General features: G+C 64.2%; 104 protein-coding genes, 2 tRNA genes and 1 riboswitch (1 of these 107 running past the window's edge). Of the genes, 49 read left to right on the top strand and 57 right to left on the bottom strand.

Going from position 1 to position 115,343, the window contains the following annotated elements:
• From MTX35_RS18155 to MTX35_RS18135, 5 genes are all read left to right on the top strand, one after another.
• Positions 1-1,363 carry the 3' portion of an amidase gene (locus tag MTX35_RS18155; protein WP_243596308.1) on the top strand. 662 nt of this gene lie to the left of the window's left edge, so 1,363 of the gene's 2,025 nt are visible here — the last part of the coding sequence; the start codon falls outside the window, past its left edge; it ends in the stop codon at positions 1,361-1,363.
• 564 nt (positions 1,364-1,927) lie between these two features.
• Positions 1,928-2,968: an extracellular solute-binding protein gene (locus MTX35_RS18150; protein WP_374230328.1), complete on the top strand. Its 1,041-nt coding sequence runs from the start codon at positions 1,928-1,930 to the stop codon at positions 2,966-2,968.
• Positions 2,969-3,059: 91 nt separating this feature from the next.
• Positions 3,060-4,220, top strand: coding sequence for an ABC transporter ATP-binding protein (locus MTX35_RS18145; RefSeq protein WP_243596307.1), 1,161 nt, complete (start codon positions 3,060-3,062; stop codon positions 4,218-4,220).
• Positions 4,220-5,944, top strand: a complete 1,725-nt coding sequence (locus MTX35_RS18140) for an iron ABC transporter permease (protein WP_243596306.1) — start codon at positions 4,220-4,222, stop codon at positions 5,942-5,944. The genes MTX35_RS18145 and MTX35_RS18140 overlap by 1 nt, the downstream gene beginning before the upstream one ends.
• Positions 5,941-6,705 (top strand): SDR family NAD(P)-dependent oxidoreductase, encoded by a 765-nt coding sequence (locus MTX35_RS18135; RefSeq protein ID WP_243596305.1) that lies wholly within the window; start codon positions 5,941-5,943, stop codon positions 6,703-6,705. The genes MTX35_RS18140 and MTX35_RS18135 overlap by 4 nt, the downstream gene beginning before the upstream one ends.
• A gap of 31 nt (positions 6,706-6,736) precedes the next feature.
• On the opposite strand, the gene MTX35_RS18130 is transcribed toward MTX35_RS18135, so the two are convergent.
• The 14 genes from MTX35_RS18130 to MTX35_RS18065 form a co-directional block, all read right to left on the bottom strand.
• The gene (locus MTX35_RS18130; protein ID WP_243596304.1) at positions 6,737-7,753 is read right to left on the bottom strand and encodes an MBL fold metallo-hydrolase; all 1,017 of its coding nucleotides are present in this window, start codon (positions 7,751-7,753) and stop codon (positions 6,737-6,739) included.
• A complete protein-coding gene (locus MTX35_RS18125; RefSeq protein WP_243596303.1) occupies positions 7,750-8,085 on the bottom strand; it encodes an EthD family reductase in 336 nt (111 codons plus the stop codon). The genes MTX35_RS18130 and MTX35_RS18125 overlap by 4 nt, the downstream gene beginning before the upstream one ends.
• A gap of 70 nt (positions 8,086-8,155) precedes the next feature.
• A complete protein-coding gene (locus MTX35_RS18120) occupies positions 8,156-8,779 on the bottom strand; it encodes a TetR family transcriptional regulator (protein WP_243596302.1) in 624 nt (207 codons plus the stop codon).
• A gap of 42 nt (positions 8,780-8,821) precedes the next feature.
• Complete coding sequence (locus tag MTX35_RS18115) at positions 8,822-10,339, bottom strand: class I adenylate-forming enzyme family protein (RefSeq protein WP_243596301.1); 1,518 nt, start codon at positions 10,337-10,339, stop codon at positions 8,822-8,824.
• Positions 10,336-11,427, bottom strand: a complete 1,092-nt coding sequence (locus MTX35_RS18110) for an NAD(P)-dependent alcohol dehydrogenase (RefSeq protein WP_243596300.1) — start codon at positions 11,425-11,427, stop codon at positions 10,336-10,338. Before MTX35_RS18110 ends, MTX35_RS18115 begins: the two co-directional genes overlap by 4 nt.
• Positions 11,412-12,170: an SDR family NAD(P)-dependent oxidoreductase gene (locus MTX35_RS18105; protein WP_243596299.1), complete on the bottom strand. Its 759-nt coding sequence runs from the start codon at positions 12,168-12,170 to the stop codon at positions 11,412-11,414. The genes MTX35_RS18110 and MTX35_RS18105 overlap by 16 nt, the downstream gene beginning before the upstream one ends.
• Positions 12,171-12,213: 43 nt before the next feature.
• The gene (locus tag MTX35_RS18100; RefSeq protein WP_243596298.1) at positions 12,214-12,972 is read right to left on the bottom strand and encodes an SDR family NAD(P)-dependent oxidoreductase; all 759 of its coding nucleotides are present in this window, start codon (positions 12,970-12,972) and stop codon (positions 12,214-12,216) included.
• Positions 12,969-14,171, bottom strand: a complete 1,203-nt coding sequence (locus MTX35_RS18095) for an acyl-CoA dehydrogenase family protein (protein WP_308198141.1) — start codon at positions 14,169-14,171, stop codon at positions 12,969-12,971. The genes MTX35_RS18100 and MTX35_RS18095 overlap by 4 nt, the downstream gene beginning before the upstream one ends.
• Before the next feature lie 30 nt (positions 14,172-14,201).
• The gene (locus tag MTX35_RS18090; RefSeq protein WP_243596297.1) at positions 14,202-15,161 is read right to left on the bottom strand and encodes a phosphotransferase family protein; all 960 of its coding nucleotides are present in this window, start codon (positions 15,159-15,161) and stop codon (positions 14,202-14,204) included.
• Entirely contained in the window at positions 15,158-16,366 is a 1,209-nt protein-coding gene (locus MTX35_RS18085) for an acyl-CoA dehydrogenase family protein (protein WP_243596296.1), read from the bottom strand. Before MTX35_RS18085 ends, MTX35_RS18090 begins: the two co-directional genes overlap by 4 nt.
• A gap of 25 nt (positions 16,367-16,391) precedes the next feature.
• Positions 16,392-17,543 (bottom strand): thiolase family protein, encoded by a 1,152-nt coding sequence (locus MTX35_RS18080; RefSeq protein WP_243596295.1) that lies wholly within the window; start codon positions 17,541-17,543, stop codon positions 16,392-16,394.
• Positions 17,540-17,929, bottom strand: a complete 390-nt coding sequence (locus tag MTX35_RS18075; protein WP_243596294.1) for a Zn-ribbon domain-containing OB-fold protein — start codon at positions 17,927-17,929, stop codon at positions 17,540-17,542. Before MTX35_RS18075 ends, MTX35_RS18080 begins: the two co-directional genes overlap by 4 nt.
• Before the next feature lie 47 nt (positions 17,930-17,976).
• Positions 17,977-18,765 carry an enoyl-CoA hydratase/isomerase family protein gene (locus tag MTX35_RS18070; RefSeq protein WP_032366859.1) on the bottom strand — a complete coding sequence of 263 codons (789 nt, stop codon included), beginning with the start codon at positions 18,763-18,765 and terminating at the stop codon, positions 17,977-17,979.
• 102 nt (positions 18,766-18,867) lie between these two features.
• Positions 18,868-20,001: an acyl-CoA dehydrogenase family protein gene (locus MTX35_RS18065; RefSeq protein WP_243596293.1), complete on the bottom strand. Its 1,134-nt coding sequence runs from the start codon at positions 19,999-20,001 to the stop codon at positions 18,868-18,870.
• A 91-nt stretch (positions 20,002-20,092) separates the two neighbouring features.
• Between MTX35_RS18065 and MTX35_RS18060 the strand changes: the two genes are divergently transcribed.
• Genes MTX35_RS18060 through MTX35_RS18040 form a run of 4 tightly spaced genes read left to right on the top strand, consistent with a single transcriptional unit; the run spans position 20,093 to position 24,905 of the window.
• Positions 20,093-20,464: a nuclear transport factor 2 family protein gene (locus MTX35_RS18060; protein WP_243596292.1), complete on the top strand. Its 372-nt coding sequence runs from the start codon at positions 20,093-20,095 to the stop codon at positions 20,462-20,464.
• Positions 20,461-20,838 (top strand): hypothetical protein, encoded by a 378-nt coding sequence (locus MTX35_RS18055; RefSeq protein WP_243596291.1) that lies wholly within the window; start codon positions 20,461-20,463, stop codon positions 20,836-20,838. Before MTX35_RS18060 ends, MTX35_RS18055 begins: the two co-directional genes overlap by 4 nt.
• A 40-nt stretch (positions 20,839-20,878) precedes the next feature.
• Entirely contained in the window at positions 20,879-23,845 is a 2,967-nt protein-coding gene (locus tag MTX35_RS18045; RefSeq protein WP_374230327.1) for an acetyl-CoA C-acyltransferase, read from the top strand.
• 40 nt (positions 23,846-23,885) lie between these two features.
• The gene (locus MTX35_RS18040; protein ID WP_243596377.1) at positions 23,886-24,905 is read left to right on the top strand and encodes an ABC transporter substrate-binding protein; all 1,020 of its coding nucleotides are present in this window, start codon (positions 23,886-23,888) and stop codon (positions 24,903-24,905) included.
• Between the two features lie 30 nt (positions 24,906-24,935).
• Here MTX35_RS18040 and MTX35_RS18035 read toward each other — a convergent pair whose 3' ends face one another.
• Positions 24,936-26,516, bottom strand: a complete 1,581-nt coding sequence (locus MTX35_RS18035) for an MFS transporter (protein ID WP_243596290.1) — start codon at positions 26,514-26,516, stop codon at positions 24,936-24,938.
• 104 nt (positions 26,517-26,620) lie between these two features.
• Between MTX35_RS18035 and MTX35_RS18030 the strand changes: the two genes are divergently transcribed.
• Entirely contained in the window at positions 26,621-27,640 is a 1,020-nt protein-coding gene (locus tag MTX35_RS18030; RefSeq protein ID WP_243596289.1) for an NADP-dependent oxidoreductase, read from the top strand.
• Positions 27,641-27,657: 17 nt separating this feature from the next.
• Here the strand turns inward: MTX35_RS18030 and MTX35_RS18025 are convergent, their stop codons facing one another.
• Positions 27,658-29,022 (bottom strand): DUF1254 domain-containing protein, encoded by a 1,365-nt coding sequence (locus MTX35_RS18025; RefSeq protein WP_243596288.1) that lies wholly within the window; start codon positions 29,020-29,022, stop codon positions 27,658-27,660.
• A 166-nt stretch (positions 29,023-29,188) separates the two neighbouring features.
• On the opposite strand from MTX35_RS18025, the gene MTX35_RS18020 reads away from it, so the two are divergent.
• On the top strand, positions 29,189-30,235 hold the full coding sequence (locus tag MTX35_RS18020) for an ABC transporter substrate-binding protein (RefSeq protein WP_243596287.1): 1,047 nt from the start codon (positions 29,189-29,191) through the stop codon (positions 30,233-30,235).
• Between the two features lie 62 nt (positions 30,236-30,297).
• Here the strand turns inward: MTX35_RS18020 and MTX35_RS18015 are convergent, their stop codons facing one another.
• Complete coding sequence (locus MTX35_RS18015; RefSeq protein WP_243596376.1) at positions 30,298-30,675, bottom strand: DUF202 domain-containing protein; 378 nt, start codon at positions 30,673-30,675, stop codon at positions 30,298-30,300.
• Positions 30,676-30,677: 2 nt separating this feature from the next.
• Positions 30,678-31,007 carry a DUF202 domain-containing protein gene (locus MTX35_RS18010; RefSeq protein WP_243596286.1) on the bottom strand — a complete coding sequence of 110 codons (330 nt, stop codon included), beginning with the start codon at positions 31,005-31,007 and terminating at the stop codon, positions 30,678-30,680.
• Positions 31,008-31,166: 159 nt separating this feature from the next.
• Between MTX35_RS18010 and MTX35_RS18005 the strand changes: the two genes are divergently transcribed.
• Entirely contained in the window at positions 31,167-32,477 is a 1,311-nt protein-coding gene (locus tag MTX35_RS18005; protein WP_243596285.1) for a DUF1214 domain-containing protein, read from the top strand.
• 394 nt (positions 32,478-32,871) lie between these two features.
• Here the strand turns inward: MTX35_RS18005 and MTX35_RS26060 are convergent, their stop codons facing one another.
• Genes MTX35_RS26060 through MTX35_RS17985 form a run of 4 tightly spaced genes read right to left on the bottom strand, consistent with a single transcriptional unit; the run spans position 32,872 to position 36,367 of the window.
• Positions 32,872-33,996, bottom strand: a complete 1,125-nt coding sequence (locus MTX35_RS26060; RefSeq protein ID WP_243596284.1) for a sensor domain-containing diguanylate cyclase — start codon at positions 33,994-33,996, stop codon at positions 32,872-32,874.
• Complete coding sequence (locus MTX35_RS17995; protein WP_243596283.1) at positions 33,989-34,534, bottom strand: hypothetical protein; 546 nt, start codon at positions 34,532-34,534, stop codon at positions 33,989-33,991. The genes MTX35_RS26060 and MTX35_RS17995 overlap by 8 nt, the downstream gene beginning before the upstream one ends.
• Positions 34,535-34,577: 43 nt before the next feature.
• Positions 34,578-35,528 (bottom strand): alpha/beta hydrolase, encoded by a 951-nt coding sequence (locus MTX35_RS17990; RefSeq protein ID WP_243596282.1) that lies wholly within the window; start codon positions 35,526-35,528, stop codon positions 34,578-34,580.
• A gap of 41 nt (positions 35,529-35,569) precedes the next feature.
• On the bottom strand, positions 35,570-36,367 hold the full coding sequence (locus MTX35_RS17985) for an SDR family oxidoreductase (protein WP_243596281.1): 798 nt from the start codon (positions 36,365-36,367) through the stop codon (positions 35,570-35,572).
• Positions 36,368-36,444: 77 nt separating this feature from the next.
• Here MTX35_RS17985 and MTX35_RS17980 point away from each other — a divergent pair, with 77 nt between their 5' ends.
• A complete protein-coding gene (locus MTX35_RS17980; protein ID WP_243596280.1) occupies positions 36,445-37,008 on the top strand; it encodes a TetR/AcrR family transcriptional regulator in 564 nt (187 codons plus the stop codon).
• A complete protein-coding gene (locus MTX35_RS17975; RefSeq protein ID WP_243596279.1) occupies positions 37,005-38,318 on the top strand; it encodes a lipase family protein in 1,314 nt (437 codons plus the stop codon). Before MTX35_RS17980 ends, MTX35_RS17975 begins: the two co-directional genes overlap by 4 nt.
• A gap of 56 nt (positions 38,319-38,374) precedes the next feature.
• On the opposite strand, the gene MTX35_RS17970 is transcribed toward MTX35_RS17975, so the two are convergent.
• Positions 38,375-39,538 carry an epoxide hydrolase family protein gene (locus tag MTX35_RS17970; RefSeq protein WP_243596278.1) on the bottom strand — a complete coding sequence of 388 codons (1,164 nt, stop codon included), beginning with the start codon at positions 39,536-39,538 and terminating at the stop codon, positions 38,375-38,377.
• Between the two features lie 89 nt (positions 39,539-39,627).
• Positions 39,628-42,048 (bottom strand): excinuclease ABC subunit UvrA, encoded by a 2,421-nt coding sequence (gene uvrA / locus MTX35_RS17965; protein ID WP_243596375.1) that lies wholly within the window; start codon positions 42,046-42,048, stop codon positions 39,628-39,630.
• Positions 42,049-42,221: 173 nt separating this feature from the next.
• Between uvrA and MTX35_RS17960 the strand changes: the two genes are divergently transcribed.
• Both MTX35_RS17960 and MTX35_RS17955 read left to right on the top strand, forming a co-directional pair.
• Positions 42,222-42,500: a hypothetical protein gene (locus tag MTX35_RS17960; protein ID WP_243596277.1), complete on the top strand. Its 279-nt coding sequence runs from the start codon at positions 42,222-42,224 to the stop codon at positions 42,498-42,500.
• Between the two features lie 518 nt (positions 42,501-43,018).
• Positions 43,019-44,200: a lipase family protein gene (locus MTX35_RS17955; protein WP_243596276.1), complete on the top strand. Its 1,182-nt coding sequence runs from the start codon at positions 43,019-43,021 to the stop codon at positions 44,198-44,200.
• 188 nt (positions 44,201-44,388) lie between these two features.
• Here the strand turns inward: MTX35_RS17955 and MTX35_RS17950 are convergent, their stop codons facing one another.
• The 3 genes from MTX35_RS17950 to MTX35_RS17940 all read right to left on the bottom strand — a co-directional run bounded on the left by MTX35_RS17950 (position 44,389) and on the right by MTX35_RS17940 (position 45,840).
• On the bottom strand, positions 44,389-44,607 hold the full coding sequence (locus tag MTX35_RS17950; RefSeq protein ID WP_243596275.1) for a PLDc N-terminal domain-containing protein: 219 nt from the start codon (positions 44,605-44,607) through the stop codon (positions 44,389-44,391).
• A gap of 90 nt (positions 44,608-44,697) precedes the next feature.
• Positions 44,698-44,826: a dsRBD fold-containing protein gene (locus tag MTX35_RS17945; protein WP_243596274.1), complete on the bottom strand. Its 129-nt coding sequence runs from the start codon at positions 44,824-44,826 to the stop codon at positions 44,698-44,700.
• Between the two features lie 63 nt (positions 44,827-44,889).
• Positions 44,890-45,840 carry a universal stress protein gene (locus tag MTX35_RS17940; protein ID WP_243596273.1) on the bottom strand — a complete coding sequence of 317 codons (951 nt, stop codon included), beginning with the start codon at positions 45,838-45,840 and terminating at the stop codon, positions 44,890-44,892.
• Between the two features lie 185 nt (positions 45,841-46,025).
• Between MTX35_RS17940 and MTX35_RS17935 the strand changes: the two genes are divergently transcribed.
• Positions 46,026-46,949: a universal stress protein gene (locus MTX35_RS17935; protein ID WP_243596272.1), complete on the top strand. Its 924-nt coding sequence runs from the start codon at positions 46,026-46,028 to the stop codon at positions 46,947-46,949.
• Between the two features lie 570 nt (positions 46,950-47,519).
• Here the strand turns inward: MTX35_RS17935 and MTX35_RS17930 are convergent.
• Together MTX35_RS17930 and MTX35_RS17925 are read right to left on the bottom strand one after the other, a co-directional pair.
• Positions 47,520-47,687: a hypothetical protein gene (locus tag MTX35_RS17930; RefSeq protein ID WP_243596271.1), complete on the bottom strand. Its 168-nt coding sequence runs from the start codon at positions 47,685-47,687 to the stop codon at positions 47,520-47,522.
• A gap of 226 nt (positions 47,688-47,913) precedes the next feature.
• Positions 47,914-49,170 (bottom strand): MgtC/SapB family protein, encoded by a 1,257-nt coding sequence (locus MTX35_RS17925; protein WP_374230326.1) that lies wholly within the window; start codon positions 49,168-49,170, stop codon positions 47,914-47,916.
• 673 nt (positions 49,171-49,843) lie between these two features.
• Here MTX35_RS17925 and MTX35_RS17920 point away from each other — a divergent pair.
• Entirely contained in the window at positions 49,844-51,433 is a 1,590-nt protein-coding gene (locus tag MTX35_RS17920; RefSeq protein WP_243596270.1) for an FAD-binding oxidoreductase, read from the top strand.
• Between the two features lie 1,028 nt (positions 51,434-52,461).
• Here the strand turns inward: MTX35_RS17920 and MTX35_RS17915 are convergent.
• From MTX35_RS17915 to MTX35_RS17900, 4 genes are all read right to left on the bottom strand, one after another.
• Positions 52,462-53,469 (bottom strand): ABC transporter substrate-binding protein, encoded by a 1,008-nt coding sequence (locus MTX35_RS17915; RefSeq protein ID WP_279396056.1) that lies wholly within the window; start codon positions 53,467-53,469, stop codon positions 52,462-52,464.
• Positions 53,466-54,239: an ABC transporter ATP-binding protein gene (locus MTX35_RS17910; RefSeq protein WP_243596269.1), complete on the bottom strand. Its 774-nt coding sequence runs from the start codon at positions 54,237-54,239 to the stop codon at positions 53,466-53,468. The genes MTX35_RS17915 and MTX35_RS17910 overlap by 4 nt, the downstream gene beginning before the upstream one ends.
• Entirely contained in the window at positions 54,239-55,276 is a 1,038-nt protein-coding gene (locus tag MTX35_RS17905; protein WP_374230325.1) for a FecCD family ABC transporter permease, read from the bottom strand. Before MTX35_RS17905 ends, MTX35_RS17910 begins: the two co-directional genes overlap by 1 nt.
• 141 nt (positions 55,277-55,417) lie before the next feature.
• Positions 55,418-55,646, bottom strand: a riboswitch (cobalamin riboswitch).
• 23 nt (positions 55,647-55,669) lie between these two features.
• Positions 55,670-55,966 (bottom strand): helix-turn-helix transcriptional regulator, encoded by a 297-nt coding sequence (locus MTX35_RS17900; protein ID WP_243596267.1) that lies wholly within the window; start codon positions 55,964-55,966, stop codon positions 55,670-55,672.
• A 107-nt stretch (positions 55,967-56,073) separates the two neighbouring features.
• On the opposite strand from MTX35_RS17900, the gene MTX35_RS17895 reads away from it, so the two are divergent.
• The 9 genes from MTX35_RS17895 to MTX35_RS17855 all read left to right on the top strand — a co-directional run bounded on the left by MTX35_RS17895 (position 56,074) and on the right by MTX35_RS17855 (position 66,687).
• A complete protein-coding gene (locus tag MTX35_RS17895) occupies positions 56,074-57,666 on the top strand; it encodes an ABC transporter substrate-binding protein (protein WP_243596266.1) in 1,593 nt (530 codons plus the stop codon).
• Complete coding sequence (locus MTX35_RS17890; RefSeq protein ID WP_374230324.1) at positions 57,548-58,645, top strand: ABC transporter permease; 1,098 nt, start codon at positions 57,548-57,550, stop codon at positions 58,643-58,645. The genes MTX35_RS17895 and MTX35_RS17890 overlap by 119 nt, the downstream gene beginning before the upstream one ends.
• Positions 58,642-59,481: an ABC transporter permease gene (locus MTX35_RS17885; protein WP_243596264.1), complete on the top strand. Its 840-nt coding sequence runs from the start codon at positions 58,642-58,644 to the stop codon at positions 59,479-59,481. Before MTX35_RS17890 ends, MTX35_RS17885 begins: the two co-directional genes overlap by 4 nt.
• A complete protein-coding gene (locus tag MTX35_RS17880) occupies positions 59,478-60,233 on the top strand; it encodes an ATP-binding cassette domain-containing protein (protein ID WP_374230323.1) in 756 nt (251 codons plus the stop codon). Before MTX35_RS17885 ends, MTX35_RS17880 begins: the two co-directional genes overlap by 4 nt.
• On the top strand, positions 60,230-60,844 hold the full coding sequence (locus MTX35_RS17875; protein WP_243596262.1) for an ATP-binding cassette domain-containing protein: 615 nt from the start codon (positions 60,230-60,232) through the stop codon (positions 60,842-60,844). The genes MTX35_RS17880 and MTX35_RS17875 overlap by 4 nt, the downstream gene beginning before the upstream one ends.
• 829 nt (positions 60,845-61,673) lie before the next feature.
• On the top strand, positions 61,674-62,360 hold the full coding sequence (locus MTX35_RS17870) for a DUF3159 domain-containing protein (protein ID WP_243596261.1): 687 nt from the start codon (positions 61,674-61,676) through the stop codon (positions 62,358-62,360).
• 87 nt (positions 62,361-62,447) lie between these two features.
• Positions 62,448-63,170: a MerR family transcriptional regulator gene (locus MTX35_RS17865; RefSeq protein ID WP_243596260.1), complete on the top strand. Its 723-nt coding sequence runs from the start codon at positions 62,448-62,450 to the stop codon at positions 63,168-63,170.
• Between the two features lie 39 nt (positions 63,171-63,209).
• Entirely contained in the window at positions 63,210-64,778 is a 1,569-nt protein-coding gene (locus MTX35_RS17860) for an alpha/beta hydrolase (protein ID WP_243596259.1), read from the top strand.
• Between the two features lie 22 nt (positions 64,779-64,800).
• Positions 64,801-66,687 carry a S9 family peptidase gene (locus tag MTX35_RS17855; RefSeq protein WP_243596258.1) on the top strand — a complete coding sequence of 629 codons (1,887 nt, stop codon included), beginning with the start codon at positions 64,801-64,803 and terminating at the stop codon, positions 66,685-66,687.
• A 42-nt stretch (positions 66,688-66,729) separates the two neighbouring features.
• On the opposite strand, the gene MTX35_RS17850 is transcribed toward MTX35_RS17855, so the two are convergent.
• Positions 66,730-67,371, bottom strand: a complete 642-nt coding sequence (locus tag MTX35_RS17850) for a TetR/AcrR family transcriptional regulator (protein ID WP_243596257.1) — start codon at positions 67,369-67,371, stop codon at positions 66,730-66,732.
• A gap of 291 nt (positions 67,372-67,662) precedes the next feature.
• On the opposite strand from MTX35_RS17850, the gene MTX35_RS17845 reads away from it, so the two are divergent.
• The 3 genes from MTX35_RS17845 (at position 67,663) to MTX35_RS17835 (ending at position 71,494) form a co-directional block, all read left to right on the top strand.
• Positions 67,663-69,060, top strand: coding sequence for an alpha/beta hydrolase (locus MTX35_RS17845; RefSeq protein WP_243596256.1), 1,398 nt, complete (start codon positions 67,663-67,665; stop codon positions 69,058-69,060).
• A 183-nt stretch (positions 69,061-69,243) separates the two neighbouring features.
• Positions 69,244-69,885: a hypothetical protein gene (locus MTX35_RS17840; protein WP_243596255.1), complete on the top strand. Its 642-nt coding sequence runs from the start codon at positions 69,244-69,246 to the stop codon at positions 69,883-69,885.
• A 22-nt stretch (positions 69,886-69,907) separates the two neighbouring features.
• A complete protein-coding gene (locus tag MTX35_RS17835) occupies positions 69,908-71,494 on the top strand; it encodes an alpha/beta hydrolase (RefSeq protein ID WP_243596254.1) in 1,587 nt (528 codons plus the stop codon).
• A 463-nt stretch (positions 71,495-71,957) separates the two neighbouring features.
• Here MTX35_RS17835 and MTX35_RS17830 read toward each other — a convergent pair.
• The 7 genes from MTX35_RS17830 to MTX35_RS17800 all read right to left on the bottom strand — a co-directional run bounded on the left by MTX35_RS17830 (position 71,958) and on the right by MTX35_RS17800 (position 77,963).
• Positions 71,958-72,031 (bottom strand) — tRNA-Leu (locus tag MTX35_RS17830).
• A 44-nt stretch (positions 72,032-72,075) separates the two neighbouring features.
• Positions 72,076-73,533 carry a short-chain fatty acid transporter gene (locus MTX35_RS17825; RefSeq protein WP_243596253.1) on the bottom strand — a complete coding sequence of 486 codons (1,458 nt, stop codon included), beginning with the start codon at positions 73,531-73,533 and terminating at the stop codon, positions 72,076-72,078.
• A gap of 116 nt (positions 73,534-73,649) precedes the next feature.
• A complete protein-coding gene (locus tag MTX35_RS17820) occupies positions 73,650-74,594 on the bottom strand; it encodes a Ppx/GppA phosphatase family protein (protein WP_243596252.1) in 945 nt (314 codons plus the stop codon).
• Complete coding sequence (locus MTX35_RS17815; protein WP_243596251.1) at positions 74,591-75,121, bottom strand: DUF501 domain-containing protein; 531 nt, start codon at positions 75,119-75,121, stop codon at positions 74,591-74,593. Before MTX35_RS17815 ends, MTX35_RS17820 begins: the two co-directional genes overlap by 4 nt.
• Positions 75,118-75,831 carry a septum formation initiator family protein gene (locus tag MTX35_RS17810; protein ID WP_243596250.1) on the bottom strand — a complete coding sequence of 238 codons (714 nt, stop codon included), beginning with the start codon at positions 75,829-75,831 and terminating at the stop codon, positions 75,118-75,120. Before MTX35_RS17810 ends, MTX35_RS17815 begins: the two co-directional genes overlap by 4 nt.
• 34 nt (positions 75,832-75,865) lie before the next feature.
• Entirely contained in the window at positions 75,866-77,152 is a 1,287-nt protein-coding gene (eno, locus tag MTX35_RS17805) for a phosphopyruvate hydratase (protein ID WP_243596249.1), read from the bottom strand.
• An 88-nt stretch (positions 77,153-77,240) separates the two neighbouring features.
• Positions 77,241-77,963: a lytic murein transglycosylase gene (locus tag MTX35_RS17800; RefSeq protein ID WP_243596248.1), complete on the bottom strand. Its 723-nt coding sequence runs from the start codon at positions 77,961-77,963 to the stop codon at positions 77,241-77,243.
• A gap of 177 nt (positions 77,964-78,140) precedes the next feature.
• On the opposite strand from MTX35_RS17800, the gene efeU reads away from it, so the two are divergent.
• From efeU to efeB, 3 genes are read left to right on the top strand one after another with little or no spacing between them, the layout of a single operon-like run.
• Entirely contained in the window at positions 78,141-79,022 is an 882-nt protein-coding gene (gene efeU, locus MTX35_RS17795; protein WP_243596247.1) for an iron uptake transporter permease EfeU, read from the top strand.
• Between the two features lie 14 nt (positions 79,023-79,036).
• Positions 79,037-80,176: an iron uptake system protein EfeO gene (gene efeO / locus MTX35_RS17790; RefSeq protein ID WP_243596246.1), complete on the top strand. Its 1,140-nt coding sequence runs from the start codon at positions 79,037-79,039 to the stop codon at positions 80,174-80,176.
• A complete protein-coding gene (gene efeB / locus MTX35_RS17785; protein WP_243596245.1) occupies positions 80,157-81,407 on the top strand; it encodes an iron uptake transporter deferrochelatase/peroxidase subunit in 1,251 nt (416 codons plus the stop codon). Before efeO ends, efeB begins: the two co-directional genes overlap by 20 nt.
• Positions 81,408-81,614: 207 nt before the next feature.
• On the opposite strand, the gene MTX35_RS17780 is transcribed toward efeB, so the two are convergent.
• The 5 genes from MTX35_RS17780 to MTX35_RS17760 all read right to left on the bottom strand — a co-directional run bounded on the left by MTX35_RS17780 (position 81,615) and on the right by MTX35_RS17760 (position 87,969).
• The gene (locus tag MTX35_RS17780) at positions 81,615-82,529 is read right to left on the bottom strand and encodes a MazG family protein (protein ID WP_243596244.1); all 915 of its coding nucleotides are present in this window, start codon (positions 82,527-82,529) and stop codon (positions 81,615-81,617) included.
• Positions 82,530-82,531: 2 nt separating this feature from the next.
• Complete coding sequence (gene mfd, locus MTX35_RS17775; protein ID WP_243596372.1) at positions 82,532-86,110, bottom strand: transcription-repair coupling factor; 3,579 nt, start codon at positions 86,108-86,110, stop codon at positions 82,532-82,534.
• Positions 86,111-86,327: 217 nt separating this feature from the next.
• On the bottom strand, positions 86,328-86,468 hold the full coding sequence (locus tag MTX35_RS17770) for a hypothetical protein (protein ID WP_243596243.1): 141 nt from the start codon (positions 86,466-86,468) through the stop codon (positions 86,328-86,330).
• 28 nt (positions 86,469-86,496) lie between these two features.
• Positions 86,497-87,141 (bottom strand): ScbR family autoregulator-binding transcription factor, encoded by a 645-nt coding sequence (locus tag MTX35_RS17765; RefSeq protein ID WP_243596242.1) that lies wholly within the window; start codon positions 87,139-87,141, stop codon positions 86,497-86,499.
• A gap of 189 nt (positions 87,142-87,330) precedes the next feature.
• The gene (locus tag MTX35_RS17760; RefSeq protein ID WP_094613864.1) at positions 87,331-87,969 is read right to left on the bottom strand and encodes a TetR/AcrR family transcriptional regulator; all 639 of its coding nucleotides are present in this window, start codon (positions 87,967-87,969) and stop codon (positions 87,331-87,333) included.
• Between the two features lie 258 nt (positions 87,970-88,227).
• On the opposite strand from MTX35_RS17760, the gene MTX35_RS17755 reads away from it, so the two are divergent.
• From MTX35_RS17755 to MTX35_RS26050, 9 genes are all read left to right on the top strand, one after another.
• Positions 88,228-88,298: transfer RNA gene (locus tag MTX35_RS17755), tRNA-Gln, on the top strand.
• 52 nt (positions 88,299-88,350) lie between these two features.
• Positions 88,351-89,823, top strand: a complete 1,473-nt coding sequence (gene glmU, locus MTX35_RS17750) for a bifunctional UDP-N-acetylglucosamine diphosphorylase/glucosamine-1-phosphate N-acetyltransferase GlmU (protein WP_243596241.1) — start codon at positions 88,351-88,353, stop codon at positions 89,821-89,823.
• Positions 89,820-90,803 (top strand): ribose-phosphate diphosphokinase, encoded by a 984-nt coding sequence (locus MTX35_RS17745; RefSeq protein WP_308198140.1) that lies wholly within the window; start codon positions 89,820-89,822, stop codon positions 90,801-90,803. The genes glmU and MTX35_RS17745 overlap by 4 nt, the downstream gene beginning before the upstream one ends.
• A gap of 183 nt (positions 90,804-90,986) precedes the next feature.
• Positions 90,987-91,613 carry a hypothetical protein gene (locus MTX35_RS17740; protein ID WP_243596240.1) on the top strand — a complete coding sequence of 209 codons (627 nt, stop codon included), beginning with the start codon at positions 90,987-90,989 and terminating at the stop codon, positions 91,611-91,613.
• 18 nt (positions 91,614-91,631) lie between these two features.
• Positions 91,632-92,828 (top strand): sensor histidine kinase, encoded by a 1,197-nt coding sequence (locus MTX35_RS26055; protein ID WP_243596239.1) that lies wholly within the window; start codon positions 91,632-91,634, stop codon positions 92,826-92,828.
• Positions 92,828-93,487: a response regulator transcription factor gene (locus MTX35_RS17730; RefSeq protein ID WP_243596238.1), complete on the top strand. Its 660-nt coding sequence runs from the start codon at positions 92,828-92,830 to the stop codon at positions 93,485-93,487. The genes MTX35_RS26055 and MTX35_RS17730 overlap by 1 nt, the downstream gene beginning before the upstream one ends.
• 81 nt (positions 93,488-93,568) lie before the next feature.
• Positions 93,569-94,321 (top strand): ABC transporter ATP-binding protein, encoded by a 753-nt coding sequence (locus MTX35_RS17725; RefSeq protein WP_243596237.1) that lies wholly within the window; start codon positions 93,569-93,571, stop codon positions 94,319-94,321.
• Positions 94,318-95,697 carry an ABC transporter permease gene (locus MTX35_RS17720; protein ID WP_243596236.1) on the top strand — a complete coding sequence of 460 codons (1,380 nt, stop codon included), beginning with the start codon at positions 94,318-94,320 and terminating at the stop codon, positions 95,695-95,697. The genes MTX35_RS17725 and MTX35_RS17720 overlap by 4 nt, the downstream gene beginning before the upstream one ends.
• A gap of 522 nt (positions 95,698-96,219) precedes the next feature.
• Positions 96,220-96,741, top strand: coding sequence for a DUF559 domain-containing protein (locus tag MTX35_RS26050; RefSeq protein ID WP_308198139.1), 522 nt, complete (start codon positions 96,220-96,222; stop codon positions 96,739-96,741).
• 104 nt (positions 96,742-96,845) lie between these two features.
• On the opposite strand, the gene egtD is transcribed toward MTX35_RS26050, so the two are convergent.
• Genes egtD through egtA form a run of 4 tightly spaced genes read right to left on the bottom strand, consistent with a single transcriptional unit; the run spans position 96,846 to position 101,115 of the window.
• Positions 96,846-97,811: an L-histidine N(alpha)-methyltransferase gene (gene egtD, locus MTX35_RS17710; RefSeq protein ID WP_243596234.1), complete on the bottom strand. Its 966-nt coding sequence runs from the start codon at positions 97,809-97,811 to the stop codon at positions 96,846-96,848.
• Entirely contained in the window at positions 97,808-98,557 is a 750-nt protein-coding gene (gene egtC / locus MTX35_RS17705; protein ID WP_243596233.1) for an ergothioneine biosynthesis protein EgtC, read from the bottom strand. The genes egtD and egtC overlap by 4 nt, the downstream gene beginning before the upstream one ends.
• Positions 98,558-99,862, bottom strand: coding sequence for an ergothioneine biosynthesis protein EgtB (gene egtB / locus MTX35_RS17700; RefSeq protein ID WP_243596232.1), 1,305 nt, complete (start codon positions 99,860-99,862; stop codon positions 98,558-98,560).
• On the bottom strand, positions 99,859-101,115 hold the full coding sequence (gene egtA, locus MTX35_RS17695; RefSeq protein WP_243596231.1) for an ergothioneine biosynthesis glutamate--cysteine ligase EgtA: 1,257 nt from the start codon (positions 101,113-101,115) through the stop codon (positions 99,859-99,861). Before egtA ends, egtB begins: the two co-directional genes overlap by 4 nt.
• 146 nt (positions 101,116-101,261) lie before the next feature.
• On the opposite strand from egtA, the gene MTX35_RS17690 reads away from it, so the two are divergent.
• Positions 101,262-102,431 carry an aminotransferase class V-fold PLP-dependent enzyme gene (locus MTX35_RS17690; RefSeq protein ID WP_243596230.1) on the top strand — a complete coding sequence of 390 codons (1,170 nt, stop codon included), beginning with the start codon at positions 101,262-101,264 and terminating at the stop codon, positions 102,429-102,431.
• On the opposite strand, the gene MTX35_RS17685 is transcribed toward MTX35_RS17690, so the two are convergent.
• Positions 102,374-103,339: a DMT family transporter gene (locus tag MTX35_RS17685; protein ID WP_243596229.1), complete on the bottom strand. Its 966-nt coding sequence runs from the start codon at positions 103,337-103,339 to the stop codon at positions 102,374-102,376. The genes MTX35_RS17690 and MTX35_RS17685 overlap by 58 nt on opposite strands.
• 73 nt (positions 103,340-103,412) lie before the next feature.
• Here MTX35_RS17685 and MTX35_RS17680 point away from each other — a divergent pair, with 73 nt between their 5' ends.
• The 3 genes from MTX35_RS17680 (at position 103,413) to pth (ending at position 105,562) form a co-directional block, all read left to right on the top strand.
• Complete coding sequence (locus MTX35_RS17680) at positions 103,413-103,988, top strand: TetR/AcrR family transcriptional regulator (RefSeq protein WP_243596228.1); 576 nt, start codon at positions 103,413-103,415, stop codon at positions 103,986-103,988.
• Between the two features lie 212 nt (positions 103,989-104,200).
• The gene (locus tag MTX35_RS17675) at positions 104,201-104,884 is read left to right on the top strand and encodes a 50S ribosomal protein L25/general stress protein Ctc (protein ID WP_243596227.1); all 684 of its coding nucleotides are present in this window, start codon (positions 104,201-104,203) and stop codon (positions 104,882-104,884) included.
• A gap of 90 nt (positions 104,885-104,974) precedes the next feature.
• A complete protein-coding gene (pth, locus tag MTX35_RS17670; RefSeq protein WP_243596226.1) occupies positions 104,975-105,562 on the top strand; it encodes an aminoacyl-tRNA hydrolase in 588 nt (195 codons plus the stop codon).
• Between the two features lie 91 nt (positions 105,563-105,653).
• Here pth and MTX35_RS17665 read toward each other — a convergent pair whose 3' ends face one another.
• Positions 105,654-107,288: a fatty acyl-AMP ligase gene (locus tag MTX35_RS17665; RefSeq protein WP_243596225.1), complete on the bottom strand. Its 1,635-nt coding sequence runs from the start codon at positions 107,286-107,288 to the stop codon at positions 105,654-105,656.
• A 146-nt stretch (positions 107,289-107,434) separates the two neighbouring features.
• Between MTX35_RS17665 and MTX35_RS17660 the strand changes: the two genes are divergently transcribed.
• A complete protein-coding gene (locus MTX35_RS17660; protein ID WP_243596224.1) occupies positions 107,435-109,129 on the top strand; it encodes a peptide chain release factor 3 in 1,695 nt (564 codons plus the stop codon).
• A gap of 9 nt (positions 109,130-109,138) precedes the next feature.
• Positions 109,139-109,792 (top strand): nicotinamide riboside transporter PnuC, encoded by a 654-nt coding sequence (gene pnuC / locus MTX35_RS17655; protein ID WP_243596223.1) that lies wholly within the window; start codon positions 109,139-109,141, stop codon positions 109,790-109,792.
• Positions 109,793-109,956: 164 nt separating this feature from the next.
• On the opposite strand, the gene MTX35_RS17650 is transcribed toward pnuC, so the two are convergent.
• Complete coding sequence (locus MTX35_RS17650) at positions 109,957-110,196, bottom strand: hypothetical protein (RefSeq protein ID WP_243596222.1); 240 nt, start codon at positions 110,194-110,196, stop codon at positions 109,957-109,959.
• Positions 110,197-110,251: 55 nt separating this feature from the next.
• On the opposite strand from MTX35_RS17650, the gene MTX35_RS17645 reads away from it, so the two are divergent.
• Positions 110,252-110,605: a hypothetical protein gene (locus tag MTX35_RS17645; RefSeq protein WP_243596221.1), complete on the top strand. Its 354-nt coding sequence runs from the start codon at positions 110,252-110,254 to the stop codon at positions 110,603-110,605.
• Between the two features lie 10 nt (positions 110,606-110,615).
• Here the strand turns inward: MTX35_RS17645 and MTX35_RS17640 are convergent, their stop codons facing one another.
• The 4 genes from MTX35_RS17640 to MTX35_RS17625 all read right to left on the bottom strand — a co-directional run bounded on the left by MTX35_RS17640 (position 110,616) and on the right by MTX35_RS17625 (position 115,154).
• Positions 110,616-111,614, bottom strand: coding sequence for an enoyl-CoA hydratase/isomerase family protein (locus MTX35_RS17640; protein ID WP_243596220.1), 999 nt, complete (start codon positions 111,612-111,614; stop codon positions 110,616-110,618).
• Between the two features lie 45 nt (positions 111,615-111,659).
• Complete coding sequence (locus MTX35_RS17635; RefSeq protein ID WP_243596219.1) at positions 111,660-112,343, bottom strand: DUF4166 domain-containing protein; 684 nt, start codon at positions 112,341-112,343, stop codon at positions 111,660-111,662.
• Positions 112,344-112,422: 79 nt separating this feature from the next.
• Complete coding sequence (locus MTX35_RS17630) at positions 112,423-114,219, bottom strand: ABC-F family ATP-binding cassette domain-containing protein (protein ID WP_243596218.1); 1,797 nt, start codon at positions 114,217-114,219, stop codon at positions 112,423-112,425.
• On the bottom strand, positions 114,219-115,154 hold the full coding sequence (locus tag MTX35_RS17625) for a 4-(cytidine 5'-diphospho)-2-C-methyl-D-erythritol kinase (protein WP_243596217.1): 936 nt from the start codon (positions 115,152-115,154) through the stop codon (positions 114,219-114,221). Before MTX35_RS17625 ends, MTX35_RS17630 begins: the two co-directional genes overlap by 1 nt.
• Positions 115,155-115,343 lie beyond the last annotated feature (189 nt).

The raw sequence follows: 115,343 nt of genomic DNA, 5'->3' as shown, positions 1-115,343 counted from the left end.
TGTCGTTGTGCCACATGCGCGTACGGTCGACGACCTACTTCAACTGCTGGACGTGGTCGTGGCCGACGACGCGGTCACCGAGGGCGACCTGTGGCGTATGCAGGACTGGGTTCCGATCCCCCGGGCGTCGGAGGTCAGGCCCACGTCCTTCACCGATCTGCCGCCGCTGCCGCTGCAGGGACTTCGACTCGCCGTCCCGCGCCTGTACGTCAACGGCGATCCCGACAGTGCGTATCCGATCCACACCCGCGATTCGGTGATGACTCTGTGGCGCACCATGCGCGACGATCTGGTGGCTGCAGGTGCAGAAGTCATCGAAACCGACTTCCCCGTCGTGGAGAATTACGAAGGCCTGCATCCGGATTCGCAGACCATGGTCGACCGCGGCCTGGTTCCCGCCGAGTTCCTCGAACGCGAGCTGGAGGAACTCTCGGTGTGGGCGTTCGACAGCTTTTTGGCCGCGAACGGTCAACCCGGACTCAGCCGCCTGGCCGAGACCGACGGGGCGCGCATCTTCCCCCACCCCACCGGCGCGCTACCCGATCGCTACGGCATCCTGCCGTTCGACACGTCCTACGACCTGGCGGATTACGTTCCCATGGCGGCGGCAGGCGTGACGCCGTTCGACCGTATTCCGTCCGTGGAGGCGGGGATGCGCGGACTGGAAGAGGTCCGCCGCGTCGATTTCGAGAAGTGGTTGCAGGACAATCGGTTCGACGCCGTCATCTTTCCTGCCGTTGCCGACGTGGGCCCCGCCGACGCCGATGTCGACGTCGCGTCCGCAGATATCGCCTGGCGCAACGGAGTCTGGGTCGCCAACGGCAACCTCGTTCCTCGCCACCTCGGCATACCCACCGTCACCGTTCCCATGGGGTCGATGAACGACACCTCGATGCCGGTCGGCTTGACCCTCGCCGGTGCTGCCTACTCCGATACGACACTGCTGCAGATCGCTCGTTCCGTCGACGCCCTCGGGGCACGACGAGTGGCACCCGCACGCACCCCGGCACTGACCGACGAGCAAGTGTTCGACGGTATCGGCCACGCCGGTGAATCGGATGCCGCCATCGCAGTGACCGACGTGCAGATTCGGCCGGGCTCCGCGGGCGAAGAGCTCACCTTCGTCGTCCGGATCGACGGCGGTTCCGTCGATGACGTACAGGCCTTCGTCGACGGTGTGCGAGTGCCGCTGAACATGTCGGGCAGTGCCGCCACGGGAGCGATCTCGATCCCACCGGGTTCGTACGATGCCCTGCACAGCGAGTGGCGTGCACCGTACGGGCCACTCGTCGTCGCCGTCGCGCGCTGCGCAGACGGCGGTGTCGCAGGAGCCCTGGCCACGACCGACGGAGCACCTCTCTGAACACTTCCAGAACGCGCTCGAGATCGAACCGCCGCTGTGTGTTTCGAAGGATTCGGTCGACTACTTCGTCGACTCGTTGGACTGGGTTCTGACAACCGGCTGGTAGGGGGGCGAATCGGCGAGGCTTTGCGGTCGACTCGTCGCCGAGAACTCCGAACTCGCCGCGGCCGGCGGGCTCGACATCGCCGAGATCCCGCAGAGTCACTGGGACGACCGCTCCCGCATGGCCCGGACCTGACCTCTGTCCACCCTCCCGAATCGGCTCCTCACATCTGAATGTCGGACGCCGATCGGTGTCGCATGTCCGAAACCGAGGAGCCGAATCGGCTCGACGTTGAGGCTTGTCGAGGTAGAGCGGCCCGTCACCCGTCCCCTCACCTGGTGATTGACATCACAGACGCATGACGCTATCTTTCAAACTGACATCAGTTCAGTTTGGCCGACCGTTGCAGGTGCTTCGCGCACTCGGTTCGAGTCTGCGATCGGATGTCGACCGAATCCACGTCTTACGATGACTCGCCGAGTCCGCGGGAAGTGATCGACGTGCCCGAAAGGAACGCAGGCATGAACAAGTTCAGGACGACGATGGTTGCCGTGGCAGCGACGGCAGCACTGGTAGGCCTCACCGCGTGCGGGGGGTCGTCTTCCTCCGCGTCCGCTCCGGTCGAGGGCGATTGGGATGCCGTGATCGCTGCCGCGAAGGAGGAGGGCAGCGTGATGCTCTACTCCAGCCAGAAGCCGGCCAACCTCGACGCGCTGACAGCAGCGTTCGAGGCGACGTACCCAGAGATCGACATGGAGTACGTCCGCGGCACCGACTCCGAAATCAACCCCAGGGTCGAAACGGAGAACCGCACGGGGACCGGCATTGCCGACGTTCATATGACCACCGACGCCGCCTGGATCGAGAACGCCGCCGAATCCGGCCAATTCTCCACCGACCTCATCGGCCCCGACCTGGACGCGCCCGCTTTCGATCCGGCGGACAGCGTCATCAACGACCGGTTCTTCCTCTCCAGCGCAGCGGTGTTCGGACTCGGGTGGAATACTGCAGCGGTGCCGGACGGCGTCAGCGCACCGGAAGACCTGATCGATCCGAAGTTCCAGGGCAAGATCGGCATCGTCAATCCCACCGGGTTCGCGTCGTACGTCGATCTGTACAAGTACTACTCCAAGACTTTCGGTGAGGATTACTGGAACCAGATCGCCGAACTCGCGCCGCGGGTGTACCCCAGCGCACTCGCAGTAGCGCAAGCCCTGACCTCGGGTGAAGTGACGGTCAGTCCCATGGTTCAGCCTCTCGTCACCGAGGTCGCCGCAGGCGCACCGGTCGACTGGGCGTTGCCGGACAGTCCGTGGGGAACACCCTGGTACACAGAGGTTCTCAGCGCTTCGCAGCATCCCAACGCGGCGCAGGCACTCGCGAATTTCATGGTGACGGCCGAGGGACAGCAGGCGTTGAACGGCGGATATGCAGCCGTCCTTCCCGATATCGAGGGTGCGGTCGCGCGAGCTCAGGACATCGCATCACCGGACATCGCCGAACTGACGCCCGAAAAGGTCGAGCAATACTCACAGGAATGGCAGACCCTGTTCCAGGGCTGAACCTCCCCGGATCCCGACGTCGCCTCGGCGCACGGACCACGACATGCACTGTGACAGCCACGCACACCGATACTCCGAAAGTGAGTACGCAATGACCTCTCGATTCGCGGTCTCCGGACTGACGAAGAAGTACGGTACGAACGTCGTCGTGGACAGCCTCGACCTCGAGATCGAGCAGGGCGAATTTCTGGTCCTGCTCGGTCCGAGCGGTTGCGGCAAGACCACGACGCTGCGGTGCCTCGCCGGACTGGAGACACCCCAGGGCGGCTCCATTTCGTTCGCGGGCCGGACGGTGTTCGATGCGTCGTCGAAACTCCATGTGCCGGCACACAAGCGGAACATCGGCATGGTGTTCCAGTCGTATGCGCTGTGGCCCCACATGACGGTCGCCGAGAACATCCGGTACCCGTTGACAGTGCGCAAACTGAAGAAGGCGATTGCCGACGGCGCTGTCGAGACAGCCGCGAACATGGTCGACTGCGGCGCTCTGCTCGACCGGTACCCATCGCAGCTCAGCGGCGGCCAGCAGCAACGTGTCGCGGTGGCACGAGGGCTGGTGGCCCAACCCGATCTGGTGCTGTTCGACGAGCCGCTGAGCAACCTCGATGCACGCCTGCGCGACCAGGTTCGGTCTCAGATCCACCAGCTACACCAACAGCTCGGTTTCACCGCTGTGTTCGTCACTCACGACCAGTCCGAAGCCTTCGCGCTCGGTGACCGTCTCGCGATCATGAAGGCCGGAAAGATAGAGCAGTACGACGAGCCCGAGCACGTCTTCGAGAACCCGGCATCGGAATACGTCGCCGCGTTCATCGGGATGGGCAATCGACTCGAACTTCGGCGCGGCCACGACGGCTGGGTCACGAGCGGCTCGGACGTCATCGATTTGCAGACTGCGACAGTCCGCGAGCGCGCAGACGAAGGCACCAGTGCTGTGGCCAGGTTCCGACCCGACGATGTGCTGTTGCACGACAACACCGACCAGGTGCCGCCCGGAAATATTGCCCTGCACGCAGAACTCGTGACGTACGAGTACGGCGGTCGGTACTTCGACGTGGCAGTCAAGACCGGCGACGAGCAGTTGACACTGCGCGCCGTGGCCGCCGAACACAGTGCAGCACTGCGGCGTAGCAAACCCGGGCAGCCCGTTGTCGTCAGCTTCGCGCCGTCGTGCCTGCGGGTGTACGCGCTTCCCGACGCGTCCTCCGCGATGAGCTCCGAGCTCGTCGGTTCCGCTGGAAAGACCTCGTGATGGCAACCGCCGTCGACACCGAACGTCCCGCGTCTGCCGAGGCGCCCGGTAAGCGATCGTTGACTGTTTCGCCGACCTGGCGCGCGCGAATCGGCTACGTCGCGGTCCTCGCCATCCTGGCCTATCTGGTCGTGCTTCCCATGGTGAAACTGCAGATGCTGGCCTTCGAGGACGGCGCTGCCGGATACCGAAGCCAGTACGGCCGCTTCGACATCGGCGTCACTCTTCGAACCACCGTGGCATTGGCGCTGGGTTCCTTGGTCATCGCGATGGTGCTGGGAACGTTGCTGGCCTTCGCTGCGAGCAGGCTCCCCGCAAAACTGGGTTGGCTTCGCGTCATTCCCATCCTGCCGATCGTGATGCCGGCGGTGGCGAGCGTGGTCGGGTGGGCGTTCCTGCTGTCTCCCGGGCCCGGTTATCTCAACGTGGTCCTGCGACTGTTGCCGTGGTGGAGTGGATCGGACAGTGGACCGATCGACGTGTACACCGTCCCGTGGATCATCGTGCTCACCGGCTTCGGTCTGACGTCGTTCGTATACCTGTTCGTCAGCTCCGGCATGCAGAACATCAGCTCCGAGCACCTCGAAGCGGCACAGGTCAGCGGTTCGTCCACGGTGGGAATCTTTTTCAAGATCGTCCTCCCACTGCTTCGACCGTCCCTCATCTACGGCGGCGGAATCGCGCTGCTCCTCGGACTCGGCCAGTTCACCGGTCCCCTTCTGCTGGGTGCGAACACCGGCGTCAAGGTGCTGACGACCGAGATGTACCGCCGGGTGTCGGAGTCCCCGTCGGACTTCGCCGCGGCTGCAGCCGCCGGCTCTCCGCTGGTGATCTTCGGACTCGTGCTGGTGCTGGCCCAGAAGGCGTTGCTGGGCAACCAGACTCGCTTCGTGACGCACGGCGGCAAGGCATTCGCTCCCTCCACCGGTAAAGCCACGTGGGCCACGGTCACCATCGTCGTGTTCGCACTCTTCGCCTTGGTCATCCCGCTGGTCGGTCTGATCATCGTCTCGTTGACACCGTACTGGTCGGGATCGTTGTCGCTGAGTCTGTTGACGCTGGACAACTTTCGGGCACTGATGGACACGACGGCGGTGGTGGAGTCGGTCCTGACCAGTGTGCTGACCTCACTGGGCGCAGTCGCGATCTGTATTCCGCTCGGGTACCTGATGGCAAACCTTCTCGTCCGCGGTCGTCGGTTCAGAATTCTCGCGCTGATCGCGGACCTCATGACCGCACTGCCACTGGGCATCCCGGCCGTGATATTCGGCGTCGGATTCCTGCTCACGTACACCGAGCCGCCCCTGATCCTCTACGGAACCAGAACGGTGATCATTCTCGTGTACATCGTGCTGATGCTGCCGTTCTCGACCAGGATGCAGATGACGGCCATGCTGTCGCTCGGCAACACGTACACCGAGGCGTCGGCCACCAGTGGTGCGTCGCCGTTCGTCACCAACATCCGAATCATGTTGCCGCTGATGCGTCCGACGATTCTCAGTGCCGTCGCACTCATGTTCATTCTGCTGACCCACGAGTTCGCCGCGTCACTTCTCGTGCGAGCGTCGACCACCCAGGTGATGGGCACACTGCTGTTCGACATGTGGCAGAACGGCTCCTATCCGCTCGTGGCTGCGATGGCACTGCTGATGACTGCCGTCACCACGATCGGTGTCGCCGCGGCGATGCTCGTCGGCGGCCGCAACGTGCTCAGTAAGCTGTGACGGGCGTGCGGTCCCGGCTCCAGGACAAGGTCGTTCTGGTCACCGGGGCAACCGGAGGGATCGGCGCCGCGATCGTCGAACGTCTGGCCTCGGAAGGCGCTGTGCTCGTGGTGACCGATGTCGACGGTGCCGCGTGCGGCGCACTCGTAGCCGCACAGGACGGGCCCGAACGGCATCTACCGCTCGGCTTGGACATCACCCGAGAGGACCAGTGGCACAGCGCAGTCGAGGCTGTGGCCGCGCAGTACGGCCGGCTGGACGCGGTGGTCAACAACGGTGCCATCGGCAGTCTCGGAACGGTGGTCGACGAGGATCTCGACCGGTACAACCGAGTCGTCGAAGTCAGCCAGACCGGGACGTGGCTCGGAATGAAGCACGCGGGTGCGTACGTCGAGCGATCGGGCGGAGGCTCCATCGTCAACATCTGCTCCATCCTCGGCAGCGTCGGCGGCCTCGGCAACAGCTTTGCCTACGCTGCGGCCAAAGGCGCTGTCCGCACCATGACCAAGAACGCGGCCCTGCACTGGGCCACCAAAGGTGTTCGCGTCAACTCCATCCATCCCGGCTTCATCGGTACCGCACAGCTGCTCGAACGCTACGAGGGATCCGAACGGCACAGCGCCATGATCGCGCACACCCCGATGGGGCGACTGGGAACCGGGGCCGAAGTGGCTGCTGCCGTTGCCTTTCTGGCCGGAGACGACTCCACGTTCGTCACCGGGACCGAACTGTACGTCGACGGCGGATGGACCTGCGACTGACCGATCCGGCAGGGCTGTCGGCGAAGATGCTTCAGCAGGATGTAAAGGAGTCCACCCCGTTGGAGGTCTGCGCCGACAGCCTGCCGCGCTGGACAAGAACGTCCAGGTGCGCCAGCGTCTCGCAGGTCGCCACCATCTGGTTGAAGCTGTCCAGGGTTGCGAAGGATCGCTCGTGTCGCGTCCACGTCAGAGCGGCCGCTACGTCCAATCCGGTTGCACGACCGGCAGATTCGACAACGCCAGCGGTAGCCGCGAGGCGGCGGTCATGGTGTCCGAGCAGCTGCAGGCAACGCTCGTGCACGCCGGCTCCCGGATGGCCGTGCGACGGCAACATCGTCCGGTCCTGTTCGTCGAGCATCGCGGTCAGAGAGGTCAGGTACTTGGCCAGCGGGAGATCCCACTCACCGAGCTCGAACCCGATCGACGGAGTGATCGTCGGCAGGACGTGGTCTCCGGTGTAGCAGACGTTTCGGTCAGCGTCATGAAAGACCATGTGGCCCTTGGTATGCCCGGGTGTGTGGGCGGCGACAACCGCATGGCCGGGAATGTCGAGGGGTCCGGGCTGCAACCACGTGTCCGGTAGCTCCCAGTCCGAGGCCTCGAAGGGTTCGGCCTTCCCGCTCTCCGACGCGGTACGAGCGATCTCGAACGCTCCCGCTCGCTCGAGCTCGCGGATCGAGCTGACCGGCACGTTGCTGCGCAGTCGCCCGATCGCTTCGATGCCCGGCGCCTCTGCGGCACCGAGATGCACCCGGGTTCCGTATCGACGACGCAGCTCGACCGCGAACGTGTAGTGATCACGATGCACGTGGGTGACGTACACATCGTGAATCTCGGACGGCCGACGTCCGATACGAGACAAGGCGTCGACCAGCTCGTCGTGGGTGGAGGCCCGGTGCCAACCGCCGTCGATCAGCACCAGCCCCGTATGAGTCTCCAGCACATAGACATTGATCGCCCGCAGGCCGTCCTGCGGCATCTGCAGAGGAACGCGATGAACGCCGTCTGCTACTGGAAAACAGCCCGGTTCGGCCCACGACGACGTCATCCCGCGTCGCTCGCGAGGGGCACCATCGTCTTCTCGTCGCCGTACCACATCATCCGTCGCCCACCCATGGTCCCGACATGGGCGACGGCGGCTTTCCACTCGTCACTGGCCAGTGCGGCCTCGAGTGCGTCGCGTGACTCGAAGCTGAGCACCGATAATCCGTCCCACCCTTGGGATTTGCTACCGAACGCTTCGACCAGTTCGGTGTGCTGCCAGCGGAGCAATCCGGGCAGGGGGTACGTGACGTCGGCATGTTCACCGCGCCACCAGGTGATGAACTGCTCGTGAGTCCACTCTTCCGGTCGGGCGGCGATGAGTACCAGGTTGTACATAGCTCTCCTAAGTGAATTCTGTTCAGTTCGAGTGGTCGTACGGGTCCGCGGCAGACACCGCTCTCGGGTGCTACTTGCGGACCACTCGGATGGCGGCGTCGGTGACCAGCGTGGTGATGTCGTCGATCGTCAGACGCCCGTCGGGGCGATACCACCGCCATACGCTGACCACCAGGGCGAGTACCAGCCGCGCGGACATCGTCGGATTCGACTCGGCGAACTGGCCCGCATCGATTCCCCGACCGACCAGGGCGGTCCAATCCTGCTCGATCCGTTGAACGAGTGCGCGGCACTCTACTCGTTCGGCCTCTTCCTTCGCCGACTGACGTTCGGTCGCCAGAAGATCCATGTGGTTGTGCAGAATGCGACGCGCCAAGGCGTCCTGAGGAGACGCAGCCAACGACGCGGCGATCGCCGCGCGCAGTGCATCCTCGGCGTGCGTCACGCCGTCGGTGGCCGCCACGAACCGGGCGGCAGAGTCCGCGAGTTCGATGCGCATGATCGTCAGCAGACAATGCGCTTTGGACTCGAAGTAGTGGTACAGCGCAGTCTGACCGATGCCGACCTCGTCGGCGATGGACGCCCACTTGGTGTGCTCGTATCCCACTTTGCCGAAGTGGTCGATAGCCGCCGACAGAATCCGCGTTCGCTTGGACCGCGGGCTCTCGCGCCGAACGTCGGTTCCTACGGTCATGATTGCCCCTACTGATAGAACGAATCCAGCCTCGGTCGGAGTTTACATTTTTCGATGTGAATTCGAGTCAGTTGCGGCAGCAAGCTGTCGAGCCAGTGCCGTCGCATCGGGCCGGGACAGTTTTCCGACGCGATTCTGCGGCAGGTCGGCGACGGTGAAGACGAATTCCGGCCACTTCGACTTGGGAAAGTCGTCCTTGGCCAACTGCGCGGTGACGTCCTCGAGTTCGAGCTCCTCACCACCGGTGACCACGAGCGCTGCTGCGCGCTCCCCCAGCAGGTCGTCCGGTACCGCTACGACACAGACCTGCACGACGGACTGCAGCGAGGCAATCGCCGACTCGACCTCGTTGATGTCGATGTTGCGGCCACCGCGAATGATGATCTGTTTCTGCCGACCCATGACGCGAATCGAGCCGTCCGACGCGACCTCCACCAGATCACCGGTCGGAAGAAAACCGTCGGGCGTCAGCTCGGGCGGGACCGGAGTCCCGGCGCGGGCGTACCCGACGAACAGTGACGGGCCCTTGACCTGGGCGGCACCGATATCGTCCGAAGGGAGCGGACGCCCATCCGAGTCCACGGCTCGCACGGTGGTGCCGGGAAACGGCCGACCGTCGCGTCCGAGGCGGATCGACACCGGGTCGTCGAGGGCAGGTGTCGTGTGGCCCAGGCACTCGGACATTCCGAATACCCGGAGAAATGTGGTGTGCAGCCACTGTTCGGCCTTGGCGAGGGCGCGCTCGTTCATCGGTCCACCGCCGACCGTCATTGCGCGCATCGTATCCAGTGCGGCCTCGGAGTCCGGGGCGACCGAAAGCTGAAGCGCCATGGTCGGTACCAGCATCGTCCAGGCAATCCGGTGTTCCTGCGCTGCCCGCAGAGCCGCGTCCGGGGACCACTTCCCGATGGCGACCATCGGGCCTCCGAGCAGTGCAGGCAGGTACATGCCGAAGCAGAAGGCGGCGACCGACGACAACGGCACGAAGGCACCGATCGCCTCGCCCGGGCGGAGGCCGACGGCATCGATGGTGGATCGAGACGCATACCTGATCGCGTCCTCGGATTGCACCACGCACTTGGGCCGGCCGGTCGAACCCGAGGTCATCGCAATCGCATCGCCTCCGTTCCATCGGGCGACGGAGGCGAACGGTGCATTCGATGCCCGCACGCGGTAGGGGCCGAAGGCGGGCTTGTCCACCGGAAATTGCTCGTCGGGCACACCCCAATGACGCAGGGTCTCGGACGTTCCGACGACGATGTCCGGTCGGATGTCCTCCAGTGCCAGCGCGAACTCGGACTCTGTTGCGTGCGGGCTGACCACCGCAACCACACCGCCGGCGAGACCGACTGCGAGGGCAGCCGCGACGGTGCCCCAGGTGTTGTCCGCCTGAATCACGACGGTCGGCGGGCTCGGATCGATCCCGCCGAACGCGTCGGCAAGGGATGTCGCGGCCTCGACCACGGTCTCGATCGTGTGACTGCCGTCCTCGTCGACGACTGCGACGGCATCGGGGGTCTGTTCGGCGCGGATGACCATTTCGCGGGCAAGCCGTTTCACTGGTGTGACTCTTTCCTGGTACGTGATGCACTCATGTCGAGAACTGCACGGCCGGTGACGGATCCATCCCGCAACCGGTCGTAGGCCGAGATCGCCTCGGTGAACGGGAAAGTGGTGATCTCAGCATGCAACTGACCGTCCTGCGCAAGTGCGACAACAGCTTCCAGATCGGCGCGAGTGCCCCAGAACGGTGCATCCACTGTCCATCCCGCGGCCAGGCCGACGTCCTTCCCGGCTGTCAGTCGGCCGCCGGCACTTCCTACCACCACGAGTGACCCACCTGAACGAAGCAAGTCGGCCGCCGGCGCGGTCGTGGTCTGCGCGCCGACGAAGTCGAGGACGAGATCCGCACCGTCCAGTGATGCGACCCGTTGCGCCGCAGCGGAAACGCTGTCGTAGAACTCGTGTGCTCCCGAGGACTCGGCCAGGGCAGCGGCATCGGCCTTGGAGTCGATGGCGATGATGTGCGGTACGCCCATGGTGCGCAGGATCTGCAGGGCAAGGTGGCCGAGACCGCCGACTCCGATCACGACCGCGTTGCTTCGGTCGTCGATCACGGCGGAGTTGGTACGAATGGCGTGATAGGCGGTCAGTGCCGCGTCCGCCAGAGGCGCGGCACCGAGAGGATCGAGATCACCGATCGGAACCAGTACACGCTCGGACGGCACCAACATCAGCTCTGCGATGCCGCCCGGGTACCCCAGACCGTTTCCGATGGGGGCCAGCCGACCGTCGGGACGCCGAGCGAGGCTACGACAGTAGTTCTCTCGGCCCCGCAGACAGTTCGGGCACGTTCCGCAGCTCCAGATTCCGTGTACCACCACGGCGCGACCGATCCAGGAAGGGTCTGCCGTCGGTCCCGCGGAGACGACCGTTCCGGCCACTTCGTGCCCCAGCGTCAGCGGCAGGTCGTAGTCGAAAGTCTCTGCGCTGGAATTCATCACGTGCAGATCGGATCCGCACAGTCCGGCTGCGTCCACCTGGATCAAGAATTCGTGCCCGGTCGGCACCGGGTCCGGCACCTCCCGGAACTCCGGTGCGCTCCCCCACTCGCGGACCTGCACGGCCAACATCAGCGAGCCGTCCATCCGCCGTCGACCACCAGGGTCTGACCCGTCATGTAGGAGCTGGCGTCCGAGGCCAGAAACAGCACGGCACCGTCGATCTCACCGTCGACGCCGCCGCGTCCCAGCATGGTGTTCCGACGCACCCACCCCGCGGACTTGTCGTTGGTGAACAGGCCATCGGTCATCTCCGTATCGAACCACCCCGGTACGACGGCGTTGACGCGAATGCCTCGGCGACCCCACTGACCGGCGAGTTCACGGGTGAGGCCGAGCGTGCCTGCCTTCGACGCCGCATAACTTGCACCCCCGATGGGAGCCGTGGACACCAGGCCGATCACCGAGGAGATGTTGATGATCGAGGCCGCGACACCGCTCGGAATCTTGCTCACCGCGTAGGTGGCCAGATGGAAACCGGCGACGAGGTTGACGTCGAGGATGGACTGGAAACCGTCCACCGTCTCGTCCTCGGCGTTGGGCGGACCGGGCTTTCCGGCATTGTTGATCAAGACATCGAGCCGGCCGGATTCGTCGAAGCAACGGTCGACGAGAGCCCTTCGGTCTCCGTCGTCGGTGACATCGCATCGAACGGGCACGATGGCCGGGATCTCGGCCGACAACGCTTCGAGGCGGTCGAGCCGTCGCGCGGCGGCGTACACGGTTGCGCCGGCCCCTGCGAGAGCCCGGGCGAAACCGAGGCCGAGCCCCGACGAAGCACCGGTGACCACAGCGACGCGATCGGTCAGCGAGAACATGTCCTGGGTCATGTGTCCACTTCCAAACTGATTGTCGGACAGATCGAATGATCGGTCAGTAGACGGAGGTTCGGCCGCCGTCGACCGGAATGATTGCGCCTGTGGTGTATCCGGCTTCGTCGGAAGCCAGGTGAGTGATCAATCCGGCGATCTCCTCGGGCCGCCCCAACCTTCCGGCCGGGAGCCGATCGACGATCTTGCCGATGAACTCCTCGTCCCAGTTCTCGGACATGTCGGTGGCGAAACCGCCCGGCATCACACAGTTCACGCGCACGGTGGGTGCGTACTCCTGGGCAAACGCCCGGGTCAGCGCGTTGAGCCCGTTCTTCGCCGCTGCATACATCGCCTCGGGCGGGCTGGGCCGCTCGGCTCCGATACTCGAGATGTTGATGATGGATCCACCGCCCGCAGAGACCATCCGGTCCCCTGCCACGGCCATCAGTCGGAACGGTCCCTTGAGATTGACCTCGATCGTTTTGTCCCACAGTCCTTCGGTGACCGACACGAGGTTCTCGGCCAACGGTGCGATCCCGGCGTTGTTGACGACGATGTCCAGGCCACCGAATCGCGTGATGATGTCGTCGACGGCCGGTTCGATGCTGTCCCAGTGCCCGACGTGCAGCGCGTACGGATGTGCGCTGCCCGGGCCCGAGTCACCCAGGCTCGCGACTGCACTCTCGCAGGCGTCGAGTTTGCGGCTCGACACGATGACCGTCGCGCCCGCGTCCTTCAGTCCGCGCGCGATCGCCAGACCGAGGCCACGGCTCGCTCCTGTCACCAAGGCGACCTTGCCGCTCAATTTCGGTGTGCTCATGAGTACCTCTTCACCTCTAATCGGGCGATGGTCCGCAGATGGACCTCGTTGGGGCCGTCGGCAATCTGCAGAGCTCGGGTGATGGCATACAGCCGAGCGAGAATGGTGTCGTTGCTGACTCCAGCAGCGCCGTAGGTCTGCACCGCTCGGTCGACGACCTTGTGGGCAACTTCCATCGCCGCCACCTTGATCGCGGCCACTTCCGAACGAGCCGAGGCATTTCCGGCGGTATCCATCAACCATGCCGACTTCAATACCAACAACCGGATCTGGTCGATCTCCAGACGGCTGCGTGCAATCCACTCACGCACCACACCTTGATCGGACAACGGTCCGCCGAACGCCTGCCGAACGAGCGAGCGCCGACACATCATCTCCAGAGCGCGCTCGGCCATGCCGATCGCCCGCATGGCGTAGTGCATGCGGCCGGGGCCGAGTCGGCCCTGTGCGATGGCGAATCCGTCGCCCTCCTCTCCCAGCATGTTGGCAGCGGGCACGCGCACGTCGGTGAACTGAACTTCGCCGTGCCCCAAGCGATCCTGGAACCCGAACATGGGCAGGTCGCGCACCACCTCTACGCCGGGAGCGTCGGCGGGAACCAGAATCATGCTCTGCCGGCGGTAGGTGGAACTGTCCGGATCCGACTTCCCCATGAAGATCATGAGCTTGCAGTCGGGATCGAGAACGCCGGAGGTGTACCACTTTCGGCCGTTGACGACGTACTCGTCCCCGTCGCGAGTGATGGTCGAGGTGATGTTGGTGGCGTCCGAGCTGGCGACATCGGGTTCGGTCATGGCGAACGCAGAGCGAATGGAGCAGTCCAACAACGGCTTCAGCCACTGCTCCTTCTGCTCCTCCGTGCCGTACATGGCCAGAATTTCCATGTTGCCGGTATCGGGTGCCGAGCAGTTGATCGCCTCGTTCCCGATGATGGAACGGCCCACGATCTCGGCGAGCGGCGCGTATTCGAGATTGGTCAGTCCCGCACCGAGGTCGTCGTGGGTCATGAACAGATTCCACAGCCCCAGATCACGAGCGCGTGCCTGCAGATCCCGCATGATCTGCGGTTGCTCGTGCGGATTGTCGTTCGCGGCGATCTGAGCGTCGTAGACACTCTCGGCCGGATAGACGTGATCGTTCATGAATGTCTCGAGCGTGGCCGACAATTCGGCCGTCCGCTGTGAGTAGGAAAAGTCCACTTCCGTGTGCTCCTGTCGAGTGATGGTGCGTCAGCGCGCGAGCAATGCGGTGCCGGTGTCGATCAACCTGCGGATGGTCGCGGGCAGCTTTTCCTGATCCGGGTCGATGTGGCGACCCTCGCGGTGCCGACGCAGGTTGTGGCCCATGATCGCCGCCATCTTGAGCCGTCCCAGGGCGTCGAACCATGTCATGTCCGGCAGCGCCGGGCCGCGCCCGGTGTAGCAGGCGATCAGTTCGTCGGTGCTGGGCAGACCGGGCACGTCGCGGCCGACACCGGGAAAGTTGGTGCCGTCGGCGAAGACGAGAAACCACCCCAGTTCGACACGTGGATCACCTGCGCTCCAGATCTCCCAGTCGATGAGAGCCGCCGGCTCGAGACCGTCGGAAATGATGTTTCCCAGCCGATAGTCCCCGTGCACGAGTGTGGGTGTGATCGCCGCCGGAATGTCGTGGCGAAGCAGTCGAACCAACTCGTCGGCACCCTCGACGAGTTCCACGGGAACCGCAGCGAGCGTCTTGGACCAGCGATCCAATTCGTCTGCCGGCGAGAGGATGTCACCCGTATCGGGAATGCGCGCGAGCGGAACGGCGTGCAACGCCGGCAGTACCTCTGCCGCTCGCCGCATTCGTGCGGCCGCGATACTCGGTTCCACCTCGGGGTCGTCGAGCACGGGTTCGAGTGACTCGCCGGCGACGAGTTCCATCGCGAACCACGCCGGTTCCTGCTCGTCGACCGCCACGATGGCCGGTACCGGCACATCTGTATCGGCCAACGCGCGCAGAATCGAGGCCTGCCGGAGCATGTCGTGCCGCCCGACCGAGCGCTGCCCTTCCGGGACCGCCTTGACGACGAAGTCGCCGCCGGACGTTCCCACCCGATAGGTCAATCCGGAATGGCCACCGAGGAGCGGTTCGAATGTGCTGACGGTGACGTCCAGCTCGGTGTGCAGCGCCGCAGTCACGCGTGCGCGCAGTGAGGATTCGGTCATGGTCGCGGCTCTCTCGGCAGACCGAGCACACGCTCGGCGATGATGTTGTGCTGAATCTCGTCGGTGCCGCCGGCAATTCGATAGCCCGGGGCCCCAAGTAGGTGCTCGGACCACGCGAACGTGCCCCACCCTCCCGAGTCCGACGTCAGTTCACGCCCGAGCAGCAACCGCGCGACTTCGGAGGTCCTGGCCATCGTGTCGGTGGCCAGCAGCTTTCCCAGTGACGCTTCCGGACCTGGGTCGTTGCCGGCGATGACGGCACCGGCGACTCTCATGTTGCCGATTCGTTGCACGAAACTACGCGTGACCAGATCGGCCACGGCGTCGCGCTCGATCTCGGTCAACTCGCGACCGAGGTTCTGGGCAAGGGCCACAGCGCGATCCGCGTTCGCGAGCCCGAGGTTTCCGCCGTCGAGACGTTCGGCCGCGAGCACTGTCAGTGCGACCTGCCAGCCCTTACCGACCGGCCCCAGCCGGTAGTCGTCGCTCAGGTGCACGCCGTCGAGGTACACCTCGTTGAAGGAGCTTCCCCCCGTCATCTGACGAATGGGACGTACGTCCACCCCCGGCGCGTCCATCGGTACGAGGAACATGGTCAGACCGGCGTGCTTGGCGACGGTGGAATCGGTTCGGCACAGTGCGACTCCGTAGTCGGCGACCAGTGCACCCGATGTCCACACCTTGTGCCCGTCGATCGTCCACGAGCCGTCCTCGGCCTGGGTTGCGCGTGTCCGAACCGCGGCCAGATCGGAACCGGCCTCGGTCTCGGAGAACAACTGACATGCGATGACGTCGGCACGAAGCATCGCGCGGACGAACCTCGTCCGCTGCTCTTCGGTTCCCCATTGCGCGATGGTGGGTGCCACCAACTGCTGAGTGACAGAGAACATCTCGGTCCTCTTGGGCACGTCGAACATGTCCTCGACGCGTCTGAATGCCAGTACGTACGACAGTGGCAGATCGCGGCCGCCGTACTCGATCGGTGAGTTCAACGCGCCCCACCCGGCATCGAACTTCGACTGTTCGTACGCAGCGATTTCGTCGGTGTGCGCCTGCTCTTCCTCCGCGGTCCAGTTCTCGAACACGGCTACCGTGTCGGGACCGACGCCCCAGACGGAGTCTGTTCGCGGTGCCGCGACGGTTTTCAGCCACTCGGTTGCCTGGCCGGCGAATTCGCCGATATCCGGAATTGTTCCTTGTGTCACTGTATTGCCTCGGGTTCGTGTCGGGTCAGACTGTCAGCACGGTGCAGGCGCTGATGCCCGGTGCGCCGTATACGTGAGTGAAGCCCACTCGCGGATTGCCGGGCACCTGGCGTTCGCCGGCCTCGCCACGCAACTGGGTGACGATCTCGTGGACCTGGCGGAGACCGGAGGCCCCGATGGGTTCTCCGTTCGCGATGCATCCGCCGTCGGTGTTGATCGGCAGTCGCCCACCGATGTCGGTTTCCCCCGCCGCGATCAGGGCTTCCTGCTCGCCGGGCTCACAGAACCCACATTCGGCCATGTGCATGATCTCGGCGCCGCTCTCGGTGTCCTGAAGCTGCGCGACGTCGACGTCCTGCGGGGTGATACCGGCCTGCTCGAAGGCTGCGCGTGCAGCGTCGGCGCTCACACTGGTCGGCTCGCCCTCACCTTGGATGGCCGGACTGAACACCTCGAAGGATCCGAATCGGCGGGTCCGGTGGGTGATGGCGGCGAGCTTGATCGGACGACCGCCCGCACGCGCGACGTATTCCTCGCTGGCAACGACAATCGCCGCTGCCCCCTCACCCGGCGAGCAGAACATGTATCGAGTGAGTGGATCGTTGACCATGTCGGATTCGGCGATCGTCGCGGCGTCCATGGCTTCCCGACGCCAGGCGTTGGGGTTCAAAACCCCGTTACGGTAGGCCTTTTCGGCCACTCGTGCCAATGTCTCGCTCGAGATCGCGTGCTGACGCATGTAGCGGGAGATCTTGGCACCGAAGAACTGGGTGGTCACCATCAAGCCGGCCTCGCCGTAACCGTCGGGTAGTCCCCATTCGGCCGGTCGTGGATCGAACGCTCCGCGCGGATGTTTGTCGAAACCCACCGCCAAGGCGACGTCCGCGGAGCCCGAACGCACCGCGTTGACGGCCGAGAACAACGCGCTTCCGCCTGTTGCGCAACCGTTCTTGACGTTGGTGAATGGGATACCGGTGAACCCGAGTTCGGCGACGAGAGTATCGGCGAGACCCGATCCGTCACTGCCACCGAACGCGACCTGGACGTCCGGCCAGGCCAGACCGGCATCGCGCAACGCGTTGCCGATCGCCGTCACGGCCATCTGACGACCGGACACTCCTGGCTGGCGTCCGAATTTGGACAGACCGGCACCGATGATCGAGACATTCTGTGTCACTGCGTCATTCCTGTCGATTCCGGTCGCGGACCGAGTGTGTCGATCGCGAATCGGGGCACCGGCGCGGTGGACGTCAGACGCACCGGTGCCCCATCCAGTTCGTCGAAGCTCTCACAGTCGATGATCGCTTCGATCTTGATGCCCTCAGGCAGTTCCACGTAGCCGACTGCGAAGGGTACGAACCCGCCGACCGGTGGTACGTATGGAGGAGACTTGGGCGCGAAACGCTGAATCGTGTAGGCCCACACGGTACCTCGTGTACTCAGGATGATGTTCTCCGCGGTGGGTGTGGCACACCTGCTGCACATCGCACTCGCGGGGAACGCCACGGTATTGCACACAGTGCACTTGCTGCCTTCGAGTGCGACGGCCGTTGCCTGCTCCATGATGCTGCCTTTCGGGCTCTTCGGTCAGAACGCGGACGTGGTGCGGGTCAGCGCCCGACCCACTTGGGCTCGCGCTTCTCGAGGAATGCGGTGACGCCCTCCTTGCCGTCCTCGGACTGCAGCGCATTGCCGACTGCGAGATGCTCCATGACCATGAGCGACTGAATGTCCGCATCCAGGCCGCGGTCGATGCACATCTTGGTCAGCTTCATCATGAACGGGCTCTTGTCAGTGAGGTTCCCGATGAACTCGTCGACGGTCTTGTCGAGGTCCTCGGCCGGCGCGGACGCATTGATCAGGTCGAAGTCGACGGCCTCGGTGCCCGAGAGCAGCTTGCCGGTCAGCATGAGTTCCTTGGTCTTCCGGATGCCGATCATGCGGGGCAGGCGGTAGATGGGGCCGGCACCACCGAACAACGCACGGCGGATGTGGAAGTCGCCAATTCTTGCGTCGTCGGCCGCGATAGCGAAGTCGCACGAAATCATCAGTTCGAATCCACCGGCGGTGACGTAACCCTCGAGCACCGCAACGGAGGGAGTGTTCATGGAGTACAGACGATCGCACACCTTCGCCGACAGGACGGCGACGTCCATGGCGGTGGTGGTGCCGATGAAGTCCGACAGCAATTCGTCGAGGTCGAAGCCCGAGCAGAAGGTGTTGTTGACTCCGCGGAGCACGAGAACCTTGAGGTTCGGATCGTTGTCCACCTCGACGATGATTTCGTCCAGACGATGCAGCAGCTCCACCGTGACAGCGTTCTTCTTGTGCGGGCGGTTGAGCCAGACGCGAGCGACGTCGCCGTCCTTCTCCAACAGAATGTGGTCGGTGTCGATCATGTGACAGCCTTTCGAGAGTGCAAGTTGAACTGGATTCACTTCAGTATTGATCATCGGGGCGATGGCGTCAATAGCCGATCCCCGCCGAACGCAGCAATCGGTCTACACGGCAAGGAAATCGGCGATCCGCGCGCGATGTGCCCGCGAATCCCCCTGCAGCGCTTCGTTTCCGAGAACTCGGCGGAAGTAGCTGTGCGCCGAGTGCTCCCACGTGAACCCCACTCCCCCGTGCAGTTGCACGGCCTCGTGGGCCACATGCACCGCGGCGTCACCACACACAGCACCCGCGACGGCAATCGCCAGACGCGCCTCGTCGGGATCCTCGTCGCGCACCGCTGCGGCATACCGCGCCGCCGACCGGGCACGCTCGAGTTCGATCAACATGTCGGCCAGGCGGTGTTTGATCGCCTGGAACGAACCGATGGGACGGCCGAACTGATGACGCGTCTTGACGTGATCGAGCGTCATCTGCAGCAGGGCGTCGGCGATACCGGTGTTCTCGCAGGCAAGCGCCAGAGTCGCCACGTTCTGTATCCGTGCGATCGCATCGACGGCTCGGTCCACCGGCACCAGAAGCCTCGCGGACGCGCGATCGAACGAGATGTCTGCCTGTCGCCTGGTCGAGTCGACGACGCGTCGATCATGCGCTGTGGACGCGTTTTTCGTGGATACCGCGAAGAGTGCGATCCCTTCGGGAGAGCGGGCGCTGACGACTATGACATCGGCACCGCCGCCCCCGACGACAAACCGCACCTGACCGGTGAGAACCCATTCGTCGTCGGCACGGTGAGCGTCGAGATCGTCGGACTCGGCGGTCAGCGCACTCACAGCCGCAACCGTCGTACCGTCGAGGACTTCCTCGAGCAGATCCGAGTTGCCCGCCTCCATCATGGCGCGAACCCCCACAGCTGCGTGCTGATAGACGGGTTCGACCACCAGGGCGCGACCGCACTCCTCGAGGATGATGCCCAGCTCGACCATTCCGTAGCCGAGGCCACCCGTCGCCTCCGGCACGGCAAGACTGGTCACCGACATGTCGGTGACCAGTCGTTTCCACAGGTCGACCGAGTAGCCGGAGGCAGAGTCCGCAGCGGCGCGCACCTGCTCGATCGTCGAGTACTTGGCGAGGACGCCACGGATGGTCTCGCGTATTTCGGCCTGCTCGCTACCGGGTGTCAGCGCGGGCGGCTCCGAACGAGGCCAGGGGACTTGTGCGTCGCGGTGAGATGAGGTCATGTCGCTCCACTCGAGTTGAATTCAATTCTTGAACGAACTCTAACGGGTGAAACCCTCGACAAACAGGGTTTACCTGAACTAAGTTCAATTCATGCCATTGAAGATAGTGGACTACTACGCCACCCTGGACGCCGGCCACCTGGACGAGGCGGTGGAGATGCTGTCCGAGGATGTCGACTTCTCGATGATCCTGCCGAGCGGGGCCAATCGGAAGACCGGGCGAGCCGCCATGCTCGAATACCTGTCCGGCCGGCCTCCCGTCGGTCGGCAGCACCGAATTCTCAGATCTGCGGCCGACGAGGACCTGCAATTCGCACACGGCGCGGTGACCGAGGGCGATCGGACCACGGGCTATTTCGTCGGGGTCATGCACGTGCGCTCGGACGGACTGATCGACCGGTACCAGGTCTCGTTCGACGCCGAGTTCGCACTGCTCGATACCGATGCAGGAGATCGACGATGACGGCGAACACGCAACCGACCCCCGCGCTGCTGCGTTGGTTCGAGTACATGGATTCCGACGACCCGGATCGGGTCCTCACCATGATCTCGACAGACTTTCGTATGTCCGTTCAATTCTCCAAGGGACACGGCGAGGCAGCCGAGTTCGTGGGCGACCGCGACGGGCTCGTCGCCTACCTGCAGCAACGCGAGAAGAGCACCCTCGTTCACCATCTCGACCGCGGCGCTTCGGTCGACGGCGTCGAGATGGTGCTGGGACGGACCACCCGCAACGGAGCCTTCGAGGCATCGTTCAACGCCTCGGCACAGCTCGACGACAGCGGACGTGTCCGACGGTTGCTCATCGCCCGCACGCCGGAATTGGCGTTCGACTGAAGAGCCGATCGGCTCGCGAAACAGAGAAGAAAAGAGCGAGATGCCTGAGCAAGCACTGATTTTCGAGGCCATTCGTACCCCACGAGGCAAAGGGCGCAACGGCTCACTGCACGGTGTGAAGCCGGTGGACCTCGTCGCGGGGTTGATCACCGAACTCCGGGCTCGATTCCCCGATATGGATCCGGCCGACATCGACGACGTCATCCTCGGCGTGGTCTCACCGGTCGGAGAACAGGGCGCGGTCATCTCACGCGCAGCCGCACTGGTGGCGGGCCTCCCGGAATCGGTCCCCGGCACCCAGATCAACCGTTTCTGCGCGTCCGGGCTCGAAGCGACCAACCTGGCCGCCCAGAAGATCGCCTCCGGCTGGGACGATCTGGTGATCGCCGGCGGCGTCGAGTCCATGTCCCGGGTTCCGATGGGCAGCGACGGTGGTGCCTTGTTCACCGACCCCGCCACCGCCTACGACCTCTTCATCGTTCCGCAGGGAATCGGTGCCGACCTGATTGCGACGGTCGAAGGGTTCTCCCGCCACGACGTGGACACCTACGCCGTGGAGTCCCAACGACGCGCCGAGGTAGCCTGGAATGCAGGTCATTTCAAGAAATCCGTCGTTCCGGTCGAGGACTTCAACGGTGTCACCCTGCTCGATCACGATGAGCACAGACGGCCGGGAACCACGACGGACAGCCTGGGCAGGTTGAAGCCGGCCTTCGCCGCGCTGGGAAAGGTGGCAGGTTTCGACGACGTCGCTCTGCAGAAGTACGTCGACGTCGAACGTATCGATCACGTGCACACCGGCGGTAATTCGTCGGGCATCGTCGACGGTGCCGCGCTGGTTCTCATCGGCAGTGCCGCGGCCGGAACACGTGCCGGTCTGGTGCCGCGCGGCCGCATCGTCGCCACGGCACAGGTCGGCAGCGAACCGACGATCATGCTCACCGGGCTCGAAGCCGAGAAGGACGACATCACGGGTGTCGTGATCACGTCGGCCAAGAAGTCGTTCTTCGCGGGCGGCGATCTGGGCGACATGACGGCCGACCCCGGCGATGCAGACAAGCGCGACGTCGCACGTGCCTTGACCGAACGGATCGACGGGATCAAGGGCGTTCTGCGACGGCTCGAGACTCTCGGTCGCCCCGTGGTGGCCGCGATCAACGGCGCAGCTCTCGGCGGCGGCTTCGAGATTGCGTTGCACACCCATCACCGCATCGCAGCGGACCTGCCGGGCACCCGAATCGGTCTCCCCGAGGCCACGCTCGGATTGTTGCCCGGGGGCGGCGGGATCGTCAGAACGATCCGACTGATGGGCATCGATGCCGCCCTGGCGAAGGTGTTGACGAAAGGCCAGCAGCACTCGATGGCCGCCGCGACGAAGCTCGGGCTGATCGACGCCACCGTTGCCGGTGTGGACGAGTTGATTCCGGCGGCGAAGGCGTGGATCGCCGAGAACCCGTCGGCTGTGCAGCCGTGGGACGTCAAGGGCTTCGAGATTCCCGGTGGTGGACCGACCGATCCTGCCGTTGCTCAGAATCTGCTGGCCACAACGGCATTGCTGCGTAAGCAGCTCAAGGGCGCACCCGCCCCGGCACCGAGGGCAATCCTTGCCGCTGCGGCGGAGTGCGCGTCGGTCGACGTCGACACTGCGGATCGCATCGAGACTCGCTTCTTCGTCTCTCTGATGACCGATCGAGTCGCACAGAACATGATTCGTGCGTACTTCTTCGACATGCAGACCATCCGACGCGGCACGTCACGCCCGGCCGGGCACGACACGTTCACCGCCCGTACCGTGGCGGTCGTCGGGGCCGGAATGATGGGTGCCGCGATCGCCTATGTGTGCGCCAGGGCCGGTATCGAGGTCGTATTGAAAGACCTCGACCAGGCCGCTGCTGACCGCGGAAAACTCTACGCCGAGAAGCTCGAAGCGAAAGCCCTCGAGCGGGGGTCGACGACAGCTGAGCGGTCGACGGCACTGCTCGACCGGATTCGGCCGACGGCAGATGCGACCGACTGCGCCGCAGTCGATCTCGTGATCGAAGCCGCATTCGAGTCCGTGGACGTCAAGACTCGGATCTTCGGGGAGCTCGACGGTATCGTTCCCGCCGAAGTGGTCCTGGGCTCCAACACCTCCCAGCTTCCCATTTCGATCCTGGCCGACGGCGTCAGCCGGCCCGAGAATTTCATCGGAATCCACTTCTTCTCCCCTGCCGACAAAATGCCCCTGGTCGAAATCATCCGTGGCCGGGAAACTTCCGACTCGACAGTGGCCAAGGTCGTCGATTTCGTGTTCCAGATCGGCAAGACCCCCATCGTCGTCAACGACAGTCGGGGCTTCTTCACCTCGCGAGTGATCGGCGCGTTCCTCGACGAAGCGATGGCCGCGGTCGGCGAGGGCGTCAACCCGGTCTTCATCGAACAGGCAGGCGCGCAGGCCGGCTACCCCGTCCCACCGCTGCAGTTGATGGACCAGGTGACCTTGTCCCTGTCGCAGAAGATCCGCAAGGAGAACGAACGCGCGCTGGCGAGCGAAGGCAAGCCACCTCGCCGACACGGCTCGGATGCGGTGATGGACAAGATGGTCGGAGAACTCGACCGCCCCGGGCGTGCCGGCGGCGGCGGTTTCTACAGCTATGACGAATCGGGCACGAGAACCGGGATCTGGCCGGGCGTGCGTGCGTCTTTCGATTCGGGTTCGACTCGAATTCCTTTTGTGGACATGCAGGAACGGATGCTGTTCGCCGAGGCGATCGAGGCGGTCAAGTGCCTCGACGAAGGTGTGTTGACGAGCGTGGCCGATGCGAACATCGGGTCCCTGCTGGGTATCGGATTCCCGTCGTGGACCGGGGGCGTGATCCAGTACATCGATCAATACGACGGCGGGCTGTCCGGCTTCGTCGACCGAGCGCGCGAGTTGGCGTCGAAGTACGGGGCTCACTTCGAGCCACCACAGTCGTTGGTGAACAAAGCACTACGCGGAGAGCGCGTCCATACACTCGTGTCCTGAACGAAAAGAGAATGCTGTGAACGCAGTACGTCGATCGGTGATGTCCGCCGGGATCGCAGCGGTGACTGTCGTTGCTGCGGCGTGCGGGCAATCCTCGCAGGAAGCCGGATCCGCACCGGTGCAAGGCACGTGGGACGACGTCGTGGCCGCGGCCGACGATGAAGGAACCGTGTACCTGTACTCCAGTCAGCATCCCGAGAACCTCGCGCTACTCGAGACCGCCTTCGAGTCGAAGTATCCCGACATCGATCTCGAGTTCACGCGGGGCAGTGACGTCGAGCTCAACCCGCGCGTGGAGACCGAAGCACGCACCGGCCGTGGAACTGCCGACGTACACATGTCGACCGATGCCGCATGGATCACGAATGCGTCCGAATCGGGTACTTACTCGACGCCGGTAGTCGGGCCGACCTTCGACGACCCGGCGTACGCTCGGTCGACGAGCATGCTGAACGACACGTTCTTCCTCACGAGCGCAGCAATATTCGCACTGGGATGGAACACCGATGCCGTTCCTGCCGGGCTGTCGTCCCCGGAGGATCTGTTGGATCCTGCGTTGAAAGGCCGGATAGGCGTCGTGAACCCTGCGGGGTTCGCCGCCGTTGTCGACGAGTATCGGTTCTTCGACGAGAACTGGACCGGTGGCGGTTTCCTGGACAAGCTCGCCGCGCAGGAACCGCGGGTGTATCCGGGCACGTTGGCCGTGGCGCAGGCATTGAGCTCGGGCGAGATCGCCGCGTCGCCGATGGTTCCCCCACTGGTCCGAGAGAAGGACGCCGGCGCACCGGTCGACTGGACACTTCCCGATCCGGCGTGGGGTGCGGCGTACTACTCCCACGTGCTGTCGTCGGCTCCGCATCCCAACGCCGCGCAAGTGCTGGCCGACTTCATGGTGTCGACGGAGGGGCAACGCGCCCTGTCGAAGGGGTACGGCAGCGCACTGCCAGATGTCGAGAACTCGGTCGGGTCGGCTCAGGACATTTCGCTGCCCGATTCGAATTCGCTGACGCCTGAGAAGGTCTCGCAGTTCCAGCAGGAGTGGGAAAGCAAGTTCAACTGAACGTCGGTGGATGTGGCTGCCGGTGCGCCACTATCGCGGTGCCACATCCACCAGCACTCGTACCTGTGGTTCGGCCGCCAGGTGCGAGGCTATCGCGGTCCTGATGCGGTACTCGGGCACCGTCAGCCTCTCCGTCTCCTGAGCGGCATACTCCGACCAATTCTCGAAAGTGCACAGCTCGACGAATGTTGCTCTGGTGCTAGACATCTGCGCACAGGACCACCGTATGGCCCCGAGCCGGAGTCTGGACGAGCGCAGGGGTTCGACGTCGGCGATGAACTGCGTCAGCTTTTCCGGATCGACGACATACGTCGTTTCGACGGTTATCCGGCGGCCGTCGAATTCGGTCGAGAGCACCGGCGGACCTGCCCCTCCCGACAGATCCGGTGCAATCGATTCGCTCGGCAGAATCCCCCGTCTGAGAATCTCTACTGCGGAGACCGACATGGCGGTCGCCGAGACGATCACTGCAGCAACGAGACCGACCGCGTCGGCCAGAAACCCCCACAGGAGCGCTCCTATTGCCTGACTGCCCTGAAAGGTCAGCATCACGAATGCGATGACACGCGACTTTATCCACTTCGGCATCACAGCGTGGGTAGCGATCATCCAGGTGCTCTGGATCGCAACCCACGCCGCACCCACGATGACCAGCAGCACGAAGACCACATTCACCGACGGCACGAGCACGATGCCCGCCAGTACCGCCGCGTAAGCAACCGAACCGATCGCTACGAAGGTGTTCCAGCTCAACCGTCCACGGAGAGGCATCAATGCGACGGTCCCGGCCACCGCACCGATCCCGATGGCACCCGAGAGGACACCGAACTGAACCGACGACGCATGTAGTCGTTCGTATGCCACCACCGGTAGCAACGCCCACAGGGCACTCGCCGGAATTCCGAACGAGATGACCCGCAACAACAGTCGCCGTGTCCACCGCGAATGCCGAATGAACCGCAGACTCACCCCCACCGCGTGGTGTACGGATTCGGTCTTGGGCTTCTTTCCGGATTCGGGCGGCACCTGAGTGACGGCCACGACGACACAGATTGCGAACAACGCGGCAACAGTCGCAAATGCACCGCTCGAACCCCACCATGCGAGTATCGCGCCCCCGATCACCGGTCCGACTGCGCGCGCCCCGTTGAAGATGGCACCGTCGATTGCGGGGACGACTGCCATCATGTCGGTCGGCACCAGATGAGGAAGCAGCGCCTGCCACACGATTGCCACCGACGCGAGTCCGCATCCGGCGAGAAACACGGAGGTAATCAAAGCTGGGGTGGAGGACAGGCCGAGCAGCTGCAGCGCCGTCATGACAACCGACGCCACCAGTAAAGCGATTGCAGTGCCCGCGAGCAACAGTCGATGACCGGCGAACTCCGCGATGGCACCGATCGGTAAAGCCAGGAGAAAGAACGGCGCACTGGCGGCGAACTGGACCGAAGAGACCACCAGCGCGGACTCCCCCGACTCGGTGAGCGTCCACTGCGCAGCGAGAACCAGGATCCACACGCCGACACTGGCGCTCAGCTCGAAGCCCAACATCCGCCGCAACTTCGGAATACGCATCGGCGCAAAGAAACTGATGTGATTCGACGAATTCACCTGTGTCACCTTTCGGACGCGGCCTACACTTGAACCTAATTCAGTTGCGGAAGGATTGTCGCGTTTTCCGCATTACTACATTCGAAGGGACGTCATCGAAGACCATGATCAGCCGAGCACTCTGCCTCGCCGCCCACCCCAGCGGAAAACTCACAACCGAGCATCTGGAGCTGACTGACATCCAACTCGCCCCACTGCTCGATGGCGAAGTGCTGGTACGAAATACGTGGCTCTCGATCGATCCGTCGATTCGACTGCGCCTCGGTGAATCGGCACCGTCCGGGTACCTACCACCCCTCGGGATCGGAGATGCCTTGGTGGGGTTGGCGCTCGGCATCGTCGTCGAGTCACGGCACGAGAACTTCAGGCCCGGGGATCTGGTGTCGCACATGCACGGCTACCGCGACTTCGCAGTGGTCTCCGCCGCGGCCGGCGGATTGGGCGGCGCGGGCACCCTCACCAGAATCGACACCCACGACTGGCCCCAACAGTGGTTTCTCGGTCCGCTGGGTAGTTCCGGCCTCACGGCTTATGTCGGCCTCTTCGAGGTCATGGACATTCGACCGTCCGATACCGTCTGGATCTCGGCCGCGGCAGGAGCAGTCGGCAGTATCGCTACCCAGCTCGCCGCCCACCACGGGTGCACGGTGATCGCGTCCGCAGGCAGCCGACGCAAGGCCGATCACCTGGTCGATGCCCTCGGAGCCTCCCGCTCGTTCGATTACCACGACGGCGGCATGAACAGCCTGCTCGCGCGCGCTGCCCCGGACGGGATCGACGCATACTTCGACAACGTCGGCGGCTCCCACTTCGTCGCTGCGCTCGACGCACTTCGCCCCGAAGGACGCGTCGCGATGTGCGGGGCAATTTCCACCTACGAAACATCGAACACGTTGCCGTCGAACCTGTTTCAGATCACGGCCAAGAGCTTGTCGGTACGAGGATTTCGAGCCGGTTCGTTCGTCCATCTCTACGACAGAATGCGATCCACTGTCGGAAGCCGACTGACCGACGGAACCATGATCTACGAGGAATCGGTCTACGACGGCCTCGAGCACGCCTCCACCGCACTGGTCGACCTACTCAACGGGCGAACGAGCGGAAAGACGCTCTGCCGACTGTGAATCTCCGACGCACCGGCTCAGAGGGGTCCGGCAATCGACCGCACGACGCGCGGCGGCGTCCATTTCTCGCTCAGGGCATCCTCGGCCGGTTGATAGATCCTCAGGACCAGAAAGAACGGATTCTGGGGAGCCGGAAGCCAGGCGTGAGCGGGACTGTCGGTCGTGGGCGGCGATGCGCTCACCGTGATGGTCGACGGTCCTGCGGCTCCATCGCCTCCATTGACCGCTGAACCTGCCGAGTGTTTCTTCCCAGGCGCGTCGTACAACCAACCGGTATCTGCGTCGTACAGCGTGATGCTCCAAAAAGCCTGTGCCGGTGGGGATGTGACGAACTCGATTCCGTATCGATCGCCGCCTTCACACGACAGGCGTTGTCCATCGTTGTCGACATAGGTGTTGTAAGAGCAGTTCTCCTCGACAACGTTCGCGCCGAGACCGACGTAGTTCATGACCGCACGTGCAACAAAGTTGTGCCCGTGGGCACCCTTGCCGAGCACCCGCGTCCAGCCGGAATCGGTGCGACGACCCAGCAGCGATCGAGACCGGGACAACATCGCCATCGCTGTCTCGAAGCCCATTTCCATGCCTTTCCGTGTGGCCTCATCGAGGTCGTGCACAGAAAAGGTGCCCGTACCCACACCGAGATGCCGAAACTGGTGCACGTGGGCTACGTCGGTGAACGGGACTCCGTTCACCGTCATCGACACATCGAGGGCAGCGAAGAACGCCGCCGACGAGACTTCTACCGAACGAGCATCGACCACCGGCCACGCGTGTGCCGACGCGGTCGGTGCGTCGATCGTGACCGCATCCTGCAGACTGTGCACGGTCGGCAGGTCCGAATCTCCGAACGCCTGTATCCGCATCAGGAGCCACGTGATCGGTGTGGCGACTCTGAACACCTCGATACCTTGGGGCACCGAACCGGTCCAGTCCGAACACGCCAAGAGCAACGCACGCGGCTGTTCGGGGTGCGTACGCCGACTGACATTACTGGCGTTGCTGTAGGCGTCCAGGAAATTCAGCGTGTAGTACCGACTACCGAAATCGGGAAGTACGACGACGATCGGTCCGTCCGAAAGGTCCAGCCAGGCATTGGAATACAGCGTGTCGACGTTGGGGACCCGGAAAGCTTGGAAATCTGCACCGGCAATCGTTCGCTCGTGAACCAGAGTGTTGAGCGCCCAAGGTTCGCCGTCTGCAGCCGGGGCACACGCGTCACACATGCTGGCGTACTGATACACCGATGGCAAGCCGTAGACCACAGCGTCCGCGGCCAGCGATTGTGCCCAGTGCTGCCGGTCCAGTGCGTCCGACGGGTGTACATCCGCCGCATCGGTTGCAGCGATCTGATCGGCCGAACTCGGGTCGTAAGTGCGCATCGGTGAAAAGTCCCCTCTCGCAGACGCTGTCGCTGATCCGAACGTCCGTCGCGTTCTTTGTTTGCGGCCTCTCGGCGCGTCGACGCCGTGGATGGTCACTGGAAAGTGATTGACATCACGCAGCATAGTTGCTGAACTGAGGTCAGTTCAAACAGGAGGACAATACATGCGACATCCGGTCCGGACGAAACACATGATCATCGCGATACTCGTGGCCACATCGACCGTCGCGCTCAGCGCGTGCGGCTCGTCGGGCGGCGACACTGCATCGGTGGAGGGAAACTGGGAAGACGTAGTGTCGGCCGCCGAGGAAGAAGGCTCGGTGACGCTCTATTCGAGCCAGAACACCACCATCCTCGACAGCATAAAAGCCGCGTGGAATGCGAAGTACCCCAACATCGCTCTCGAATACGTGCGGGGTACCGACGCGGATCTCAACCCACGCGTAGAGGTCGAGAACAAGACCAAGAAGGGGATTGCCGACGTCCATGTCGTGACCGATACCGCGTGGATCGCCTCCGCTGCGGAGTCCGGGAGTTACTCCCAAGAGTTACGCGGCCCTGGTTTCGACAACCCCGATTACGACCGGGACTCCAGCATCAAGAACAACCGCCTTTTCCTGAACGTCGCGGCTACCTTCGGAATGGGCTGGAACACCGATGCGGCCCCGAACGGCCTGACCGATCCCCGAGATGTTCTCGACCCCGGGTACAAGGGACGAGTCGGAGTCGTCAGCCCTGTCGGCATCGCATCGTACGTCGATCTGTACAGCTTCTACCGCCAGAATTTCGGCGACGATTTTCAGGAACGCCTTGCCGCACAAGAACCGAGAATCTATCCCAGCGCCCTCGTACTCGCACAGGCATTGACGTCGGGCGAGGTTGTCGTGGCACCGATGGTGCAGCCTTTGGTTCAAGAAGTGGCGGCCGGTGCGCCGGTGAACTGGGCTCTCCCCGAGCCATCGTGGGGTACCCCCTACTACGGGCATGTCACGTCGGTCGCGCCACATCCGAATGCGGCTCAGCTTCTGACCGACTTCCTGGTCAGTACCGAGGGACAGACCGCGCAAGCCATCGGAGTGGCGACAGCACTGCCGAACATTGCCGGGGCGACCGCCGACGCACATGACATCGAGGCTCCTGACCCCGAGCAATTGACCAAGCAATACGTAGATCAGCAGTCCGCGGAGTGGGAACAGCAGTTCGTGAGGTAGCAAGCAGAACCGAGCGCAGGCCGTGACGGGATCGCACCGTCACGGCTTGCGCATTTTTCACATCAACGTGACGTGACGGACCAGATGACGAAGGTCAGGGAAATGAGTCCGAGGGCCGGAATCAGTACTGCAATGGCATGAGCACGCAACGGAAATGTCGGCGGTGCACTACTTTTTCCACCGGCAGTACGTGCGGACCTCATCCGCGCGATCCACCCCGAGACCAGCAAAGCCGCTGCGCCGAAGCTGACCAGCACAGCCAGCGCTACCAACGCGGGCTGGCGAGTGTGCGCGCTCAGGCGGAAACCGATCACTGCACAGACCGCGACCGCCGATTCGGTTCGTGCCCAGGCCAGCTCGGTTCTCTCGACCTGCAGACCTCCATCCCCGAGTGCGCCCCCAGGCCGCCCGGAGGGGCGCTCATGACGGGCTCGCCACATCATCACAGGACGGACCACAGCACCAGAACGCCGACCGTTGCGAGAACCGCCGCCAGAGGCAGGGCGATACGGGGAGACGGAAGGGCCTCTGAATTGCGCATGGACTTCTCGGTCCGCGCCCAACCCCACCATGCATGTAGCGGAACACCGATCGACGACAAGATCAGCATCACCGAAGCCACCACACTCGGTGTGGACCCACCGCCGATGTCGAAGACCTGCAGAGCCACCCCGGCTGCCATCAACGCCAGCGACGTCCGGATCCACGCGAGATAGGTTCGCTCGTTAGCAAGACTGAAGCGTGGATCGGGCTCGACACCAACGGAATACACCGACCGGGGAAACCTGCGACGCCCGCTGTCTTTCACATCGACCTCTCGAACTCCACTGCAGTCGCAGTATCGCCGTGTCCAAGCTTTCGCGTATCGCGACCGACGATACGTGTTCGATACTACAGTGGAGGTGAATTCAGTTCACCTCAAGGGAGCCATATGCCGATCGAAATCGAGTCGGAACGTCGCGATCTGCGCGACGCCGCGAGCGCACTCCAGGTCTGGGGATTCCCCGTGATTTTTGCCCAACGCCTCCGGTTGCGGTTCACCGATCCGTCGAGTCCCCACGCGCAGCGACCTTCCACGTCCGCCGGTGCCCCACTCAATTGCCTGGGCCACCAACGTGAACTGTCGAATCCCACGCTGACGGCCGGTGTCGCCCCGAATGTCGACACGTTGTACTCGTTGGCGTTCGTCGACCTGGACTCCGGCACCTTCGAGCTACGGCTACCGGACTTCGGAGACCGTTGCTACAGCGTGCAGATCGGTGAGGCGGACTCGTCCACCAATACGGTTGTCGGACAGAGGACGCACGGGTCTCGCATCCCTCCGATCACGTTGTTCCGACAGACACCCGCACCGGCCGAAGTTGCGGACGGACGGATCGCGTGTCGGTCGAGATTCGTGATGATCGCCATCCGGATTCTCGTCGATCCCTCCCAGGGCGCAGATATGAACGCGGTCAACGATTTACAGAACCAGATCGTTCTGACCGGCCCACCTACACCGCCGACTGCGCGTGCAGATCTCGCCCTGAGCGCCGTCGCCCGTTCCGACGAACTGCGGCGGCCTCTCGACTTTCTCGCCGCCCTCGATCACGCCACCGGCAACCTTGCCGACTCGGACGTACCGACCTGGGTCAGGCACGCGCACCGCCGTCTCGTCGATGCACTCGACGACCCCGTCGAGCGTCGTGACGCCGAGCGGGACATCGCAGACGGCCTAGGGGAAGGCCTCGAAGCGATTGCTGCGCAGGTGAAATCGATGGGCCGAATCGTCAACGGCTGGGCGATCAACGATGCAGGGGCAGACTTCGGAGCAGATCATCTTCTACGAGCCACCGTCGCATGGTCCCAGATCTACATCAACCCTGCGGCTGAGGCGCTCTATCCTGTGTGCGAACAAGACGACGAGGGCCTGCAGCTCACCGGCTCGAACAACTACGCCATCACTTTTCGGGTCGGCCACTTTCCGCCCGCAGACTATTTCTGGTCGATGACCGTCTACCACGCGCAGGGACTTCTCTACGCGAACGAGCTCGACAGGTACGCCATCACCGACCGCACACCGGACTTGAAACACAACGAGGACGGGTCCCTCACCGTACTGGTCCGAAATGGCTGCCCGACAACCGGAACCGCGGCCAACTGGCTGCCCTGCCCACCCGGCGACTTCCGGCTGATGCTCAGGCTGTACGGACCGACACCGAATTCCTGCTGGTCTCCCCCGCCGGTGGTACGACTGCGGTGATCGAATCGTACTGGGTGAGGAACCTGACCGTTGAATCTCGAGCGGCCCTGCGCATTCAAGTTGGTTCTGCTACCGCGCCTTGCAGGCAGCGAGCCGAGGAACCGAAAAGTTGAATCGATACCAACTATCCGACGTGGAGCTGCGATATCCCATGTATTCGAGTGTGAGGGTGCACTCGTTCCACGACCGGTCGGCGTCTCCTGGTGTGGCGGGGCTATCGGCTCCGAGCGCGTCGACGCTGTCCAGATGGACCCCATGTAGCGACTGTGTCAGCGTTGTGACACCGAGCTTCACACACTTCGGTGCGAGACGACGAGCGTGAATGGCGACTTACGAATCAACACAGACAGATCACCCTTGCGCTTGGCCGAGCTCTACCATCGTAATCTCCCAACTACTCTCGAGCCGGACTCTCCACGATGTGTGGGCGAGCCAGAGCAATACGGTTGCGGCCGTTGCGTTTTGCAGTGAAGAGGGCCGCATCCGCAGCGGCCAGTGTCCGGTCGAATATCTCTCGGGGAGAGCTGTGGTGCACTTGCGGCAACGAACCGCCGATGCTGACCGTGATCGCGATGTCGTCGTCGACGTTGTGGACAGCACGACGTAATCTGTCTGCGAACTCGCCCAGGGTCGGTGTCGGATCCGAAACGAGGACGACGAATTCGTCGCCGCCCAATCTCGCGACGATTGCGTGCCGACCGGCAGACATGGTCAGGCGCATCGCCGTCAGTCTCAGTGCCACATCACCTGCGGAATGGCCGTGTTGGTCGTTGACTGATTTGAAGTGGTCGATGTCGATCAGCAGGACTGCGGGGTGGACAGCGCCGTCGCTCGTATCGATTGCTTTGGCCTCGAGGCCCCGCCGGTTCAGCACTCCGGTCAACGGATCCGTCATCGCATCGGACAGGTGTACCCGAGAAGACCTCAACACCGCCCGCGAGTACGCCGACAGCAGTGTGACAGCGCCGTTGATCACGATGACGGCCACCAACATTCGGAGGACGATCGATACGGCGTCGGTCGGGGCACTTGCCAATGCCAGGGCTCCGAGTACGAGCACGAAGACGGTGCTCCACACGACGTGAAGCCAGATCACATTCGGTCGGGCGAAATGGGCAGCGTACGCACCGACCAGCGCGAGCAGCATCGCTCCTTGAAGCGCTGCAAGTGGGTCAGCGTAGGTTGCGGTCACAACGGTGACACCGAGTTCGCAATACACGACGAACCAGTTGTTGACCGGTGCGCGGCGGGACCACAAGTCCATCCGGTAATCGGCTTTGCTCATGATCCATGCAACGGGAATCGTGCTGATGCACACGGCGTAGGTCAGTACGGTGCCGAGGCCGTCGGTGGGCCCGTCCTGGGTGAAGGTGGTGCCGATGCCGACGAGCCCGAACAGCAATGTCTGAACGACGACGCCTATTCGCAGCAGCGGGTCCGGAGATTCGTCGTGCGTCCGAGCGCCCGCCGGAATGTGGTGCGACGCAATCTTTACCGGTGATTCCCGGTGCCTAGCCACAGGAACCGTCTCGCGTCATCTCCGTTCGCCACCGCAGACTGGCTCGGATCGCGCCGCCGACGCTTGCCGTGAAATCGGAAGCAACCTGAGACGAATCGGTCTGTGCAGGTGCGACTTCCGCCAACGGTCGACGAGCCGGGTCGATCGAAGGCCCGGTATTCGGTGATCGGCTGTCGATACCCAACCGAAAGGCGCTGGGCGGGGCCATACGAACTGCGGGAACTCGTTCGGCGTTTCGTGGAACCGACGAACAGTCGATGGTGAGCAGTAGTCGATCGTGGCGGACGAACGTCTGCTTGTCTGCAATGGCAACGTACAAACCGTCGTTCGCCTCGGCCCGCGTGGCCAGTCGCGTGAGAACCCGACGAATACGCTGATGACACTGTGTCCGGTCCGAGCAAACGACCAGCGCGGCACCGTGCACCGACGATCGCGCGCGGTGAGCCTGCTCCGCCAGGGTGGCCCACGCGATATCGTCGTCATCATCGAAATATGTTCGCAACAGCCACAGTTCGGAGTTGTTCGTACCGTCGGCCATGGAGATCCAATCCGAGAACTGTGGGGTGCACCGAACCGTTCGGTCAGGCGGAGGGGACGGCCCGGAGTTGCAGGGGCACGTTGTCGGCCAGAAACGTCAGTTGATCTCGTATCACCGAGGAGAACAGTGGCTCGACGTACGGATCGAAATGGCCACCGTCGTAGGTCCGTACCGTGGCCTTGCGAACCTTTGCCGCGGCGCGCTGTGCGACGGCAGCCGGGGTCACGGAATCGTCGGACGCGATCTGCACCAGTGTGGGGCAGTCGATCGCGGACATCGTGCGGCCTGGGGAATACCGCCAGATCTTCAGCAATATCCGCGCCGCCACGGTCTCCGGGTAGTCGCCGTCGGTCAGGCCCGACTCGAGAACCAAGCGGTCACGCCCTGTCATCGCGTCGGGTGAGACCATCACTGCTCGCGTGCCAGGAAGCCCGACACTGTCGACGTAGTGCGGCGATCGTCCGAGGACTGCGCTGACGCTGTCGCTGATGGCGGCCGGTGCCAGCCGCAACGCCTGCCTGAACCCGGTCGCGCGAACGGCGGCGATGCCGTCGATGTGGGGCACCTGGGCGATGATCGCCGCGAACCGAACGCCGTTGCCCGCCAGCGTGAGTACGTGGCCGCCGGCGAAGGACGTACCCCATCCGACGATTCGGCTCTCGTCGACGCCGTCGAGCGAGCGAGCGAAGTCGACTGCGCTTCGCCAATCGGCAAGCTGCGAATCCACGTCCAACAGTTGGCGGGGTTCGCCGTCGCTGTCCCCGAAGTACCGATAGTCGAAGACGCAGACCACGTAGCCGGCCGCAACGAAACGCTCGGCGTACGCGTAGAGGCGCATCGCCCGGGGAGAGCCGAATCCGTGCGCCATCACGATTGCCGGCAAGTCCCTGGCGGCAGAAGTGTCAGGACGGAAGACCGTAGCCGCGCAACGAACTCCGTCCGACATGAACGATGTTTCGGCACGGGTGAAGCCGGCGTGTTCGTCGGTGGTCATGCGTGTGTCTCTCTGTTCTGCGGCAGGGTGGTGATCGGATCTCACAGCTTGAAAGGGTTGAGGGTTTTACCGAGGTAGTACCCGATGCGAGTCGGAATCGGCTTCGCTGCAGCGGCTGTCACTTTGTTGACCATCCCGGGTACGCATACCGGCGTGCCGTTGTTCACTGCCCGCCATCCTTCTCGGACGACGTCCTCAGGGCTCTGCCACAGAAGAGCGGGCAGCTTGGAGGTCGCTGCATCTCGAGTTCCCATGACGTCGTGGAACTCACTGTGGGTGAAACCGGGACAGAGCGCAGTCACGTGGATGCCGTGCGGCCGCAACTCCATGTCTAGTGCTTGCGACATGTCGAGCACATAGGACTTGATTCCGGTGTACAGCAGACTTGCGCCAGGTGGCAGCAGCGCCGCCAACGACGACAGATTCACGATTCGGCCGTATCCGCGTTCTTTCATGCCGGGCACCGTGAGATGAGCGAGTTCGGTGACGGCAGTGATCATCACCTGTATCTCCGCGGCGTGTGCGTCGAACGGCGCATCTGCGAACGTGGAGTTCCCCGACATGCCCGCGTTGTTGACGAGGATATCGACGTCGACACCGAGGGATGTCGTTTTCTCGAAGATGGCCCGGGGCGCAGAGCGATCGGCGAGGTCCGCAGGCACGACATCGCATCGCACACCGTGCTGGGACGACAGCTCGTCCGCCAGTGCGGTGAGTCGGTCCTCGCGCCGCGCGACGAGAACGAGGTTGTGCCCCTCGGCCGCGAGGTGTCGAGCAAAAGCCGCGCCTATACCCGCTGACGCTCCGGTGATCAGCGCGGTTCTTCCGGTCTTCGACATCGACGAGCCTCCACTCTTGAACGGTATTCAAGGACGGTAGCAGGGTCTTGAAGACCATTCAAGATATGGTTGGTCGTATGCCCAGGAATCGCGGACTTCACGACCGGGAGAGCAAGCGCGAGAACATCGTGACCGCCGCCCGCGAGATGTTCGTGTCCGACGGCTTCGATCGCACCTCGATCAGCCGTCTCGCGAAAGCAGCGGGTGTCACCGCGAACACGCTGTACTGGTACTTCGGCGACAAGGACGACATCCTGGTCGCTGTCCTGACGGCCATCGCCGCCGACGATGCCACGGACTATCTCGACATCGTCGACCTGCCGCTGGCCGACCGACTGTTCTGGCTGGTGGAGCGGCTGAGAAAAGTAGGCCCGCTGGTCTCCACCGTGCACGATCGGGTGACCGAGTCCGAAGCCATCAATCAATGGCACAACGGATTTCATGCCTTCGCGGAGTCGCTGTTCGCCGCCGATATCGACGCTGCAGGCCTGTCCGGTGAGGCGGCCGATGCCATGCTCCGCATCGGTACGTTCGTCGTCGAGGGATTGCTGACTCACACGGCGTCACCTGAAGCCTCCCGAGCAGTCATCGACCAACTCGTCGACACCATCGCACCCGCACCAGGAAGTGATCAACCATGAGTATCGAACCCGATTCTGCGTCGACCGCTCGTCCGCGAGCAACGGCCGACCATGCCGACTCGGAATCGATCATCGCGATTCCGAGTATGGACCCGTTCTATCGGGCACCGGCCGGTTTCGAGCGCGCGGAGCCGGGGACCGTGTTGCGGTCCCGCGAGGTGACCCTCGCGTTGTTCGGCGTCATTCGTCAGAAGGTGTCGGCCTGGCAACTTCTGTACCGGACCACCAGCCTCGACGGGGCAGCGCGTGTCGCGGTCACGACGGTGGTGCTTCCGGTCGGGGACCGACAGCGACCGCAACGCGCTCTGCTGTCCTACCAGTGCGCGATCGACGCCGTGTCGGATCGATGCTTCCCGTCTTACGTCCTGCGGGCGGGCGCTCGAGCCGTCGGCTCCGTACCGCAGTTCGAGTTCATGATCATCCTGTATGCCCTGCGCCGCGGATGGGTTCTGTCCCTCCCCGATCACGAGGGCATGGACGGGCAGTGGGGAGCACCCATCGAGCCCGGTTACTGCGCCCTCGACGGCGTCCGCGCGGCACTGTCTTTCGAGCCGCTCGACCTCACCGACACCACCCCTGTCGCTCTGTGGGGATACTCGGGTGGCGGATTGGCGACGTCATGGGCCGCCGAGGCTGCGGCCGACTACGCCCCTGAACTCGACATCGTCGGCGCTGCACTCGGATCGCCCGTCGGCGATCCCGGGTCTGCATTCTCCCGCCTCAACGGCACGATCTTCGCGGCGCTGCCCGCGATGGTGGTGGAGGGCCTGCGACGTACCTACCCCGTGCTCGACCGCCTCGTTCGCGAACACGTCGCCGCTGCGGGGCTCGACACACTCTCATCCCTCCACCGAAAGACGACAGTCCACGCCGTCATGTCGATGGTGATGCACGATCTGGAGCGGCACCTCGATATCCCGATGGCAGACCTCCTGGCGACACCCGAGATGGTGCAGATCTTCCAAGATATCCAGCCCGGCAAGTCGGCACCCGACTTTCCACTTCTGGTGGTGCAGGCGGTGCATGATCCGATGATCGACGTCGACGACGTGGACGGGCAAGTACGCCGGTATCGCGCTGCCGGAGCGAACGTCACGTACATCCGCGATCGCCTCAGCGAGCACCTGTCGCTGCACCCGATCGCAGCCCCCGTCACTCTGAATTGGCTCGCGGACCGCTTCGCGGGCAAGCCGACCGACGAATCGTCGACGAACACTGTGTGGTCACTGGCCGGATCGTTGCCAGGGTTGCGCGGATTGCTCGGTCTCGCTGTTTCCACCGGACGCGCATTCGCCGGCCGGATCGGTTGATGCACAACCACATCGAAATCCGAAAGCGCCTTACGCGAGCCGGTCAAAGACACCGGTCAGCGACCCGACGGTAAGGCGGACAGAAACAAGCGCAGATCCGCGGCAAGGCGCTCCGGCTCCTCCATCGCCGCAAAGTGCCCACCGTGATCCGGAACCTCGGTCCAGTGCACGATGTCGAACTCTTGTTCCGCAAGGTGCCTGATGCCGATGTCGTGCGCGAACATGATGGCACCGACCGGTTGCGACGGCTTCGCCTGCGGATCGCCCCAGGCCCCTCCATCGGCCGCGTAGACGGTGTGAGCGGCGCTACCGGCGCTCCGCGTCAACCAATACAGGGTGACGTGGGCGAGAATCCGGCTACGGCCGAGGGCACCATCCGGTTCCTCGTCGAACGGGTAGGTCCACGCGCGGAATTTGTCCAGCATCCATGACAACTGACCGATGGGACTGTCGGTCAGAGCAGCACCGATCAGTTGCGGACGAGTCGACTGGATGGAGATGTACCCGAACTCCGACTTCATGAACTCGCCCACACGCCGGTAGCGGTCCAATTCGGTTTCGGTGCAACGCTTCTGCTCCTCCTCGTCGGGTTCTTGGAAGGGTGCTCCGATGGACCCGTTGACATGAATGGCGTCGCAATGCTCCGGATCGAGACGACCCATCGCCGGTGCCACTCCGGCACCGTAGTCGCCGCCCTGCACGACGTACGAGCCGTACCCGAGGCAGCTCATCAATTCGACGAAAGCCTGAGCCACGCGGTCAATACTCCACCCGTCGCCCGACAGCGGCGTGGAGAAGGCGAATCCGGGGACAGACGGCACGATCACGTCGAAGGCCTGAAGATCGACATCGTCCGGCTCGGTCAGCAGCGGAATGAGATCGAGGAACTCCAGGTACGAACCCGGCCACCCGTGACACAGCAGAACAGGAGTGGAGTCGGCTCGCGACGACCGCACGTGCAGGTAGTGGATGCGCTGCCCGTCGATCTCCACCACGTACTGAGGAAACGACGCGAGCTGCTTCTCCACCTCTCGCCAGCTGAAGTCGTCGACCCAGCTGGTCGCCATCGACCGCAGAACGGAGATCGGGACTCCGGTGCTCCAGTCATCGGCACCGAGGGGTTCGGGCAGACGTGCGTCCCGAACGCGCCGGGCCAAGTCGTCGAGCTCCGGCTGCGGGACGTCGACAACGAACGGGATGGGAGCTTCAGTGATTGTCATGACGTCATCATGAGACCTATCGCGGACAGCTACGGTCCGGAATCGACCGTCAGGCTGAAAGCTCGAGCACGACAAGACGAAGCGACAGTTCAGGATTGGAGCCGTCGGGCCAGGTATGGTCCCGTGATGCTGTCCGGGGACGCCGCGACTTCGGCGGGCGTCCCGGTGGCAACGACGGTGCCCCCGTTGTCGCCGCCGCCGGGGCCGAGATCGATGACCCAGTCTGCGGACGCTATGGCGTCCAAGTCGTGTTCCACCATCACCACGGTGTTGCCCGCGTCGACGAGCAGGTGCAATTGACGCATGAGCAGTGCGACGTCGGAGGGATGCAGCCCTGCGGTCGGTTCGTCCAGTAAGTAGAGGGCAGTGCCGCGCCGCGTGCGCTGCAATTCGGCGGCAATCTTGATGCGCTGCGCTTCTCCGCCGCTCAGCTCGGTGGCGGGTTGACCGAGTCGAAGGTAGCCGAGCCCGATGTCGCGCAAGGTCTCCAGACTGCGGGATGCTCCCGTGATATCGGCGAAGAACATCGCAGCCTCGTCCACCGACATGTGCAGCACTTGCGCAATCGTCTTGTCACGCCACATTATTTCGAGAGTTTCCGGGTTGTACCGGTCACCATGACAATTGGGGCAAGGGCCATAGGTGCCGGGAAGGAACAGCAGCTCCACCTCGACAAAACCGTCGCCCTGGCATGTGGGGCATCGTCCGTCGGCGACGTTGAAGGAGAACCGTCCAGGTGCCCATCCGCGGGCCTTCGCCTCATCGGTGGCGGCAAACAATTTGCGGACGATGTCGAACATTCCGACGTAGGTGGCCAGTGTCGATCGGGGGGTTCGACCGATGGGGCGTTGATCCACCCGGACCAGACGGGTGAACGTCTCGATTCCGGACACCTCGGCCACGTCGACTTCGATCTGCGCGTCTTCGTCCTCGTCTGCCGCGGTCTCGAGTCGGTGACGCGCCACTTCGAACAGGACCTGGCTGACGAGTGTCGACTTACCGGAGCCCGACACACCCGTCACTGCGGTCAGCACCGCGTGCGGGAATTCCGCCGTCAAGTCCTGCAGATTGTGCCGGGTGACGCCGGCCAGCGTGAGCCAGCCCTGGGTGGGGCGCGCCTCACGCTGCACGGATTCCGCTCGCCCGAAAAGGTGCCTGCCGGTGACCGACTCCTCGATCTCCTCCAAGCCGGCGACGGGGCCGCTGTAGACGACTCTGCCGCCGCCCTCGCCGGCCGCGGGTCCGATATCGACCACCCAATCGGCGCGCCGGACCACGTCCATGTCGTGTTCGACGACGAACAAGGAGTTTCCCGACGCCTTCAGCTGGTCCAGGACGTCGAGCAGTGGCTCGGCATCCGCCGGATGCAGTCCCGCGGAAGGTTCGTCCAACACGTAGACCACCCCGAAAAGACCGGAACGAAGCTGAGTGGCGATCCGCAACCGCTGCGTCTCGCCGGGCGACAGCGTCGTCGAGCTACGCCCGAGCGCCAAGTATCCCAAGCCCAACTCGAGCAACACGTCGATTCTGGCCAGCAGGTCGGCGGTGATGCGTACTGCCACCTCCGCGGCCTCCCCCGACTGTTCGGCTACCGGGCGCAGAACTGCGGCAAGTTCTGTCAGCGAGAGCGCATTGATCTCAGAGATCGACCGGCCGGCGATGGTGACGGCCAGCGCGTCGGCGCGCAGTCCGCTGCCGGAGCACATCGGGCAGCGGACGGTCTCGGTGAATTGGAGAGCGCGGTCCCGCATACGCTCGCTGTTCGAGTCGGCCAGAACATGCATGACATGGCTGCGGGCGCTCCAGAACTTACCTTCGTAACTGTGGTCGACACGTCCCTCTTCCGGGTCGATCCACACCTTGGGGTGCTCGTCGGTGAAGAGAAGCCACTCTCGGTCCTTCTTCTTCAGCGTGCGCCACGGCACGTCGATGTCGATACCCATGCCGCTGACGATGCTGCGCAGGTTTGCACCCTGCCAGGCACCCGGCCACGCCGCGATCGCGCCCTCACGAATGCTCAACGACGGGTCGGGAACGAGCAGTTCCGTTGTCACATCGTGGAACTCACCCAACCCGCCGCATCGCGGGCAGGCACCGGCGACGGTATTGGGTGAGAACGCTTCCGCCGACAGCAGCGACGCACCGTCGGGATAGGTACCCGCCCGGGAGTAGAGCATGCGGAGCAGGTTGGACATGGTGGTGATGGTGCCGACGCTGGAGCGTGAACTGGGCGAACCCCGGCGTTGCTGCAGTGCAACGGCTGGAGGAAGGCCGGTGATGGAGGCGACGTGGGGTGCGCCCACCTGCTGAAGCAGTCGACGCGCGTAGGGGGCAACAGACTCGAAGTAGCGTCGCTGCGCTTCGGCATACAACGTGCTGAAAGCCAGTGACGACTTCCCGGACCCCGACACCCCTGTGAACGCGACGAAGGCATTGCGGGGTATGTCGACATCGACAGCGGCCAGGTTGTGCTCGGTCGCGCCGCGCACACGGACATACCCATCCCACATTGCGTCCGTCACCGACCGAGCCTAGCTGGCGTCTGCGGTCCGAGGGCCCACACGTCGCGAGATGCGGTGCCTCGGCGACATCGCGCCTCTGCGCATATCGAGGGTATCTTTCTGGTAGGTCTGCTCCTCGCGTCGCGTGCGACGAGCATGAAGACCGCACAGAGGGAGGCGGCATGGCCGAGGAACACTCCACACGGCCGCTGTTTCGCAACGGTGCCGGCAGTGCCGCGCTGATCCTGGGCATCATCGCCCTGTTCTGCGCGTTCGTACCCTTCATCGGCGACTTTGTCGCTGTCCCAACAGGTATCGCCGCTGTGGTGTGTGGGTGGGTCGGCGTGGGCCGGGACGAGGAGGGCCTGGCGACGAATGGCCGCGAGGCCATGATCGGCGCAGCCCTCGGCGGCGCGGCCATGTTCGTGGTGTTCGTGGCGTACGCGGCCACCGTCTTGTGAACCGAGTCGGGGCGAGCAGTGCCACGAACATCTTTGTCATCGGTTGCTGTGCAGGACCTCTCACGCTTTTCACTCGACAGAATCGGCATCCGAGAATACCCGGGATCTGAGACGCCATCCTCGGTAGTGCGACCAAGAATGTTGCGCAGTTGTTGTCGCACTGATTCTTCAGCGATTACTTGCGGTCCGTCGCAAGAATCGGCCAATTGGCACGAATTCGTAAGGCACGTTGTCACAGCGCATGACACCACCCAAGCGGTCAAACGCACTTTCGATCCGAACTCGAGTCCGAGCTTCGTGATCTGTGTCCGGGTCACCGTCGACCTGGACGCGGCAGCGGGCGGGTTCGGGGTGCACCACGTCGTCGACGGGCCGCGGTCAGAGAACCCGCTCGACACGGGAGCCGAAGACCGTGGGGGTGGTCTGCGGAAACGTCTCCATGATTGCGTTCACCGACGCCCTCACGCGGTACGGTGACCGCGGGGATCGGTACGGCTCGAAAACGATATCGGGGGATCATGACTGTGTTCGGTGTGCTCGATCGCGTATTGACTCGACGACTGCCCCTGGAGCCTCCGGACGATCCCCATGCCGCGATCCTTCCGACCCCGATCGACAACGACGACTTCTTCCTCACCCCTCCCGGCATCGAGGACCTCGCACCCGGCGTAGTGATCCGGCAGCGCACGACCCGCGGTCTGGTGCCCCGGCCGCGAACCGCCCTGCATCAGTTCATGGTGCGATCGACCGACGCGCGGGGTCTCCCCGCCGGCGTCACCGCCTCGCTGCTGATCCCGAGGCGGCCGTGGACCGGGCGCGGACCGCGGCCCGTCGTCGCCCACAACGTGGCCATCGATTCCCTCGGAGCCAAGAGCACGCCGTCGTACCGACTCGTGCACGGTGTCGGCGCCGACCTCCCGCCGGTGATGCCGCTCTGGCTCGCCCGCGGATACGCCGTCCTCGTCGCCGATCACCAAGGCCCGCGGATGTCGTACTCCGAAGGTACGATGGCCGGGCATGCCGTCCTGGACTCGCTACGCGGGATGACGGTCGTCGCCCCGGAACTCGCCGACAGCCCGGTGGTGGCCTACGGCTACAGCGGCGGCGCGATCGCCACCACATGGACGGCGCAGCTGCAGCCGAGGTACGCGCCGGACGTGAAGTTGGTGGGTGCCGTCGCCGGTGGAACGCCAACCGACTTCTCGATGCTGCTCGACACCATGAACGGCACCGTCGCGGCCGGCCTGCTGGGTGCGGCGAGCATGGGTCTCGCGCGTGAGCACCCCGAGATGGTGGAGTTGTTCGGTCCGAAGGCGCTGCTGTTGGCGTCCTGGGTGAAGGACATGTCCGTCCTCCCCCTGGCCTTGGGCGGGTTGGCACGCATGCGAATCGAGGACTTGGCGTCCGAGTCCGACCCGTTCGACTCCGACATCGCGCGGCGGGTGATCGCCGCGAACCGCCCGGGCGCCGACGCGCCGTCGGTGCCGGTCGCGTTCTTCCACGGTTCCGCGAGCAAGTGGATCGGCGATCGCTTCATCCCCGAGGTCGGCGTGACAACCCTGATCGAGCAGTGGCGCAGCAAGGGTGCCGACGTGCACTACGAGCCCGTGGCAGGCGACCACTTCATCGGTGCCATGACCGGTCTGCCGTTCGTGTTACGTTGGACTGCACAGCAATTCGAGGTCAACGGTTCGGGCTAGCTCGCCAGCTCCCGAGTTCGGCGTGATAGGTCTGCATCGCGTCGCGGGTGTGGGCGCGCCCCTGACTCGGGCCCGCGTTCGACGTTGCACCACCGACTGTGTCCGTAGATGGGGCCCAGCGCAACGCAATTGCGGTCAAGACCAGAAATATGCTGTGCCGCAGGGTCGATCGGTCGAACGTAGCACCGCTACAGCGGCGACGCTTGCTGGGGCGGATCCGACCGTCGGCCGAGAACGAAGTACGTGATCGGACCGAAGAAATTGACGCATATGACCGCCGCCCAAAGTCGCTTGCTGCCAGCAACCTGTCCGCTACTGCGTCGTGCAAGATCGAGCCAAGCGGCCATAGCCATTGCCACCTGAATCGCGCCGAGAACGACGATGCCGCGGCGACGTCGTTCGCTCATGTCCTTCCACGATCGCGAGCTCGGTTTCGACACGTCGTTCACCCTCCTCTTGTGTGCTTGCAGACAGCCACGATGGATCGCGTAATGCGTTCACATTCTCACTCGAACAGGTTCGTGGACAACCTGTTCCAGGTCTTGCGCACTGCATTCGAGCAGCTGATGAGCAAGATCCGACAGTGCTCGCGCGATGGCAAGCCCATCGCCGATCTCTGGGACCACCGGATCCTCGGGGCTCTTTCGCGCCAGTCCTACCCAGTCAGCTTCGTGTCGTCGCAGGTCCAGTCATCGTCCGTCGCGGCAGATCATGACGGGACAGTGCGCGTGATGAACGAGATTGGAACCGGTCGACCCCAGCACAAGCGAGGCGATCGATCCGCGACCGTGGCTGCCCACGATGACGAGCTGCGACTGCGTGGAAAGATCCACGAGTGCGTGGGAGGCATTCCCCCGGCGCAGTTCGCGTTCGATCTGCACGTCCGGGTATTTCTCGGCCCATCCGGCCAAGCTCTCGGACAGTAGTGCAGCCTCCTCTCGTTCGTAGGCGGCCCAGTCGACGAATCCCGGAAGTGCGACTCCGCCGGCTTTGGACGCCGGGTTCCAGGAGTGAACGGCAACGAGCGCAACCCCCAACGCCGACGCAACCTCGAATGCGTGTCCGACCGCGGACTCACTCGCAGCGCTACCGTCGATTCCGACGACGACCGGCGCGTCGAACGTCGAGCGACTCTCCCGCCATACGACGACCGGGCAGTCCGCATCGTGAGTGACTGCTTTCGCCGTACTTCCCAACAAGAACGAACTGATGGCACCGGAGCCCGAGTTTCCCACCACGACCAATCGCGCCGTATGTGAGCACTCTTTCAGTAACGCGGCGGCAGAAGTGGTGCCGACTTCGGTGCTCACTTCGAGGTGAGGATGAATACCGACCACAGACTCGGACAGGTCGTCGACGATCTTTCGGGCGTTCTCCTTCTGCTGATTCCACACCTCGACGGGCACGACCATGGCCTCCTCGGCCATGTAGAACGTGGGCTCTCGGACTGCGCTCACGAGGTGCAGCGGCGAATGCAATCGGGCCGCCATCTCCGCCGCCCACCGTGCTGCAGCGTCACTGCTCTCCGAACCGTCCACTCCGACGACGACTCGCTGACGATTGGCCAGAACCATGGTGTCCTCTCCGATCTGCGATGGGCGAATGTCCGACAGGATTTCGGCCACTCCGTGCGGACTCATCGGTACGCAGTCCCATTGCATCCCAGGTGGATCGGGCAACCCAGGGTATTACGTCCCCGATTGTCAGGACCTTCGATCGAACCGGCGAGCAGTGCAGACCGTCGTGCCGAATTCAAGGCCTTCGGCACCGTGCGACAGGTCCGAAGCCTCTCGTCCCGTTCGACCCGACCCCAGAGGATCGATGCATGACCACTGCGATCGACCATCGAAAGAATCTCACGGTAGTAGGTGTCGACGGCTCCGTGTCGGCTCGGAACGCTGTGCGTTGGGCTGCCACGGACGTAGTCGGCCGAGACACCACACTGGTGCTCGTCTACGCCGGTGTCGATCAGGACATCACGCGCACCGGAGCACCAGGCGCGAACAGTGGCACCGCGTCGGGTGCTCGTGCTCGTGCGCAGTCCGCGCTTGCCGCCGCCCGCGTCATCGCGCTGTCTATCCTGGGCGACGACGCCGATGTGAAAACTGTGCTGGATCCCGGCCCACCCCACGAGGTGCTGAACGGGTACGCGGACACAGCTCGGATGCTCGTGCTGGGTTCTCGTCGAAAGGGAACCGTTGCGCGGGCAGTACTGGGCTCGGTCAGTACCGATATCGCCACTCACGCACGGTGCCCTATTGCCGTTGTCCCCCAAACTTTCACACGAACGGCGACGGAGTCCGAGACCGCTCCCGCAGTGGTGGGCGTCGACTGTTCACCCAACGATGATGCAGTACTCGACGTCGCCTTCGACCAGGCATCACGACTCGGCGTCCCCCTTCGTGCCGTGCACGCGTACGAGTCGTTACAACCGCGAACCGGGTTCACCCGACACATCGACCTGGGGCCTCGCATGCGTGTCGATTCTGCTCCACAGCGGTGGATCGACCACCTCATCGCCTCGTGGTCCGAGAAGTACCCCGACGTCGAAGCCACCGCTCACGCCACACAAGACAGACCGTCACACGCGCTTCTCGATGACGCATCCCACGCGCAACTCATCGTCCTCGGGGCGAGGAGCCGTGGTGCGATCTCACCGCTGTTCGGCGGATCGACCAGCCGCGCGGTACTCCATCGAGCCGACATCCCGGTCGTCATCGTCCCGGCCTGCGGGGAAAAACTGCAGTGACCTCCAATGCCCCTGTGGCAGCTGCGTTCCCGAAGACTCGGTATCCCTCGGCGAACTCGCCCATCGCGAATCGGTGGGTGATGACAGCGGACGGGTCGAGGGTGTAGACCAGATCATTGTTGCCATCCCGAACCGACATCGGTCAGAACCAGCAGACCCTGTGCTGCTACCAGGAGTCCGAAGAAGACGACAACGAGCAAAGGTGCGCCCGCGAATAGACAAGTGACGAACAGTCCGGAGACGAGTATCAGCTTGGATGGCGAGCGCGGTGGCTTCATGGCATTCCCCAACGGTCGATTCTGCGCCTCACTGTGACAAACCACGATTGCACCCGGTTTCAGGTTTGTGGAGAGCACAAAGACCACTCATGGACTCGTCTCGTGGACCAGAGTGAATTAGCTTTCCTCCTCTCGCCCGTAGTGGAACCGCACCAGTGAATACAGGCCGTTCCAAGCTTCGTGCGTCAGCACGGGTACCGAACAGAAATGTGTCCACGATCCGTCACGAAACAGGGGCTTGGTCGAGGTGACCGATCGCCCCAACTGCGCCGATCTACGCAGCAGAGCGAGGTCACCGTTTCATTGCGGCCTGCTCGGCCGAGAACCTGCGCACTATCTCGGGGGTAGCGGTGGGGAGTTCGGCCTGCTTCTTCGCATCGTTCCGTAATGCACGCAACGCGTTGACAATCGCGGCAACATCGGTGAGCCGTGAGTGATGAGCGCCATCAGCGACAGACATTCCCCGCGTTGCGGCTCCGAGCGCACTGCGCGAGCGAGATACAAGCCAGCTGCGGGGCGCACAGATGATTCGGTCGAGTGGCGAAACGACCCGCGCCGGCAGGGCGAGGTTTCTTCAGACTTCAGATATTCCGCGGTACCGAGGACGCCTGCGCAGGCTGGGCCGGCAATGGGCGTGTCCCGGGGGCGCAGACACGCGACCGACGAGCGGAAAGGTCCGCTGCAGTTCACCCCATCGTCACCACGATGGTCATCACGACGGCGAAGACGACGGTCGGCAGAGCCATGGCCGCAAGAAACCCGAGACCGAAGCGATTCCCACCTGAAGTAAAGGCCAGCACGCTCTTGACCAGTAAGTTCGATCCGAGCGCAGCGGCGATTGCCTGCAGCGCGCTGTCGACCGTGATGGTGCCTTTCGCAGCAAGGCTCGCAGCACCGAGAGCACCGGCGTGAGCATCGGCGAGACCCGCCGCAGCTGCGGCGAGCACCGCTCCTCGGGAACCCAGCACGTCAGCACCCCATCGGCCGACAAATAGGGCAAAGACGAGAACAGCGGCCAAGACGAGTGCCGGCCGCAACGAAAACGGCCGCGCCGAGGTATGCGGCTCGATACCCGCGCTGATCACCTCACCGTCTTGTGGAGCCACTGCGGCACCGCGGTAGACGGCGGCGGCGACTACAACGAGCACCATGGCTCCCGCCACCACCGGGGGCCACAGTCGTCGAAGCACCTCTGGCTCGACGAACCCGATGACGACGAGCAACTGTATGAAGGTGGCGAGGCTCGCAACGAGCGCCCCGGCGAGCGGTGCCCGCATTTCATCGGCCGTCCGGCTCAGCCTGCCCATCGACGCGGTTGTCGCACTTGCGGATACGAATCCGCCGGCCAGGCCCGTGACGAGCAGACCACGCTGGGGCCCAAGCGCCCGAACGCCGATGTATCCGATCCATCCGATACCGGTGAGCAGAACGACGAGGAGCCATACCTTGGCCGGGTTGAGTACGCCGTAGGGTCCGATTCCGCGATCGGGTAACAACGGCAGGATGACAAATGCCGCCACGAGGAACTTGATGGCGTCTTCGAGTTCGATCTCGCTGACCATCTGACGGGCGAACCGATGAATGCGAGACTTCGACGTCAGCAGTCCGGCCACGATCACGGAAAGGGCGACCGCTACCGACGGGGCGGTATAGGCGAGCGCGCCGAGTAGATAGGCCACCAGCGCGGCGATCTCGGTAGTGGTCCCCGGGTCCTGCTCGCTGGTGCGGAAGTAGGCAAGCGCCATGAGCAGCCCGACGACGACGATGCCGGCTGAGACTGCCCAGTTGTCGAAGCTGGCGGCGGCGGCTCCGGCAAGAGACAACAGCGCGAATGAACGCGACCCGGCCGGGAGCGTGCGGATATGGCTGCGTTCACGCTCGAACCCGAGCAGCAGCCCGATGGCGAGCGCCACCAGGAAGGGCTCGACGTCCATCCAGCTCACGACAGTTGCACCGATCGTGCACTACTGGAACGGATTTGCCGCACCGCCCACCTTCTACCGCACGAGTCGTCGATGGATCCCCCGGTCGGATCGAACTCGCACATCCACCGTCGGTCCGGTTTCGGACCAGTTCGCCTCGAGCGGCGAACACAGCCGAGCCCCATCCGTCTCTGCTGTGATCTGACGTTTCCGTCACGACGTCAGCTCTCAGCGTCGCAGTAGGTCACGGTCCCATTGTCGCGAACACACAGTGGAAGAAACAGGGCGGAAGGTCCCTCACGCGTATGACTCACGTCATCGCCCTAGGTACGGTCCGTCGATGTTCCGACATCACCGAACGACACGTAGAAAGCCCATCTGTACCGTGTGCTGTCCGCCCCCTCGGACTTCGAACGGGATCGGTTCGTTGGCGGCAGGAGCGCCCAAATCTCTATCGACCTGGACAACCAGCGAGGAACGGACCGTCGGCGCATGCATCGTTGCCGATCCCCGAGCTCGATGCCGTCCAAGCAGACGGCCATGCTCGTGTTACCGCTGAATACCGTCGAACTGCGTGATCGAAGTCTGCCAATGACGGTCTCAGGATGCGACTGCGCACACGAATACCTGCCGCGTGTACCGGTCGGTGCCGCGCGACAGCCGATTGTGCACGAGTCGGAAGTACACTCGTGCGATGCCCAAACTGACGCGACGCCACCTGTTGTTCGGTGCAGCCGCCTTGGCCGGTGGCGCGTTGCCGAACTTGCGTCCCTTCGGCGCGTCCGCCGATCCGCTCGTCGCGTCGACAGCCGTCACGGAATTGAGCCCTCCGGACCCGGAGTTCGTGCGGTTGGTGCAGCGCGGTTACAACCCGCGATTCCTCGCGCAGCCCGAAACTATTTTTGTGCCCGTGAACACCGAAGAGACCGTGGCCGCGGTAGAGACGGCGGTCGTGCGCGGTCTGCGCATCGCCGTCCGATCGGGTGGACACTGCGTCGAGAACTTCGTCGACAACGCCTCTACTCAGGCCATCATCGATCTGAGTCGGCTTACAGCCGTGGAGTTCGATGCGGAAAACAACGCCTTCTCCGTCGGGGCCGGAGCGGATCTGGGCGCAGTGTACGAGCAGCTGTACCGAGGCTGGGGTGTGTCGCTACCCGGCGGAAGTTGCCTGGGCGTCGGCATGGGAGGCCACGCCGCGGGAGGCGGCTTCGGCCCTCTGTCGCGGGCCTTCGGGTCTGTTGTCGACCACCTCTACGGCGTGGAAGTTGTCGTCGTCGACGCCGACGGACGTGCCTCGTCCGTCCTGGCAACTCGCGACGGTCGGAACTCCGATCTGTGGTGGGCGCACACGGGCGGCGGCGGAGGAAACTTCGGCGTCGTGACCCGGTACCTACTCCGCACGCACGACGCGGACGGGTCGGATCCCACGCTGGCCCTACCGACCCCTCCGGCGAACCTGCTCAGCACACAGGTCGTACTGCCCGTGGTCAGCGAAGACGCTTTCGTGCGGTTCGTCGGCAATTTTCAGCGATTCTTCGAGCGCAACAGCGAACCTGGGTCGAGATTCGCGAGCCTGTACGCGCAGTTCTTCGCCAGCGCACACCTGTGCCAGCTCACCCCACGGCTCGATGCCGACCTGCCCAACTCGCGCGCGCTGCTCGACGAGTTCGTCGCCGCACTGGGCGAGGGTGTGTGGCCACCACCCGTCGCGGTGCCCGCTTCGCAAGGACCGTTTCTGGATGTTTCGACACAATTGTCGGCACCCCGTGGCCGGGCACCGTTCTCGGGCAAATACAAGAGTGCGAACTTGCGTCGGGCACACACCGACGAGCAGCTGCGCACCCTGCACAGGTACCTGTCGGACCCGCGTTTTCAGAGCCTGGACTCGGGAATCGAGCTCTTCCCTGCCGGTGGTGCAATCAACGACCGACCCGCCGACGCGACGGCGATGCCGACCAGAAATTCGTTCATGAAGGCCGTCTTCGTCACCGCCTGGCGCAATCCCGCAGACGAGGCCGCCCATGTCGAGTGGTCCCGAAACATGTATCGCGACATCTACGCCGACACCGGCGGCGTTCCGGTACCGAACGACGCCAACGCCGGCGCTTACATCAACTATCCGGACTCCGACTTGAAGGATCCCGCCTGGAACACCTCGGGGGTGTCGTGGTCCACGCTGTACTACGGGGACAACTACTCGAGGCTGCAGGAGATCAAGGCGGCGTGGGATCCCGGCAACCTGTTCCGGCACGACTTGTCGATCGAACTCCCCCGCACCTGACGGAATCAAGTGCGCGTCGCATTCCGGAAGAACACTCCGATGATCGCTTCCACGGCTAGGAGGAACGTCGAGCGGACTCGAGTCACCGGCGACAACATGATCGGCCATTGACATCGAGTCGGACAATCAGGTGTCGACTGCAAGACCACGACGCGAGTCAGTCGCGTTCCGAGCTGCCGAACAGGTTGCACAGTCCGACCAGTCGTGACATTCAGAATTGCCAGTCGAATCTGATATCAGTTGTACTGCATCGTATTCGGGGTCAGCAGTGAGGCTTCTTTCCCGTGAGATCGTCCAATCCCCGATCGACGGAGCTGACTCCCCCACCGCGAACCGATCACGACCCTGCTTCGCCGGCCTCTTGACCTCACTGTTCCAGGCCACCGGATGAATACTCCCACGGCAGTGCGGAGAAAGCCGACGGCGTGGTGTGTGCGTTACTTTCGAGACACACGAGTCCAGCAGTTCGTCCACAGCAGCACAGGCGCCCACAGCGCCGATGCCATCCGGACTCGGATGCGGCACCGGGTGATCGCAGCGACGGGGAGGACACTGACAGGAAAGTCGTTCGCCCCGAGCTTATTTTCGACGCTGGTCGAAGCAGTGCGAAGCGAGAGACCTCGGCATCTCGGCAAGCCCACGTCCTCCGTTGCAGAGCCAACCTGCAATCTGCTCCTTCATTCCTGCGCCCAGAACGAAACCGAGCCACGTTGGTCGGCCACCGGTTCGATGTCCGCATCTCGATGGGGCAACCACGACAACGTTCGATCGTTCGCATGGTCCAAGGCACTCGGTGACGCGAAAGTTACCGACACCATCGACCAGGTGACGCAAACTCTCGAGTTCGGCGTCGTGGTCGATGTCCGGATGCTTGTCGGTAGTGCCGCAGCAGCATCCGCGGCATACGATGACTGTCGGTCTGGATCGATCCATTGCCACTCTGTTCATCTCCTATCCACATGCAGCGTTTCGAGTCGCTCCGACGTACCGGTCACAAAGGTCAAAAGCGCCCTCTGCCGCGATCGCAGTCACAGACCTTTCGACCGCAAAAAATCCGCGACTGAAGTCACCGCCTGCGGGTTGCGTGGGCCTTCGACGAGCGCCGCGTAGGGAAGGGCCGTGATGTTGTTCTCGCGGACCGCGGTCGTTCCCGACATCAGCGGATGTTGCCGTAGCTGTTCGATTTTCGCCTCGACGGTCTCCCCCGCGCCCGAGTTGTAGTCGACTATGACGATCGCTTGCGGATCGCGCTGAGCCGCGGCCTCCCAGGATGCGGTGGTCCACGAGTTGTCGATGTCGTCGAAGATGTTGCTGCCACCGGCCTCTCGGAAGATCTGCGATGGGGCTGCTGTACGGCCGGCGGTGAACGGTTCCGGGGTCGCACTGTCGAACAAGAACATTCGCGTCGGATCCTGCCCGGCCGGTGCTGTCGCGTTCGCGTCCGCAACTTGTTCGCGGTACCCGGCGACGAGATCGTCGGCGCGGTCACGGACGTCGAAGATATCGCCGAGGTTTTCGATGTCGGCGTACAGCGCGTCGAGCGGGTCCATGATTCCGCGCTGCGTGGTGCCGGGTTGACGGCATGCCTCGGTGAGCTGATACGGGGTGGCACCGATGCTGCGCACCCAGTCCGGTGTCAGACCGGTCGATTCCTTGTATCCGTAGTTCCAGCCGGCGAAGACGAAGTCCGGATTCGCGGCCTGGACCGCTTCACGGGTGAAGGTGTCACCGATATCGGGGGTGGACTCGAAATCGGCTTTCCAGGGCGAGGATTCGATGTCCCCGTCCTTCGATGCCTGCGCGGAGAAGCCGACGACTCGGTCGGCCAGGCCGAGCGCGAACATCATCTCGGTGATTCCGGTGTCGTTGGTGACCACGCGCTCCGGAACACCATCAACGGTCAACGGCTCGTCGCAGTTGGTGACGGTGACGGTCGCGCCGCCTGGTTCTGCTGCGGTCTCCACCTCCGCGCCGCAGGCGCTCAGCGCCAGGGTGGTTGCAGCGATCAGCGCCCAGGTCCGTCTCGGATGTGTCATCGGTACTCTTTCTCGTCGAAAATGATCTGGGGGACGCCCAGTCGGGGGTGGGTGATGATGTGGCCACCGATCTCGAACCATCGGCGCAGAACGTCGACGGTGATGACCTCGGCGGGGGTGCCCGAGCACACCAGCCGCCCGGCACCGAGCACGAACAGCTGGTCGCAGTACTGGGCTGCGAGGTTGAGGTCGTGCAGGGCAGCGACGACGGTGACACCGAGCTTTTTCGCGGCGGAGAGCACGGCATATTGATGGTGGACGTCGAGATGGTTGGTCGGCTCGTCCAGTACCAGCACCTTCGGTTCCTGCGCGAACGCGCGTGCGATCAGGACTCGTTGCCGCTCCCCGCCGGACAGTGAGAGAAAGCTCCGCTCCGACAGATGTTGTGCGTCGGCGAGCAGCATCGCGTCCCGACAGACCAGGTGATCGTGTGCCCGATCTCGCGAGAATGCGCGGCCGTGGGGAAGTCGGCCGGTCGCGACGACTTCGGCGGCGGTGAAGTCGAATTGCAGGGGCGAATCCTGGGTGAGCGCGGCCACCTGCAGAGCGTTCAAGCGCATGCTGACAGTCAGATTGTCGACGCCGTCGACCCGCACCGCCCCCGCCGACGGGGTCAGCGCCCGGTAAAGGCATCGCAACAGTGTCGATTTTCCGCTGCCGTTGGGCCCTACGATCCCGACGAAGTGTCCCGACGGGATCGACACGGTGACGTCGTGCACGATCGTGGCACCATCGATGGTTACGTCGACGGCGTCGTACTCGACGCGCATCAGTCGGAACCCATCAGGGCACCGCGGCGGCGCATCAGCAGCACGAACACCGGGACTCCGACTGCCGCGGTGATCGCACCGAGCGGAAGTTCCTGTGGGGGCACCAAGGTTCGGGCGAGAAGGTCGGCGCTGACCAGAAAGACCGATCCGAGGACCGGGACCACCACGATCAAGCGCCTATGGTCGGCACCGACGAGCATTCGGGCGACATGCGGGACGACGAGTCCGACGAATCCGACTGCACCGCAGATGGATACGAAACATCCGGTCATCGCCGCCGCGACGACGAACAGCAGGAGCCGGAACTTCGAGGCGTCGAGGCCGAGAGCGGCGCTGACTTCATCGCCCATCGACAATGCGTTGAGGCGGCGGGCGCAGGCGGCGATGATCACCAAGCCCACTACGGTGACGACGGCCGCGAGCGGGACCATCTGCCAGGTCGCCGCCGACAGGCTTCCGAGGAGCCAGAACATGACACTTCGTGCGCCGTCGCCGTGGGGTGCGAGGAATACCAGGACAGTGGTGATGGCCGAGAAGCCGTACCCCAGAGCCGTTCCGGTGAGAACCAGCCGCAGAGGAACAAGCCCCGCCACAGATCTGGCCATGAAGTACACCAGCAACGTCGCAGCCAACGCACCGACGAACGCGGCCGTGGAGAGCGCGTAGATTCCGAGGGCACCGAATGCTCCGAACAGCACCACCGAGGTCGCGCCGACGGACGCACCGGAGGATATGCCCAGCACGTACGGGTCCGCGAGGGCATTGCGCACCATCGCCTGAACAACCAGTCCGACAGCGCTGAGGCCGCTGCCGATGAGAATGGCCAGTAGCACCCGAGGCAGGCGTGAATCGACGATGATGCGGTAGTTGGGTACATCGTCCGTAGCGATGGTGCCACCGGTGATCTCTGCCCACGCGATGTGGCAGACCTCGCGCCACGGGACATGTGCGGTGCCGAGCATCAACGCGATCACCGACACCGCTACCAACACCAGGAGGGCGGTCGCGGTCAGAGCAGTCACCGACATTCGGCGCATCTCGTTGGCACGTTCCTTGCAGGTCGTCGACGTCAGGCGTGGCGGCTCTCATGACACGAGCCCAGACGAAGACGACAGACTTGTCCCAACACGGTCTGCATCTCGTCGACCATGTCCCACGGAGTCGACAAGCGACCGCACCGGTGGCGCGGCCGCGTTGGCAGGTCTTCGGACTCGTGAACACGTCACCGGATGCTCCCGATGACAACCTAGTGGCGGTCGCTTCCCGAGCCCGTGGGCTCAGTGCTGTTGACCGCGGTCGTTTCCACATACCGCTGCGGGGCAGTTCCGGCTTCACACCGGATTCCCTCTTGCGATCCGACGAACCTCACAGAGAGGGCCGCCGGAAACCAACGCAGCGCGACTGTAACACCACGACTGACGTCGAGGGTGTCAGTCATGGCGGTGTTCCGCGCCCATGATGTCGTGCAGGATCCGGTGCACGATCGCGTCGGCGACTACCCGGTAGTGCACCGTCCGACCCGACTTCGTGGTCTCGACCCACCCACGGGCCCTGAGAGCGCGGAGCGATTGCGACGCCGCGTTCTCGGTGATGCCCACGGCGGCAGCGAGTTCGGCGACAGTGGCACCGGATTTCTCGTGCATGTAGCTGACCAGACGGAGCCGCGTCGGATCGGACAGGACGGCAAAGCGGGTCGACCATTCCTCGATGTCGTCGCTATCGGTCATCGATTCTCCCGCGCTGCTGGTTCCCAATGCTGCTGCTACGCTACGGCACACAACATGTGTCTGCCTGGACACATATTTCGATCGAGCATGCACCCGGGGAGCAGTCCGTGACACCGTCCATCGCCCGCATTCTGGGTGCAGCTGTTGCCCTCGCCCTCACCGCCGCGGGATGCGCGTCACCGTCCGACGAGAGCTCCGGCGGGGCGATCGTGCTGGCCGACAGCCAGGAACTCGGCGGGTTCAGTCCGGTGTCCGGCTACGGGGCACTCGGCGTCTCCCCGGTCTACGAGGGGTTGCTCCGCCCCGATGCCGATTCCGACTCCGCGCTTCCCGATCTCGTTCCGTCCCTGGCCGACTCGGTCCCGACGAATATTGCACCGCGGCAGTGGCGAGTGGCGTTGCGTGCGGACGTCGCATTCTCGGACGGCACCGACTTCGACTCCGCGGACGTAGTGGCCACCTACGAAGCCGTGAAGAATCCCAGTGTCGCATCCGAGATCTCGACGGATTTCGATCCGATCGTCGATGTCGTCGCCGATGGATCCGATGCCGTGGTGATAACGATGACCACCGACGCAGACCCGTCACCGTACCTCCTGCTCGGCATCGCTCCGTCGGAGCGGGTCGAGCAGGCACCCGCGGCCGATTGGTTACTGAACACCGAGCCGGTCGGAACCGGGCCGTACATGCTGGACAGCCTGCGCGCAGATCAGGCCGTGTTCACCGCACGCGAGGACTACTGGGGCGAGGCTCCCCACGTGACGCGACTGGTGATCACCTACACCCCGGACGACAACACCCGAGTGCAGCGCGTCGCCACGGGCGAGGTCTCCGGCACGTCACTGCCTCCGACTGCCGTCGCCGCGCTCGACGGAAACGACGACGTGAAGACGGTCGGCGTGAAATCTGCTGATTGGCGCGGTGTCTCGCTTCCGGCGGGCAATGCGTTCACGTCCGACCTCCAAGCCCGGATCGCGATGAATCTCGCCGTCGATCGAAGGGGCATGGTCGACGACGTTCTCGGTGGGTACGGTCGCCCCGCGAGCACACCGGTGGCCGATGTCTACGGCGACGCCTACGAGCCGACAGCAGTATTCCCGTTCGACCTTTCCGCCGCCGAGTCCACCCTCGATGCCGCCGGGTGGCGCGTCGGCGCAAGCGGTGTACGCCAGAAAGACGGTGCCACAGCGTCGTTCGAGCTTCTCTACAACGCTCAGGATTCTGTGCGGAGGGATCTGGCGGTAGCCTTTGCCGCCGCCATGCAACCCGTCGGTATCGATGTCCGGCCCCGAGGAACCGGGTGGGACGAGATCGAGACCCGCCTCGGCGACTCGGCAGTGCTGCTCGGCGGCGGCGACACCCCGTACAGCATCGACTCGCAGGTGTTCGACACCCTGCACACCCGCGTCGACGACTCCTCGCCCTATGCCAACCCCGGCAACTTCACCGCGCCGGGTCTCGACGAAGCACTGCAGCAAGCTCGCGATTCCGCGTCCGGACCCGAGAACGACGCTCGATACCGGCTGATCCAGCAGCTCTACGTGGAGCAGCCGTCCTCGGTGTTTCTCACTTTTCTCGACCATGCATACGCGTATCGCGATCTCGGCTGGAACCAGACCCCACCCATTCTCGAACCGCACTCGCACGGCGTCTCGTGGGGTCCATGGTGGCACCTGGCGGCGTGGGCACGTGCGCAGTAGAACTCGAGCCCGGACAGTGGGCCGAATCCTCGCCGTCCGTACCGGTATCGCGATCCCGACCGTCGTCGCTGTCTCGGCGGCCATGTTCGCACTCGCGTCGCTATCACCTCTCGACCCGCTCGCCGCGTACCTCGGTGACAGCTACCAGAGTGCGACTCTGTCTCAGCGGCAGCAACTTCGAGACGCGTACGGAACGGAAACACCGTGGTACACCGCATGGTGGACCTGGCTGACCGACCTACTGCACGGCGATCTCGGATGGTCCTCGACCCAGTCCCTCCCGGTCTCGACAGTCCTTGCCGAACGTCTGCCCTTCACGCTCGGACTGTCTGCTCTCGCCCTGATTCTGGCCACCGTGACCGCCGTCGTAGTGGGTTCGTCGGCCGGGATGCGCCGCGGCGGCATGCTCGATCGGGCGTGCTCGGTCCTGTCCACGACTTTCGCGGCCGTGCCGCCGTTCGTCGTATCGCTGGTTCTGGTCTCGGTGTTCGCAGTGACCTTCCGGTGGTTTCCCACCTCGGGTGCACGGGCACCGGGCACTACGTACTCGGCCGCGGGGATCGCCGCGCATGCCGTTCTTCCGCTGATCGCGCTCACCGTGTCGCAGATCCCGTGGCTTCTTCTGTCCATGCGGGCTGCGGTTGTCGACTCGGCCGACTCCGATGCGGTGCGCGCGGCGCGGGCACGCGGGATCTACGGGTGGGCTCTGTTGCGTGGGCACGTGCTGCCGACGTCGGTGGCTCCTACTCTGGCTCTGCTCGGCACCCGGCTACCTGAGCTGATCGCGGGTGCTGCGATTGTCGAGACCGTGTTCGGGTGGCCAGGGATGGCCGAAGCACTGGTACAATCGGCTGCGGCACTGGACTTCTCGTTGATGGCGGCGACCACGACCGCCGCGGCCCTCGCAGTATTGCTGGGATCGGCATTCTCCGACGCAGCGACCGCTGCGATCGACCCCCGAGTGCGGATCGCTGCATGACCGCCCGAGACGATGAGCTCGACTATCGGCGTCGATACATTCCGGATTCGCCGTGGTTGGTGGTTCTCGCGATCTCACTCGGCGCAGTGCTGATCCCGATGATCGCCGGGCGGCAGACCGCGGATTTCGCTTCCGCTCTGCTGCCGCCGAGCGCCTCGAACCTGCTGGGCACCGATCACTCCGGATACGACATGCTCACCAGAACAGCAGAGGGGCTGCGGATCTCGCTGTTGATCGCAGTACTCTGCGCGGTGATCGCGTGCGCTCTCGGAGTGGTCATCGGGGTTGCTTCGGCGGCTGCCGGCGGGTGGTTCGATGCCGTCGTCATGCGCGTGGTCGATACGGTCAACGCCCTTCCCCACCTGGTGCTGGGTATCGTCATCGCGGCGCTGTGGCGAGGCGAGCCACTTGCCGTGGTGGCGTCGATCTCGTTGACGCACTGGCCTTCTGTGGCCCGGATAGTGCGAGCCGAGGTCTTGGCGACGGCAGATTCCGGGTGGGTACGTACCTCCCGCCTGGCCGGCGCGTCCCGATGGTTCGTCGCACGCAGACACCTGGCACCGTCGGTAGGTGGGCAGATTCTGGTCGCGCTGGCGATGCTGATCCCGCACGCCATCTGGCACGAATCGACGCTGTCGTTCCTCGGAGTCGGCCTGTCACCCGATCGCGCGAGCCTGGGCACGCTGCTCGGGCAGGCCCGCGGCGATGTGATGCTCGGCGCGTGGTGGACACTCGCCGTTCCGGCCACGGCGCTGGTGGTGACGGCACTCGCGTTCACCCTGGGATTGTCGATGCTGCGACGACGACTCACTCCACCCGGGGGTTCGGTGTGGTGACGGCGGCCAGACTTCGCGAATACACCGTGGACATCGACTCACGTAGCCGCGGAGGCACTCTCGTTCGCACACTGGACTCCGTCGATCTCGACGTCGACTCCGGCCGAGTCACCGCCCTCGTCGGCGAATCGGGATGTGGCAAATCCCTCGTTGCGGCCGCACTGTGCGGGCTGCTGCCGCCGGGTTCATACACGACCGGGACTCTCGACATAGCCGGACGCGCGGTGCCGACCGAGGCCGACTGGCGAATACTCCGCGGGCACCGCATCGGGCTGATTCCGCAGTCGCCCGCTACCTCGTTCACACCCGTGCGCACCGTCGGCTCCCAGCTCGCCGAGGTCGCGCGAACCCTGGGAAGCCGAAACACCCTGTCGGAGCTATTGGATCGGGTAGCACTCCCACCATCGACCGCGCGGCTGTACCCGCACGAATTGTCCGGCGGGATGGCGCAGCGCGCCGCGATCGCCGCGGCGCTCGCCGGATCACCGGATCTGGTAATTGCGGACGAGCCGACATCGGCACTCGATCCAGCTCTGGCAGAACAGGTCTGGGCACTGTTGAGCGACATCGCGGCAGACGGTCGAGCCGTGCTGATCGTCACTCACGATCTGACCTCGATGATGCGCTCCGGCACCTGTGGATCCATCGCCGTGATGAGGGCGGGGACGACGGTCCTCCAGGCCACACCGACGACAGTCCTCTCGCACGACGACGACTACGTCCGCGCTCTCTTCGAAGGCGTGACGATATGATCGAAGCTCGGAACGTGACCGTGACGTACGACGACACCGCTGTCCTACAACAGGTCTCGGTGACCATTACCCCCGGCACGACAACCGGTATCACCGGCCCGTCCGGCGTCGGAAAGACGACACTGCTCGGGGTACTGGCCGGGTTGGTGCAGCCAGACACAGGCACCGTGACATGGGATGAGCAGGCACGGCCCTCGCGCGGGTCGATCGCTCTCCTTGCTCAGCACCCGAGACTGGTGTGCAATCCGCGGTGGACCCTGGGCGCGATCGTGGCCGAGCCCGCGGCGATTCGCCGGCAGCCGATCGATGTCGAGGCCGTGTGCGACCGCGCCGGCCTCGATACTGCTCTACTGAAGCGATTCCCGGCCCAGGTGAGCGATGGGCAGCTTCAACGCGCATGCCTCGCGCGCATCCTCGTGCAACGGCCGATCTACATATTCTGCGACGAGCCGACATCCATGCTCGACCCGATCGCCGCCCGCGACGTGATGCGACTACTCACTGCACTCGCCGCAGACGGAGCCGGACTCGCTGTGGTCAGCCACGACCGGGGCGTCATCGACACCCTCGCGCCCGAACACCTCGAACTCCGTGCGCACATCGCATCCTGATCGTCATCGAGCCTGGGATGATTCAGTTGACCAGCTCCCTCGAACTTGTTGTGTACTGTGGCGGTCCAATGAGAATCGTCCGAAAAGCCAGTTGAGCATCTTCCACGCGCAAATCCGGTGCCCACAGTCGGACTCGCACCGAAGCTGTGCGGATTTCAAGTCCCTAGAAGTGGATCTGCACGAACTTCAATGGACCTGATATTTGCTTATTTGCAACGTTTTTTGTGCATAGTTGTCCGGACGAGTCCAGGTCCGAACGTACCGACTTGTGACACTCTCGTGACACCGAACTGCCGCCGATCCTCCGACATCGGACGGTCCTGATCGGTGTCGGACAGCCACGGTATCGGGTGGACGCAGAGCGCCCTGGCGATCGACGCTCCGTGCCGACGCGTGACACCGAGACTCATTCGTCGCGAACCCATATCGCCCTCGACTCAGTAGGACTGTGCAACTGCGGGATCCACCGCGACGACTTTGCATCAGCGCACTTCAGCGTCGAACGGGCAGGTTTCGTCGCTGCCCTTGTACGGCCGGGTTTCGCTACCCGGCCGCCTGCTTGATCTGTCTTGGAGTTGCGGAGCCGCCAGAGCCGCGTTGCGCTTGGAGTGCTCTGGCGGTTCAGCAAAAAACCAATTCTCTCTGACGCAGTCGACGCTGTTCTCGGGCCACCGACCTAGCGGTCACACTGCCAGGACATGACATCTGTCATGTCCTGTCGATGATGTTGTCACCACATCCAATGTTTGTGTGCACTGTTGTGCCCCGGTCGCCGAGACGACAGTAGGGGATGCACAGAGCGAACCGAAGCATCGACGAGGAGGGCACCATGAACACGCCGGAATCGACATCGGACGACAAAAACGAGACTCAGACAATTCCCGGTGGCAAGACCACGGAAAAGATCAATGCCACACAGCTTCTGCTCGACAGCCTCGGCGGAACCAGTGGAATGATCTATACAGCCATTCCGGTCGTGGCATTCGTCACCGCCAATGCTCTGGTGGCCCTTCCGATCGCCGTCGGCGTCGCGATCGCCATCGCACTGGTGGTCACTGTTCTCCGCGTCAAGCGAGGCGAGCCGATCGCGCAGGCCAGTGGCGGACTGCTGGGCGTCGTCGTCGCAGGCGGTATCGCCGCCTGGACGGGGTCGGCAGGGGGCTACTTCCTCATCGGCATCTGGCTGAGCCTTGCCGGAGCTGCACTGATGCTGGCCTCGATACTCGCGCGACGACCGTTGACCGGACTGCTGTGGAATGCGCTGCACGGCAACGAGTACACCTGGCGATCCAATCGCTCGGTCGCCCGCGCCCACTACATCGCGACGTCGACATTTGCCGTGTTGTTCGGTGCCCGCTACGTCGTTCAGGACTGGTTGTACGACACCGACGCCACCGGGTGGCTCGCGTTCGCTCGGATCGCAATGGGCACCCCGTTGCTCGCGGCGGCAGTGCTCGTCACCGTCTGGGCCTTCCGCCGCTCCACGGCGCAGTTGGTTCACTCGACCCCTGCGTAGGACCTCCTGTGCGCAGTTGACACTTGACTATGCCGTTGGGTCACAGTCGACACTGATCCCGACCCGATCGAACCGGAGGAGAGCGACATGGGCTGGAGCACTCGACAGATCGCCGATCTCGCCGGCACCACCCTGAAGTCGGTGCGGCACTACCACGATGTCGGACTACTCGATGAGCCCGAGCGTGCCTCGAACGGCTACAAGCAGTACAGCGTCACGCATCTCGTACGGCTGATGCAGATCAAACGCCTCACCGAACTGGGATTCTCGTTGGCCGACATCGCCGCTCAGGGTGATGGGCGCGACCATCCCGAACAAGCACTGCGCACCCTGGATGCAGAACTCGGCGCAACGATCGATCGCCTGCAGCGAGCACGGTTGGAGATCGCGATGCTTCTCCACGACTCCCTTCCGACCGATCTGCCACCCGAACTCGGATCTGCTGCAAGACATCTGACGACAGCAGACCGGCAGTTCATCACCTTCGCCAGCACTGTACTGAATCCGACGGCCCTCGACGCCTACTGCGACCTATTGCGGTCCACTCCTCAGCTGCCCACAGATCCAGAGTTCGACGACCTCCCGGCCGACGCCGACAGCGCCACCACCAGGGATCTGGCGGAACGAATGGCTCCGCATGTTCGTCAGCTGGCGGCTCGTTTCCCGGCCCTGTTCGACGACACAGAAACCGACGGCGACAGACGACGGGTGACTCGCGCACTCGCAGTCGCCGTGGAAGACCTGTACAACCCCGCCCAACGCGACGTGCTGCGACAGGTCGCGGCACTCAACGCCGCCGATCCCGAATAGAACATCAACACACTGCAATTCGACAGGAGTCGACCGATCATGCCCCTAATCGACAACAGGAGAGCGAAACTCTTCGCTGCAGCGTCGGCGTCGATGCTGCTGCTCGGTGCCTGCAGCCAGTCGCCGCCGGAACCGGACGCCGACTCCGAGCCGTCGGCCGATCTGCAGCAGTTCTACGACCAGAGCGTGACATTCGAGCCGTGCGAAGGCTACGGCACCACCACGACCGACGAGCAACTGTTTTCCAGTGACCCCGGATTCGAGTGCGCCCGCGTGGACGTGCCACTCGACTACGAGAACCCGGGTGGGCGGGCGGCGCAGATCGCTCTGCTGAAAGCACCCGCCCGAGGCGAGAAAGTGGGCTCGCTCCTGCTCAACTCCGGCGGACCGGGCGGGCCTGGAATGAGTATGGCGGCGTCAGGTGCGACGGCGACGTGGGCGCAGAGCCCGCTGACCGAAAAATTCGATCTGATCGGATTCGATCCCCGCGGCGTCGGTGCGTCCACCCCTGCCATTGACTGCTTCACCGATGAGGAGTATGAGGCAGGACAGGCCTACACCACGGTACTCACCGGCTCGAGAACCCTCACCGAGGACGGTGCACGGCAGCTGGTGAGCCAGTGCTCCGAACGATCCGGCGGCGACGACGTCCTCGAACACGTCGGTACCCGCGACGCTGCCCGCGACATGGACATTCTCCGGGCAGTGCTCGGCGACGACACCCTGAGCTACCTCGGCCAGAGCTACGGAACACGACTCGGCGCGGTCTACGCGGAGATGTTCCCGGAGAACGTGCGCGCGATGGTTCTGGACGGCGGAATCGATCCGGGCCAGGGCACCGCAGAGCGCCGGATCTACCAATACACCAACTTCCAAAAGGCCTTCGACGACATGGCCGCGGCATGCACGAGCGCCCCTGACTGCCCGCTGGGCACCGACCCGAGCAAGGCTGTCGACAACTTCCAACAGATCGTCAGGCCGCTGATCGACAACCCCATTGTCACCGGCGATGGCCGCGTCATGGACTTCGACGCCGCATACGGTGCCGTCATTGCTGGGCTCTACGACTCCTCGGCATGGCCGGTCATCACCAAGGGCATCGCCGAACTCCAAGCAGGACAGGCCGATACGCTTCTCAAGATCAACGATATCTTCGGCGGGCGCGACGCCGACGGCACCGTCCCGAACTTCTCCGAAGCGCTGTATGCGATCAACTGCATGGACGAACAGCGCAACACTCCGGAACAAGAAGTCGATCTCAAGCGGCAGATCCAGGAGATAGCACCGTTCACCGACGCAGGCCTCGGACCGGACGGCGCACGCGACCCTTGCGAATTCTGGCCTACAGAACCGACTCTCGACATCCCCTACGCCACCGACATCGACGGACTCCCCGACACTCTGACCATCTCGATCACCGGCGACCCGTCCACACCGTACGAGGGAGGCGTCAACTTGGCGAACACCTTGGGCGGCTCGCTTCTCACCGTCGACGGCGAACAACACACCGTGGCGTTCGGTGCAACGAGCGCCTGCGTCAACGACATCGTCGAGAACTACCTCGTCGATCTCCAATCCCCACCGGCAGAGGCTCGCTGCGCTCTGTAGCAGCCGAACGAAAGGACGAATCATGACTGCACCCCCACTGATCTCGGTCGAGGACTTCTTCGGCCCACCCGTTCGCTCCGGTGCCACGATGTCACCGGACGGCAGCACGATGGCGTTTCTCGCGCCGTGGAAGAACCGACTGAACGTGTGGATCGAGGACCTCGCGCCCGGCAGCGAACCACGCTGCGTCACCGCGGACGAGACTCGCAGTGTGCACGATTTCCGGTGGACGGACGACCCTCGCTGGCTGCTGTATCTGCAGGACACCGGCGGTGACGAGAACAACCACGTGTTCCGGGTCGACCTGGAGGATCCAGATGCGACGACAGTCGATCTGACGCCGTTCCCCGGTTCTCGCGCGGTGGCCATCGAACCGGTGCGGGGCAAGGCAGGGGTGTACACCGTCCTGATCAATGCGAGAAACATCGCCGAGTTCGATCTCTACGAAATCGAGATCGCCACAGGTGAATTGACGATGATCCGGCAGAGCCCGGGCGTCGGCCGGTATCCGATGCTCGGTTCCGACGGCAAGGTGTTCGTCTTCGCGATGACCGCCGACGGCACCATCGACATCACCCGGTTGGACGGGTCCGGCGCAGAAACCACGGTGGCGTCGTTCGACGGCACCGATTACCCGATGGGCATCAATCCGATGCAGATCACCGCAGACGGTACCGGCATGTGGCTCGGTTCCAATCGTGGGCGCGACTTGGCCTATCTGATCCGCCTCGACCTCGAGACCGGTGAGGAGACCGTCGTCGACAGTCACCCGACACTCGAACTCGACGGTGCGCGACGAGCCGTCGAGCAGACCTCGCCACCGCTGATCTGCGACAGTGCAACCGGAGAGCTCATCGGTGTTCGGTACCTGGGAGAACGCCAGGTGATCCATGCATTGGAACCGGGTTTCGCAGAGATACTGAAGAATTTGGAGCAACTGTTCGACGGTGACATCGGAGCACTGTCCTGCGACGAGAGCGGACAGAAATGGATTGTCAGCTTCGTCCACGACCGCGATCCGTCCGTCACCTACTTTTACAATCACAACACGGGATCGAGTCGCCGACTGTTCCGCCCCTACCCACACCTGGATCCCGGAGACATGGCCCCGATGGTGCCGGTGAGTATCCAGGCGCGTGACGGGCTGACTCTGCCGTCGTATCTGACGCTTCCGGTCGGCGTGGAACCCGAGAGTCTGCCGATGGTTCTGGTGGTGCACGGCGGCCCCTGGTATCGGGATTCGTGGAACTTCGATCCCATCTCGCAAATGCTGGCGAACCGCGGATATGCAGTGTTGCAGGTCAACTTTCGCGGGTCGGTCGGATACGGCACAGCGCACATGAACGCCGGGGTCGGTGAATTTGCGGGCGCGATGCACGACGATCTGATCGATGCAGTGAACTGGGCGGTCGAGGCGGGGTACGCCGATCGCGAGCGGGTGGCCATCATGGGTGGTTCCTACGGCGGCTATGCGGCGCTGGTGGGCGCATCGTTCACCCCCGACACGTTTGCCGCCGCGATCGACTGCGTCGGCATCTCGGACCTGTCGAACTTCATGCGCACCCAACCGGCCTTCATCGGTCCCGGAATCGTCAACAGCTGGCACCGATTCGTCGGCGACCCCACTGATCCCGATCAACTGGCCGACATGCTCGCACGATCACCCATCTCCAAGCTCGACGCGATACGCGCGCCGCTCCTGATTGCGCAGGGTGCCAACGATCCTCGGGTCGTCAAGGCAGAATCGGACAACGTCGTCGAGCGACTGCGGTCACGTGGCGTCGACGTCGACTACCTCGTGTTCGACGACGAAGGCCACGGATTCGTCAACCCGGAGAACAGTATTCGCTACTACCGCGAGGTGGAGAAATTTCTCGCCCAACACCTCGGCGGCCGTAGTCTGCCATGATCGGAAGCACAGTGGATGTGGATCGGAAGCTCGTCGTCGAAGTCAGTCCGAGTCGCCCTTCGGCATGGGTGCAGTGGTGTGAAAAAGCATCGAAATGGCGTGCTGCAGAACGTCTGTTTCCGAGCGAATTCGAGTAGCGTCGGTCGGGAGGGCTCGTGCTACGGAGAGCCCGTCCAGTACCACGTTGAGGTAGGCGGCGCGCTGGGTGTTGTCACCCGGCGGCAGGGCACCTTCTTTGTCGAGGACGTCCAGCCAGTGTTCTATGTGCCGGAGTCCGGCCGCGCTGAAAGCGAGGTACGTGTCGATGGCATCGGCGTTGAGCTCCGCGCTGAGGTACGTGCCGAACGTCCGTCGCCACGTATCTCGGGCTTGCTCACCGGTCCCGGTGGCTGACAACACCTGCTGCATACACGCCAACAGTCTCTCCTCGGCAGGCACAGTGCCGTCTTCGATGACATTTTTGCTCGCCACCAGTCCGGTGATTCCCGCGGCGACTTCGTCCATCAACGCTCGCTGCGTGGGAAAGAAATGACGCAGTGATCCGGTACTGACCCCTGCTCGCGCGGCGACCGCTCGGACGCTGATCCGGGTACCCGGATCCTCGGACACCATCGTCGCGGCCGCGATCAGAATTCGGTCCTTGGTACTGGGTTCGCTTTTTCGAGTCTCCACATTGTCCGACACCTCCCCGACTCTAGTACAGCGTGATACCTTGAGCTCACTATCACGCCGTACTAGTCGCGCCGTTGGAAGAGAACCACACAGCGCTCGCACCTGCGCCGCCGAGCCTCCGAGAGAGGAATTACGATGCTTCACAGTCGATCCCACCGGAATCGGAAGGATCACAGCCGCCGGACGGCAATGCTCGAAACGGCCGCAGTGACGATGGCCGGATTGTGGGCTCTCACCTCGTGCAGCGCACCGCCCTCGGTTCAGCCGCAGCCTTCGCCTGCACCGACACCTTACGAACAGCAAATGCTCGATTTCTCTGCGTGCGACCCTGCTGTCACTGGCATTGCCGACGACAGGGTCGAGTGCACAACGCTCGAAGTACCGCTCGACTACGCGACTGTCGACGGGCCCACCATCGAACTCGGGATTTCCCGCATTCGAGCCACCGGGAACGATCGCGTCGGATCGGTCGTGGTCAACCCCGGCGGCCCGGGAGCCCCGAGTCTCGGATTCGTGACCGCGGTCGCAGACTCCTGGGGCAACGGTCCCGCTCGCGAACACTTCGACATCGTATCGATGGACCCACGCGGAGTCGGGACCTCGCAACCGGCCATCGACTGCTACACCGACCAGGAACGAGACGATGACGCCATCGTGTCCGGAGTTCCCGCTGGGGCGTTGGCCTGGAGCGCGGAATCGACCCGCTCGGTTCTCGATCAGTGCGCTCGACGCAGCGGCGGTATGAATGTCCTGGGACAGATGGGTACCCAGAACGTGGCCCGAGATCTCGATGTCCTGCGCGCGGCGCTCGGCGACGAGCAGCTGACGTTCCTCGGTGCCAGCTACGGAACACGTTTGGGCACAATCTATGCGCAACAGTTTCCGCACCGGGTCCGCGCGATGGTTCTCGACGGCGCAGTCGACCCGCGCAAGAATGTTCTCGAACGCCAGATCCAGACGTTTTCCGGCGTGCAGCGTTCCTTCGACGAGCTGGCTCGCTACTGCATCGAACGAGGCAATTGCCCCTTGGGAAGCGATCCGGCCCGAGCGACCGATGCGGCCCAGGACTTGCTTCGACCACTTGTCGACAATCCGGTCCGGACTGCTGACGGTCGTCGGCTGACCTACTACTCGGCGATCGAGGCCATCACCCTCGGTCTCTACTCGAACCAGGCCTGGGACAGCGTCATCCGCGGTTTGGCAGAGCTACGAGCCGGACGCGGTGAGGTACTGCTTGCGCTGCGAGATCTCTCGGCGCAGCGGGGACCCGACGGAACGTACACCAACTCTTCCGAAGCTACGCTCGCCATCAACTGCCTCGACGAAATACGACCGACACCGGAGCACACGACATCCACAGTCGCCGAGATCAATTCCGCGGCACCGTACATGGACCCAGGTTTCGACGTGGACACACATTACGGATGCGAGGGCTGGCCTGACGAACACATACTCGACTATCCCTACGGCGAGAACATCACCGGCCTCCCGCAGACACTCGTGGTATCGGTCACCGGCGACGGACTGACACCACACGAAGGCGGCGTGGCACTGGCAGAGAACCTCGGCGGGCGACTCCTCACCGTGGACGGCGAACAGCACGGTGCCACCACCGCAGCGAACCCATGCGTCAACTCGATCGTCGAACGCTATCTCGTCGATCTCACCACTCCCGACGGCGACTTGCGTTGCGCTCTGTAGAGCCATGCTCGAGCACACCGTGGGTGTCTCGCCCAGCATCGCTGCGCCCTGCGGATCTGGGCACGCGCCTGGTTGCTTCTACTCAACATTCGCGCCTGCTTTTCCGTGACCATTTTCCATCACAGTGTGCTAGCGTCATCAGCGACTATCACGCTGTACTAGTAGAGGGCGAGGATCGAGCAGATGGGCATCAAGCAGTGGCGCTACCGCCGCGTTCGCGCCGGATCGGGTGAACCGCTCCGCCGGTACCGCTGGTGGCAGATGTTCGGCAGATCGCTCCGATCCATATCACTGTCCGCACACGACGGCACAACATCGGTCTACGCAGTCGATGTTCGCCACATGGGCGACGCGAAGGACGGTGAGGTGCGCGCTCGCCTCTACGTCGACGGCGCACTGCAGTCGTACGCAAAAATGCCGACCCGCTTCCCCGTCCCCGGTGGGCGCATCGAGGTCGCAGCTACCGGATTCGGGCTCAAGCGCTGCCATTACGTGCGTGAGGACGGCACCGAACAGCAGCTGTCTCCCGATCCCGCATCCGCAGAAGGACGCCGCGCTCGGCTGCACCACCGGCACCCCGGTCCGAGTCGCGTCATCGGTCTCATCTCGATCCTGCTCGTCATCGGCGGCCTCTGCGTGGAGGTGCCGCAGATCATCGCATCCCTCTCTCTCATTCCCCCCATCGCCGACTCGATCGGAACATTCACCTCACCCATCGGACTGCCGCTCCACGTCAACCTGATCATCGGATTCGCCGCTGTCATCGGGAGCACGGAACGAGCTCTACGGATGCGATCGAGCTGGATCGACGAACTCGCCAGCTGAACCCCACCGAAGGAACACCACCATGACCCGCACGACTCCCCCAGATTCACGATCGAAGGACGACGAACGACGGCGATGGCCGAAGTCGGTGATGGCGGCGGCTGCCTCAGTGCTCATGCTCACCGGATGTTCCGGTGCGGCACCGAACAATGATGACAGCGCGAACGAGGTGGGCCTCGAACGTTTCATGGCGCAGGAGCTCGAGTTCGGGGCGTGCGATGCCAGCATCGTGGACTCCCAGCCTCCCGTTCCCCAAGTCGTCGAGGCGGCAGAGAAGACGGAATGCGCGATGCTCACCGTGCCGATGGATTACGACAACCTCGACGGCGCGACCATCGAGATCGCCATCTCGCGCATTTCCGCCACCGGCGGCAACCCGATCGGCTCCGTCCTACTGAACCCGGGCGGTCCCGGAGCGGCGGGGACGACGCTCGCCCCGCTCGTCAACGCCCTGTGGACCGGAGGCCCCATCCCCGAACGCTTCGACATCGTCGGCTTCGATCCGCGCGGAGTCGGTCTCAGCACACCGGCAATCGACTGCTACTCCGATGAGGAGCGCGACGCCGACGCACCCCTGTCTGCTCTCGGCGAGTGGACCGAAGAATCCGCGCGCGCCATCGTCGACAAATGCGCCGCCGGCTCCGGTAGCACAGAGGTACTCGCCCATCTCGGGACCCGGGATGTCGCTCGCGACATGGATGTGCTCCGCTCCGCGCTCGGCGACGACAAACTGACTTATGCGGGAGTCAGCTATGGCACTCGACTCGGCTCGGTGTACGCCGAGATGTTCCCCGAGAATGTCCGTGCACTCGTCCTCGACGGCGCGGTGGATCCGCTCGTGGACACCGCGGATCGCAGGATCCAGCTCAGCGAAGGACTGCAGGCTTCGTTCCAGCGTTTCGCCGACTTCTGCGTGACTCGGGCCGCGTGCCCGCTCGGCACCGACCCGACGCAGGCGACCGCCGCAGCCCAGGAGCTCCTCCAGCCTCTCGACAGAAAACCGCTGGTGGCCGCCGACGGACGAGAATTCGGCTTCCTCGCCGCCAGCGAAGGAATTGTCTCCGGCCTCTACTCCGAAGCCAGCTGGCCCGCCATCATCGCGGGGCTGACGGAGCTCGAAGCCGGACGACCCGACGCCCTCCTCGCGATCCGCGACGGGTACTACGGCCGGTCCGACAATGGGGAGTACACCAATTCGTTCGAAGCGCTCTTCGCCATCAACTGCCTCGACGAGGAACGGTTCACCGAAGAAGAGATGGCCCAGCTCGGCCACGATCTCAACGAGGCAGTGCCGTTCCTCGACCCCGGATCCACTCCCCATGCGCAGGACGGGTGCGAGTTCTGGCCGGCCGAGCCCACACTCGGATACCCCTACGCCACCGACATCGACGGGCTTCCCGAGGTGCTCGTGGTCTCGGCCACCGGAGACCCCGTGACGCCTCACGAAGGAGGCATCAGCCTGGCCGACACACTCGGGGCGCGGTTGCTCACGGTCGAGGCCAACCAGCACGGGACGATCATCTCCGCCAACGCCTGTGTCGATGGAGCGATCGCCGACTACCTGATCGACCTCGAACTGCCGGATGAAGGTGCACGCTGCACCATCTGAGCCTGCTGAGCCATCGAGCGGGCCCGATCCGCTCGATTGCTCAGCCGTCCCGGCGCTCAATCACGAACTGCCGCAATCGTATCGGCGTGCAATGCCGCGCGCCTCGGCTACGCATCATGGATCATCCTCGCTGGGTTCGTGCTTACCGTGGCGGGAACAGTTGCAAATTCTTCGATTGGTGAAGATGAGAGACCGCGGGTGTCGAGCAGGTTGAACAGGTCAGTCAGATCCAGTTGTAACAACCTCGTGACACCGAGCCGCACGCGAAGAAAACAGTCCGCCAGGAAACTAGGCCTGAGCTGCACGAATACGAAGATTTGACGACGGAAAATGTCACGAATAGGCGGATCTGAAATCCGTTGTCTCGGTTGTCCACTCAAATCCGTGGTAGACCGCCGAAGTCCACGGTACCACCCCAAAAGCACTGTCCTGGTCCAGAAATCTGGATCCAGATGGACTCCAGTGCCCCCAGTCGGACTCGAACCGACACTGTGCGGATTTTAAGTCCGCTGCCTCTGCCAATTGGGCTATAGGGGCCACCGCTGGAGTCGCGCTCCAGCGGTGACGATCATATCGGGCTACTACTGCGCCGGGATGACCGGCGGCACGAAGTCGAAGGTCATACCGAGGAGCCACACGAGCAGCAGGACCACCGGGAAGTGGAAAATGAACTGCAGGAACGTGAATCCGATCAAGTCTCGCGCTCGCAGACCCAGAACTGCCAGCAAGGGCAGCATGAAGAACGGGTTGATCAGGTTCGGCAACGCCTCTGCCACGTTGTAGATCTGGACGGTCCAGCCGAGGTTCATCTGCACGTCTGTCGCGGATTGCATGACGTACGGCGCTTCGACGAGCCACTTGCCGCCGCCGGATGGAACGAACAGGCCGAGCACAACGGTGTAGATCGCAATGACCACGGCGAATCCGCCACCGCTGCCGATGTCGGTGAAGAAGTTCGCAAGGTGCTCGGAGATCGTGACGCCTCCCCGACCCTCCGCTTCGGTCAACATCGCCGCCATTGCGGCGTAGAGCGGGAACTGCACCAAGATGCCGGCGGTCGCGGGCACCGCTTTGCTGACCGAATCGAGGAAGCGCCGCGGAGTGCCGTGCAGTACGAGCCCGAGCATCAGGAACACCAGGAGATACCCGTTGAGGCTACTGACCACCGACAGCACCGGCAGCGTCAACAGTTGGGAGACAAGCCATCCCAGGGTCATCGCGCCCACGAAGAGTGGAAGAATTCTGCTGTACTCGAGCCATTCCCCTGGTCGACTGCGCGGAGCAGGCTCGGACACGGTGTCGTCCAAACTGACGTTCATGTCCTCGGCGGTTTTGATCGCCGCGCCCTTGGGTGCAGAGAAGTGCGCGATGGCCACCGTGAGAACGATGATGATCACGCACATCAGCAACGACTGCCACGTGAAAATGGTGGTTCCGAAGTCGAGTACACCCGTCACCGAAAGCAGCGTCGCCGGAAGCGAACTGGCCGTCGCCTGCAACTGCGCAGCCGATGACGACATTCCGAGGGCCCACACGGCTCCGAGTCCCATGAATGCCGCAGCTCCGAGTGCGCGGTAGTCCGTCCGCAGATCGTCGCGTCGCGCGATGGCCCGGGCCAGCAGCCCGGCGAACACCAGGCTCAGGCCCCAGTTCAGGAAGGACACCGAGCAGGACAGCAGAGCCACGAAACTGACTGCGCTACTGGAACTCTTAGGCACCTGCGCCAATCGGGTGATCAATCTGGCGACCGGTGGAGATGTGGCCACGACGTAGCCGGTCAGAACGACCATCGCCATCTGCAGCGTGAACGCAGTCAGGTCCCAGAAGCCGTTTCCGAACGCGTCGACCACATTCTGCGGGGACGAGCCGTTGGCGAAGGCGGCGACGGCAACGACCACCACGCCGACGAGGGCGAAGATGTACGCATCGGGGAACCACTTCTCGGTCCCCTTGGCGAGCGCTTGCGCTACGCGAGCCAGCCCTTTCTCGGCCGGCGCCTGGTCGGCCGGTGCCGGTGCCTGTTCGGCGGGTGACGTCATCGGTGGTCCTCACCTAGAAGGAAGCCGTGACGTAGGCCACAGCACCTGTAAGGTTTCACCGAAACATGCAGCGATGCAACCTACATCGCCGCAGACCGCATCTGCAGAATTGCAGATCAGATCTTGATGGACATCGCGATGCCGTCGAGGATGTCGTGCTCACTGACGGTCAACGAGCTCACGGCACCGCGTCGCTCGAATTCCTCGGCCAATACGCTGCACACAATTGCACCGCCGCCGATGACGTCGACCCGTCCGGGATGCATGGGGCCCAACGCACTTCGCTGCGTATGCGTCATGCCGATCAGTCGCTCGCACACCTCGAAGAGCTGATCGAAGGGCACACGTGACAGGTGCACCGCGTCTGCATCGTACTCGGGCAGTTCCTTGGCGATAGCCGCGATAGTCGTCATCGTGCCGGCCACCCCCACCCAGCTCGACGCGTCGCCGATCGACACTTCCTCGAATGCCTCCGCCAACTTCTCGCGGGCATACTCACGCGCACCGTTGATCTCGTCCGCGGTGGGAGGATCCGAATGCAGGAATCGTTCGGTCAGGCGCACACAACCGATGTTCGCCGAGAACGCCGACTTCACGCCTTTGGCGTCGCCCAGCACGAGCTCGGTGGAACCGCCGCCCAGATCGACGACAAGGAAAGGCCCTGCAGCAGAGTCGAGTTCACCGACCGCACCGGCGAAGGACAACCGCGCCTCTTCGTCGCCGGTGATCACTTCGGCTTCGGCACCGGGGATGACCTTGCCGAGTACCTCGCGCACCATCGAGAAGAAATCCTCGCGATTCGACGCGTCGCGCGTAGCCGAGGTTGCGACCATCCGCACCGCCGTCGCCCCGGTCTTACGGATGATCTCTGCGTACTCCACCAATGCCACCCGGGTGCGCTCGATCGCCTCGGGCACGAAGGCTCCCGTCGCGTCGACGCCTTGCCCGAGCCGCACCACTCGCATCTCACGCGAGACGTCGGCGAGGGACTTCCCGTTGTTGTCGGCGACGAGCAGGCGGATCGAGTTGGTGCCGCAATCTATTGCTGCAACCCTGGTCATTGTTTCTCCGCACGTAGTTCTTCGATGGTCGGCCAATCGGCCGGAATAGCCTTGCCGCGCAACGAGTTCTCGGCTGCCAACGCAACAGACTCGTCACCGAGCGGGTTGACGCCCGGGCCCTTGGCCAACGAGTGCGCGATCAGTACGTGCAAGCACTTGACCCGATCGGGCATGCCGCCGCCAGTGAAATCCGTTCCGAGAGATTCGATCTCGTCGCGCTCGGCCAGATAGGACTGATGGGCGCGCAGGTATGCCGCAGCCAATTCGGGATCGGTGCCCAGACGCTCGGTCATCTCCCGCATCACTCCGGCCGATTCCTGGCGACTGGCCTCGGCCGTCAGCCGCGGATCCGTCAAATAGAACAGGGTGGGAAAAGGCGTGCCGTCGGGCAGCTTCGGGGCGGTTTTCACCACACCCGGCTTGCCGTCCGGAGATCGGTACGCGATCTCGAGTACGCCACGCGGTTCACGTCCGAGCTGCGATGCGACCGCATCGAGATCTTCCTGCGAGACTGCCGAGGAATTCACCCGACCGGTCCTCCTTCTGGTTCTGGCACCGGCGGCGGAGCCGGTGCGGGTTCTGGCTGTACGAGAGGCATCGGTGCGGACGTCGGCTCCTGCGGCTCGTCCGAACCCTGGGGCTCGACCGCGGTGTTCCACAGTTCGGTGAACCACGGACCCGTCGGAGTGTCGTCCACCGCGAGGTCCTCGGAGCTCGGCGAGTAGTCGCCGGGCAGCTGCACCTGGTACGGCGTCTCCCCCGGCATGACGAAACGCAGTCGTTCACGTGCATCGGCCGCAATGCGGGACGGCTCGTCGAGCTGAGACTTCTGCACCCGCAGAGCCTCTACGTCCTTCTCCAGCGCTGCCCGCTCGGCCAACACGGACTCGAGCTCACTGCGTTGCGAGAAGTACGTGCGCAGCGGCACAGCCAACGTCAACGCCAGCGCACACACCACGACACCGAGAACGACGGCTCGTCCCGTGGACAGTCCGAAGAACGTCCGTTCGGGGATCTTCGGTCGACGGGCACCGACGCGCCGGGGAGCGGCCTTGCCGCCGACCACCGCGTCGCGCACCTGCTCGGAAGGTTCCGGTGGGGTGGCCTGCCGGCCGGAGGCGTTCCCGTCGCGATAGACGCCCCCGGCCTTGGACCGACTCGAAGAGGAGGAGCGGCCGCGGGGTCGGGGATCACGTCCACCTGGACTGGTCCCGGACCTGCCGCGCCGTGCCATCATTCACTCTCCACTTCGTGCCATACGTGCCTGTTCGCTATCCCTCGTAATTGAACCGGGGGAAAGACAACTCGCCGGCGTAACGCGCCGCATCGCCCAGAGCTTCTTCGATACGCAGCAACTGGTTGTACTTGGCCACGCGCTCGCTTCGAGCCGGAGCACCGGTCTTGATCTGGCCGCTGCCGACGGCAACTGCCAGGTCAGCGATGGTGGTGTCCTCGGTCTCGCCGGACCGGTGGCTCATCATCGTCTTGTAGCCGTTGCGGTGCGCAAGATCGACGGCGTCGAGGGTCTCGGTGAGCGTGCCGATCTGGTTGACCTTGACCAGCAGCGCGTTGGCGGCACCCTTCACGATGCCGTCTTCGAGACGCTCGGGGTTGGTGACGAAGAGATCGTCACCGACGAGCTGCACCTTGTCGCCGATCGACTCGGTGAGTGCAACCCAGCCGTCCCAGTCGTTCTCGTCGAGCGGATCCTCGATGGAGACCAGCGGGTAGGCATCGACGAGCTCGCCGTAGAACGCCGACATCTGCTCGGCGGTCTTGGTCTCACGCTCGAAGGCGTAGCCGGTGCCTGCCGTGTAGAACTCGGTGGCTGCCACGTCGAGGGCGAGGGCGACGTCCTGGCCGGGCTTCAGGCCGGTCTTGCCGATGGCCTCGAGGATGAGATCGAGGGCTGCCTTGGTGCCGGCGAGGTCGGGAGCGAAGCCGCCCTCGTCACCGAGTCCGGTGGACAGGCCCTTGGCCTTGAGCACGGACTTGAGTGCGTGGTAGACCTCGGCACCCCAGCGCAGCGATTCCTTGAACGTGGGCGCACCGATCGGCGCGATCATGAATTCCTGCACGTCGACGCCGCTGTCTGCGTGTGCGCCACCGTTGATGATGTTCATCATCGGGACGGGCAGAATGTGGGCGTTCGGGCCGCCGAGGTAGCGGAACAGCTCGAGGCCGGTGGACTCTGCGGCGGCCTTCGCGACGGCGAGCGAGACACCCAGCAGGGAGTTCGCGCCGAGGCGAGACTTGTCGGGGGTGCCGTCGAGGTCGAGCAGAGCCTGGTCGACGGTGCGCTGCTCGATGGCGTCGAGGCCGATGACCGCGGGTGCGATCTCGTCGAGGACCGCGTTGACTGCCTTTTCGACGCCCTTGCCGCCGTAGCGGTCTCCGCCGTCACGAAGCTCGACGGCCTCGTGCTCACCGGTGGATGCGCCGGAGGGAACGGCTGCACGGGTCAACGTCCCGTCGTCCAATGCGACCTCGACCTCAACCGTGGGGTTGCCACGGGAATCGAGGATCTCGCGAGCTCCGACCTGCTCAATGATGGCCACGAATGCTTCTCCTAGTAACGGGGACCGGCGGACTGTGCCGGGTGCAAGACTAGCCGCTCCCTCGCACTGCCCGCGATGCACGGAGTTTCTACGGCCTGGTGCCCACCGAGTACGCGGCCGCTCGATCGCGCACGTCACGCAGATACTGGCCCGAGAGGTTGTACGCCATCAAGGCGCTCTCCCAGCCCTGCGCCGTCCGCAGATCACCGCCGCGTGCACACAGATATCGCGCCGCGGTCAGCGCCGCGTCGTCGATGTTGTCTGGATCTGCGATGCCGTCCCCGTTGGCGTCGACGCCCCATTTCTTCCACGTCTCGGGGATGAACTGCATGGGGCCCATGGCCCGATCGAATACGGTGTCACCGTCCATGACGCCACCGTCCGTATCTGGAATCTCCGCCACGCCCGGCCCGCCGTCGAGTGGAATACCGCGGATCGGCGGCGCGACGAGTCCGTCGGGCTGCACGGACGAACCCTGGTAGGTCCCGTGTCTACTCTCGATGTATCCGATGCCCGCCAGCGTCGTCCAGGCGATTCCGCAGTCGGCATCGGTCTCGATCATGATCGCGGCAGCGTGCCCGTACGACGCGAGGGCCGTCACCGAGATGCCCAGCGCCTCGGTCTGAGGTTCGGCCCACGCGAGCAGCAGATCCGCTGTCCGGCCCGGGGCATTGAAGTCGATGGCAGGCACCTCGGTGCCGGGCCCGGGCGGAATACCCTCGGGAATCTCACGCTTCGGCTCGCCGCTGCCACACGCGGTGAGCGCAAGGAGGACCGACGCGGTGGCGAGCACGCAGATTCGTGAGATCACCTCACCATCCTGCACACGCAAGGTAATAGAAAGCTAAAGGCGGAGAAAACCGCAGGTCAACGTGCATTCGGACGGTGCTCCAGGGTGTATGTTTCTGTCAACCTTCACGCATGAGGGTCGCCTACCCTTCGCGAGGCAAGGCGTACCAATGTTCGACGCACAACAGGAGCACCATCCGTGTCTGTACTGGCCGCCGCAGGATCTACGCCGTCGATCGCCACCCAGATGTTCGGCAGTTGCCTGATCGGGCTGCGCGAGGGCCTCGAGACCGGCATCGTGGTAATGATCCTCGTCGCGTTCCTCGTCAAGGCCGACCGACGCGACGCTCTCAAATGGGTCTGGCTGGGAGTCGGCTTGGCCGTCGCGATGGTGGCCGCCATCTTCTTCGTGATCCACTACGGCACGTCCACCGTCACCGGATTGACCGCCGAGATCATCGCCGGAGCAGCATCGCTCGTGGCCGTGGTCATCGTGACCGCGATGGTCCTCTGGATGCGCACTGCCGCGAAGAACATCTCCGGCGAACTGCGGGCGAACATGGAGAAGGCCCTGACCGTCGGCCCAGCCGCGGTGCTGACGCTGGCATTCTTCGCCGTCGGCCGCGAGGGCGTCGAAACCGCGTTGCTCATGGTCGGCTACGCCGAGAACACCAACGGCAGCCTGTGGCCACTGCTCGGACTCCTACTCGGCATCGTCGTCGCTGCCGCGCTGACGGTGTTTCTGTACTTCGGCGCGGTGCGCATCAACTTCGCCGTGTTCTTCAAATACACGGGCATCTTCCTCATCGTGGTCGCCGCCGGAATCCTGGCCTACGGCATCCGCGCCCTGCAGATCGGCGGAGTTCTGCCCGGTGGCGGTGCCGTCGCCTTCGACATCACCGCACACTTCGACGCCTCGAGCTGGTACGGCACCGTGCTCGCCGGCATCTTCAACTTCCGGCCCGAACCCACTGTGTTCCAAGCGATCGCGTGGGTGCTCTACATCGTGGTCGTCCTCTACCTCTTCCTCCGCCCGGTTCGCGTTCCCGCGACCCCCGAGCCAGCTCTGCAATCCTCCTGAAAGGCACCACCACCATGCGTCGTACCACCTACGCTCTGGCCGCCGTCGCGGTTCTGCCGATGGCTCTGGCCGGATGCACAGAGAAGTCCTCCACCGAGGCCGCGTCGGGCGATATTGCCGTCACCGCAACCGACTCCTCCTGCGACGTCGGCGCTTCCGAGGGCACCACCGGAAACTCGACGTTCCAGATCACCAACAACGGCAGCAAGGTCACCGAGTTCTACGTCTACGGCGAGGGTGACCGCGTCATGGGCGAAGTGGAGAACATCGGACCCGGCTTGACGCGTCAGCTCATCGTCGCCCTGCCCGACCCCGGCACATACCAAACCGCCTGCAAGGCAGGCATGGTGGGCGACGGCATCCGCGCCGATTACGTCGTCACCGGCGACTCGGTGCGTTCGACAGACGAGGACGGCTTGCTCACCGAGGCGGCTGCGGGCTACAAGCGCTACGTCGTCAGCCAGATCGATGCACTGCAGGAGACCACGACGTCGTTCGTCACCGCCGTCAAGAGCGGGGACGTGGCCGCAGCCAAGGCCCAGTTCCCCATCGCGCGTAGCTATTACGAGCGCATCGAGCCAGTCGCCGAGAGCTTCCCCGACGACCTCGACCCGCGCATCGACCTGCGTGAGCCCGACGTGGAGCCCGGAGCCGAATGGACCGGCTTCCACCGCATCGAGAAGGACCTGTGGACGCAGGGAATGCAGCCCGACACGAACGCGATGGCCGATCAGCTCGAGGCCGACATCACCGAACTCGCAGACAAGATCAAGGCCGAGGATTTCACGATCGATCCCATCCAGGTCGCTGGTGGCGCACAGGGATTGCTCGACGAGGTCGCCAAGACCAAAATCAGCGGTGAAGAGGACTTCTTCTCGCACACCGACCTGTGGGACTTCCAGGCCAACGTCGACGGCTCACAGGCGGCCATTGCTGCCGTCCGCCCCATCCTCGACGAGCGCAACGCCGAGCTCGGCACCGCCATCGACGCCCGCTTCGCCGAGCTCGATGCCGAACTCGCCAAGTACCGCAGCGGGGACGGCTTCGTGTTCTACGACACCGTGACCGAGCCGCAGCGCCAGGAACTCTCGAACAAGATCGATGCCTTGTCCGCCGAAGTGAGTCAGGTGCAGGGTGTCGTCGCCGGACAGTAAGACCGGGCAGTTCTCCCGACGGCGCCTCTTCGGCGCCGTCGGGACCGGTGCTGCGCTCGTGGGAGTCGGGGCCCTCGCAGGACATGCAACGGCCTCCGGTGCCGAGGCACCCGTTTCGGACGTCGTCGAATTCCGTGGAGACCACCAGGCCGGCATCGTCACCCCCGCGCAGGATCGTATGCACTTCGTCGCGTTCGACATCACCACCGACTCGCGCGAGGACTTCGTTGCGCTGCTGAAGAAGTGGACCCTGATGGCCGAACGGCTCACCAAGGGTGAGGAGACGTTCGACGGCGGCGCAGTCGACGGCGGCGAGTACAACGTGCCCGCCGATACCGGCGAAGCACTCGGCCTGACGGCGTCGTCGCTGACGTTGACGATCGGATTCGGTCCGTCGATGTTCGACCGATTCGATCTGGCATCGAAAAAGCCTGCGTCACTTGCCGATCTGCAGCATTTTCCGGCCGACAACCTCGATCCCAGCCGCTCCGGCGGTGACCTGTGCATCCAGGCCTGTGCCGACGACCCCCAGGTTGCCGTCCACGCCATCCGCAACCTTGCTCGCGTAGGTTTCGGCACGGTGTCGGTGAAATGGTCGCAACTCGGCTTCGGTCGAACCTCCTCCACCTCGACCACCCAGGCAACTCCGCGAAACCTGTTCGGATTCAAGGACGGAACGGCCAACCTCAAGGCCGAGGATCCGTCGTTGCTGGACGAGAACGTGTGGGTCTCTGCCGACGACGATCAAGAGTGGATGGCAGGTGGCTCCTACCTCGTGGCGCGTCGAATCCGAATGTTGATCGAATCGTGGGACCGCACCACGTTGAAGGAACAAGAGCGAGTGATCGGCCGCAGCAAGGGAACTGGTGCGCCGCTCGGGCAGAAAGACGAATTCGACGCACTCGATTTCGAGTCCCAGGGCCCCGAGGGCACGTTCATCGACAAGACCGCGCACGTGCGCCTGGCGTCGAAGGAGAACCTCGGCGGCGTCCAGCTCCTGCGTCGGGGATACAACTTCACCGACGGCTCCGACGGCTTCGGCCACCTCGACGCCGGACTGTTCTTCATCGCCTACTGCCGCGACCCACTGACCCAATTCGTCCCGATGCAATTGGCCCTCTCCCGCAAAGACGCATTGAACGAATACATCCAACACGTGGGATCCGCGGTATTCGCCTGCCCACCCGGCGTCGGAGAATCCGGATACTGGGGTTCGACGCTGTTCGAGTAGCCCGGCCGCCCCCACCCCGTCCCCGTCCAACCCCACCCCGTCCGCGTCAATGGACCCTTGCATGCGTCTGACCGCTGCAAGGGTCCATTGACGCAGCAGCCTGGTTCGCGTGAATGGCGCACTGCATACGTCTGGGCAGTGCAGTGGTCCATTGACGCGTTCGGGGGGGGTGGGCGTCCGGGGGGGTGGGCGGTCCGGACGGGAGTGTCAGCCCCGCAGACCCCAATGCTCTATCCAGTCCAGTGCAGACATCTCCCCCGACTCGATGCCGGCGTTGCGGGCCGACGCTTCGGCATTGCGGATCAGGGTTGCGAAATCCAATACCCGACGCCGCAGTGCGTCCTCGGCACTGTCTCCTCCGTGCGAGTGATCGACCCCGATGTGTACGACGCGTAGGCCGTCGGGAATCAGCTCGTCGGGCAGGCCTGCCTTGGTGGCCCGTCCGATCACTTTCTGCGCCAGTGCGAGTGACGGCTGAGACAGGGCGATTCCGTCGACGCAGGACCCGCGTGCCTTCTCCGATGCCTTCTTCTCTTCCCATGCCCGCTCTTGTTCGGCGATGTCGATGGGACCGGCATCCGTTCGACCGAGGTGCGGGCTGCGGTGGGTGAGCTTGGCGACGAGTCCGGCGGCGACGTCGTCGACATCGAACGCGTTCTCGGCGGCATCCTGAGCGATCCTGGAATGAAAGAGGACCTGCAGCAACAGGTCTCCGAGTTCCTCGCGCAGGTCCACCAGGTTGCCCGCGGCGATGGCGTCGAGCAGCTCGTAGGTTTCTTCCAGGAGGTAACCGCGCAACGACTCGTGGGTCTGCTGCGCTTCCCAACCGCCGAGGGTGCGCAGGCGATCCATGAGTTGCACGGCTGCGATGACGTCGTCACCAGGTAGCTTCTCAGCAGCAACGACGCGTTCGCCGCGCGCGATCCGATCCTGGACGTCGGGGTTGGCCGGGTCGGTGCTCACCAGCACTGCGTCGACGGCGTCGGGCGCAGCGGTTCCCGAGAACAGCCACCGCACCCGCACCGGTACCTCTTCGGTGAATTGCACCGCGCCGCCGAGGAATTCGACAGCATCCACCGGCACTTGTGTGGGTCGAACAGGGTCGAGCAGAACTACCGTCACCGCTACACCCCCACTGTTTGCTCCAACAACACCGACCGAGATGGCTTCCCGTCCAAGGATAGGATGAGATCGGCGATGAACTGCACCAATTCGACGTCGCGTACGCGCGCCGCCCCCACGCCGCCCCCTTCGACGCGCGGCAGCGGCAACTGGACCACTCCGGTCGTGGCCCGGTATGCAGCGCTCGGGTAGAGCCGCTTGAGTCGGATCTGCTTGGAGTCGGGCAAGTCCATCGGCGCCAGCTTCACCTGCGTTCCGGCAACGTTGACGTCGGTGAGACCGTATTCCTTGGCGATCAGGCGCAGCTTGGCGATAGAGACCAGTCGGCCGACCTCCTCGGGCAACGGGCCGTACCGGTCGACGAGCTCTTCGATGACGGCGTCGATGCCCTCGGAATCGGCTGCCGCAGCGAGCTTTCGATAGCCCTCGAGTCGCAACCGATCGCTGGTGACGTAGTCGGGTGGGATGTTGGCGTCGACGGGGAGGTCGATACGAACTTCCTTGGGTGCCTCGTCGGTGGTGATGGGCTTTCCGTCGGCGGCCGCGCGGTACGCCTCGACCGCCTCACCGACGAGCCGCACGTACAGGTCGAATCCGACGCCTGCGACGTGGCCGGACTGCTCCGCGCCCAGAACGTTTCCGGCACCACGGATTTCGAGGTCCTTCATCGCCACGGCCATACCGGCACCGAGGTCGGAGTTCTGCGAGATGGTCGCCAGCCGGTCGTAGGCGGTCTCGGTGAGCGGCTTCTCGGGCGGATACAGGAAGTACGCGTAGCCACGCTCGCGGCTACGCCCCACGCGACCGCGGAGCTGATGCAACTGCGACAGGCCGAGCGAATCGGACCGCTCCACGATCAGTGTGTTGGCGTTGGAGATGTCGAGACCGGTCTCGATGATGGTGGTACACACCAACACATCGGTCTCGCGTTGCCAGAACCCCTGCACGGTGCGCTCGAGGGTCTCCTCGTTCATCTGACCGTGTGCCGTCGCCACCCGGGCCTCGGGGACCAGATCGCGGATCTTCTTCGCGGCCTTGTCGATCGAGCTGACTCGGTTGTGCACGAAGAACACCTGGCCGTCGCGCAGCAGCTCACGCCTGATGGCCGCGGCGACCTGCTTGTCGTTGTACGCGCCCACGTAGGTGAGCACCGGGTGCCGCTCCTCGGGTGGGGTGAGAATGGTCGACATCTCACGGATTCCGGCGAGGCTCATCTCGAGCGTTCGGGGAATCGGAGTCGCCGACATCGTCAGGACGTCGACGTGGGTTCGGAGCGACTTGATGTGCTCCTTGTGCTCGACGCCGAAGCGCTGCTCCTCGTCGACGATGACCAAACCGAGGTCCTTCCACGCGACACCGGTCTGCAGCAACCGGTGCGTACCGACGACGATGTCCACCGTCCCGTCGGCCAACCCGGCCATGACCTCCTTGGACTCGGAGCCGTGCGTGAAGCGAGAGAGCCCCCTGACGGTCACCGGGAACGACGCCATCCGTGCGGTGAAGGTCTGCAGATGCTGTTGCGCCAGAAGCGTTGTCGGCACGAGCACGGCGACCTGCTTGCCGTCCTGCACTGCCTTGAACGCGGCGCGCACCGCGATCTCGGTCTTGCCGTAGCCGACGTCGCCGAGAATGACACGGTCCATCGGAACCGCCTTCTCCATGTCCGCCTTCACGTCGGTGATGGCCGTCATCTGGTCGACCGTCTCGGTGAAGCCGAACGCATCCTCCATCTCGAGCTGCCACGGGGTGTCGGGTCCGAAAGCGTGTCCGGGAGCCGCCTGCCGAGCCGCGTACAGCTGCACGAGCTCTCCGGCGATCTCGCGAACTGCCTTGCGCGCCTTGCGTTTAGTATTGGCCCAGTCCGATCCGCCGAGTTTGCTCAGAGACGGCAGCTCACCGCCGACGTAACGCGAGAGCTGGTCGAGCGAGTCCATGGGGACGAAGAGTCGATCTCCGGGATGACCGCGCTTGCTGGGTGCGTATTCGACGACGAGATATTCGCGTCGCGCACCGCCGATGGTGCGCTCGACCATCTCGACGAATCGGCCGATGCCGTGCTGATCGTGCACGACGCTGTCGCCGGCCACGAGGGCGAGCGGATCGACCTGATTACGACGCTTCGCCGGGAGTTTGCGTCCCTCGCCCGCCGCGGCCACGCGGTTGCCGGTCAGATCGCTCTCGGTGACGACCACGAGCTTCGCGTCGGGAAACACCAGGCCGTCGTGCAACGATCCGCACAGGACGTTGACGATGTCAGCGACCGGGACCGCACCGGAATCGAGATGTGCTGCAGGCACTTCCGCCTCGGCGAGGCGTTCGATGATGCGGGTGGCGGTACCTGCACCGGCGACGGAGATGACAGCGCGACCACCGGTGGCGATGTGCGCCCGCAAGGTCGCGAACAGGGCCGTCAGCGCCTCCTCGGACCCCCGAACCTCCGGAACCGAATCGACGGCGAGTTCGACTTCCTCACCGTTGCCGGAAGCGAGCGGGCTGATGGTCCACCACGGACGGCCGTGCACTTGCGCAGACTCGCGAACCTGCCGCAGGGAACGGTAGGCAGAAGCACCGAGGTCGAGTGACGCCCCTTCGAGGCTGGACGTGTCGAGGGTGGAGGTATCGAGCGGCGCAGCTCCACCGATCGATGCAGCCGTCCAGGATGCTTCGAGGAACTCCTGGCCCGTGCGCACCAGATCTGTTGCGCGCGTACGAATTCGCTCGGGGTCGCACAGCAACACGTGTGTTCCTGCGGGGAGAGTATCGGCGAGCAATTGCAGCTCACCCGGCTGCAGCAGCGGCAGCAACGCCTCCATGCCCTCGACCGGGACGCCTGCGGACAGCTTGTCGAGCATCTCGACCAACGCGGTATCGCCGGCATTGTCGGCTGCGAGCACTGCGGCGCGATCGCGGACTTCCTGGGTGAGCAACAGTTCGCGGCACGGCGGCGCGATGACCAGATCTACCTCGTGATCGGGCAACGAACGCTGATCGGAGACTGCGAACGCACGGAGCTCGGTGATCTCGTCGCCCCAGAATTCCACGCGCACCGGATGATCTGCCGTCGGCGAGAAGAGGTCGAGGATGCCGCCGCGGACAGCGAACTCGCCGCGCTTGCCGACCATGTCCACGCGCACATAGCCGAACTCGACGAGTCGGTGGATCAAGCCGTCGAAATCGATGTCCAGACCGACCTTCAGGGTCACGGGCTCGATCTCGCCGAGGCCAGGGGCCATCGGCTGCACCAGCGACCGGACGGTGGTGACGATGACGCGCAGGGGATCGCCGTAGTCGGCGTCGCCGGGGCGCGCGAGCCGTCGGAGCACGTCGAGGCGTTTGCCGACGGTGTCGGCGCTCGGTGAGAGTCGCTCGTGCGGAAGCGTCTCCCACGATGGGAACATGACCACTCCGCCGCCGAGAATCTGGCGGAGTTCGTCGGTCAGATCGTCCGCTTCACGCCCGGTGGCGGTGACGATCAACAGCTGGGTGTGCTGCGCGATCGCAGCGGCGACGAACGGGCGAACCGAGTGCGGTCCGATGAGCGTGTGCTCAGCGGTTCCGATTGCGTCGGCAACGGCCACCATCGACGAATCCGTCAGCGCCACGCTCGCCAGACCCGAGAGTTGCAGCGCCGCGTCGGGAACGATCGGGGCCGGCCCGGATGGAGAAATGGCAGGCAGAGAATCGGAAGACAACAGCAATGCTCCTACAAGCGATTCGAGGCGATGGCTGCTCACGCACAGTCACCACCGAGTCTATGGGAGTACACCGACTGCCCGGCAGGCGGGAGACGAGGACGGGCTACGTCAGAGCTGCTTCCAGCATCGACACGAGGGCCTCGGCGGCAGCGGCCGAGTCGTGACCCGGATCGTGCAGGCACTCGGTGACGATCGCGTCGCCTGCGATCAACGGCGAGTACCCGGATCGGCTGCGCGACGACATCGCGGAGTTCGTACAGAAGAACCGGTAGCTACGGCCCGAAGCGAATGACTCGACGTGCTGCGAATTCGCGGAAGTAGTCGAGCTTGTTGGCAGGCACCAAAGCCGGAAGAAGGTAGTACCAGAGGCGCTCCATGCGCGACGGCAGTTCCTCGGTGGTGGAGGTGGCAACGGCGACCATGTGCACACCCGTCAGAATCTCGAGCACGAGGGATCCGATGGTCTTGGGGTCCGAGTTGGGGTCGATGTCACCCTGCGCGATGGCCTTGGCGGCGAGCTTGTCGAACGATTCGCTCCACCCGGCCATGACGTTGCCCTCGGTCCCCCGGTAATCGCCGATCTGGTGGCTCAGCCGAAGCATGGCCGAGACCATGGGATCGCTGACCGAGAGGTCGACGACGATGTAGGAGATGCCGATGGCCGCTTCCAGCGCCGGGATGCGGCCGTCGTTGAACTGCTGGCATGCAGTGATCAGGCGGGAATTACCCTCGTCGATGACCGCCCGCGCAAGTTCTTCCTTGGATCCGAAGTGGAAGTACAGAGCGCCCTTGGTGACCTGTGACTGAGAGATGATTTCGCTGAGGCTCGCGTTCGCGTACCCGAGGCGCAAGAATACGTTCGCTGCGCCAGCCAGCACGGTGTCGCGAGTGATTTCAGCGCGAGCCTGCCTGACCATAGGATCCGCCTTCGCAATTTCAGAACTGCCACTGCGCAAATTACGCCCGAACGGTACCACTGAGTGGCTTTACGTCTTGTGCCAACATGCATCGGTCCGATCGAGAACCCTGCCGGGAGTGACAGAGCTCTCACGGCCGACAAAGGGGACGATACCCCCTCTTTCCCAGGCAAGAGTCGAAACCGAGTCTCATTCCTCGGTCAATCGAGGGTCGGCCTCCAGATTCGTCAGTCCGTTCCAGCACAGGTTGACCACGTGCGCCGCAACCACCTCTTTCGACGGTGTGCGCACATCGAGCCACCATTGCGCCGTCATCGACACCATTCCCACCAAGGCCTGGGCGTACATGGGCGCGAACTCGGGATCCAGTCCGCGGCGTGAGAAGTCCCCGGCCAGCATGTGCCCGACGCGACCGATGGCCTCGTTGAGCAACGACGAGTACTTACCGTCCTCGGCAGCGGCAGGGGAATCACGGACGAGAATGCGAAAACCGTCGGTCCGGTCCTCGATGTAGGTCAGCAGTGCAAGTGCGACACGTTCGACGCGAATTCGCGACCGATTGAGGTCGAGTGACTTGGTGATCATGCCGAGAAGCGTCGACATCTCCCGATCGACGATGACGGCGTAGAGGCCTTCCTTGCCGCCGAAGTGTTCGTAGACGACCGGCTTGGACACGTTCGCACGTCCGGCGATCTCCTCCACCGAGGCAGCCTCGTACCCGCGTTCGGCGAACAGCGTCCGACCCACCTCTATCAACTGTTCGCGCCGTTGCGTCCCTGTCATCCGAACCCGAGGTGAGCGTTCCTGCTCGGAGGCTGCGCCTGTCATGGAAAACCGCTTCCGTTGCCGACCGTGTGCACTGTCGGACGCCGCATTCGACGCCTTCCCTCACCCTAACCATGCCCGAACCATCCGGTTTCGAGCGTCGGGAGTGCGGGTACCAGAACGGGTCGCGTGGTCTCTATTACGTCGCGGTTCGACTCACCACCACCTCGCGTGCGAGGATCGTTGCGCTCAGTGGGAGCGCAGCGGCAAACGAATGAGTCGTTCGATTCGTCGGCCACTGATGAAACCGCTGGCCGTTTATCCGCCGTGGTGTAATGGCAGCACCTCTGATTTTGGTTCAGATAGTTCAGGTTCGAGTCCTGGCGGCGGAGCGAGCAACATCATTCGTGCATACCGTCTTCGCGTTACCGCCTGAGGAGCTCAATGCCTGTGCAGACCGCCGTGGTCGTTCTCGCTGCGGGTGCAGGTACCCGAATGCGGTCGAAGACTCCGAAAGTTCTGCATCCCCTCGCCGGCCGCACGATGCTCGCGCACGCTCTCCACGCAGCCGCCGACCTCGGCCCCGACCATCTGGTGACCGTCGTCGGGCACGATCGCGAGCGAGTGACCGACGCCGTCAACGACCTCGCGGCCACCTTCGGTCGCACGATTCACACCGCCGTCCAGGATCGCCAGCTCGGCACCGGACACGCCGTCCAGTGCGGCCTCGCAGCCCTTCCCGACGACTTCGAGGGCACGATCCTCGTCACCGCGGCCGATGTTCCCCTGCTCGACGGCCACACACTCAAAGCTCTGCTCGACGAGCATCTGAGCGCCCCGCGGCCCGCGGCCGCAACAGTGCTGACCTTTCTTCCCGACGATGCCAACGGCTACGGCCGCATCGTCCGCACCGACGACGGTGAAGTGGCCGAGATCGTCGAGCACGCCGACGCCACCCCCGCTCAAGTGCTGATCGGTGAGGTCAACTCCGGCGTCTACGCATTCGACGCCGTTGCACTGCGTATCGCCCTGGGCAAACTCAGCACCGCCAACGCTCAGCACGAGCTGTATCTGACCGACGTCGTCAAGATCAGCAAGGCCGACGGCAGAGCCGTCTACGGCACCCAGCTCGCCGATCCCGATCTGGTGGTGGGCGTGAACGACCGCGTCCAGCTCGCGCACGTCACGTCCGTGCTCAACCGCCACATCGTCGAACGGCACATGCGGGCCGGAGTCACCGTCGTCGACCCGTCGACCACCTGGATCGACATCGACGTCACCCTCGGCGCGGACGTCCGCATCGAACCCGGCGTCCAACTCCACGGCAAGACCCACATCGCCGACGACGCCATCGTCGGGCCGGACTCGACCCTGCGTGACGTCGAGATCGGCGAGCGCGCGTCGGTCGTACGAACCCACGCCGAGCAGGCCGTGATCGGACCCGACGCCACCGTCGGGCCGTTCACCTACCTTCGTCCCGGCACGGTGCTGGGCGAAGGCGGCAAACTCGGTGCCTACGTCGAGACGAAGAACGCCACGATCGGCAACCACACCAAGGTTCCGCACCTCACGTACGTCGGCGACGCCACGATCGGGCACCACAGCAACATCGGTTGCTCCAACGTCTTCGCCAACTACGACGGCGTCAACAAGAGCCGTACGGAAATCGGATCCCACGTACGGACCGGTTCCGACTCGACGTTCGTCGCACCCGTGCATGTGGGCGACGGCGCTTACACCGGTGCAGGAACAGTGGTTCGGGACGATGTTCCTCCCGGCGCGCTGGCTGTCTCCGGTGGCAAGCAACGCAATATCGAAGGCTGGGTCATCGACAACAGACCCGGAACCGAAGCTGCGAAAGCAGCGGCGCTCGCAGATCGTGATCGGCAAGAACAAAAGGACGGCGAAGAGCAGTGACCACCCCTAATTGGATCGACAACCAGAAGAACCTGATGTTGTTTTCTGGTCGAGCACATCCGGAGTTGGCCGAGCAGGTCGCCAAGGAACTCGGAATCGACGTCACTCCGCAGACCGCGCGTGACTTCGCCAACGGCGAGATCTTCGTTCGCTTCGAGGAGTCGGTCCGCGGATCGGACGCCTTCGTGCTGCAGTCGCATCCGTTCCCGCTCAACACCTGGCTGATGGAACAGCTCATCATGATCGACGCGCTCAAGCGCGGATCGGCCAAGCGCATCACCGCGATCCTGCCGTTCTATCCCTATGCGCGACAGGACAAGAAGCACCGCGGCCGCGAGCCCATCTCCGCCCGCCTGGTCGCCGACCTGCTCAAGACAGCAGGAGCCGACCGCATCATCACCGTCGACCTGCACACCGATCAGATCCAGGGCTTCTTCGACGGCCCCGTCGATCACATGCATGCACACAGCCAGCTCGCCGATCACATCCGCGGTAAGTACAGCCTCGAGCACATCACCGTCGTCTCTCCCGACTCCGGCCGTGTGCGCGTCGCCGAGAAGTGGGCCGACTCGTTCGGCGGCGCACCGCTCGCCTTCATCCACAAGACGCGTGACCCGTTGGTGCCCAACCAGGTCAAGTCCAACCGCGTGGTCGGTGACGTCGAAGGCCGCACCTGCATCCTCATCGACGACATGATCGACACCGGCGGCACCATCGCCGGAGCAGTCAAGGTACTCAAGGAAGCCGGAGCGGGTGACGTCGTCATCGCTGCAACCCACGGCGTGCTGTCCAACCCGGCCGCCGAGCGCCTCGCCAACTGCGGTGCCAAGGAAGTCGTCGTCACCAACACCCTGCCGATCAGCGACGAGAAGCGCTTCGACACGCTGACCGAGCTCTCGATCGCTCCGCTGCTGGCTCGCACCATCCGCGAGGTCTTCGAAAACGGTTCGGTGACAAGCTTGTTCAACGGCAGCGCCTAGTACTCCTGGGTCCTTCCGCAGGCTCCACTCCCGACCTCCAGGTCTGTTTCGCTCGATCCGAAACCCGCCCCGCCCACTCTCCGTCCGCGTCGCATGAACTACGTCACCTCCGTGACCCGAACATGCAGCTCGCGAGACGGGGGTGTGCGGGGCGGGTTTTGTTGTCACCTAAGATGACTCGTCGTGATCGACGCAGACTCTTCCCACGGCCCGGCTGGAACTACTACGGTCAGAATCGCCCGATGGACGCCGGGCGGGTGCGTCTGGTGCGGTAGCACCGACAGCGTCGAGGACTTCCGAAACGAGCCGCGCTGTGGTCTGTGCCGCGAGAAGGAAGCCGTCATCGACGAGGCCAAGCACTTCATCGGGATGTACGGCCTGCGCCCTCTGGGCGGCACGCTGGCGTCCGAGGACGAGGAGGAGCGCGAATACCGCGTCACCGCTCGGGATGCACGTGAGGTGCTCAACCGGATTCGGCTCGAGAAGCTGCCCGATCCGGCTGCTGTCCGCAAAGCGTTGCGTCCCAGGGCCGCTGCCGCAGGGAACGCACCGGTCTCGCCGACATCCGCTCCGGCGAAGGCACCGGCGAAGAAGTCTCAGGCCGGTGTCACCGGAATCGATGCGATCGAACTGCAGTCCCGCGTGGAGAAGTTGCTCGGCCAACTCACCTCCGTCGACGAGCAGATCAGCGCGCTCGACGGCGTGCAGGGCCTCCCGGCACGTGCTCGCATGAAGGATCTCGAACGGCAGCGGACAACCGTGCTGTCCACTCTGGCCGCGCTCGAGAAGGCTCGTCGCCGCACCAACTGATCCACGTAGTCTGATCGAGTGCTACGCAAGCGTTCGATCTCGCGGCAGGTGCTCGACGTCACCTACGCCGTCGTCTTCGTTCTTCTGCTGCTGCCGTCAACCCTGAGCGGACCCTACGGCTCTCCCGCCGTGGTTGTCCTGATCGGGTTCGGCCTCGCACTGGCAGTTCGGCGCCGATCACCGCGACTGTCGTTGGCGCTCGCCTGGGTGCTCGCCGTCGTGCAGATGGTCGGCGGGGTACTCGACCTCTCGGCCGATACAGCGATCTTCGCGATCCTGTACTGCACGGCCGCGTACGGCGACAACGTGGTTCGACGCCTCGGGCTGGCGTCGGCCGTCGGCGGCGGAGTGATCGCAGCGTTGTATCTGGCCTACGTGGACGGCAATCCATTCGGCTCGCCGACCGAAGAGGTCTACCAGGAACCTCGACTCCTACAGTTCGCCCTACTCCTCGCGGGCCTGTGGGCAATGCTCGGTCTGTCCTGGGCCCTGGGCCGGCTCGCCTACGCGCGCCGCTCGGCCATCGAATCCGCACACGCGCGCGAGCTTGCCGAGGTACATCAGGCCCGCGCCGAACACGAAGTGGCAATCGAGCAGGAGCGCAACCGAATTGCCCGCGACATGCACGACATCGTGGCGCACTCGCTCGCCGTGGTGATCGCTCAGGCCGACGGTGCACGCTACGTGCGCGCCGTGGACCCCGCTGCCGTCGACACCGCACTGACGACCATCTCCGACACCGCCCGCGAGGCTCTGTCCGACGTTCGGGTGCTACTGGGACAGCTTCGGCACAGTCAGGGTGATCTACCGACCCCTGGCCCCGGCGATCTGGAGCGCCTGTTCGATCAGATGCGTGCCACCGGCCTGACCATCGACTCCTCGATCGACCCCACCGAAGTGTCGTTGGGTGCCGGAACGCACTTGGCGCTGTATCGCATTGCCCAAGAATCGCTGACCAACGCCCTGCGGCACGGTGATCCGGACCGACCGGTGACCGTGACCATCGAATCCGATTCTGCCGGCATCGAACTGACGGTGCGCAACAGCGTTCTCCCCGGGCGTGACAGCCCCGAATCCTCCGGTCACGGAGTCGCAGGAATGAAAGAGCGCGCCAGCCTCGCCGGTGGCATGTGCACCGCGACCGGCGACGGCTCGTCGTGGACCGTGACTGCCTGGCTTCCTGCCGCCGGATCGTCCACGAAAGGAATCGACTGATGGCCGATCGAATCAAGGTGGCGCTGGTCGACGACCAGCAACTGTTCCGGGCGGGTATTCGCATGCTCATCTCCTCGCAGGCCGATCTGGAATTCGTCGGCGAGGCGGGTAACGGACGAGAAGCCGTCGAGCTCGCCGCGTCGGCGACTCCGGACGTGATGCTCATGGACGTCCGGATGCCGGTGCTCGACGGTATCGCCGCGACCGAGCAGATTCTGGCTGCCTCCGATACTCCTCCGCGGATCCTGGTCCTGACGACGTTCGACCTCGACGAGAGTGCGGCACGGGCAATTCGTTCGGGAGCAAGCGGATTCGTACTCAAGGATGCGGACCCGGAATTTCTGCTCGCCGCGATCCGCACGGTGCACGCAGGTAATTCGGTGATCGCCGCCTCCGCGACGACGGGTTTGCTGGCTCATTTCACGCCGACGCCGGTGGTGCCGAAGGTTCCGGATGCGTTCGCCACTCTCACTGCGCGGGAGAAGGAGCTCTTCAGGCTCACAGCCCGCGGATTGAGCAACTCGGAGATCGCCGAGCTGGAGTACCTGAGCGAGGCGACGGTGAAAACGCACATCAGCCGCATATTCGCCAAGCTCCATCTGCGTGATCGAGTGCAGCTGGTGGTCTACGCATTCGAGCACGGACTGACCGGAGACTGACCCCGAAGTCATCCTGCAGATGTACGAGGCGAAGACTCGCGCCTGATTACTCCGGTCCGCCGAGTTCATAGCGTTGTGGACATGACGACAACACATCCCCCGGTCGCCCGGGCATTTCAGGTCAGCAAGTATTTCGGCGACTCGTCCAATCCGGTGAGCGCCCTCGACAACGTGTCTCTCGATATTCACAGCGGACAGTTCACTGCCATCATGGGTCCGTCCGGTTCCGGAAAGTCGACCCTGATGCATGTCATGGCGGGCTTGGACAACGCCAGTTCAGGTCATCTGATGTTGGCCGGCGCAGACATCACTTCGGCGAACGACGACGCTCTGACGACGTTGCGGCGCAAGCAGGTCGGCTTCATCTTTCAGTCCTTCAATCTTGTCCCCACCCTCGATGTTCGGGGCAACATCCTGCTGCCGTTCGAGCTCGACGGCCGTGCGCCCACAGCGCAGCAGTCGGCATGGATCGAGCAGCTCATCGATACTCTCGGACTGCAGGAGCGGGTGAACCACCGCCCGCATCAGCTCTCGGGTGGGCAGCAGCAGCGCGTTGCGATCGCCCGGGCGCTGGGCACACGGCCGCATCTGATCTTCGCCGACGAGCCCACCGGCAACCTCGACTCCCGCACCGGCCGTGAGGTTCTCGGCCTACTCGCTGCAGCGGTGCGCGAGTACGGCCAGTCGATCGTCATGGTCACCCACGACCCCATCGCGGCCAGCTACGCCGATCGCATCGTCTTCCTCGCCGACGGGCACATCGTCGACGAGCTGGGACGTTCCAATGCGGAGCAGATTTCGAGCTACATGCTGGGAATGGAGAGCGTCCGATGAGTGCGTTGACTTCCGCTCAGGCGTCGAAGGAGCACGGTGCCAGCATTCTGGTCACCTCGCTGGCGTCGTTCTTCGGTGTGGTCTTGATTCAGGCCACGGCGTTTCTCGTCGATATCTTCGGGGACGCCGACGGTGCGGCCGTCACTGCGCTGTACAGCGTGGCGCTGGTATTCATCGGCCTCGCGTTGTACGTCGCGGCGGTGGTCACCTCGAACACGTTCGCGACGATCGTCGCGGGGCGCACCCGCACCATCGCACTACTTCGACTGCTGGGAGCCCGCTCTCGTGACCTGCGCAGATCGGTAGCACGCGAGGGCCTCGTCGTCGGATTGTTCGGTGGCGCAGTCGGTATGGTCCTCGGCGTCGGCGCGAGTCACCTGGCCCGGGCCGTTGCGGTCTCGGCCGGTCAGCTGCCGGACGTGCAGTACACGTCCGTTCAACCGCTGGTGATCCTGCCGGTTGTCATCGTGGTGCTGACGACGACGTTGGCGTCGTACATCGGATCTCGAAAGGTCCTGGACGTGACGCCTGTACAGGCAACCGGAGGTGCCGTCGACACCGGAGTGGAGGCCCCGCGGTCACGTCGTATCAGGACGGTGTTGTCGATCGTGCTGATCGCCGGCGGAACAGCGCTGCTCGGGCTCGGGATCTTGGTCGGGATGCTCAACCCGGGCGGTGTTCTGGTCGCCTTCCTCGGTGGTGTCGCGTCGTTCACCGGGATCATGGTCGGTGCCTACCGAATTCTGCCCGCGACGCTGAAGGCGGTAGGCAGACTGTTCGGCCGCGGACCAGCGGCGAGATTGGCCTCGGCCAACGCAATTCGCTATCCGGATCGCAGCACCCGCACCGCGGTGGGATTGCTGATCGGGGTGACGTTGGTGACGACGTTCGCGGTCGCGATGTACAGCTACCGGTCGATGCTCGTCAACGAGTTCGACGAAGCATCGGTCGACCAGGTCCTCACCGTGACGGTGGGAATCATGACCGGCCTCATCGGGTTCTCGGCTGTGATCGCGGCGGTCGGGATGGTGAACAACCTCCTGCTGAGCATTCTGCAGCGCACCCGAGAGATCGGTCTGCTCCGCGCTCTCGGATTCACCCGCAAGCAGATTCGGGCGATGATCCTCTCGGAGAGCAGCCAGATGGTGGTCGCATCGATGGGCTTCGGTCTGATCCTCGGCATCGTCTACGGCTGGGCCGCAGCGCAATCTCTGCTGGGTTCCTTGGATTCACGCGGGCTCACCGCACCCACCCTGCCGTGGGCGGTTATCGCCGGAACCGTGCTGTGCGGTGGCCTCCTCGCACTCGGTGCGTCACTGACACCGGCGCGACGTGCGAATCAGATCTCGCCAGTCGTTGCGCTGGCGGACGCCTGATCGCGAGGCTACGGGCCGGGTTGCGCACTACCGACGCCGATCGACGGGATGCCGTCGATCGGCGGTCGTAGCGTGCACTGGTGCCCACTCTGCCGGGCACTGCCTGTGGATAACGTGATCGAGTTATCCACAATTGCGAGATTGCCACTGTTGCAGGGTCTCCATAACCGCAACGGTGTACCAATGGGGGTTTACACGGTGCAACAATTGGTGGCGCAAGGGCTCAGTACGAGCACGATTTCGAGGCGATCGCAGTCGGGCGAACTCGTACGCCTACTACCGAAGGTCTACGCGACTGAGAAACCGGACTACTTCGACCTGTGCATCGGTGCGACTCTGTGGAGACCGGATGCCGTGCTGAGCCACGAAAGTGCGGCCTGGTTGTGGGGACTGATCGACTACGAACCGCGTCTCGTCTCTGTCACGGTAGCCCCGAACACCCAGTCGAGGTCGGTGCCCTGGATTCGAATCCATCGCCGACGCCTCTTGCTCGATGCCGTACTCCACCGAGGCCTGCGAGTCGTGTCACTGGAACAGACATTCGTCGACGTGGCGACCTCGTTGTCGACGCCCGATCTCGAGAAGTTCTTCGACAACGCCATCGACCATCATCTGCCGTGGCGACGGGTTGCCGCTTTGTGTGACACGGCCAAAGGGATGCACGGGATGGCTGCCGTTCGGAAGCAGCTTCGAACATGCTGCCCGAGAACACGATCCGAGCCGGAGCGCGTGGTAGCGCGGGCATTGACCGCTCGCCACTTCACCATGGAGATCAATGCGCGCGTAGGAAAGTTCTACGGCGACCTGGTCGACTTTTCCGCACGAGTCATCGTCGAAATCGATGGCCGAGAGTTCCATACGGACCCCGCCACGTTCAACAACGATCGTCGACGGCAGAACGAGTTGGTGCTCGACGGCTGGTTGGTGCTGAGATACTCGGCAGCAACGGCACTTGCGGACCTCGATCGCGTTGTGGACGAAATCATCACCGTGGTGCGCCGTCGTCGGAAATCGATCGCGGCAACGGACCGTCGACTCCCGTGATTCTGCGGCTGCGGCGGGCCGGAGTGCACGCTACGGACGCAGATCGACGGGATCCCGTCGATCTGCGTCCGTAGCGTGCACTGGTGCCCACTTGAAGCGAGCTACTAGACCTTCCGAGCGAGAATGAGCGCGAATCGGGAATCGGCGTCGGACCACAGATGCTCGACGTCGAATCCCGCTGCAGCCAGTTCGTCCGTGATCCCCTGCGGTCGGAATTTCGCAGAGATCTCGGTGCGGAGTTCCTCGCCTTCATCGAAGTGCACGTGCAGATCGAGATCGGCGAGGTACACCTCCTGCGCCGACGTGGCGCGGAGCCGCATCTCGATCCACTCCTGCTCGGCGTTCCACAGGGCGACGTGCTCGAACGCATCGACATCGAAGTTGCCACCCAGGCGAGAGTTGATCACCGACAGCACATTTCGATTGAACTGCGCTGTCACCCCTGCGGCGTCGTCGTATGCCGGGACCAGCACGTCCGGGTCGATGACCAGCCCGACACCGAGCAACAGATACTCGCCCGAATCCAGGGCACCGGCGATAGCCCCCAGGAATTCCTCGCGTTCCTCGGGAATGAGGTTGCCCAGGGTTCCACCGAGGAACGCAATCGTCCGCCGAAGGCCGTCCGGCAGATTGCTCAGAGTGTCGGTGAAATCGCTGACGATGCCGCGCACTTCGAGGGCGGGGAACTCCAGCGAGAGCTGCTCGATGGCACCTTCGAGCGCCGTGACCGATACATCCTGCGGCACATACGTTTTCAATGAGCCATGCTTGACCCCGGCCGCGAGCAGGATCTTCGTCTTCTCCGATGAACCCGAGCCCAGCTCGATCAACATCGTGGATTCGGTTGCCTCGGCGATATCGAGGGCATGTTCTTCGAGCAGTGCCCGCTCGGTTCGGGTCGGGTAGTACTCCGGCAGGACGGTGATCTGCTCGAACAACTCGCTGCCCACGGCGTCGTAGAAGTACTTGGGCGAGAGCCACTTCGGATCGGATGTGAGCCCGTCCCGCACGTCCTTGCGTAATTCGTCCACCAGTGCCGTGTCTGCGAGGTGTACCTCGACAGTGCTCATCTGTGCTCCTCTTCATCGAGACGGGAAACGGTGAAATCCGATGCCGTGGCGACGACAAGACTGCGGTCGTCGATGGGCGTCCAGTCGGAGTGATCGTCGGTGGGTTCGGACGCGATGGTGACGGCGTCGCCGGAACTGCGGACGGACAATGCGTGATGCACTGCGGTGGCGTACAGGTTTTCCCCGTCACCGAGGAGGAAGTTGAGCCTGGAGCCCGGCGCCCGCGCTTCGATGCGCCGCACCAGAGTGGCCAGGGCCACTGCCGGTTCCAGGGTTGCGAGCAACTGCCGCAACACTATCCAGACAGCGGCCGCATCGGTCGGAGCCGGCAACGTGAGTGCATCCTCGGGCGGCACCTCGGACCACAGGTCGGTCAGCGAATGGGGCCAGCCGCGGACGACACCGTTGTGACTGAACGCCCAGCGGCCGTCGGTGAACGGCGCGCAAGCCGAGCGTTCCACCGGCATTCCCACCGTGGCCGATCGCACCGCGGCGATCGCCGACGTCGACTCGAGCTGCGGCAGAACGTCATCGACTGCGGGGTCGGTCCAGATGGGCATGGGATTTCGGTAGCTGCGAACGGAACCGGCCTGCCACCAGGCCACACCGAATCCGTCGGCGTTGATGGTGCCGCCGCCGCGCATGTCGTCGGGGGCATACGACTGCACACGCAGGCTGTGATCGCCGTCCGTGAGCACTCCCCCGACGGAAGTGCGAGGGCCGAGATACCCGAGGTGACGGCACATTCAGCTGGGCTCGACGTCACGGGCCAACCGGAACCCACTGAAGATCTGCCGGCGAATCGGATGGTCCCAGTTACGGAACGTGCCTCGGCACGCCACCTCGTCGGTTCCGAACGAGCCGCCGCGCAACACCTTGTAGTCGCCGCGAAGAAACACCTCGGAGTATTCGGCGTAGGGGAACGCCTCGAATCCGGGGTACGCCTCGAACTCAGAGGACGTCCACTCCCACACGTCACCGATGAGGTGATGCACATCGGAGGGGGAGGCACCGTCGGGATAGGCACCGACGTCCGCCGGTTCCAGATGCCGCTGATTCAGATTGGCATGTGCAGCAGTGGGTTCGGCGTCACCCCACGGGTACGCGCGGCTGGTGCCGGTCGCGGCGTCGAAGCGCGCGGCCTTCTCCCACTCGGCCTCCGTCGGCAGACGCTTACCTGCCCAGCGGGCGTAGGCGTCGGCTTCGAACCAGCTGACATGCACCACAGGCTGATGCGGGCGCACCGGCTTACGCACGCCGAAGCTGCGACGCCACCACGTGCCGTCGGAGTCGGTCTCCCAGAACTGAGGAGCCGTCAGATTCGCATCGACGCGATGGTGCCAGCCCTTCTCGGTCCACAGTTCACGGCGCTCGTACCCGCCGTCGGCGATGAAATCCGTGAACTGCGCGTTGGTGATCGGGGCTCGGTCGATGGCGAACGTCGGTACGTGCACGGCATGAGCCGGGCGCTCGTTGTCCAGTGCCCACGGGTCGAGCGAGGTCCCCATCGAGAACGGGCCACCGGCGATGACGGCCTCACCCGACACCGGGACCGTGGAGGCAGGCGGAGCAGGAGCCGTCAGAACCGCAGGCCCGACGCGCAATTGATGGGTCGCGAGCATGGTCTCGTCGTGCTGCTGTTCGTGCTGGGCAATCATCCCGAAAGCAAAACCGTGCTTCTCGACGGGCCTACCTTGAAACGTACTGCGATCCAACACGTCCCAGGCCTTGTCGCGGACGGTCTGCACATAGACGCGCGCCTCGTCCGGAGTGAGCAGCGGAAGCGACGTGCGCGACGAACGCGAATGCTTGAACGCGTCGTACAGCTCGTCGATATCGGGACGCACCGGATCACGACCGCCGACGTCACGGACGAGCCAGAGCTCTTCCTGGCTGCCGATGTGCGCGAGGTCCCAGACCAGCGGACTCATCAGCGGCGAATGCTGTGCCATCAGTTCGGTCTCGTCCACACAGTCGGTGAGTGCCGCACTGCGGGCACGACTGCGAGTGAGGACCGTTTCGATCCTGTTCCTGAGTTGTTCGGCGCTCACACCGATTCCTTTCGATCCTGAAAATTCGGCGATGCCATATCGAATTCACTGGGAGGTTCGCCTGAACTGCACCGGCGAGATGCCGCAGCGAGGTGGCCGGAGTACTCCCCGTCGACTTCCGCTGCGAGGTCGAGCAGTTCGGTTGCGGCAGTGCGGAGATCGCGATCGGACAGCCCGACGCGAGCCGCGTCGAGCCAGCGTCCGGCCGTCCCAGCTCCGATCTCGGTGGCGCGAGCCACCAGCTCGGGTGTGGACAGCAACGCCTCGAACGCGGCTGCGGGAACCACCCACTGGCCGTCCGGCTGGGTGTCGAGATAACGAATCTCGAAGTAGCCGCAGGCGCGTACCCGAGGGAACAAGGTGGTCAGGTGATAGTCGAGATCCCCGTGAGTCGCTGTGCGGCCGACGATGTCGGGATCGTCCACCCACTGAGCGAACGTGGTGCCCGCCGGCGCTTCCCAGTTCTGCGTGGTGCCCTGGATGCAGAGCAGTGGCACGTCGAGTGCCCAGCTGGCATAGTCCGCGATCGGGTCGCTGGTGTTCGGTGCCGCAGTTCTACTGGAATCCGTTCTGCTGGAATCCAGTTCGAGCCACGTCCGCATTCGCTGGGATGCCCACGTTCCATCGGGAGCTCCGGCGAGTTCGGGCGAGCGTGCAAAGGCAGCCACGAATGCCGGGCCGATCACGTGGAGCATCCGCCAACGCGCGGCAACGTCGGCGCGATCCCGGCCGGCGTCGACACTCACCTGAGTCGCTGCGGTGTTGCACATCATCAGCTTGCCGTACGGGCCGATGGTGGTGAATCGGCTTTCCATCGCGCAGTACCGCGGCAGGGTGAGAAGCCGCTCGGGGGCGCGAGTCGCGTCGGCCGGAACAGCGAGGATGTCGATGCCGGAGGCGTCGAGCATGTCGCGCAACAATCGGGCATCCGCGTCGAGCATCGGCGCGAGATCGGAAACGGATGTATAAGGCGAACTGGACAATTCGACTTGACCGCCGGGTTCGACGGTGACGATGCTTCCGCCCGGCAACGGTTGGGCGGGCGACTCGGGAGCGATACTGCGCGGGGAATGATCACCGAGCGCGGCTGCGAGCGCAGAAAGGGTGGGACGCGTTCCGTCGTCGAGGGCGGTGAGCCACTCGAGTTCGGCACCGATGAGAGCCGGTGGCCCCAGCTTGAAACACACCTTCGACACGTATGCCTCTGCTGCCGGGCGTGAGCTCAGCTCGAGGGACTTCTCGTTGGACGACACTCATTCCTTCTTTCCGCACTCAACACGTTCTTCGCTACCGAACGTACCCAGCTGCGGGGATCGAAAACGCCGCGATCCCGCGCCCTGACGAGGCTACCGATTGTGGAACTCTGGTGCCCGAGAGTTCGCTACCGAAAGGACCACCGATGCTCGATCACGACCGCATTCGACGTGACACCCCCGGTGCGTCGGGCCGGGTGTTTCTCGACAGCGCCGGATCCTCGTTGCCCCCGACCGTCGTCCTCGATACCGCGATCGCACATCTGCGGCGAGAAGCAGAAATCGGTGGCTACCGGGCCGCGAGCGAGCGGCTCGACGACCTCGCAGCCGTCAAGACCTCGATCGGAACTCTGATCGGAGCCCCGGCGCCGAGCATTGCACTGAGTGATTCTGCGACGCGGGCCTGGACGGACTTCTTCTACTCGGTACCCCTCTCCCCTGGTGATCGGATCCTGCTGTGCGAGGCCGAGTACGCCAGCAATGCCATCTCCGCCCTCCACCGCGCCGAGGTCACGGGCGCGACGGTGGAGATCGTCCCGAGTGACGGGTCGGGACGGATCGACGTCGACGCGCTGACAACCATGCTCGACGACCGCGTGAAACTGGTCTCGGTGGTACACGCGCCGACCAACGGGGGCCTGATCAACCCTGCTCGTGCCGTCGCAGATCTCGCGCACCGCCACGGGGCTCTGGTGCTGCTCGACGCCTGCCAATCCATCGGGCAGATGCGCGTCGACGTCGAGGAATTGGGCGTCGATGCGCTCTCCGCCACCGGTCGCAAATGGCTTCGCGGCCCCCGCGGAACCGGCTTCCTGTACCTGCGTCCCGGATTGGCGTCGACGCTGCATCCGCCGGCCCTGGACCTGCACAGCGCCCAATGGGTCGACCGACAGACGTATCGAATGGCCGACGACGCCACGCGATTCGAGTTCTGGGAATGCGACGTCGCGGCCAGGCTCGCGCTCGGTGCTGCGGTCGACTATCTCCTCGAGGTCGGCATCGACCACGTCGAAGAAGCCGTTGTCGAACGCGCCGAATACCTACGTGCCGGGCTCGGACGAATTCCCGGAGTGACAGTGCGGGACCTCGGCGATCACAGGAGTGGCATCGTCTCCTTCACCGTCGACGGCGAAGATCCCGTGACCGTGCGCGACCGGCTCGCCGACAGCTCGGTGACGGTGACGGTCAGCCACCGGGGCTCGACGCGAGTGGACATGGAGGGCCGGGGACTCGACGCCGTCGTCCGCGCGTCTCCCCACTATTTCGTCACCTTCGCCGAACTGGACACGATGCTCGCTGCGCTCGCACGTGAGTGACACTTCGTAGCAGGGTCGGCAGGAGTGGAGCCGGCGGAACGACCCGTCGAACCGTCGCTCACATAGGCAGCCACACCGATTGCAGAAACCAGGAGTCCACCGATTCCGAGCCAGGTGATCGCATCGCCGAACATCACCAATGCCCACAGCATGGTCGTCGGCGGAGTCAGGTAGAGCAGCACGCTGGCGCGAGTCGGTCCGTTGCGACGCACGACGAACAGGTACGCGCTGTATGCCCCGAAGGTCGAGAGCACGACCGTCCAGGCAACAGCCGCGAGAAAGCCCGACGTCATCGGCGGTGCGACGTCTCCGGCCAGCGCACTCCACGTCATGAATCCGACTGCGCTGATGGAACATTGGATGGCCATTGCCAGCGCGATCGGCTCCTTCGGTGCCAGCATCCGTTGACCGATCGTGCCCACCGACAGCGCCAGCATCCCCGCGGCGGGGAGTAGGTAGACCGGCCACGCGAGATCGGCACCGGACATGTCTCCGACCACCACCAACGAGACACCCGCGATCCCGACGACGAGTCCCAGCGTCTGCCGGCCGCCGACGCGTTCACCGAACATCCTGCTCGACGCCATCGCGACCACCAGGGGCTGCAGCGCGGCGATCAGGGCGGCGACGCCGGGTGGCACGCCCATCCCGATGCCGGTGATCGTGGCACCGAGGTAGAGGAACTGGCAGAACAGGCCGATGACCGTGTGGATGCGGACCGCATGCCAGGTGGGCGTCAGGTGCCGGTATCCGCACCAGGCGATCAGCAGCAGTGCAGCGGCAAGGTATCGCCAGGCCAGCAGGGTATGAGCGGGCGCTTGGGCCGTACCGAGCTCGCCACCGATGAATCCCGAACTCCACAGCACCACCAGGGCCGTGCCCGCGATGACGTCGACATTTGCTTTCATGAATCGATGTAAACATACAGGTCTGTATACTTGCAGTGCACCTACCGCTGACCAGCGCTTTCGAAAGGTCGTCATGCTCGACAAGCCGCTCACCCCCGCAGGGGAACGCATCCTCACCGTCGCCAGCGAGCTGTTCTACGCCCGCGGCATCCGCGCCGTCGGAGTCGACCTCATCGCCGAGGAGGCCGGCACCACGAAGAAGACCCTGTACGACCGCTTCGGCTCGAAGGACGGCCTGGTACAGCACTACCTCACCCGCCGATACGGCCTGTGGTGCGATCACGTGACGCAGTACGTCGAGTCCCTCGAGCCCGGCGACGCGCGCATCCTCGGGGTGTACGACGCACTCGACCTGTGGATGCGCGACAACCATCGCGGCTGCGGATTCGTCAATGCGTTCGCCGAGTTCGGCGGCACCGACAGTCCGGTGGTCGCGATCATCGAGTCGGAGAAGAACTGGACGAGATCGTTGTTCGCGCGACTGGCCGCCGAGGCCGGATACCCCGATGCCGAGCAGCTGGGAACCCGACTGTCGGTAGTGCACGAGGGTGCGGTGGTGATGGGGACGGCAGGTGGCCGAGACGATGCGGTCTCCGTGGCGCGCGGCATAGCTGCCGAGTTGCTCGCTGCGCTCGCACGTGCACGGTAGTTCGTAGCGGGGGTCGAACTTCCGCGCACATGACCTGGTCGTGTATTGTCTTCCAGGTTGTCTCGGCGAGGGTAGATCCGATGAATTCCGGATCCACCGTTATCGACGCGGCTCGGCCCCGTTGGCCGCGCTCGTTCGTGTCCGCCCCGACGAGCTTGACCGCCCGACGAAGTACGCCGCACGAACCACTTTTATCAGGAGCATTCAGCACCATGGCATCGAAGGTAAACAATCTCACCGCGCAGGTCCGCACCGAATTCGGCAAGGGCGCGGCTCGCCGCACCCGCCGTGACGGCCAGGTTCCGGCGGTTCTCTACGGACACGGCACCGACCCCCAGCACCTCGCGCTCGATGCTCGCGCGTTCGCAGCCGTGCTGCGTAACGATGGCACCAACGCTGTGCTGACCCTCGACATCGACGGCAAGTCGCAGCTGGCACTGACCAAGTCGATCGTCGTGCACCCGATCCGTCGCAGCATCGAGCACGCCGACCTCCTCGTCCTGAACAAGGGCGAGCGCGTCACCGTCGAGGTCAACATCATCGTCGAAGGCGATGCCGCTCCGGGCACCCTGGTCGTCACCGACTCTACGTACATCGAGATCGAGGCCGACGCTCTGGAGATCCCCGAGAACTTCGTCATCTCCGTCGAGGACGCCCAGATCGACACGCAGTACTACGCGAGCGATGTCCAGCTGCCTGACGGTGTCACCTTGATGTCCGACCCCGAGCAGCTGCTCGTCAACGTCACCGAGGCACCGTCCGAGGAAGAGCTCGAGGCCGAAGGCGAAGGCACCGAGCCGATCTCCGAGGAAGGCGAAGCCGAGACTCAGGAAGAGGCGGAGAGCCACGAGGGTTCGGACGAGGACAGCAAGGACAGCAAGGACAGCGACAGCTGATCTCGCTCCGCGAACCGCGTACGACGCGCTGCTCCCACGCCGGGTGCAGCGCGTCGTTCGTTTCGAATGACCGATGAGAGAATGACGACCGTGAGTGTTGACCCCGAAGCGCCGGCCCTGATCGTAGGCCTCGGCAATCCCGGCCCGCAGTACGAAAAGACCCGCCACAACGTCGGATTCATGGTCGCCGACGCCCTGGCCGGACGCGTCGGATCGACGTTCTCCTCGCACAAGAAGTCCAACTCCGACATCGTGCAGGCTCGCCTCGGCAGTCGCTCGGTGATCATCGCCAAACCGCGCACCTTCATGAATCTCTCGGGCCAGCCGGTCGCGGCCTTGGCTCGATTCTTCTCCGTCGACCCGGCGAACGTCGTGGTGGTGCACGACGAATTGGACATCGACTTCGGTTCTCTGCGGCTCAAGCTCGGCGGCGGCGAAGGCGGCCACAACGGGCTGCGCTCGATCTCGCAGCATCTGAGCACCAAGGACTACCTGAGGGTTCGCGTGGGCGTCGGACGTCCGCCCGGACGAATGGATCCGGCGTCGTTCGTGCTCAAGCCGTTCTCGGCCGCCGAGCGCAAGGATCTCGGCGTCGTGGTCGAAGAAGCCGCAGACGCCGCCGAACTCCTGCTCTCCGCCGGCCTCGAAGCGGCCCAGAACAGGGTGCACCCTCGCTGAACCTCACACCCTTTTTCTGAGGCGCGCGCCCCTTCTCGCTTCCGAGGGCACACGCGCACCCCGCAGAAAGGGTGTGAGGTCCGCGGCCGCGTCAATTCAACAGCGACACCGAATTCGCCCGTCGCAATTTGCCGCTCGACGTCTTCGGAATACTGCCCGGGCCCAACACCGCAACGGTGCGTGGCCGCACACCCACCTCCGAGTGCACCGCGTGGATCACTTCGCGTTCGATGCGCTTGACTTCGTCCGGATTGTCGATGTCGTTGGTTTCCACTGCCACGGCGAAACTTTCACGCTTGTCGCCTGCATCGAGCCGAATGGCGACGGCATTGCCCGGCCGCACACCTGCGACAGTGCCCGCGGCCCGTTCGATGTCGGTGGGATAGATGTTGCGACCACCCATGATGATGACGTCCTTGATGCGACCGCACACGACCACCAGTTCGTCCTCGGTGATGTAGCCGACGTCGCCGGTATCGAGCCAGCCGTCGGCGTCTTGCGTCGACACCGGGCCTTCGACGGTGATGTATCCGGGCGTGACGGCCTTGCCCCGCACCTCGATGATGCCGACGCCACGGGCGGTGAGCACCTGCCCTTCCTTGTCCACGACGCGACCCTCCAACCCGGGAACGAACTTGCCGAGCGTGGCGAGAGATCGGGTGTTGCCACGGGTGGACGGGACGGCGCGTCCCAGGGTTTCGAGCAGATCCGCGTCGACCATGTCGATCACCTGCCCCTGGTCGGGATCCGGAATCGACACTGCCAGAGTCGTTTCCGCCATTCCGTACACCGGAGCGAGCGCCAACGGGTTCAGCTTGTACCGAGCACCGGCCTCGGCGAGGGCGATCATGGTGTCCGGATCGACCGGCTCGGCTCCGTTCCAGGCGTACCGCAGAGTCGACAGATCGAGATCCAGATCGTCCTCGGCCTGACGCAAGCGCCGCGCCAGCAGCGAGTACGCGAAATTCGGTGCTGCCGTGACAGTTCCACGGTATTTGTGAATCAGCTTGGCCCACAACAGTGGTGAGCGCAGGAAGTCCAGCGGAGTGATACTGACGACCTCGGCACCGACCTGCATCGGCACCGACAGAAAGCCCACCATCCCCATGTCGTGGAACAGTGGCAGCCAGCTGATCATCACGTCGGAGTCGACATCGAATTCGATGCGGTCGATCATCGCGTACGCATTGACGTAGAAGTTCTCGTGCGTGATCCGCACCGCCTTCGGCGAACCCGTCGAACCGGACGTGAGTTGCTGCAGCGCGATATCGGACTCGGCCGTCGGCACCGGATCGATGTCGCGACCGGTCTTCATGTCCTCGATCTTCAGCACAGTGATGCCGCGCTCCTCGAGCACCGGTGCGGCGATGTCGAACGGAGCCCCCAGAATCACGGCCTTGGCCTCGATCATCCGCACGACGGTCTCGGTGTCCTCGCCCCAGACGGCGAGGTCGGTCCTCGGAGTGGGCTGGTGCAGCATGGTCACCGATCCCCCGCGCATCCACGTCGCCTGGCACGCGGGCGCGATGTCCACCGGCTGACCGGCCAGGATGCCGATCGCGTCCCCGTGTTCGACGCCTGCGTCCGCCAGAGCACCGGCCATCCGACGCGCCTGCTCGTGAATCTCACCCCACGACTGCCGCAGCGCCTCGTCGGGCTCGCCGGTGACCAGACCGTGCTTGCTGGTGCTCGCGGTCTCGAACATCTCTTCGGTGAACTTGCTCAACGCGCATCTCCTCGTGAGGGATCTCCCGGCCCACCGTTCACAGTAGGCACTCCCGCCCCGACCGAGGGGTACAACGGGCCGCGTATCCTTGATTTCTGCCCCGGCGACCGATTCGGTGCCGCCCTTGCTAGGAGAATGAGGTTTTCGTGAGTACCCCGTCCAGCACCCCCGACGTCGACGCAACGCTCGACGGGTCCGGACCGGCAACGCTCGACGAGCCCGGCCCCTCCAAGAGCCCGGCCAAGGAGCTCGAGACCGAGGTCGCGAGGCGTCGAACATTCGCGGTGATCTCGCACCCGGACGCCGGTAAGTCGACGCTCACCGAAGCTCTCGCCCTGCACGCACGCGTCATCTCCGAGGCCGGTGCCATTCACGGCAAAGCCGGTCGCCGCTCCACCGTCTCGGACTGGATGGAGATGGAGAAGGCCCGCGGTATCTCGGTGAGTTCGACTGCGCTGCAGTTCAATTACCAGACCTCCCCCGACGCCGAGATCACCAACGTCATCAACCTCGTCGACACCCCGGGCCACGCCGACTTCTCCGAGGACACCTACCGCGTGCTCACCGCCGTCGACGCGGCCGTGATGCTGATCGACGCCGCCAAGGGCCTGGAGCCACAGACCCTCAAGCTGTTCCAGGTGTGCCGCCAGTTCGGCATCCCGGTGATCACCGTCATCAACAAGTGGGACCGCCCGGGCCAGTCGCCGCTCGAGCTGTTCGACGAGATCGAGTCGCGGATCGGCCTGACGCCGACGCCCCTCTACTGGCCCGTCGGCATTGCCGGCGATTTCCGCGGGCTGCTCGACGTGCAGGACGGCAGCTACATTCGCTTCACCCGTACCGCGGGCGGTGCGACCATCGCGCCCGAGGAATTCATGTCGGCAGAGGCAGCCGCCGAACGCGAGGGCGTCGACTGGGACACCGCCGTCGAGGAGAGCGATCTGCTGATCTCGAGCGGTCAGCAACACGATCAGGAGATGTTCCTGGCCGGCCAGACGTCGCCGGTGATCTTCGGCTCGGCGATGCTCAACTTCGGCGTCCGGCAGATTCTCGACACCCTCGTGGCCCTCGCGCCGTCACCCGGCCCGCGTGACGACGTCTCCGGCGGCGTACGCGAGGTCACCGACCCGTTCAGCGCCGTCGTGTTCAAGGTGCAGGCGGGCATGGACACCGCCCACCGCGACCGACTGGCATTCATGCGCGTGGTCTCCGGAGTGTTCGAGCGCGGCATGGTCGTCACGCACTCGCAGACCAAGAAGCCGTTCACCACCAAGTACGCGTTGACGGTGTTCGGTCGCGATCGAACGACCGTCGAGAATGCCTACCCCGGAGACATCGTCGGCCTCGTGAACGCGACCGCCCTGGCCCCGGGCCACACGCTCTACACCGACAAGAAGGTCGAGTTCCCCCCGATCCCGTCGTTCGCACCCGAGCACTTCTCCGCCCTGCGCGTCGACAGCGCCGACAAGTACAAGAAGTTCCGCCGGGCCGTCGAGCAGCTCGACTCCGAAGGCGTCGTGCAGGTGTTGCGCAACGACATTCGCGGCGATGCGTCCCCGGTTCTCGCCGCCGTCGGACCCATGCAGTTCGAGGTGGTCACCGCACGAATGAAGACCGAATTCGGCGTCGACGCTCGAATGGAACCACTCGGATACTCCTTGGCCCGACGCACCGACGCGGCCTCGGCGGTCGAGTTGGGTCGCCAGCGCGGTGTCGAGGTGTTCACCCGCACCGACGGCGCGCTGTTGGCACTCGTCAGCGACAAATGGCGGTTGCAGTACATCCAGAAAGAGATGCCCGAGCTGACTCTCGAACCACTTGTCGCCGCCGGCGATCAGTAGCCTCTTCAGGTGCTGATCGAGCTGCTCGACGCCGAATTCAGTGTCTTCGGCAACCCGGTGCTGTGGCGTGAGGTGGTCGGAAACGGCTTCGGATTGCTCTCCGCGATCGGTGGGATGCGACGCGTCGTGTGGGCGTGGCCGGTGGGGATCATCGGAAATGCGTTGCTGTTCACCGTCTTTCTCGGCGGCGTGTTCCATACGCCGCAAGCGTTGGACCTCTACGGTCAGGCCGGTCGGCAATTGATGTTCATCGCCGTGAGCGTCTACGGCCTGGTGCGCTGGATGCGAGATTCCAAGCAGACGGGGTCCGCCGTTCTCCCACGGTGGGGCACGACGAGGGAGCGGACGGCGATGGTCGTCGTCGCGATCGTCGGCACGGTGGTGTTCGCGCAGTTGTTCGGCTATCTCGGCTCGTTCGGCAAGTGGGCCGACGCGTGGATCTTCACCGGATCCATGTTGGCAACCTTCGGAATGGCGCGGGGACTGACCGAATTCTGGCTGATCTGGATCGCAGTGGACGTGGTGGGCGTGCCACTGCTCATCATCGCCGGTTTCTACCCGTCCGCGGCTCTGTACCTGGTGTACGCCGCGTTCGTTGCCTGGGGATTTGCCGTGTGGTTGAGGATCCAGAACAAATACATCGGTCAAAAAATGGCGTCGTAAACAATCGTGATGCTACTCTCAGCGTGTCCGAACAAACTCAAAGTACGTTTTGGCGTGCTCGACGCCGAGTGACTCGTCCTGATCGATACCCGATCGTGACATCTCGGCGCGGAACCACCTGGGAATCACGATGAAGTTGAAGACGACATGACAAAGGGATCGAACTACCCACTGGCCGGGATCAAGGTCGGTGGCGCTCCCGCGCATCGTTTGGCGACGCCGCCGACGTCCGATTCCACTTCACCCATCGGTGGTCGCACCGATTCTTCGGCGGCAGCGCCCGCCGAGAAGGCGGCCGAGACCTCTTCCATCGACAAGTCGACGACAGAGGCCACGTCCACCGAGAAGGCGTCCGCAACAACGCCTGCACCAGCACCGTCGTCCGCCACGGTTTCAGCGCCCACCCGTACGGATCGACGTCGTCCAGATAAGCCCGCCACGGAATCGAACGAGGTTGAAGTGACTACAAGCGATCAGATCTCAGAACACGGCCTGCCCACCAACGGCCGCTCCACATCTCACGGCTCCAGCGCCGGCACCTCGCCGTCGCTCGGTCGGGGTCAGGCACCCGACCGTCGCACCGCCATGGGCGTCGCATCGGTCCGTATCGCAGGACGCTTGACCCAGAACGAGCTCGGCAGCCGCACCGGCGACATCCGCACTCCCGACACCTCCGTCGGCCCCGACGAGCTTCTCCAGCTCCTGGGCGAGTACCTCGTCTCGGGCGGCCTGCAGAACCCCGAGATCCACGTTCGCTCCAACGGCCAGACCATCGTGCTCGACCTGCAGAACCCCGCCAAGGGCTACCGCTGACCGCTGCCGGTCACAGCAGTCGCTGGAACGCCTCTGGTCGTACCATCTCGAGTACCAGAGGCTTCCATTGCGGCGCTCGGTCCTTATCGACCAACACCGCACGAACACCCTCGGCGAAGTCCGGCTCGGTGATGATCCACGTCGCCACCCGTAGTTCGCGATCGAGGCATTCGCGCAACGTACTGTCGGCCCCGCGTGCGATCAGTGCGTCGGTGGCCATCAGGGACGTCGGCGACAGCGTCGCCAGTTGAGTCTTCGTCGTCCGTGACCACGATGTGTCGCACACCAACGCGTCGATGATGTCGACAAGAGATTCCTTCTCGAACACTGCCGCCACCGCCTTCGCGTCGAAGGACAGCTCAGCCGTCGGCGGTGCGGCGGTGTAGCGATCCAACACCTCGTGCACGTCGACGCCTGCGAGGATGTCCGCCTTCAGAGCAGACACCGACTCGCTGGGGCAGAAGTGCGTCGCCAAACCCAGTGCGAGCGCATCGGATCCGGTGATCCGAGTTCCCGTCAGCGCCAAGTACCGTCCGACGCGGCCCGGTAGGCGCGAGAGAAAATAGCTCGACCCCACATCCGGCACGAAGCCGATCGCCGTCTCGGGCATGGCCAACACCGCGTTCTCGGTGACGATGCGGATGCTGCCGTGGATCGAGATACCCAACCCACCACCGAAGGCCGCAGCCTCGATGACGGCGATGTACGGCTTGGGGTAGCCGGCAATCACCTCGTCGAGGTCGTACTCGGCCGCGAAGTACTCCCGACCGGCCTCGTCGTCACCGTCGACGACGGCCTGCCGGATGGCCTTGATGTCTCCGCCCGCGCAGAACGCCCGCGGCGAACTACTGGTCACCAGAACAGAACTGACCGCGTCGTCGTCACGCCACGCCTCTAGGGCGTCGCGGATGCCCTCGATCATGGCACCGTTCAAGGAGTTCAGTGCCTCCGGCCGGTTCAGGACGATATGCCCCACGCCACCCGCGATCTCGGCTTCGACAACGGCCACTGTTGACTCCTTCACACGCAGATCGTTCGACGCGTAACAGTAGCGCTATTCGCGAGCCTCGACCGACCGCGGACGCGCGTCACCCGGGATATCGGCAGGCGCACAGGACCGCTCCTCCGCAGTGAACCACCCGCGGTACAGGAACAGCTGGCCCATCACGGGACTCTCGACCTTGATCTCGATGCGATGCCGTTCCTCCGACGCGTCCCACCACTCCCGGCCGATGGTCAGCGCCGAGGCCACCTTCGGCAGTTTCGGTGCCACAGGGCCGAGGAGGAATCGCGGTACCTCGCTCTCGAGAATCAGACCGCCCTCGGCGTCCACCTCGCATCTGGTGTGCACCACCATGTCCGAGGAGAATCCCAGATAGTCCAGGGCATACGCGTCGGACTCGGCGGAGGACACCATCACCGAATTCATTCCCTGCGGCCGACCGGGGAAGGCAAAGCGACGCACGAAAGACAGTGTCTCGCGGCCCAATTCGTCGACATACGCATAGTTGGCGATGGTGAACGGCACGTCCTTGCCCACACCTGCGGGGAACAGACCACGCTTGCGTCCGGCCCACAGCAACGGCGGCGGAACCAGCCGAGAATGGGTCATCTCCTCCATCACGCCCACCCCGAACTGAGCGAGATGATCCGAGGACTGCAATCCGAAACGCCACTGAACCTTGGGATGCAGACGGGCGAAATCCGAACCGAGTACTTCCGCGACGACCGATGTCATGACTCCAGTATGCGCTGCGCGCACGTGCACGAAACTTCGTAGTGGACTACGAAGTTCCGTTCACATGCGGCGGAGCCGCTCACTCCAGCTCGGCGGCCAGTTCCATCCATCGTTCCTCGGCGACATCCTTGTCGGCGAGGACCTGCTTGAGTTCGGTGTCGAGGGCGACGAGCTTGCCCGGCTCGGTGGACGCGTCGACGAGTTCGGCGTGCAGCTCCACCTCACGCTTGGAGAGTCGAATCACGAGCTTCTCGAGCTTGCTGAGTTCCTTGCGAGCCGCGCGTTCGGAGGCGGCATCTCGGGTTGCCTTCCGCGGTGTGCCGCCGGTGGTCAGCGAGTCCGGCGTCGCGTCGGCCGCGAGGACGGCCCGCCGGCGCAGGTACTCGTCGATACCGCCGGGCAGGTTGGTGAGCTTGCCGTCGCCGAACAATGCCCAGGTGGAGTCGCAGATGCGCTCGATCAGGTACCGATCGTGACTGATGACGACGAGAGTGCCCGCCCAGCCGTCGAGGATGTCTTCGAGCTGCTGCAAGGTGTCGATGTCCAGGTCGTTGGTGGGCTCGTCGAGCAGCAGCACGTTCGGCTCGGCCATCAACACGCGCGTCAGCTGCAGCCGACGACGCTCACCGCCGGAGAGATCCCCGACGGGTGTGCGCTGACGCGCCGGGGTGAAGCCGAGCCGTTCCGCGAGCTGGCCGGCAGAGATCTCTCGGTCGCCCAGGGTGATCCGCTCGGCCACTTCCTTGACCGCATCGAGAACCCGCAGCTTCTTGGGTAGATCGTCCAATTCCTGCTTCAGCCAACCGATCTTGACGGTCTGGCCCTGGATGCGCTTACCGGAAGCCGGCTGCAGTTCACCGGCGAGCGTGCGGAGCATCGTCGTCTTACCCGAACCGTTGACGCCGACGAGACCGACGCGCTCACCGGGAGCGAGTCGCCAGGTGAAGTCCTTCACCAATTCGCGGCCGTCGGGGGTCTCCAGGCGCGCGTCCTCGAGTTCGATGACGACCTTGCCGAGTCGGCGCTGAGCAAAGGAGGACAACGCGACGGAGTCACGCGGGGCGGGAACGTCGGCGATCAGAGCCTCGGCCGCCTCGATGCGGTACTTCGGCTTGGAGGTACGGGCCGGGGCACCGCGGCGCAGCCACGCCAGTTCCTTGCGCGCGAGGTTGCGTCGACGTTCCTCGGACGCGTCGGCCTGACGGGACCGCTCGGCACGAGCGAACACCCAGTCGTTGTAGCCACCCTCGTAGGCCTCGACGCCGCCGCCGACCACTTCCCACGTGCGATTGGCGACGGTGTCGAGGAACCAGCGATCGTGGGTGACGACCACCAGCGCACTGCGACGGCTGACCAGGTGTGCGGCCAACCATTGCACGCCCTCGACGTCGAGGTGGTTGGTCGGCTCGTCGAGAACCACGAGGTCGAGATCCTGAACCAGGGCCGCTGCCAACGCAACTCGTCGACGCTCACCACCGGAGAGATTGTCGATCGGCGCGTCGAGTCCCGAGCTGCCTGCGGGTCCGAGATCGGCAATACCGATGCCGGTGAGAATGTTCCGCACCCGAGAATCTCCGGCCCACTCGTGCTCGGCCATTCCGAGTGGGTCGAGGACCACCTGGCCGACGGTCGACCCGGGCGGCAACACACCACGCTGGGTGACGACGGCCATCCGCAGGCCGTTGACTCGGCTGACGCGTCCCGAATCGGGCGGCTCGATGCCGGCGAGAACTTCGAGGGTGGTGGTCTTACCGCCGCCGTTGAGGCCGACCATGCCGATGCGTTCACCCTCCTGCACACCGAGAGAGACGCCGTCGAGCAGCGGTTTCACGCCGAAGGACTTACTGACGTTTTCGAGATTGACGAGATTGACCATCAGGAAAAACCAATCGATTCGCTAGTGACAACACGAGCACCGGGAACCGGTCCACTCGCAACACGGACGGTGCGGCACACGCCGGCACCGGACAATTCAGCGCTCACCGACACCGCCGCGTCGGCGTCGGCGCACAGGAACGCGCAGGTGGGGCCCGAACCGGACACGATGCCCGCCAACGCCCCGGCGGTGACTCCCGCACGCAGCGTGCGACGCAACTGCGGCATCAGCGACACCGCAGCGGCTTGCAGGTCGTTGCCGAGCAACGGCGCGAGCGCACGCGCATCGCCGGACGCCAGCGCATGCATCAGATCCTCGGTGCCGCCGAGGCGAGGCGGATTGCCCTTGGCGCGCAGCTCGTCGAGTTCGTTGTAGACGGCAGGCGTCTGCAGACCGCCCTTCGCCAACGCCAGCACCCAGTGAAAACTGTTGCGCGAGAGCACCGGAAGCAGCTTTTCCCCGCGTCCGGTTCCGACCGCGGTGCCGCCGTGCAACGAGAACGGCACGTCGCTGCCGAGCTCGGCCGCCACCTCGTCGAGCTCGTCACGCGAGAGATCGAGATGCCACATCGCGTTCAGTGCCACCAGAGTCGCGGCAGCATCGGCACTTCCGCCTGCCATGCCGCCGGCCACCGGAATTCCCTTGTCGATGGTGATCTCCACCGACGGCTCCCGCCCGACCCGACGCCCCAGCAACTCCGCGGCCTTCCACACAAGATTTCTGGAGTCCGTGGGAACCACTCTCGCGTCGTCGCCGCGTACCCGAACCGAGAGTGTCTTGGCCGGAATCAGCGACAGTTCGTCCGAGAGCGAGAGCGCCTGGAACACCGTCGTCAGCTCGTGGAAGCCATCGGGGCGCAGGTCACCGACCGAGAGATGCAGATTCACCTTCGATGGGGCCCGAACGACGACGGGTGTGGGAACGACAGACAGCACGAGTAACCACAGTAGTGGAGAAACAGCGGCCGAGTTCACCACCAGGGCGGCCTCCGGTGGGTACTCAATGTGACTGTGAGTATGAATGTGTCCGGTGATACTGGATATCTGCGGTGGGTTGGGGCCTGACTCTCAATGTGACCGACGCCCGGTGGGCTGTCCTTCGAACGATGTGTCGGTACCCGACCC

Source organism: Rhodococcus sp. ARC_M12, from assembly GCF_022810385.1.
Lineage (GTDB): Bacteria > Actinomycetota > Actinomycetes > Mycobacteriales > Mycobacteriaceae > Rhodococcoides > Rhodococcoides navarretei.
The sequence above is the reverse complement of the archived record's forward strand: the minus strand, read 5'-3'. Positions and strand labels throughout refer to the sequence as shown.

Coding starts and splice junctions, on each gene's coding strand:
- MTX35_RS18150 (WP_374230328.1), top strand. CDS start 1,928: ATGAACAAGTTCAGGACGACGATGGTTGCCGTGGCAGCGACGGCAGCA.
- MTX35_RS18145 (WP_243596307.1), top strand. CDS start 3,060: ATGACCTCTCGATTCGCGGTCTCCGGACTGACGAAGAAGTACGGTACG.
- MTX35_RS18140 (WP_243596306.1), top strand. CDS start 4,220: ATGGCAACCGCCGTCGACACCGAACGTCCCGCGTCTGCCGAGGCGCCC.
- MTX35_RS18130 (WP_243596304.1), bottom strand. CDS start 7,753: ATGACGTCGTCGTGGGCCGAACCGGGCTGTTTTCCAGTAGCAGACGGC.
- MTX35_RS18125 (WP_243596303.1), bottom strand. CDS start 8,085: ATGTACAACCTGGTACTCATCGCCGCCCGACCGGAAGAGTGGACTCAC.
- MTX35_RS18120 (WP_243596302.1), bottom strand. CDS start 8,779: ATGACCGTAGGAACCGACGTTCGGCGCGAGAGCCCGCGGTCCAAGCGA.
- MTX35_RS18110 (WP_243596300.1), bottom strand. CDS start 11,427: ATGGACGGCTCGCTGATGTTGGCCGTGCAGGTCCGCGAGTGGGGGAGC.
- MTX35_RS18105 (WP_243596299.1), bottom strand. CDS start 12,170: ATGACCCAGGACATGTTCTCGCTGACCGATCGCGTCGCTGTGGTCACC.
- MTX35_RS18100 (WP_243596298.1), bottom strand. CDS start 12,972: ATGAGCACACCGAAATTGAGCGGCAAGGTCGCCTTGGTGACAGGAGCG.
- MTX35_RS18090 (WP_243596297.1), bottom strand. CDS start 15,161: ATGACCGAATCCTCACTGCGCGCACGCGTGACTGCGGCGCTGCACACC.
- MTX35_RS18075 (WP_243596294.1), bottom strand. CDS start 17,929: ATGGAGCAGGCAACGGCCGTCGCACTCGAAGGCAGCAAGTGCACTGTG.
- MTX35_RS18070 (WP_032366859.1), bottom strand. CDS start 18,765: ATGATCGACACCGACCACATTCTGTTGGAGAAGGACGGCGACGTCGCT.
- MTX35_RS18065 (WP_243596293.1), bottom strand. CDS start 20,001: ATGACCTCATCTCACCGCGACGCACAAGTCCCCTGGCCTCGTTCGGAG.
- MTX35_RS18060 (WP_243596292.1), top strand. CDS start 20,093: ATGCCATTGAAGATAGTGGACTACTACGCCACCCTGGACGCCGGCCAC.
- MTX35_RS18055 (WP_243596291.1), top strand. CDS start 20,461: ATGACGGCGAACACGCAACCGACCCCCGCGCTGCTGCGTTGGTTCGAG.
- MTX35_RS18045 (WP_374230327.1), top strand. CDS start 20,879: ATGCCTGAGCAAGCACTGATTTTCGAGGCCATTCGTACCCCACGAGGC.
- MTX35_RS18040 (WP_243596377.1), top strand. CDS start 23,886: ATGTCCGCCGGGATCGCAGCGGTGACTGTCGTTGCTGCGGCGTGCGGG.
- MTX35_RS18030 (WP_243596289.1), top strand. CDS start 26,621: ATGATCAGCCGAGCACTCTGCCTCGCCGCCCACCCCAGCGGAAAACTC.
- MTX35_RS18025 (WP_243596288.1), bottom strand. CDS start 29,022: ATGCGCACTTACGACCCGAGTTCGGCCGATCAGATCGCTGCAACCGAT.
- MTX35_RS18020 (WP_243596287.1), top strand. CDS start 29,189: ATGCGACATCCGGTCCGGACGAAACACATGATCATCGCGATACTCGTG.
- MTX35_RS18015 (WP_243596376.1), bottom strand. CDS start 30,675: ATGTGGCGAGCCCGTCATGAGCGCCCCTCCGGGCGGCCTGGGGGCGCA.
- MTX35_RS18005 (WP_243596285.1), top strand. CDS start 31,167: ATGCCGATCGAAATCGAGTCGGAACGTCGCGATCTGCGCGACGCCGCG.
- MTX35_RS17995 (WP_243596283.1), bottom strand. CDS start 34,534: ATGGCCGACGGTACGAACAACTCCGAACTGTGGCTGTTGCGAACATAT.
- MTX35_RS17990 (WP_243596282.1), bottom strand. CDS start 35,528: ATGACCACCGACGAACACGCCGGCTTCACCCGTGCCGAAACATCGTTC.
- MTX35_RS17985 (WP_243596281.1), bottom strand. CDS start 36,367: ATGTCGAAGACCGGAAGAACCGCGCTGATCACCGGAGCGTCAGCGGGT.
- MTX35_RS17980 (WP_243596280.1), top strand. CDS start 36,445: ATGCCCAGGAATCGCGGACTTCACGACCGGGAGAGCAAGCGCGAGAAC.
- MTX35_RS17975 (WP_243596279.1), top strand. CDS start 37,005: ATGAGTATCGAACCCGATTCTGCGTCGACCGCTCGTCCGCGAGCAACG.
- MTX35_RS17970 (WP_243596278.1), bottom strand. CDS start 39,538: ATGACAATCACTGAAGCTCCCATCCCGTTCGTTGTCGACGTCCCGCAG.
- uvrA (WP_243596375.1), bottom strand. CDS start 42,048: ATGTGGGATGGGTATGTCCGTGTGCGCGGCGCGACCGAGCACAACCTG.
- MTX35_RS17960 (WP_243596277.1), top strand. CDS start 42,222: ATGGCCGAGGAACACTCCACACGGCCGCTGTTTCGCAACGGTGCCGGC.
- MTX35_RS17955 (WP_243596276.1), top strand. CDS start 43,019: ATGACTGTGTTCGGTGTGCTCGATCGCGTATTGACTCGACGACTGCCC.
- MTX35_RS17950 (WP_243596275.1), bottom strand. CDS start 44,607: ATGAGCGAACGACGTCGCCGCGGCATCGTCGTTCTCGGCGCGATTCAG.
- MTX35_RS17940 (WP_243596273.1), bottom strand. CDS start 45,840: ATGAGTCCGCACGGAGTGGCCGAAATCCTGTCGGACATTCGCCCATCG.
- MTX35_RS17935 (WP_243596272.1), top strand. CDS start 46,026: ATGACCACTGCGATCGACCATCGAAAGAATCTCACGGTAGTAGGTGTC.
- MTX35_RS17930 (WP_243596271.1), bottom strand. CDS start 47,687: ATGTCTGTCGCTGATGGCGCTCATCACTCACGGCTCACCGATGTTGCC.
- MTX35_RS17920 (WP_243596270.1), top strand. CDS start 49,844: ATGCCCAAACTGACGCGACGCCACCTGTTGTTCGGTGCAGCCGCCTTG.
- MTX35_RS17915 (WP_279396056.1), bottom strand. CDS start 53,469: ATGACACATCCGAGACGGACCTGGGCGCTGATCGCTGCAACCACCCTG.
- MTX35_RS17910 (WP_243596269.1), bottom strand. CDS start 54,239: ATGCGCGTCGAGTACGACGCCGTCGACGTAACCATCGATGGTGCCACG.
- MTX35_RS17905 (WP_374230325.1), bottom strand. CDS start 55,276: ATGCGCCGAATGTCGGTGACTGCTCTGACCGCGACCGCCCTCCTGGTG.
- MTX35_RS17900 (WP_243596267.1), bottom strand. CDS start 55,966: ATGACCGATAGCGACGACATCGAGGAATGGTCGACCCGCTTTGCCGTC.
- MTX35_RS17890 (WP_374230324.1), top strand. CDS start 57,548: ATGCATACGCGTATCGCGATCTCGGCTGGAACCAGACCCCACCCATTC.
- MTX35_RS17885 (WP_243596264.1), top strand. CDS start 58,642: ATGACCGCCCGAGACGATGAGCTCGACTATCGGCGTCGATACATTCCG.
- MTX35_RS17875 (WP_243596262.1), top strand. CDS start 60,230: ATGATCGAAGCTCGGAACGTGACCGTGACGTACGACGACACCGCTGTC.
- MTX35_RS17870 (WP_243596261.1), top strand. CDS start 61,674: ATGAACACGCCGGAATCGACATCGGACGACAAAAACGAGACTCAGACA.
- MTX35_RS17865 (WP_243596260.1), top strand. CDS start 62,448: ATGGGCTGGAGCACTCGACAGATCGCCGATCTCGCCGGCACCACCCTG.
- MTX35_RS17860 (WP_243596259.1), top strand. CDS start 63,210: ATGCCCCTAATCGACAACAGGAGAGCGAAACTCTTCGCTGCAGCGTCG.
- MTX35_RS17855 (WP_243596258.1), top strand. CDS start 64,801: ATGACTGCACCCCCACTGATCTCGGTCGAGGACTTCTTCGGCCCACCC.
- MTX35_RS17845 (WP_243596256.1), top strand. CDS start 67,663: ATGCTCGATTTCTCTGCGTGCGACCCTGCTGTCACTGGCATTGCCGAC.
- MTX35_RS17840 (WP_243596255.1), top strand. CDS start 69,244: ATGGGCATCAAGCAGTGGCGCTACCGCCGCGTTCGCGCCGGATCGGGT.
- MTX35_RS17835 (WP_243596254.1), top strand. CDS start 69,908: ATGACCCGCACGACTCCCCCAGATTCACGATCGAAGGACGACGAACGA.
- MTX35_RS17825 (WP_243596253.1), bottom strand. CDS start 73,533: ATGACGTCACCCGCCGAACAGGCACCGGCACCGGCCGACCAGGCGCCG.
- MTX35_RS17820 (WP_243596252.1), bottom strand. CDS start 74,594: ATGACCAGGGTTGCAGCAATAGATTGCGGCACCAACTCGATCCGCCTG.
- MTX35_RS17810 (WP_243596250.1), bottom strand. CDS start 75,831: ATGATGGCACGGCGCGGCAGGTCCGGGACCAGTCCAGGTGGACGTGAT.
- efeO (WP_243596246.1), top strand. CDS start 79,037: ATGCGTCGTACCACCTACGCTCTGGCCGCCGTCGCGGTTCTGCCGATG.
- mfd (WP_243596372.1), bottom strand. CDS start 86,110: ATGGTGGCCGTTGCCGACGCAATCGGAACCGCTGAGCACACGCTCATC.
- MTX35_RS17770 (WP_243596243.1), bottom strand. CDS start 86,468: ATGTCGTCGCGCAGCCGATCCGGGTACTCGCCGTTGATCGCAGGCGAC.
- MTX35_RS17765 (WP_243596242.1), bottom strand. CDS start 87,141: ATGGTCAGGCAGGCTCGCGCTGAAATCACTCGCGACACCGTGCTGGCT.
- MTX35_RS17760 (WP_094613864.1), bottom strand. CDS start 87,969: ATGACAGGCGCAGCCTCCGAGCAGGAACGCTCACCTCGGGTTCGGATG.
- glmU (WP_243596241.1), top strand. CDS start 88,351: ATGCCTGTGCAGACCGCCGTGGTCGTTCTCGCTGCGGGTGCAGGTACC.
- MTX35_RS17730 (WP_243596238.1), top strand. CDS start 92,828: ATGGCCGATCGAATCAAGGTGGCGCTGGTCGACGACCAGCAACTGTTC.
- MTX35_RS17725 (WP_243596237.1), top strand. CDS start 93,569: ATGACGACAACACATCCCCCGGTCGCCCGGGCATTTCAGGTCAGCAAG.
- MTX35_RS17720 (WP_243596236.1), top strand. CDS start 94,318: ATGAGTGCGTTGACTTCCGCTCAGGCGTCGAAGGAGCACGGTGCCAGC.
- egtD (WP_243596234.1), bottom strand. CDS start 97,811: ATGAGCACTGTCGAGGTACACCTCGCAGACACGGCACTGGTGGACGAA.
- egtC (WP_243596233.1), bottom strand. CDS start 98,557: ATGTGCCGTCACCTCGGGTATCTCGGCCCTCGCACTTCCGTCGGGGGA.
- MTX35_RS17690 (WP_243596230.1), top strand. CDS start 101,262: ATGCTCGATCACGACCGCATTCGACGTGACACCCCCGGTGCGTCGGGC.
- MTX35_RS17685 (WP_243596229.1), bottom strand. CDS start 103,339: ATGAAAGCAAATGTCGACGTCATCGCGGGCACGGCCCTGGTGGTGCTG.
- MTX35_RS17680 (WP_243596228.1), top strand. CDS start 103,413: ATGCTCGACAAGCCGCTCACCCCCGCAGGGGAACGCATCCTCACCGTC.
- MTX35_RS17675 (WP_243596227.1), top strand. CDS start 104,201: ATGGCATCGAAGGTAAACAATCTCACCGCGCAGGTCCGCACCGAATTC.
- MTX35_RS17635 (WP_243596219.1), bottom strand. CDS start 112,343: ATGACATCGGTCGTCGCGGAAGTACTCGGTTCGGATTTCGCCCGTCTG.
- MTX35_RS17630 (WP_243596218.1), bottom strand. CDS start 114,219: ATGGTCAATCTCGTCAATCTCGAAAACGTCAGTAAGTCCTTCGGCGTG.